Annotated in this window: 110 protein-coding genes and 9 pseudogenes; 59 read left to right on the forward strand and 60 right to left on the reverse strand. The window is 63.6% G+C overall.

Annotated elements, in window-relative coordinates:
* The first annotated feature begins 420 nt into the window (after positions 1-420).
* From C8D95_RS19820 to C8D95_RS19840, 5 genes are all read left to right on the forward strand, one after another.
* Positions 421-684 carry a DUF892 family protein gene (locus tag C8D95_RS19820; protein WP_164721729.1) on the forward strand — a complete coding sequence of 88 codons (264 nt, stop codon included), beginning with the start codon at positions 421-423 and terminating at the stop codon, positions 682-684.
* Between the two features lie 309 nt (positions 685-993).
* Positions 994-1,314, forward strand: coding sequence for a BON domain-containing protein (locus C8D95_RS22615; RefSeq protein ID WP_241239695.1), 321 nt, complete (start codon positions 994-996; stop codon positions 1,312-1,314).
* A 77-nt stretch (positions 1,315-1,391) separates the two neighbouring features.
* Positions 1,392-3,629, forward strand: coding sequence for a pyrroloquinoline quinone-dependent dehydrogenase (locus C8D95_RS19830; RefSeq protein ID WP_420902634.1), 2,238 nt, complete (start codon positions 1,392-1,394; stop codon positions 3,627-3,629).
* A 32-nt stretch (positions 3,630-3,661) separates the two neighbouring features.
* Positions 3,662-3,934: a hypothetical protein gene (locus C8D95_RS19835; RefSeq protein ID WP_109760952.1), complete on the forward strand. Its 273-nt coding sequence runs from the start codon at positions 3,662-3,664 to the stop codon at positions 3,932-3,934.
* Positions 3,934-4,128, forward strand: coding sequence for a hypothetical protein (locus tag C8D95_RS19840; RefSeq protein ID WP_109760953.1), 195 nt, complete (start codon positions 3,934-3,936; stop codon positions 4,126-4,128). The genes C8D95_RS19835 and C8D95_RS19840 overlap by 1 nt, the downstream gene beginning before the upstream one ends.
* Before the next feature lie 141 nt (positions 4,129-4,269).
* Here the strand turns inward: C8D95_RS19840 and C8D95_RS19845 are convergent.
* The 11 genes and pseudogenes from C8D95_RS19845 to C8D95_RS19895 all read right to left on the reverse strand — a co-directional run.
* A pseudogene (locus C8D95_RS19845) lies at positions 4,270-4,695 on the reverse strand (superoxide dismutase family protein); the annotation flags it as partial.
* Between the two features lie 195 nt (positions 4,696-4,890).
* Positions 4,891-5,994: a mandelate racemase/muconate lactonizing enzyme family protein gene (locus C8D95_RS19850; RefSeq protein ID WP_109760954.1), complete on the reverse strand. Its 1,104-nt coding sequence runs from the start codon at positions 5,992-5,994 to the stop codon at positions 4,891-4,893.
* A 14-nt stretch (positions 5,995-6,008) separates the two neighbouring features.
* Positions 6,009-6,815 (reverse strand): MaoC family dehydratase, encoded by an 807-nt coding sequence (locus C8D95_RS19855; protein WP_109760955.1) that lies wholly within the window; start codon positions 6,813-6,815, stop codon positions 6,009-6,011.
* Entirely contained in the window at positions 6,815-8,059 is a 1,245-nt protein-coding gene (locus C8D95_RS19860; RefSeq protein WP_109760956.1) for a CaiB/BaiF CoA transferase family protein, read from the reverse strand. Before C8D95_RS19860 ends, C8D95_RS19855 begins: the two co-directional genes overlap by 1 nt.
* Complete coding sequence (locus tag C8D95_RS19865) at positions 8,046-9,065, reverse strand: CoA transferase (RefSeq protein WP_164721728.1); 1,020 nt, start codon at positions 9,063-9,065, stop codon at positions 8,046-8,048. The genes C8D95_RS19860 and C8D95_RS19865 overlap by 14 nt, the downstream gene beginning before the upstream one ends.
* On the reverse strand, positions 9,062-10,063 hold the full coding sequence (locus C8D95_RS19870) for an ABC transporter ATP-binding protein (protein ID WP_109760958.1): 1,002 nt from the start codon (positions 10,061-10,063) through the stop codon (positions 9,062-9,064). Before C8D95_RS19870 ends, C8D95_RS19865 begins: the two co-directional genes overlap by 4 nt.
* Positions 10,060-11,040 carry an ABC transporter ATP-binding protein gene (locus C8D95_RS19875; RefSeq protein WP_109760959.1) on the reverse strand — a complete coding sequence of 327 codons (981 nt, stop codon included), beginning with the start codon at positions 11,038-11,040 and terminating at the stop codon, positions 10,060-10,062. Before C8D95_RS19875 ends, C8D95_RS19870 begins: the two co-directional genes overlap by 4 nt.
* Positions 11,037-11,945: an ABC transporter permease gene (locus tag C8D95_RS19880; protein ID WP_109760960.1), complete on the reverse strand. Its 909-nt coding sequence runs from the start codon at positions 11,943-11,945 to the stop codon at positions 11,037-11,039. Before C8D95_RS19880 ends, C8D95_RS19875 begins: the two co-directional genes overlap by 4 nt.
* Positions 11,942-12,880, reverse strand: a complete 939-nt coding sequence (locus C8D95_RS19885) for an ABC transporter permease (protein WP_109760961.1) — start codon at positions 12,878-12,880, stop codon at positions 11,942-11,944. Before C8D95_RS19885 ends, C8D95_RS19880 begins: the two co-directional genes overlap by 4 nt.
* Positions 12,881-12,895: 15 nt before the next feature.
* Positions 12,896-14,482, reverse strand: a complete 1,587-nt coding sequence (locus tag C8D95_RS19890; protein WP_164721727.1) for an ABC transporter substrate-binding protein — start codon at positions 14,480-14,482, stop codon at positions 12,896-12,898.
* A 109-nt stretch (positions 14,483-14,591) separates the two neighbouring features.
* Positions 14,592-15,743, reverse strand: coding sequence for a mandelate racemase/muconate lactonizing enzyme family protein (locus tag C8D95_RS19895; protein ID WP_109760963.1), 1,152 nt, complete (start codon positions 15,741-15,743; stop codon positions 14,592-14,594).
* Positions 15,744-16,207: 464 nt separating this feature from the next.
* On the opposite strand from C8D95_RS19895, the gene C8D95_RS19900 reads away from it, so the two are divergent.
* Together C8D95_RS19900 and C8D95_RS19905 are read left to right on the forward strand one after the other, a co-directional pair.
* A complete protein-coding gene (locus C8D95_RS19900; protein ID WP_109760964.1) occupies positions 16,208-17,221 on the forward strand; it encodes a LacI family DNA-binding transcriptional regulator in 1,014 nt (337 codons plus the stop codon).
* Entirely contained in the window at positions 17,218-18,162 is a 945-nt protein-coding gene (locus C8D95_RS19905) for an NAD(P)-dependent oxidoreductase (protein WP_109760965.1), read from the forward strand. Before C8D95_RS19900 ends, C8D95_RS19905 begins: the two co-directional genes overlap by 4 nt.
* A 148-nt stretch (positions 18,163-18,310) precedes the next feature.
* Here C8D95_RS19905 and C8D95_RS19910 read toward each other — a convergent pair whose 3' ends face one another.
* From C8D95_RS19910 to C8D95_RS19920, 3 genes are all read right to left on the reverse strand, one after another.
* Positions 18,311-19,156, reverse strand: a complete 846-nt coding sequence (locus tag C8D95_RS19910) for a hypothetical protein (RefSeq protein ID WP_109760966.1) — start codon at positions 19,154-19,156, stop codon at positions 18,311-18,313.
* 91 nt (positions 19,157-19,247) lie between these two features.
* Positions 19,248-20,453: an AI-2E family transporter gene (locus C8D95_RS19915; RefSeq protein ID WP_164721726.1), complete on the reverse strand. Its 1,206-nt coding sequence runs from the start codon at positions 20,451-20,453 to the stop codon at positions 19,248-19,250.
* Positions 20,454-20,766: 313 nt separating this feature from the next.
* Entirely contained in the window at positions 20,767-21,066 is a 300-nt protein-coding gene (locus tag C8D95_RS19920) for a hypothetical protein (protein ID WP_109760968.1), read from the reverse strand.
* A 401-nt stretch (positions 21,067-21,467) separates the two neighbouring features.
* On the opposite strand from C8D95_RS19920, the gene C8D95_RS19925 reads away from it, so the two are divergent.
* Positions 21,468-21,692 (forward strand): hypothetical protein, encoded by a 225-nt coding sequence (locus tag C8D95_RS19925; RefSeq protein ID WP_109760969.1) that lies wholly within the window; start codon positions 21,468-21,470, stop codon positions 21,690-21,692.
* Positions 21,693-21,758: 66 nt separating this feature from the next.
* Here the strand turns inward: C8D95_RS19925 and C8D95_RS19930 are convergent, their stop codons facing one another.
* Together C8D95_RS19930 and C8D95_RS19935 are read right to left on the reverse strand one after the other, a co-directional pair.
* Positions 21,759-22,478 carry a response regulator gene (locus tag C8D95_RS19930; RefSeq protein ID WP_109760970.1) on the reverse strand — a complete coding sequence of 240 codons (720 nt, stop codon included), beginning with the start codon at positions 22,476-22,478 and terminating at the stop codon, positions 21,759-21,761.
* Positions 22,475-24,691 (reverse strand): ATP-binding protein, encoded by a 2,217-nt coding sequence (locus tag C8D95_RS19935; RefSeq protein ID WP_109760971.1) that lies wholly within the window; start codon positions 24,689-24,691, stop codon positions 22,475-22,477. Before C8D95_RS19935 ends, C8D95_RS19930 begins: the two co-directional genes overlap by 4 nt.
* A 272-nt stretch (positions 24,692-24,963) precedes the next feature.
* On the opposite strand from C8D95_RS19935, the gene C8D95_RS19940 reads away from it, so the two are divergent.
* The 10 genes and pseudogenes from C8D95_RS19940 to C8D95_RS19975 all read left to right on the forward strand — a co-directional run bounded on the left by C8D95_RS19940 (position 24,964) and on the right by C8D95_RS19975 (position 33,306).
* Positions 24,964-25,185 (forward strand): YjiS-like domain-containing protein, encoded by a 222-nt coding sequence (locus tag C8D95_RS19940; protein ID WP_164721725.1) that lies wholly within the window; start codon positions 24,964-24,966, stop codon positions 25,183-25,185.
* 143 nt (positions 25,186-25,328) lie between these two features.
* Positions 25,329-26,357, forward strand: a pseudogene (gene cysK, locus C8D95_RS19945) (cysteine synthase A); the annotation flags it as partial.
* A 105-nt stretch (positions 26,358-26,462) separates the two neighbouring features.
* On the forward strand, positions 26,463-26,798 hold the full coding sequence (locus tag C8D95_RS22620) for a glutaredoxin domain-containing protein (RefSeq protein WP_282957643.1): 336 nt from the start codon (positions 26,463-26,465) through the stop codon (positions 26,796-26,798).
* 183 nt (positions 26,799-26,981) lie between these two features.
* On the forward strand, positions 26,982-27,113 hold the full coding sequence (locus C8D95_RS22815; RefSeq protein WP_277601023.1) for a hypothetical protein: 132 nt from the start codon (positions 26,982-26,984) through the stop codon (positions 27,111-27,113).
* A 193-nt stretch (positions 27,114-27,306) separates the two neighbouring features.
* Positions 27,307-27,882 carry an OsmC family protein gene (locus C8D95_RS19950; protein WP_109760974.1) on the forward strand — a complete coding sequence of 192 codons (576 nt, stop codon included), beginning with the start codon at positions 27,307-27,309 and terminating at the stop codon, positions 27,880-27,882.
* 67 nt (positions 27,883-27,949) lie between these two features.
* Positions 27,950-29,197, forward strand: coding sequence for a flavin-containing monooxygenase (locus C8D95_RS19955; protein ID WP_109760975.1), 1,248 nt, complete (start codon positions 27,950-27,952; stop codon positions 29,195-29,197).
* Between the two features lie 12 nt (positions 29,198-29,209).
* On the forward strand, positions 29,210-30,370 hold the full coding sequence (locus tag C8D95_RS19960) for an FAD-dependent oxidoreductase (protein ID WP_109760976.1): 1,161 nt from the start codon (positions 29,210-29,212) through the stop codon (positions 30,368-30,370).
* A 130-nt stretch (positions 30,371-30,500) separates the two neighbouring features.
* The gene (locus C8D95_RS19965) at positions 30,501-30,869 is read left to right on the forward strand and encodes a group I truncated hemoglobin (protein ID WP_241239694.1); all 369 of its coding nucleotides are present in this window, start codon (positions 30,501-30,503) and stop codon (positions 30,867-30,869) included.
* A complete protein-coding gene (locus C8D95_RS19970; protein WP_109760978.1) occupies positions 30,866-31,861 on the forward strand; it encodes an adenylate/guanylate cyclase domain-containing protein in 996 nt (331 codons plus the stop codon). The genes C8D95_RS19965 and C8D95_RS19970 overlap by 4 nt, the downstream gene beginning before the upstream one ends.
* A gap of 11 nt (positions 31,862-31,872) precedes the next feature.
* A complete protein-coding gene (locus C8D95_RS19975; protein ID WP_109760979.1) occupies positions 31,873-33,306 on the forward strand; it encodes a sensor histidine kinase in 1,434 nt (477 codons plus the stop codon).
* Positions 33,307-33,436: 130 nt separating this feature from the next.
* Here the strand turns inward: C8D95_RS19975 and C8D95_RS19980 are convergent, their stop codons facing one another.
* Positions 33,437-34,033 carry a TetR/AcrR family transcriptional regulator gene (locus C8D95_RS19980; RefSeq protein WP_206508338.1) on the reverse strand — a complete coding sequence of 199 codons (597 nt, stop codon included), beginning with the start codon at positions 34,031-34,033 and terminating at the stop codon, positions 33,437-33,439.
* Positions 34,034-34,109: 76 nt separating this feature from the next.
* Here C8D95_RS19980 and C8D95_RS19985 point away from each other — a divergent pair, with 76 nt between their 5' ends.
* The 6 genes from C8D95_RS19985 (at position 34,110) to C8D95_RS20010 (ending at position 38,939) form a co-directional block, all read left to right on the forward strand.
* Positions 34,110-34,439, forward strand: a complete 330-nt coding sequence (locus C8D95_RS19985; RefSeq protein ID WP_109760981.1) for an MBL fold metallo-hydrolase — start codon at positions 34,110-34,112, stop codon at positions 34,437-34,439.
* Positions 34,436-34,939, forward strand: coding sequence for an MBL fold metallo-hydrolase (locus C8D95_RS19990; RefSeq protein WP_126918592.1), 504 nt, complete (start codon positions 34,436-34,438; stop codon positions 34,937-34,939). Before C8D95_RS19985 ends, C8D95_RS19990 begins: the two co-directional genes overlap by 4 nt.
* Positions 34,940-35,100: 161 nt before the next feature.
* Complete coding sequence (locus C8D95_RS19995) at positions 35,101-35,550, forward strand: ester cyclase (RefSeq protein ID WP_109760983.1); 450 nt, start codon at positions 35,101-35,103, stop codon at positions 35,548-35,550.
* A 421-nt stretch (positions 35,551-35,971) separates the two neighbouring features.
* Positions 35,972-37,666, forward strand: a complete 1,695-nt coding sequence (locus tag C8D95_RS20000; protein WP_241239693.1) for a glucose/sorbosone family PQQ-dependent dehydrogenase — start codon at positions 35,972-35,974, stop codon at positions 37,664-37,666.
* Positions 37,579-37,812, forward strand: coding sequence for a c-type cytochrome (locus tag C8D95_RS20005; RefSeq protein ID WP_109760985.1), 234 nt, complete (start codon positions 37,579-37,581; stop codon positions 37,810-37,812). The genes C8D95_RS20000 and C8D95_RS20005 overlap by 88 nt, the downstream gene beginning before the upstream one ends.
* Positions 37,813-37,907: 95 nt before the next feature.
* Positions 37,908-38,939: an FUSC family protein gene (locus C8D95_RS20010; RefSeq protein WP_109760986.1), complete on the forward strand. Its 1,032-nt coding sequence runs from the start codon at positions 37,908-37,910 to the stop codon at positions 38,937-38,939.
* Positions 38,940-39,109: 170 nt separating this feature from the next.
* Here C8D95_RS20010 and C8D95_RS22155 read toward each other — a convergent pair whose 3' ends face one another.
* Positions 39,110-39,259, reverse strand: a complete 150-nt coding sequence (locus tag C8D95_RS22155; protein ID WP_170121496.1) for a hypothetical protein — start codon at positions 39,257-39,259, stop codon at positions 39,110-39,112.
* A 144-nt stretch (positions 39,260-39,403) separates the two neighbouring features.
* Positions 39,404-39,814, reverse strand: coding sequence for a carboxymuconolactone decarboxylase family protein (locus tag C8D95_RS20015; protein WP_206508337.1), 411 nt, complete (start codon positions 39,812-39,814; stop codon positions 39,404-39,406).
* Positions 39,815-40,451: 637 nt separating this feature from the next.
* Here C8D95_RS20015 and C8D95_RS20020 point away from each other — a divergent pair.
* The 7 genes from C8D95_RS20020 to C8D95_RS20050 all read left to right on the forward strand — a co-directional run bounded on the left by C8D95_RS20020 (position 40,452) and on the right by C8D95_RS20050 (position 46,455).
* The gene (locus tag C8D95_RS20020) at positions 40,452-41,588 is read left to right on the forward strand and encodes a sensor histidine kinase (RefSeq protein WP_170121497.1); all 1,137 of its coding nucleotides are present in this window, start codon (positions 40,452-40,454) and stop codon (positions 41,586-41,588) included.
* Between the two features lie 5 nt (positions 41,589-41,593).
* Positions 41,594-41,983, forward strand: a complete 390-nt coding sequence (locus tag C8D95_RS20025; protein ID WP_109760989.1) for a response regulator — start codon at positions 41,594-41,596, stop codon at positions 41,981-41,983.
* Positions 41,984-42,358: 375 nt separating this feature from the next.
* Complete coding sequence (locus C8D95_RS20030; RefSeq protein ID WP_211312662.1) at positions 42,359-43,045, forward strand: substrate-binding periplasmic protein; 687 nt, start codon at positions 42,359-42,361, stop codon at positions 43,043-43,045.
* 17 nt (positions 43,046-43,062) lie between these two features.
* Positions 43,063-43,248, forward strand: a complete 186-nt coding sequence (locus C8D95_RS20035) for a hypothetical protein (RefSeq protein ID WP_109760991.1) — start codon at positions 43,063-43,065, stop codon at positions 43,246-43,248.
* Positions 43,249-44,043, forward strand: a complete 795-nt coding sequence (locus C8D95_RS20040; RefSeq protein ID WP_109760992.1) for a cation efflux transmembrane domain-containing protein — start codon at positions 43,249-43,251, stop codon at positions 44,041-44,043. It abuts the gene before it with no gap.
* Positions 44,044-44,299: 256 nt separating this feature from the next.
* On the forward strand, positions 44,300-46,102 hold the full coding sequence (locus tag C8D95_RS20045; RefSeq protein WP_282957644.1) for a PAS domain-containing protein: 1,803 nt from the start codon (positions 44,300-44,302) through the stop codon (positions 46,100-46,102).
* Positions 46,103-46,104: 2 nt separating this feature from the next.
* Positions 46,105-46,455 (forward strand): response regulator, encoded by a 351-nt coding sequence (locus C8D95_RS20050; RefSeq protein ID WP_109760994.1) that lies wholly within the window; start codon positions 46,105-46,107, stop codon positions 46,453-46,455.
* A 45-nt stretch (positions 46,456-46,500) separates the two neighbouring features.
* On the opposite strand, the gene C8D95_RS22160 is transcribed toward C8D95_RS20050, so the two are convergent.
* A complete protein-coding gene (locus C8D95_RS22160) occupies positions 46,501-46,653 on the reverse strand; it encodes a hypothetical protein (RefSeq protein WP_164721720.1) in 153 nt (50 codons plus the stop codon).
* A 121-nt stretch (positions 46,654-46,774) separates the two neighbouring features.
* Positions 46,775-47,047 carry a hypothetical protein gene (locus C8D95_RS20055; RefSeq protein ID WP_109760995.1) on the reverse strand — a complete coding sequence of 91 codons (273 nt, stop codon included), beginning with the start codon at positions 47,045-47,047 and terminating at the stop codon, positions 46,775-46,777.
* 24 nt (positions 47,048-47,071) lie between these two features.
* Between C8D95_RS20055 and C8D95_RS20060 the strand changes: the two genes are divergently transcribed.
* The 3 genes from C8D95_RS20060 to C8D95_RS20070 all read left to right on the forward strand — a co-directional run bounded on the left by C8D95_RS20060 (position 47,072) and on the right by C8D95_RS20070 (position 50,615).
* The gene (locus tag C8D95_RS20060; protein WP_146203015.1) at positions 47,072-47,311 is read left to right on the forward strand and encodes a DUF1800 domain-containing protein; all 240 of its coding nucleotides are present in this window, start codon (positions 47,072-47,074) and stop codon (positions 47,309-47,311) included.
* Positions 47,308-48,159 carry a DUF1800 family protein gene (locus C8D95_RS20065; RefSeq protein ID WP_164721719.1) on the forward strand — a complete coding sequence of 284 codons (852 nt, stop codon included), beginning with the start codon at positions 47,308-47,310 and terminating at the stop codon, positions 48,157-48,159. Before C8D95_RS20060 ends, C8D95_RS20065 begins: the two co-directional genes overlap by 4 nt.
* Before the next feature lie 356 nt (positions 48,160-48,515).
* Positions 48,516-50,615 (forward strand): DEAD/DEAH box helicase, encoded by a 2,100-nt coding sequence (locus C8D95_RS20070; RefSeq protein ID WP_109760998.1) that lies wholly within the window; start codon positions 48,516-48,518, stop codon positions 50,613-50,615.
* 175 nt (positions 50,616-50,790) lie between these two features.
* On the opposite strand, the gene C8D95_RS20075 is transcribed toward C8D95_RS20070, so the two are convergent.
* The gene (locus C8D95_RS20075; protein ID WP_109760999.1) at positions 50,791-51,756 is read right to left on the reverse strand and encodes a peptidyl-alpha-hydroxyglycine alpha-amidating lyase family protein; all 966 of its coding nucleotides are present in this window, start codon (positions 51,754-51,756) and stop codon (positions 50,791-50,793) included.
* A gap of 146 nt (positions 51,757-51,902) precedes the next feature.
* Positions 51,903-52,799: a phosphotransferase family protein gene (locus C8D95_RS20080; RefSeq protein ID WP_109761000.1), complete on the reverse strand. Its 897-nt coding sequence runs from the start codon at positions 52,797-52,799 to the stop codon at positions 51,903-51,905.
* 84 nt (positions 52,800-52,883) lie between these two features.
* On the opposite strand from C8D95_RS20080, the gene C8D95_RS20085 reads away from it, so the two are divergent.
* Positions 52,884-53,504, forward strand: coding sequence for a class I SAM-dependent DNA methyltransferase (locus tag C8D95_RS20085; protein WP_109761001.1), 621 nt, complete (start codon positions 52,884-52,886; stop codon positions 53,502-53,504).
* On the opposite strand, the gene C8D95_RS20090 is transcribed toward C8D95_RS20085, so the two are convergent.
* From C8D95_RS20090 to C8D95_RS20110, 5 genes are read right to left on the reverse strand one after another with little or no spacing between them, the layout of a single operon-like run.
* Entirely contained in the window at positions 53,501-55,936 is a 2,436-nt protein-coding gene (locus C8D95_RS20090) for a GcvT family protein (RefSeq protein ID WP_109761002.1), read from the reverse strand. The two genes, C8D95_RS20085 and C8D95_RS20090, sit on opposite strands and share 4 nt — an antisense overlap.
* The gene (locus tag C8D95_RS20095) at positions 55,933-56,808 is read right to left on the reverse strand and encodes a choline/ethanolamine kinase family protein (protein ID WP_109761003.1); all 876 of its coding nucleotides are present in this window, start codon (positions 56,806-56,808) and stop codon (positions 55,933-55,935) included. Before C8D95_RS20095 ends, C8D95_RS20090 begins: the two co-directional genes overlap by 4 nt.
* On the reverse strand, positions 56,795-58,804 hold the full coding sequence (locus C8D95_RS20100) for an ABC transporter permease (protein ID WP_109761004.1): 2,010 nt from the start codon (positions 58,802-58,804) through the stop codon (positions 56,795-56,797). The genes C8D95_RS20095 and C8D95_RS20100 overlap by 14 nt, the downstream gene beginning before the upstream one ends.
* A gap of 3 nt (positions 58,805-58,807) precedes the next feature.
* Positions 58,808-59,827: a quaternary amine ABC transporter ATP-binding protein gene (locus C8D95_RS20105; RefSeq protein WP_109761005.1), complete on the reverse strand. Its 1,020-nt coding sequence runs from the start codon at positions 59,825-59,827 to the stop codon at positions 58,808-58,810.
* 48 nt (positions 59,828-59,875) lie between these two features.
* Positions 59,876-60,817, reverse strand: a complete 942-nt coding sequence (locus C8D95_RS20110) for an ABC transporter substrate-binding protein (RefSeq protein ID WP_109761006.1) — start codon at positions 60,815-60,817, stop codon at positions 59,876-59,878.
* 182 nt (positions 60,818-60,999) lie between these two features.
* On the opposite strand from C8D95_RS20110, the gene C8D95_RS20115 reads away from it, so the two are divergent.
* The gene (locus tag C8D95_RS20115) at positions 61,000-61,785 is read left to right on the forward strand and encodes a DeoR/GlpR family DNA-binding transcription regulator (RefSeq protein WP_109761062.1); all 786 of its coding nucleotides are present in this window, start codon (positions 61,000-61,002) and stop codon (positions 61,783-61,785) included.
* A 157-nt stretch (positions 61,786-61,942) separates the two neighbouring features.
* On the opposite strand, the pseudogene C8D95_RS20120 reads toward C8D95_RS20115, so the two are convergent.
* The 6 genes and pseudogenes from C8D95_RS20120 to C8D95_RS20145 form a co-directional block, all read right to left on the reverse strand.
* Positions 61,943-62,649, reverse strand: a pseudogene (locus C8D95_RS20120) (IS6 family transposase).
* Between the two features lie 69 nt (positions 62,650-62,718).
* Positions 62,719-63,123 (reverse strand): OsmC family protein, encoded by a 405-nt coding sequence (locus tag C8D95_RS20125; protein ID WP_109761063.1) that lies wholly within the window; start codon positions 63,121-63,123, stop codon positions 62,719-62,721.
* Positions 63,123-64,034, reverse strand: coding sequence for an MBL fold metallo-hydrolase (locus tag C8D95_RS20130; protein ID WP_109761007.1), 912 nt, complete (start codon positions 64,032-64,034; stop codon positions 63,123-63,125). Before C8D95_RS20130 ends, C8D95_RS20125 begins: the two co-directional genes overlap by 1 nt.
* Positions 64,031-64,267 carry a thioredoxin family protein gene (locus C8D95_RS20135; protein WP_109761008.1) on the reverse strand — a complete coding sequence of 79 codons (237 nt, stop codon included), beginning with the start codon at positions 64,265-64,267 and terminating at the stop codon, positions 64,031-64,033. Before C8D95_RS20135 ends, C8D95_RS20130 begins: the two co-directional genes overlap by 4 nt.
* Positions 64,268-64,279: 12 nt before the next feature.
* Positions 64,280-65,338, reverse strand: coding sequence for a permease (locus tag C8D95_RS20140; protein WP_109761009.1), 1,059 nt, complete (start codon positions 65,336-65,338; stop codon positions 64,280-64,282).
* Positions 65,335-65,622, reverse strand: a complete 288-nt coding sequence (locus tag C8D95_RS20145; RefSeq protein ID WP_109761010.1) for an ArsR/SmtB family transcription factor — start codon at positions 65,620-65,622, stop codon at positions 65,335-65,337. Before C8D95_RS20145 ends, C8D95_RS20140 begins: the two co-directional genes overlap by 4 nt.
* Positions 65,623-65,657: 35 nt before the next feature.
* Between C8D95_RS20145 and C8D95_RS20150 the strand changes: the two genes are divergently transcribed.
* On the forward strand, positions 65,658-65,882 hold the full coding sequence (locus C8D95_RS20150) for a hypothetical protein (protein ID WP_206508334.1): 225 nt from the start codon (positions 65,658-65,660) through the stop codon (positions 65,880-65,882).
* Positions 65,883-66,064: 182 nt separating this feature from the next.
* Here the strand turns inward: C8D95_RS20150 and C8D95_RS20155 are convergent.
* A pseudogene (locus C8D95_RS20155) lies at positions 66,065-66,280 on the reverse strand (IS6 family transposase); the annotation flags it as partial.
* Positions 66,281-66,651: 371 nt separating this feature from the next.
* Here C8D95_RS20155 and C8D95_RS20160 point away from each other — a divergent pair.
* From C8D95_RS20160 to C8D95_RS20170, 3 genes are read left to right on the forward strand one after another with little or no spacing between them, the layout of a single operon-like run.
* Positions 66,652-67,683 carry an efflux RND transporter periplasmic adaptor subunit gene (locus tag C8D95_RS20160; protein ID WP_241239692.1) on the forward strand — a complete coding sequence of 344 codons (1,032 nt, stop codon included), beginning with the start codon at positions 66,652-66,654 and terminating at the stop codon, positions 67,681-67,683.
* Positions 67,683-68,888: an ABC transporter permease gene (locus tag C8D95_RS20165; protein ID WP_109761012.1), complete on the forward strand. Its 1,206-nt coding sequence runs from the start codon at positions 67,683-67,685 to the stop codon at positions 68,886-68,888. Before C8D95_RS20160 ends, C8D95_RS20165 begins: the two co-directional genes overlap by 1 nt.
* Positions 68,885-69,562 carry an ABC transporter ATP-binding protein gene (locus C8D95_RS20170; protein ID WP_109761013.1) on the forward strand — a complete coding sequence of 226 codons (678 nt, stop codon included), beginning with the start codon at positions 68,885-68,887 and terminating at the stop codon, positions 69,560-69,562. The genes C8D95_RS20165 and C8D95_RS20170 overlap by 4 nt, the downstream gene beginning before the upstream one ends.
* 493 nt (positions 69,563-70,055) lie before the next feature.
* Here C8D95_RS20170 and C8D95_RS20175 read toward each other — a convergent pair whose 3' ends face one another.
* From C8D95_RS20175 to C8D95_RS20210, 8 genes and pseudogenes are all read right to left on the reverse strand, one after another.
* Positions 70,056-71,831 carry an SLC13 family permease gene (locus C8D95_RS20175; RefSeq protein ID WP_109761014.1) on the reverse strand — a complete coding sequence of 592 codons (1,776 nt, stop codon included), beginning with the start codon at positions 71,829-71,831 and terminating at the stop codon, positions 70,056-70,058.
* Positions 71,832-72,282: 451 nt separating this feature from the next.
* Positions 72,283-73,065, reverse strand: coding sequence for a DUF5602 domain-containing protein (locus tag C8D95_RS20180; RefSeq protein WP_109761015.1), 783 nt, complete (start codon positions 73,063-73,065; stop codon positions 72,283-72,285).
* 67 nt (positions 73,066-73,132) lie between these two features.
* Positions 73,133-74,488 carry an FAD-binding oxidoreductase gene (locus tag C8D95_RS20185; RefSeq protein WP_109761016.1) on the reverse strand — a complete coding sequence of 452 codons (1,356 nt, stop codon included), beginning with the start codon at positions 74,486-74,488 and terminating at the stop codon, positions 73,133-73,135.
* 236 nt (positions 74,489-74,724) lie between these two features.
* Complete coding sequence (locus C8D95_RS20190; RefSeq protein WP_109761017.1) at positions 74,725-76,080, reverse strand: GAF domain-containing protein; 1,356 nt, start codon at positions 76,078-76,080, stop codon at positions 74,725-74,727.
* Positions 76,077-76,616: a hypothetical protein gene (locus tag C8D95_RS20195; RefSeq protein WP_109761018.1), complete on the reverse strand. Its 540-nt coding sequence runs from the start codon at positions 76,614-76,616 to the stop codon at positions 76,077-76,079. Before C8D95_RS20195 ends, C8D95_RS20190 begins: the two co-directional genes overlap by 4 nt.
* A 290-nt stretch (positions 76,617-76,906) precedes the next feature.
* A pseudogene (locus C8D95_RS20200) lies at positions 76,907-77,425 on the reverse strand (IS6 family transposase); the annotation flags it as partial.
* A 254-nt stretch (positions 77,426-77,679) separates the two neighbouring features.
* Positions 77,680-78,383, reverse strand: a pseudogene (locus C8D95_RS20205) (IS6 family transposase).
* A 150-nt stretch (positions 78,384-78,533) separates the two neighbouring features.
* Positions 78,534-78,944: a response regulator gene (locus tag C8D95_RS20210; protein ID WP_109761019.1), complete on the reverse strand. Its 411-nt coding sequence runs from the start codon at positions 78,942-78,944 to the stop codon at positions 78,534-78,536.
* A gap of 281 nt (positions 78,945-79,225) precedes the next feature.
* Between C8D95_RS20210 and C8D95_RS20215 the strand changes: the two genes are divergently transcribed.
* The 4 genes from C8D95_RS20215 (at position 79,226) to C8D95_RS22860 (ending at position 81,455) form a co-directional block, all read left to right on the forward strand.
* The gene (locus tag C8D95_RS20215; RefSeq protein ID WP_109761020.1) at positions 79,226-80,215 is read left to right on the forward strand and encodes a sensor histidine kinase; all 990 of its coding nucleotides are present in this window, start codon (positions 79,226-79,228) and stop codon (positions 80,213-80,215) included.
* Positions 80,216-80,307: 92 nt separating this feature from the next.
* Positions 80,308-80,631, forward strand: coding sequence for a DnaJ family domain-containing protein (locus C8D95_RS20220; protein WP_241239691.1), 324 nt, complete (start codon positions 80,308-80,310; stop codon positions 80,629-80,631).
* 103 nt (positions 80,632-80,734) lie between these two features.
* Positions 80,735-81,376 (forward strand): recombinase family protein, encoded by a 642-nt coding sequence (locus tag C8D95_RS20225; protein WP_249033334.1) that lies wholly within the window; start codon positions 80,735-80,737, stop codon positions 81,374-81,376.
* Complete coding sequence (locus tag C8D95_RS22860) at positions 81,363-81,455, forward strand: hypothetical protein (protein WP_346243141.1); 93 nt, start codon at positions 81,363-81,365, stop codon at positions 81,453-81,455. Before C8D95_RS20225 ends, C8D95_RS22860 begins: the two co-directional genes overlap by 14 nt.
* Positions 81,456-81,847: 392 nt before the next feature.
* Here C8D95_RS22860 and C8D95_RS20230 read toward each other — a convergent pair whose 3' ends face one another.
* Positions 81,848-82,318, reverse strand: coding sequence for a hypothetical protein (locus tag C8D95_RS20230; RefSeq protein ID WP_126918590.1), 471 nt, complete (start codon positions 82,316-82,318; stop codon positions 81,848-81,850).
* Positions 82,319-82,764: 446 nt separating this feature from the next.
* Here C8D95_RS20230 and C8D95_RS20235 point away from each other — a divergent pair, with 446 nt between their 5' ends.
* Both C8D95_RS20235 and C8D95_RS20240 read left to right on the forward strand, forming a co-directional pair.
* Positions 82,765-83,118: a hypothetical protein gene (locus C8D95_RS20235; RefSeq protein WP_109761023.1), complete on the forward strand. Its 354-nt coding sequence runs from the start codon at positions 82,765-82,767 to the stop codon at positions 83,116-83,118.
* 77 nt (positions 83,119-83,195) lie between these two features.
* The gene (locus C8D95_RS20240; RefSeq protein WP_109761024.1) at positions 83,196-84,740 is read left to right on the forward strand and encodes a winged helix-turn-helix domain-containing protein; all 1,545 of its coding nucleotides are present in this window, start codon (positions 83,196-83,198) and stop codon (positions 84,738-84,740) included.
* Positions 84,741-85,042: 302 nt separating this feature from the next.
* Here the strand turns inward: C8D95_RS20240 and C8D95_RS20245 are convergent.
* Both C8D95_RS20245 and C8D95_RS20250 read right to left on the reverse strand, forming a co-directional pair.
* A pseudogene (locus C8D95_RS20245) lies at positions 85,043-86,322 on the reverse strand (transposase); the annotation flags it as partial.
* A 29-nt stretch (positions 86,323-86,351) separates the two neighbouring features.
* Positions 86,352-88,067 carry a winged helix-turn-helix domain-containing protein gene (locus C8D95_RS20250; RefSeq protein ID WP_109761025.1) on the reverse strand — a complete coding sequence of 572 codons (1,716 nt, stop codon included), beginning with the start codon at positions 88,065-88,067 and terminating at the stop codon, positions 86,352-86,354.
* 77 nt (positions 88,068-88,144) lie between these two features.
* Between C8D95_RS20250 and C8D95_RS20255 the strand changes: the two genes are divergently transcribed.
* Complete coding sequence (locus tag C8D95_RS20255; protein ID WP_109761026.1) at positions 88,145-88,399, forward strand: hypothetical protein; 255 nt, start codon at positions 88,145-88,147, stop codon at positions 88,397-88,399.
* A 301-nt stretch (positions 88,400-88,700) separates the two neighbouring features.
* On the opposite strand, the gene C8D95_RS20260 is transcribed toward C8D95_RS20255, so the two are convergent.
* Positions 88,701-89,390: a winged helix-turn-helix transcriptional regulator gene (locus C8D95_RS20260; RefSeq protein WP_164721716.1), complete on the reverse strand. Its 690-nt coding sequence runs from the start codon at positions 89,388-89,390 to the stop codon at positions 88,701-88,703.
* A gap of 98 nt (positions 89,391-89,488) precedes the next feature.
* On the opposite strand from C8D95_RS20260, the gene C8D95_RS20265 reads away from it, so the two are divergent.
* The gene (locus C8D95_RS20265) at positions 89,489-90,310 is read left to right on the forward strand and encodes a class I SAM-dependent methyltransferase (RefSeq protein ID WP_109761027.1); all 822 of its coding nucleotides are present in this window, start codon (positions 89,489-89,491) and stop codon (positions 90,308-90,310) included.
* An 815-nt stretch (positions 90,311-91,125) separates the two neighbouring features.
* On the opposite strand, the gene C8D95_RS20270 is transcribed toward C8D95_RS20265, so the two are convergent.
* The 8 genes and pseudogenes from C8D95_RS20270 to C8D95_RS20305 all read right to left on the reverse strand — a co-directional run bounded on the left by C8D95_RS20270 (position 91,126) and on the right by C8D95_RS20305 (position 99,027).
* Positions 91,126-91,827, reverse strand: coding sequence for a VIT1/CCC1 transporter family protein (locus C8D95_RS20270; RefSeq protein WP_109761028.1), 702 nt, complete (start codon positions 91,825-91,827; stop codon positions 91,126-91,128).
* Between the two features lies 1 nt (position 91,828).
* On the reverse strand, positions 91,829-93,760 hold the full coding sequence (locus C8D95_RS20275; RefSeq protein ID WP_241239689.1) for a heavy metal translocating P-type ATPase: 1,932 nt from the start codon (positions 93,758-93,760) through the stop codon (positions 91,829-91,831).
* An 18-nt stretch (positions 93,761-93,778) separates the two neighbouring features.
* On the reverse strand, positions 93,779-94,753 hold the full coding sequence (locus tag C8D95_RS20280) for an FAD:protein FMN transferase (RefSeq protein WP_109761030.1): 975 nt from the start codon (positions 94,751-94,753) through the stop codon (positions 93,779-93,781).
* Positions 94,734-96,937, reverse strand: a pseudogene (locus tag C8D95_RS20285) (PepSY domain-containing protein). Before C8D95_RS20285 ends, C8D95_RS20280 begins: the two are co-directional and overlap by 20 nt.
* 12 nt (positions 96,938-96,949) lie before the next feature.
* Positions 96,950-97,420, reverse strand: coding sequence for a DUF2271 domain-containing protein (locus tag C8D95_RS20290; RefSeq protein WP_109761065.1), 471 nt, complete (start codon positions 97,418-97,420; stop codon positions 96,950-96,952).
* A gap of 44 nt (positions 97,421-97,464) precedes the next feature.
* The gene (locus C8D95_RS20295) at positions 97,465-97,854 is read right to left on the reverse strand and encodes a hypothetical protein (RefSeq protein ID WP_109761031.1); all 390 of its coding nucleotides are present in this window, start codon (positions 97,852-97,854) and stop codon (positions 97,465-97,467) included.
* 200 nt (positions 97,855-98,054) lie between these two features.
* Positions 98,055-98,714 carry a cytochrome b/b6 domain-containing protein gene (locus C8D95_RS20300; protein WP_109761032.1) on the reverse strand — a complete coding sequence of 220 codons (660 nt, stop codon included), beginning with the start codon at positions 98,712-98,714 and terminating at the stop codon, positions 98,055-98,057.
* Positions 98,707-99,027: a PepSY domain-containing protein gene (locus C8D95_RS20305; RefSeq protein WP_109761033.1), complete on the reverse strand. Its 321-nt coding sequence runs from the start codon at positions 99,025-99,027 to the stop codon at positions 98,707-98,709. The genes C8D95_RS20300 and C8D95_RS20305 overlap by 8 nt, the downstream gene beginning before the upstream one ends.
* 145 nt (positions 99,028-99,172) lie before the next feature.
* On the opposite strand from C8D95_RS20305, the gene C8D95_RS20310 reads away from it, so the two are divergent.
* The 3 genes from C8D95_RS20310 to C8D95_RS20320 all read left to right on the forward strand — a co-directional run bounded on the left by C8D95_RS20310 (position 99,173) and on the right by C8D95_RS20320 (position 102,078).
* Positions 99,173-99,832: a response regulator transcription factor gene (locus C8D95_RS20310; protein WP_109761034.1), complete on the forward strand. Its 660-nt coding sequence runs from the start codon at positions 99,173-99,175 to the stop codon at positions 99,830-99,832.
* Positions 99,829-101,196, forward strand: coding sequence for an ATP-binding protein (locus C8D95_RS20315; RefSeq protein WP_109761035.1), 1,368 nt, complete (start codon positions 99,829-99,831; stop codon positions 101,194-101,196). Before C8D95_RS20310 ends, C8D95_RS20315 begins: the two co-directional genes overlap by 4 nt.
* 429 nt (positions 101,197-101,625) lie before the next feature.
* A complete protein-coding gene (locus C8D95_RS20320) occupies positions 101,626-102,078 on the forward strand; it encodes a cupredoxin domain-containing protein (protein WP_109761036.1) in 453 nt (150 codons plus the stop codon).
* Between the two features lie 208 nt (positions 102,079-102,286).
* Here the strand turns inward: C8D95_RS20320 and C8D95_RS20325 are convergent, their stop codons facing one another.
* Together C8D95_RS20325 and C8D95_RS22165 are read right to left on the reverse strand one after the other, a co-directional pair.
* Positions 102,287-102,544, reverse strand: a complete 258-nt coding sequence (locus C8D95_RS20325) for a recombinase family protein (RefSeq protein ID WP_241239688.1) — start codon at positions 102,542-102,544, stop codon at positions 102,287-102,289.
* A 362-nt stretch (positions 102,545-102,906) separates the two neighbouring features.
* A complete protein-coding gene (locus C8D95_RS22165; RefSeq protein ID WP_164721715.1) occupies positions 102,907-103,044 on the reverse strand; it encodes a hypothetical protein in 138 nt (45 codons plus the stop codon).
* Between the two features lie 449 nt (positions 103,045-103,493).
* Here C8D95_RS22165 and C8D95_RS20330 point away from each other — a divergent pair, with 449 nt between their 5' ends.
* Both C8D95_RS20330 and C8D95_RS20335 read left to right on the forward strand, forming a co-directional pair.
* Positions 103,494-103,667, forward strand: coding sequence for a CsbD family protein (locus tag C8D95_RS20330; RefSeq protein WP_109761037.1), 174 nt, complete (start codon positions 103,494-103,496; stop codon positions 103,665-103,667).
* A gap of 60 nt (positions 103,668-103,727) precedes the next feature.
* Positions 103,728-103,922 (forward strand): hypothetical protein, encoded by a 195-nt coding sequence (locus tag C8D95_RS20335; protein WP_109761038.1) that lies wholly within the window; start codon positions 103,728-103,730, stop codon positions 103,920-103,922.
* A 641-nt stretch (positions 103,923-104,563) separates the two neighbouring features.
* On the opposite strand, the gene C8D95_RS20340 is transcribed toward C8D95_RS20335, so the two are convergent.
* On the reverse strand, positions 104,564-104,950 hold the full coding sequence (locus tag C8D95_RS20340; protein WP_109761039.1) for a hypothetical protein: 387 nt from the start codon (positions 104,948-104,950) through the stop codon (positions 104,564-104,566).
* A gap of 310 nt (positions 104,951-105,260) precedes the next feature.
* Between C8D95_RS20340 and C8D95_RS20345 the strand changes: the two genes are divergently transcribed.
* From C8D95_RS20345 to C8D95_RS20375, 6 genes are all read left to right on the forward strand, one after another.
* Positions 105,261-105,584, forward strand: a complete 324-nt coding sequence (locus tag C8D95_RS20345; protein ID WP_109761040.1) for a hypothetical protein — start codon at positions 105,261-105,263, stop codon at positions 105,582-105,584.
* Between the two features lie 161 nt (positions 105,585-105,745).
* Entirely contained in the window at positions 105,746-106,090 is a 345-nt protein-coding gene (locus C8D95_RS23040) for a recombinase family protein (RefSeq protein ID WP_487247660.1), read from the forward strand.
* Positions 106,091-106,255: 165 nt separating this feature from the next.
* Positions 106,256-106,450, forward strand: coding sequence for a hypothetical protein (locus C8D95_RS20355; protein ID WP_109761042.1), 195 nt, complete (start codon positions 106,256-106,258; stop codon positions 106,448-106,450).
* A 59-nt stretch (positions 106,451-106,509) separates the two neighbouring features.
* Positions 106,510-106,911, forward strand: a complete 402-nt coding sequence (locus C8D95_RS22625) for a serine integrase family protein (protein ID WP_249033335.1) — start codon at positions 106,510-106,512, stop codon at positions 106,909-106,911.
* Between the two features lie 156 nt (positions 106,912-107,067).
* Entirely contained in the window at positions 107,068-107,766 is a 699-nt protein-coding gene (locus tag C8D95_RS20365) for a DUF1194 domain-containing protein (RefSeq protein ID WP_109761043.1), read from the forward strand.
* A 565-nt stretch (positions 107,767-108,331) separates the two neighbouring features.
* Entirely contained in the window at positions 108,332-109,357 is a 1,026-nt protein-coding gene (locus C8D95_RS20375) for an IS110 family RNA-guided transposase (RefSeq protein WP_109761044.1), read from the forward strand.
* Between the two features lie 426 nt (positions 109,358-109,783).
* Here C8D95_RS20375 and C8D95_RS22630 read toward each other — a convergent pair whose 3' ends face one another.
* Positions 109,784-110,125 (reverse strand): hypothetical protein, encoded by a 342-nt coding sequence (locus tag C8D95_RS22630; RefSeq protein ID WP_241239686.1) that lies wholly within the window; start codon positions 110,123-110,125, stop codon positions 109,784-109,786.
* 21 nt (positions 110,126-110,146) lie between these two features.
* A pseudogene (locus C8D95_RS22865) lies at positions 110,147-110,344 on the reverse strand (hypothetical protein); the annotation flags it as partial.
* Positions 110,345-110,587: the final 243 nt, after the last annotated feature.

The raw sequence follows: 110,587 nt of genomic DNA on the forward strand, positions 1-110,587 counted from the left end.
AAGCTCGAGAAGGCGCTCGGGGACATCCTCGGATTCAATCCTCCGAAGGTGCTCTTCCAGTTCCCGCTTCATCGCGGTCTCGTCGGCGGTCGTGGTGGACTGCTCCTTCATTTTCTTTCCTTGTCCTTTCCTAGCCGCCCCGCGGCCGTGTCCGGCCATTGCCTTTGCGTCAGGGAGTCTACTTCGAGTTTCACGCACGGGTCCCTTTCGAAGTTTCATGCATGGACCAATGACATTAACGCTGGTCTCCGAAGCGGCTGCCGTCTTGCGGTTGAGCTGCGTGGCGTCGCCATGGCGACATGGCTCTCCCATCTCGCCTTCGAGCCTTGTCGTCAGGAACAATCGGGACGGGCAACTGTTGCTGGGGATCAAGAAAGCCGCCCCGGCTTGGGGTCGGTTCGCCAGAAAGGGAGCATCCGAATGGCGATATTCTCTGGTGACGGGATCATCGAAGAGGCCGAAGCCATCGCGAGCGGCGTGCCCGCCGACAACGTCCTGAACGCTGCCCCCGCGCAGGCCGTGGAACACAATGAGATCATGCGCTGCGGCACCCTCATCGCCTGGTCCCGCGAACCGGGCAGGGACGATTGCGCCGATCTGCTCAGGCAGACGATGTCCGAAAGGGAAGCGGCTGACGAGAAACGGACGCGGCTTTCCGAGGAATGCCTCAACCAGGCAGCCTGACCGGCGGGGTCTGTCCTCCCCAGCCCTGCCGGCCATGGTGGCTCGTCGCCCTTCGAAACCGAAGGGCGGCGAGCGCAGTTCCATTCACAGAAAGGCAGTCAAATGGCACAAGATTCTCGAAACGACCCCCGGCGCGGAATGCGTCAGAACTACGGTCGGCCTTACGGAGAGGGGTCCCCGTACAGTCCCGGTGCCGTTGCCGGACCTCATTCTGGGGTGCATCCCGGTGCGACCCGCCATGACAGGGACGCACCCGATCGACAGGAATATCATTCCGACGACTGGCGAAACGCCGACGGCGACCGCAGCATGTGGGACCGCGCGGCGGACGAGGTCTCGTCCTGGTTCGGCGACGATGCCGCGCAAGCGCGCCGCCAGGAAGACCATCGCGGACGCGGCCCACGCGATTATGTCAGATCCGACGAACGCATCCTCGAGGACGTGAATGAACGTCTGACGGACGACCCTGACCTCGATGCCACGGATATCCGCGTGTCGGTGAGCGAGCGCGAAGTATCGCTCGACGGCGAGGTCGGCTCCCGACTCGAAAAGCGGCGTGCGGAGGATTGCGCCGAGTACGTCTCGGGTGTCGCTCACGTCCAGAACAACCTGAGGATCAGGTCCGTCTGATCCATTTTTGACAACGGCGTTCGCTTTGCCGACACGGCGGGGCGGATCGCCGCCCGACTACCCAGAAGGAGACTACCATGAACGTCGCGCGCCTCTCCCCACTGCTTTTGTGCGTCATTTGCGCGGGTCAACCTGCGTTCCCGCAAGAGACTTCCGAAGAGCCAACGGTGCCGGAGCAGCCGGCGGCCGAAGTGGAAGGGGCCGCACCGGCAGAAGAGCCGTCGCCGGAGGCGGGAGCCGCCCCAGCGCAGCAGCCAGCGGCGGAAACGCAGGATGCGCCGACAGCGGAGCCGCAGGAAGTTCCAGAGACAGAACCGCAGCCAGCGGCGGAGCCCCAAGGCGCGCCCGAGGCCTCGTCCAATGACGTCGACACTGCAGCGGCGGATCAGCGGCCACAGATCGCCGACCTCCCTGCTCATGCGGGACAGGACTGGCCGCTCTGGGGCGGGGGAACGCTTGCGACGCGCTATTCGACGCTCGACCAGATCACGCCGGCGAACGTCGGCGAGTTGGAGCGGGTCTTCGTCTACCGCACCGGAGACATGCCCCAGGGCAACGCCGAAGGGAAGTATTCGCCCGAGACGACGCCACTCAAGGTCGGTGACGACCTTCTCATGTGCTCGGCCATGAACGCACTCATTTCTATCGATGCCGCCACCGGCGAGGAGAACTGGCGCTTCGATCCGGGTGTGCCGAACGAGGCCATTCCCTACGGCGCGACTTGTCGCGGCGTGTCCATATATACCAATCCTGAGGCGGCGGAGGGCGATCTCTGCGCCACCAGGGTCGTCGAGGGAACGCTCGACGCCAAGCTGGTCGCCGTCGACCTCGAGACCGGCGCTCCCTGCGAAGACTTCGGGGAAAACGGCACGGTGGATCTCTGGCAGGATATCGGCGAACGGGTGCCCGGCTGGTACGCCGTGACCGCTCCACCCGCCATCGTGCGCGGTGTCATCGTCACGGGTGCTCAAGTGCTCGACGGACAGGCCGAGGAGGCGCCGTCGGGCGTCGTGCGTGGCTACGACGCCGTCACCGGCGAACTCGCCTGGGCCTGGGATCTGGCAGCGCCCGAGCAGAACCGCGACGGCCCGCCCGAAGGCGAAGTCTATACGCGCGGCACGCCCAACATGTGGACGACCGCCGTGGCGGACGAGGAACTGGGGTATGTCTACCTGCCGATGGGCAATTCGTCGGTGGATTATTACGGCTCCAACCGGTCGGAAGCCGAAAACGAGTTCGCCACTTCCCTCGTCGCGCTCGACGCCACCTCGGGCGAGGAGGTCTGGCATTTCCAGACCGTGCGTCACGACGTCTGGGACTACGACCTCGGCAGCCAGCCTACGCTTCTGGACTATCAGGGAACCCCGGCGATCCTGCTGCCTTCGAAGCAGGGGGATCTCTATATCCTCGACCGCGAGACCGGCGAGCCGCTGACACCTGTGGGCGAGCTGACCGATCTGCCCCAGGGCGAGGTGGAGCCGGACTACATCTCGGAGACGCAGCCGATCTCGGAATGGCACACGCTGCGCCAGCCACCGCTCGAGGAGCGCGACATGTGGGGCGCCACGCCGCTGGATCAGCTCTGGTGCCGCATTCAGTACCGTCAGGCCGAGTACCAGGGCTTCTACTCGCCGCCGACAGCCGGTACCCGCTGGATCCAGTATCCCGGCTATAATGGCGGGTCGGACTGGGGGTCGGTGGCCCTTGATCCGGAACACGGGGTTCTCATTGCGAACTACAACGATATCCCGAACTACAACCGGCTGATCGAACGTCCCGATCCGTTGGAGAGCGACGAGTATACCACCATCGCCGAAGCGCCCGAGACGGTGGGCGCGCCCGAAAACCCCGCCGGCCCGCAGGCAGGCTCGCCCTACGCCATCTCGGTCAATGCCGGCTGGCGCAGTGCGCTGACCGACATGCCCTGCACCGAACCGCCCTATGGCGGCATTCGCGCCATCGACCTTTCGACGGGCGAGACGCTGTGGGACGAACCCATCGGCACTGCACGCCGCAACGGGCCCTGGGGCATTCCGTCCATGGTGCCTCTCAAGATCGGCACGCCAAACAACGGCGGGTCGGTGGTGACCGCTGGCGGGCTTATCTTCATCGCGGCGGCGACCGACAACCTGTTCCGCGCCATCGACATCGAGACGGGCGAGACGCTGTGGACCGATGTCCTGCCAGCAGGCGGTCAGGCGAACCCCATCGCTTACGAGGTGGACGGCAGACAGTACGTCATGATCACGGCGATGGGCCACCACTTCATGGAGACCGGAGTGGGCGACTACGTCATCGCCTACGCCCTGCCATAGCGAGCACGTCGTACTCAGGAAGGAGATCCAAGGTGACTCAGGCATCATCCACCATCGATCACGATACGATCCGTACCTGGGCCGAGGAAAGGAACGGTCACCCCGCCCGAGTGAAGGACTCGGGCGAGGGCGGCATCCTGAGGATCGATTTCGATCCGCCCGAGGACTCGCTGGAAGAGATCGAGTGGGAAGAATTCTTCTCGGTCTTCGAGAAGAGCAATCTCGCGTTTCTCTATCAGGAGAAGACGGAGGAGGGTTCCATCAGCCGCTTCAACAAGCTCGTGCATCGCGAGGAGGATGGCTGATGGCCCTGCGGGCGCTTCTCAAGACGCCGAGAGACGTCTTGCGTGGTTTGATCCGAAAGACGTCCGGCGCGCCGGCGGCGCTGCAGGTGCGTGACGCGGGGCCATCTCAGATGAGAAGTCCGCCGCGGGAGTGGGACATCGTGGACGAGGCGTCGGACGAATCCTTTCCCGCCAGCGATCCTCCCAGCCGCTGAAAAAGTGAGACCGGGCAAACCAGGCGAACCGGTATTGGACCGGTTCGCCGCACACTCGTCAGCACTATATCTCTGGGAAAACACTCCGCAGGCCATCCGATCGCCCGCGTTGCCGGAGGGCTGAGTTTCATAGTCGTCGATGCCCGCGTGGATGACGAAGGCGGCTCCGTCTTCGTCCAGGATCTGACGTTCCACGTCGAGGAACGGCAGAACGACTTCGACCTGGACTATCCCGTTCTCTGCGACCGAGATGTTCGGCATGTCACCCGGATGGGGGCCACCCTCGGCGAGAACGCCGTGTTGGCGATCTCCGGCGACATGACCGCCAGCCGAACTGAAGTCCTCGGACTCACAGTCGCCAGTTTCATGAAGGTGAACCGCGTACTGGCCTTCGGGCAGGTTCGAAAGCGTCAGGGTCGCCAAGGCCAGTCCCGAGGCCGTGTCGTGAACGCGCACCGCGCCCAGGTTGTTGCCTTCGCGGTCCGCGATGTCCGCTGTCGCATCCGCGGAATGGGCAACCGTCGCAAGCAACGTCGTTGCAAGCACGGACAGGATCTCGAGTCTCATGAATTCCTCCACTGTTTGTTCGGCAGGGCCGGCTTTTGCCGCCGGCGTTAACTGTGAACGTCGAACAGGGGAGGGCCTTCGATGTTCCGGACAGGGTATGCCGCCTCGAAAGGGCCATCACGCCGCAGATCCCGATCGGGTTCCGGGAGTGTTCGAAAGAGATGTGTCCGCGCCGGAAGGTGGAACGCAGCGGAACTACTCGGACTGGCTGATGGCGTAGGTCGAGTGTTCCATGAATGACGGGTTGATCTCGACACCCCAGCCGGGGGCGTCCGTGACACGGACCTGCCCATCGACGACGTCATAGGGGCGTTCGACGAACAGCGTATCCGCCCATTGCTGGCTGTATGGCCCCTCAATCGAATATTCGAGATACTTCCCCGCGTTCGGGATCGCCCTCAACAGATGCATCGAGCAAAGCGTCACAAGACCATGATTTGCCGAGTGCGGCGTGCAGGGGAGGCCCGCATCCGCCGCCATTTTCGCCACTTGCAGCGTCCGACACATCCCGCCGAGATAAAGGATGTCCGGCTGTACGACATCCACGGCTCTCATGCCGATGATCGATTTCCAGGCCGAGATCTCGCAGTCCTGTTCGCCGCCGGTGACGTCTATCGACAAGGCATCGGTGACGTTCTTCGTCCATTCGTGCTCCCAATAGGGGCAGGGCTCCTCGAAATGCGATATGTCGTTCTGCTCGAGCATCCGGCCGACTTCGATCGCGCGACCGGGCGTGAAGCCCGAATTTCCATCGACCAGCTTGCCGATACCGTCCCCGAGCGCCTTGGAGACACGGGGGACGATGGCCTCGGTGCGTCCGGGCCACTTGTCGACATCGCGACCGCACTCTGCGCCGACGCGCCATTTGAAGGCGCTGAACCCTTGCTCGTCCCGCAGCCGGCACAGCCGATCCGCTTCGGCTTCGGGCGTGATATCCCGCCTCATGGAACTGCCATAGACGCGTAGAGGACCAGGGCTGCCGCCGATCAGCGATGTCACCGGCTTGCCTTCGATCTTGCCGCGCAAATCCCAGATCGCCGTGTCGAGGCCTCCGGTGGCTCGCCGCAGGTAGGTTCCGGGAAACTTGCACTCCTTCTCGCCGATCACCTCGATGGTTTCGGCAAGCTCAATCGGGTCGGTCCCCAGCGCGTGAGGGGCGACCTGGCGGTGGAGCACGTCGCTGGTGATGTCGGCGTTATAGGTCGACACCTGGCCCCACCCCTGCTCTCCGCTGTCCGTCGTCACGCGGACGAAGCCGATGAGCGTGTTGGTGAACGTTTCGATCCGTGCGATCTTCATCTTGGGTCGCCTCTTCAGGTGATGGCATACAGGTTCTGCCGGACATGACGCACGACGGGACGGTCGCCCGCCAAGAGCCATTCCTCGGTCTCGAAGTAATGCTTGCCCCCGGTCTCCCACGTGCGGGTGATGCGTGCAGAGGTGCGGTATTCCACCCCCACGGGCGCGGTCGCGAGGTGCTGCACACCGACCCCGGCGAAGATCACGGGCATCGGAAGGACGAGGTTTCCCAGCGCATCGCCCATCGTCTTACGGATCAGGCATCCGGAATGGATCAGCGCGCGGTCGGCGAATATGCTTTCGGTTTCGTGGAAGTCGGCCAGCGACTCCTCGACCAGATCCCGGGCCAGGATCGTCTCCTCACTGCCGAGCTGCAATCCCTCGCGCGCCGTGCCGGGCTGCAACTCCAGCCGGGGCTCGAAGGTCGACAGCAGCGGAAGGTCCTTAGGCGGATCGGGTGCGCGGTCGGCCAGCCCGATGCTGCCTGCCAGAACCACCTCACCCGTCTCGGCGTGGGCCACCGCGACCTCGGCAGTCCAGCCGTTCTCTTCGCGTTCCAACTCGCCGCGCGTCACGACCAGAGGATCGCCGTTGTAGACAGGCCGGCGGAACCGGACCTGAGCGCGCCCCCGCGCCAGCCAGTCTTCGCCCCATCCCGTCAGGGCGATCCGCGTGGCGTGACCATAGACGAATACGCCCGGAAGGAGGGCCGCACGGAAGCCCATGCGCCGTGCCGTCTCGTCCTCGTGGCTTGTTCCACGATAGCGCGGGCGCGGATCGAGGACGGCGGTGATTTCGAGGCGCTCGGGCAGGGCGGGCATCACATCCCCGGCGCCGGCACGTCGGCCAGCGCACCGCTGGCCAGGATGGCCGCGATCTCGGCCTCGGGCAGCGACAGGACCTCGCGCAGGACATACTCGTTGCCCTCGCCATACCCGGGCGCTGCCGTCCGGGCCGAGCCTTGTGCGATCTCGGAATGCAGTGGCAGACCGGGATGGTCGTGCCGGCCCGCGACAGGATGGTCGCGCGGTGTGAAGAACCCGCGCGCGCGCAGATACTCGGAGTTGGCCAGGTCCGGTGCGGTCTCGACCGCCGATGCAGCGATGCCTGCCGCCTGAAGCGTCTCGGCAAGCGCGTGGCGGTCCTGGGTGCAGGTCCAGTCCGCGATCATCGCATCCAGCGCCGCCTCGTTGATCTTCCGGTCGGACAGCGTGGCAAAGCGGCCGTCCCGGGCCAGCGTCTCGCCACCCATCATGCGCGCCAGCTTCATCCAGGCCGCGTCGCCTGGGGCGGCGACGGCGATCCAGCTGTCCTCGCCCTGCGCGGGATAGGCATTGTGCGGCGCCATGTCGGGGCGGTGATTGCCGTCCGGCACCACGTCGTGGCCTTCGATCAACTCCGGTCCGATGAACTGCATGGCCGCCTCGACCTGGGCCATTTCGATGTGCTGGCCTTCGCCCGTCCGGTCGCGATGGTGCAGCGCCGTCAAAATCGCCGCCGCGGCGTTGAACCCGCCTATCGGGTCCATGTAGGACGGGCCGGTCACGGTCGGCTTGCCTCCGGGGTAGGAGATCATCGCCGACATGCCCGCCGCCATTTCCATTGTCGGTCCGAGTGCGGCATAGCCGGCGTCAGGGCCAGTCAAACCGTAGGCCGGCATTTCGATGACGATGAGGCCGGGCTGTTCCTTCGACAGAGTGCCGTAGCCGAGTCCGAGACGGTCCAGCATGCCGGGGCGGAAGTTGCAGATCAGAACATCCGATACCGCGATCAGGCGGCGCAGGACCGAAAAGCCCGAGGGGTTCTTCAGATCCACCACCAGCGAGCGCTTGTTCACGTTCTGCGAATTGAAGGTGAAGCAGCGATCCCAGGGACGCTCACCCGGATCGAGGTCCGGGTATGTGACCGGGTTCGGCTTGTCGCGGTTCGACCGCCATGTGTTCGTGCGTGTCGGGCTTTCGATGTGAAAGCTCTCGGCCCCGTACCAGGTCAGAACGCGCCCCGCCATAGGACCGGCCCAGGCGGTCGTGAGTTCTACGACGCGGATTCCCTCAAGCGGCAGCATGGGCGCTCCCGTCCGGTTCCCGCGCCGGCGTCTTGCTCAAGCGGAATGGCACGCCCGGCAAGACGTGGGTCTCGCCGCCGATGGTCACGCGCCGCCAGTAGCCACGCTCGGCGAGATGGCGGCTTTCGCGGATTTCGCTGATACGATAGGCGCGCGCCGCGATGATCCCCTTCGCCTGCAACTCGGCCACGAAGTCCTCGGGATCGCGGTCGGCAACCTTGTCCTGCACCAGCGCGAAGAAGGCGGGCCAGTTCTGCTGACGGACCGGCACTTCGGCAAAGCGCGGGTCGGTCAGGCACGTCTGGAGCCCGAGCAACTTGCACAGCGTCTCGAAGCGATTGGAGTAGACCCAGATACAGACCCATGACCCGCGGCAAAGCACTTCGCCCGCAGGAATGTCCTGATCGCCGCGACGGCGATCCGTGCCGTTGTAGATCGTCTGCAAGACATAGGGAAAGCACATCGCCGCCGCGGTTTCGGCCGCGTCGATCCTGATCGTGTCCCCTTGCCCCGTGGCCCTGCGAGCGCGAAGCGAGGCGAGGATCTGAATATAAGCGGCTTGCCCCGCCGCGTAGGATGCCCTTTCGCCGGTTCCGTAAAGCGGCTCGCGCCCTCGAATGCCGTTGGAAATCATCATGCCCGAGGAAGCCTGCAAGACGATCTCGGGCGCTTTCCAGCCGGCCTTCGGCCCGTCGTCACCAAATCCCATGATCCGGACAACTAGGGCCGCGGGCCATAGGTCTCGAAGGTGCGCCGGATCGTCTTGCGGTCCGCAAAGCACGACATCCGGCGGGGAGGGCGGTCTGCCCCGGTGCTTTCCGAGGTTCAGATGCAAGTCGAGTGGCGCCAGCGAGGTGCCGTCACCTCCCGCCGCAATTTCGGCTAGGTCGCCCGACACGACCAACCAGACATCGGCACCGAAATCAGCGAGAAGCTTACCGCAGAATTGTCCTGCCACGGTTCCGGAGCGGTCGTGGACCACATGTCCCTCCAGGGCGCCTTTCATGTCGCCGGGCTCCGTTGAGCGATCGGATAAGGTGTCGCGAAGTGGCAGGCGGCGGTGTGTCCCGGCTCGACCTCGATAAGCGGCGGCCGCTCGACGCTGCATATTTCCGCCGCTAGCGGGCAGCGCGTGCGGAAAGGACAGCCGGAGGGTACATTCGACGGGCTCGGGACGTCGCCCTCCAGAATGATGCGGTTGCTTCGCGCGGCAGGGTCGGGGCGCGGCGCAGCCGACATCAGCGCCTCGGTGTAAGGATGGTGTGGGCTCGAGTAGATCTGCGCCTTCGTCCCCATCTCGACGATCCGGCCGAGATACATCACTGCCACCCGGTCGGCGACGTGCCGGACGACGGCCAGGTCATGGGCGATGAACAGGAACGAAAAGCCGCGCTTTTCCTGCAGATCCTGCATCAGGTTGATGATCTGAGCCTGAATCGACACGTCGAGGGCCGATACAGGTTCGTCGGCGACGATGAACGCCGGGTCGACCGAGATCGCGCGCGCGATGCCGATCCGCTGGCGCTGCCCGCCCGAGAACTGGCGCGGCCTGCGGTCCATGTACGAGGGCGGAAGACCGACGAGATCGAGAAGCTCGGCGACTTTCTCGCGACGGTCCTTGCGGGACTTCGTCAGACCGAAGCTGTCCATCGGCTCGGCGATGATGTCGGCGACGGTCCGGCGGGGGGAAAGCGAGCCGAACGGGTCCTGAAACACCATCTGCATTCTTTGGCGAAGCTGGCGGATCTCGTGCCGGGACATGGCACTCATGTCGCGGTTCTCGAACATCACGCGCCCTTCGCTTGCCTCGATCAGGTGCAGGAGAAGCCGCCCGAGCGTGGACTTGCCGCAGCCGGATTCGCCGACGACGGCCAGAGCCTCGCCTTGGTGGATCTGGAAGCTGACGGACTCCACGGCGCGGACCGGAGGGCGCTTCGGCCCTAGTCGCATGGTGGTGTCGGTGAACGTCTTGCCCAGGCCCTGCACGTCGATCAGCACGCTCATTCGGCCATCTCCTTCGAGACGGCCCAGCAGGCGGCGCGGTGACCGGGAGCGTAAGGAACTAATGGCGGCATCTCGACGGCACACCGGTCCATGCGCGCCGGACAGCGCGGGCGGAAGGGACAGCCGGCCTTGATCGTGCGCGCGGGAGGCACCGATCCGGGGATCTGGTAGAGCCGCTTCCGGGTGTCGGTGAGCGAAGGCACCGATCTCAGCAATCCCTGGGTGTAGGGGTGCAGCGCGTTCGCGAACAACGATCCCACGTCCGCATCCTCGACCACCTTGCCGGCGTACATGACGACGACGCGCTCGCAGACCTCGGCCACAACACCAAGGTCGTGGGTGATGAGAAGGATCGCCGAATTGAAGCGCCGCCGAATGTCCAACATCATCTCCAGGACCTGCGCCTGGATGGTGACGTCGAGCGCGGTCGTGGGCTCATCGGCGATCAACAGGCGCGGGTTGCAGGCCATCGCGATGGCGGCCATGACCCGCTGCCGCATCCCGCCGGAGAACTGATCGGGATAGGCGCCCAGCCGGCCCTCGGGATCTGGAAGGCCGACCAGCCGCAGCAGATCGAGCACCCTTTCGCGGCGCCGATCGGCGGACATGGATTCGTGCAGCATGATCGCCTCGGCGATCTGGTCGCCGATGGACATCAGGGGGTTCAGCGACGCCATCGGCTCCTGAAAGATCATGCCGATGTCCTTGCCGCGGATCGCAGGCATGTTGCGCCGGGGCACCTTGAGCAGGTCGCGTCCGTCAAACAGGATTTGACCCGAGATGCGGGCGGGCGGCTCGGGTACAAGGCGCAGCACCGACAGCGCGGTCATCGACTTTCCCGAGCCGCTTTCCCCGACGATGCCCAGCGTCTTGCCGGCGTCGATCGAGAAGGAGACCCGGTCGACAACGCGCAGCGGCCGCGCAACCGGTCCGAACTCGACCGAAAGGTCCCTGATGTCGAGAAGTCTGTCGCTCACTGGTTGGTCTCTGGGTCTAGGAAGTCGCGTACCGAGTCGCCGATGATGCTGATGGCGAGCACGACGATCGTGATCGCGAGGCCGCCCGCAGCGATCGGCCATTGCGTCGCGAACATGTTGGAGAGGCCATCGCGGATGATGTTGCCCCAGGAGGGGTTCGGCGGCTGGGTTCCGATGCCGAGGAACGAGAGCGTTGCTTCGATCCGGATCGAACTCGCCGACCACAGCGCCATCAGCACGACGATGGGCGCCGCGATGTTGGGGACGATGTGGCGGAAGATTATGCGCGGTGTCGACACACCGGCCGCCACCGCCGCCTCGACATAGGGTTCCTGCTTGACCGCCATGGTCGAGGCCCGTGCCACACGCGCGAAGCCTGGGGTGAATGCCACGGTCAGCACGACGACGATGTTCCAGAAGCTGCCCCCCAGCGCCGCCGCGATCAGGATCGCCAGCAAAAGCTCCGGGAAGGCCATGAGCATGTCGATGACACGGCTGATGACCCGGTCGACAATGCCGCCCATGTACCCCGCCGTCACGCCAAGGAGCGTCCCGAAGAACGCCGCGAAGACCGGGGAGAGCAAGCCGAAGATCAGCGAGTTCTGCGATCCGTGAATAAGTCGGCTGAGAACGTCGCGGCCGAACTGGTCAGTCCCGAGCCAATGGTCCCAGGAAGGCTGCCGATTGATCTGAAGGATCGACTGCCGCAGAGGATCGTGGGGCGCCAGCAGGGGCGCGAAGACCGCAATCAGGATGAACAGGACCACGACAACGAATGCGATCCGGGTCGAGGGCCGCTCCAGGATGACCTGAGCGAACGCCTCGCGGAAGCCGGGTTCGGGTGCAAGCGCCTCGCGTTCGGCGACAAGTTCAGCGGAAGCTTCCGCGGTGCTTGCGTCGGTCATGATTTCATCCGGATGCGCGGGTCGATGAAGATGTAGACGATGTCCATCAGAAGGTTCACGAGCACGACGAAGGTGGCGAACATCATCACGCCCGCTTGAATCACGGGATAATCCCGCTCCTGGATCGCACTGATCAGCAGCCGGCCGATGCCCGGCCTGTTGAAGACGAGTTCGATGGCCACAGCGCCAGAAAGCGTTGCAAGGATCGAAATGCCGATCCCGGTGGACAGGGGCAGCATCGCGTTTCTCAGCCCGTGGCGGAAGATGACCCTGCCTTCACGGGCACCCTTGGCGCGCGCCGTCCGGACATAGTCGCGCCCCAGAACCTCCAGCAGCGACGTGCGGGTAAGACGTCCGAGGAAGGCGGACTTCAGCAGCGCCAGCGAAAGCGCCGGCAGGAAGATGTGGTGCAGGCCGTCCCAGAACCCCTCACCAGCGCCGTTGATCGGAAACCAGCCGAGGTTCAGCGAGAACACGATCAAGAGAATGGCGCCAAGATAGAAATCGGGTACCGAGTAGCCGATCAGGGAGTAGATCCGCAGCGCGTTGTCCGGCAGCTTGTTCCGCTGGGTTGCTGCATAGAGGCCCAGCGGGATGCCGATGAACAGTCCCAGCGCGACCGAGACAATCGTCAGATAGACCGTGTGCGGCAGGTTGTTGGCGATCAACGTACTGATCGGAATGTTCGACATAAGCGAATTGCCGAAGTCCAGGCGGACAGCATCCCACAGGAAGTGGACGTATTGCAGCCAGAGTGGATCGTTCAATCCCATCCGCTCGCGGAAAGCTTCAAGCTGGCCGCCATCGGCATTCGCGCCGAGAGCGGCCAGCGCCGGATCACCCGGAAGGATGCGCATGGCGATGAACACGAGCGTCAGCACCAGAAACACGGTCGGAACCAGGTCCAGGAGCCTCAGAAGTAGGTATCTCGCCATGCGCTGCTGTTTCCCTCAGCCGACGATCGAGGCCTTGCAGAAGCGCCAGTAGGCATAGCCGCCCTGAACTTCGTAGCCGAGATCGATGCGCGGATTGCGTACGACGAGGTACGACAATGTCGGCAATCCGCCCATCGGCAGGTCGCGCTGGATCTGCAGCTCAACCTCGCGACCCTTGGCGACGTAGTCGTCGAAGGTCGTGGTCTGAAGCATCTCCGCAACGAGATCGTCGACACCGGGCATAAGCACGCCGTAGTGCGAATAGTTGGCGCCGCCGGAACCGTCTTCCTTCATGTTGGCCGCCGAAACCGCATAGTCGTTGAAGACGTAGAGCGGGACAGGTGGCAGCGACGACGAGTTGATGTTCAGAGTGTTCAGGTTCTGCCGGTTGGTGGCGTGATAGGCCGAGTGGTCCATGATCGTCAGGTCGATGGTGACGCCGATCTGGCGCAGTTGCTCCTGAATGATCAGGTGCTGCGTGCTGTAGTCCTCGCGCTGCGAGGTATTGACCGGGATCGTCAGCCCATTTGCGAAACCGGCGTCGGCAAGCAAACGCTTGGCCTCGTCGGGATCGTATTCATATCGCAGATCCTCCGGCAGTTCCTCCAGGTCGAAGCCCGTGGGATAGTTCGGCGGGTTCAGGGTGTAGACCATCCGGGACATCGGCTGGAGCGCGTCAACGATCTCCTGCTTGTTGATGCCGTGCATGATCGCTTTGCGGACCTGGATGTTCTGCAGCGGATCCTTGGCCAGGTTGAAGAACAGCGTGTTGAACGATCCCGGCACCGTCATGTCGAAAAGAAGATCCGGCTTCTGCGCCTGGATCTGCGGCACCCAGCCCGGCTGGCGCACGCCCTCGGCCATATCGACGTCACCGGAGATAAGCGCCAGAGTTCGCGCCGTGGTATCCGCGATGTACAGGCACTCGACGTTCGTGATGATCGCCGGCTCGCCCCAATAGTCCTCGTGACGGCTGAGATAGGTGCCGCGTTCGCTGTCGAAGCGATCGAGCTTGTAGGGGCCGGTGCCGACGGGTTTGGTCGCGAAACCCTCTCCCAGCTCCTCCTCGGCCTTCTTCGAGATGACCATCACGTGGCGTGCAGCGACGGTGGAGCCGAGGAACATCGGGTCCGGGTTCTTGAGAACGATCGTAACCTCGTACTTCCCGGACTCGATCACCTCGGCGATGTTGGTGTAGTTGGCACTGCCGACGCTGATGTCGCGTGCGCGGACGAAGGACCGGGCGACGTCGGCCGAGGTCATCTCGCCATAGCCGTGGTGGAACTGGACGCCCTGGCGCAGCGTAAAAACCCACGTCTTCGCATCGTCGGACGTCGTCCAGCTTGTGGCAAGGCCCGGCGTGAAGTCGTCGGGCGAAACGCCGAAGTTACCATCGGGCGGCTGCGCGAGGTACTCGAACATCTGGATCACCGCCCAGTTGTCCGAACCCTGCGTGGTCTTGGCCGGATCCGCGCTGCGGGGTCCGCCAGCCGCGCTTGCGAAGCGAAGCGTATCCGGCGCGGAGGCGCGCAAGCGTGGGGCATAGAGGCCCGCCGCTGATGCAGCGAACGCCGTGCCGAGAAGTGTACGTCTTGTGATCATGTCTCTCTCCCTGATTGCAGTCGCGCGAGCCGTGCAGGCCTCGCGGCGCCTTGTCCGGATTGCTGCGTGCCGAATTGGCTGCATCCGGATTTCGTGCGGTCTGTGAGTGCTAGGTGCGACGCCGATCCAACTCCTCATCCCGCAACCTCAGACCCAGCCCCGGCCCGTCCGGCACATCGAAACAGCCATTGCGCGGGATCGGCGGGTTCTCGAAGGCGGCGTGCATCCGGTCATCGGGATCGGCGAACTCGGCGGGCTTGGTGTTGTGCATCAGGGTCGCAAGCACATGCAGGTTGGCCACATGGCCGATACCCGGCTGCGTCTGGTGCGGAACCAATTCGACTCCGTGGGCGAAACAGATCGCGGCGCACTGCATGAGCCCGGTGATGCCGCCCATCTTGACGATGTCGGGCTGCACCATGCGCACGCCGGCGTTGATCATGTCGACGAGGGCTTGCGTGGTATAGGTCTGCTCGGCGGCAGAGACGGTGATGTCGAGACGCTGGGCGACCTCGCCCATCGCGCGGACGTTGTAGTGCTGCACCGGCTCCTCGAACCAGATGTAGCCCAGTTCCTCCAGCGCGCGGCCGACGCGGATCGCTCCGCCGACGGAATACTGATTGTTCGCGTCGAATGCCAAGGGGAAGTCGTCACCGACAAGGCCGCGGACCGCCTTCGCCTTTGCGATGTCGCCGGGAATGTCATGGTCCTGGCGGGTGCGGTCTCCGTCCCATCTTATCTTGATCGCGGCCGGCGTCTCCGAACGCCACCGCCGCTCGACCGTGCGCACGACGTCGTCCACCGACCGCTCCGCATTGCCGCCGATCGAGGCGTAAAAGGGCAGCTTCGTCCGCCACGCTCCGCCCAGAAGCTTGTAGATCGGCAGGCCCAGCGCCTTGCCCTTGATGTCCCACAGCGCGATATCCAGCGCCGCAAGCGCCCCGGTGACCGCGCCTTCGGGCCCCAACTTGATATAGCGGTGCAGAAGCCGGTCCTGGATCACCGCCTGATCGAAAGGGTCGGCACCGACGAGACTGTCCGAGAAGTGTCTCACGACAAGCAGGCTGTGCTCGCCGCCCATCATGGGCGAGGCCTCGCCGTATCCTGTCAGTCCGGTGTCGGTCCGCACGCGAACCATCGCGGTGCGCCGGCCGGGGACGTCACCCGGCCTCCACGACACCTGGAAGGCCTCCACGGACGCAATCCGGTGATCGGCCCGCACGGGCACAGGGCGTCCCGAAGCTGGAGCATCTTTCAGCATGCGGCGCTTCCTCCCCTTGCATCCCCCTTACGCCAGAGGGGCGATGCTTTCAGGTAGACAAACATATTTTGCATCCGTATTCAGATAGTATCTCGTGATTTCGTTTTTCGGGCTCCGCGGGTTGGTTGGGCGGTGCCAGGGCTTTTGAAAAAGCTCAGGCCCGCCGGCGCCGCAGTCGTGGTGGATTAATTAAAATCGTTTATACGTAGGATGTTAGGCTTATATGAGCCTCCGCTATCCAGGTGGTGAGTTGGAGCATGGCAGCAGTACGACGCAAGAGCCTTCGCTGGCGCAGCAACGCAATTGCAGCACGGCGTCTCCCCATATTCGCTGCAGCGCAACATTGGTTGCAAGCGTATTCATTGGAGCCCTGGCCGCTTCCGGACGAAACTGTTGGTCTTGGACGGCCCATCCATTAAACGTCCGCCAACTCGGACCACAGATGCTTTGGACTAGTGACAAATATGGGTAGCGCGCCGAAACCCCTGACATCGCGACAACTTGCAAGTCTGCTCGGCGTCAGCCAGTCCGCCGTCTCGCGAGCGTTCACCCCAGGCAGTAGCATCTCGGCAGACCTGCGCGAGCGCATCCTGAACGGCGCAAACGAGCATGACTATCGCCCGAACGCCATCGCCTCGATGCTGACCAAGCGGCGCACGAACATCGTCGGGATCGTGGTCTCGGACATGCAGAACCCGTTCTATCCGGCCCTCATCGAAAGATTGACCCAGGGGCTTCAGCGGGCGGGTCTGCAGAGCCTGCTGTTCAACATTACTCGTGGCGCGAACATCGAAGATCAGATGATCGCCATTCGAACCTATAACGTCGATGCAGTGGTGGTGATCGCGGCGACGATCCTTAACCCACGGACATTGATGTGGGCGACGGAAGGTCGTCGCTCGGTCCTCCTGAACCGCTTGGGCCAGGACGACATCGACACAGTCTGCTGCGACAACGTCGACGGCGCCCGCGCCATTGTCGATCACCTTCATTCCATCGGGTGTCGCCGCGTGGGCTATGTCGCGGGCCTCACCAAGACTGCGGTCGGCATGACGCGCCATAGCGCCTTCACGACGCGATTGGCAGAACTTGGCATGCGACTGACCGGTACGGCGTCAGGTGGCGTCTACAGTTATGACGCCGGCTGGCGCGGCGCTCTCGAGCTTCTGCCCGAGCGGCCGGACGCCATCTTCTTCGCCTCTGATATCCTAGCTCTCGGGGGTCTTGACGCGCTGAAGCGCGAGGGAGCGGCCGGCGATATCGCCACTGTCGGGTTCGACGATATCCCGATGGCGTCCTGGCCCGGATACGCGCTGACCACATATCGGCAGCCGATCGACGCAATCGTTTCGAAGACGGTGGACCTGATCGTCGCTGAAAATCCGGAGACCCCTCGGCAGCACCTTCTTGTCGGCGACCTCGTGGTGCGCGCTTCGACTGTGCCCGACGTTACCCCCGGCCTTCATCCACAGCCATGAAGCCGCCGCTTCACGTCGCGCACCAATTCGACGATGCGGCGCATTGCTGGCTCCGCTCGCACCTCCCGGACGGCACGCCGCTCGACAGGCTTTCGCCAGATGCACCCTGGGACGTGCCCGAGGGGACGACGGTCCTTCTGGTCGGGAACGGCAAGCTGCGCAGTCTCACGCGTGAAAAGCCGCAGTGGGCCGCAGACCTCTCATGGGTGCATGTGCGCCCAACGGGCATAGACGCGGCGCCCGAATGGCTGTTCGACGTTCCGGTTCTCACGATTTCGCGCGGCGCTGCGGCCACGGCAATCGCGGAGTATGTGCTTGCGGCGATGCTGCAGGCGGAGAAGCGTCTTCCAGACATACAGGTCAAGCAAGCGTCCGAGTGGGCGCCGAGACAGGTCGGCGCACTGGCTGGCAAGAGCCTGGGCCTTTTCGGCTTCGGAGAGATCGGACAAGCCGTCGCATCGCTTGCACAAGCGTTCGGGATGACAGTCCGGGCCACGCGGAGACGTGCGGTTTCCTCCGGTTCAGCGGTTGAACTGGTCTCCCTGCCGGAGCTTTGCGCGCTCAGCGACCACCTTGTGCTTTGCGCGCCGCTTACCGAAGAGACGCGCAACCTCTTCGACAAGACGACGTTCTCGCAGTGTCGTCCCGGACAGCATTTCGTCAACGTGGCGCGGGGCGGGCTCGTCGTGCCCGAGGCGCTGCGCGAAGCTCTCGACGGGCCCGTCGCGCGGGCCACTCTCGACGTCTGGACGGAAGAGCCACCGCCCGACGGACACTGGGTCTACACGCATCCCCGAGTTTGCCTGACCCCGCATTGCTCGTCCTCCGGTCCTTCCACGACACTGCGTTTGCAGCAGATACTCGAAAATAACCTCGGGGCTTGGCTTGCGGGACGCGTCGAGGACATGACCGGCAAGGTTGCACGCGACGGTCGCTATTGATGAAGCGGATGCCCGGCTTGAGTGTGCTGCCGGATTAGCACGGGGCGGTCTCCTCAAGGATCCACATGTGGATATCGGGCAGGCCCGTCCCCGGTCGGCCACTCGGAGAAGCGGCCGACCGGGAAGAACGCGTAATGCATCGGCGCGATCAGTTGCTTTGGGTTTGCTCCCCTGCGGTTCCGGACGAATTCCCCGAAGCTTCGCTCGACTGGCTTCCGGAAGTGCCGCCGGTCGCTTCACCGCCGGACGTCTGACCACCCGAGGTGTTGTTGGAGGTGTCCGCGGCGTTGGGTTCATTGCCGGAGGCGGCGGCGCCGCTGCTCTGCTGCTCGACCGGCCGACCCGTGGGATCGTAGAGGACGATGTCGGCACCCTCGCTCAGTCGTGTCCGAATGTCCTGTAGCGCCTGCTGACGCAGGTATTGCTCGATCTGCGGACGCACTTCCTCGAGCGGCGGAAGCTCCTGGCTCCCTTCCGACTGAGCCTGATCGTAGGCCTGCTGAACGGCCTCGTCAGTCACGACGCCAGCCGTCTCGCGGTCGATCCAGACCTGCACCATCGCATCGTCCGCTGCCGTCACCGTCGCGCCGTCGACGAGGGCGACGACTTCGGGATCATCGGCGAGGTTCTGGCTGCGGGCGTCCTCGAGGATGAGCTCGCGAAAGATCAACTGCTCCAGCGCCATCGGCACCAGCATCTGCGGCGGCTGCGATTGCAGCTGCGGTGGGAGCATGCCGATAAAGCTCATGACGTCCGACCCGCGGATTTCTGCCTCGCCCACCGTCGCGACGACGGTGTCCTCCTGCTGATCGCCGCCCGTCTGACCGGAGTCTGTCGCTGACTGCGAGGACTGCTGTTGCGTCGTGTCCTGGGCGGGTGTCGTGGACTGATCCGTCTGGCCCGTCTCCTGCGCAAGGGCGGCGCCACTTACGAGAGGAAGGCTCAGGAGCGCCGCGAGGGCTGTGCTGCGGATCTCAATATTTGCTATCTTCATGTCGGTCTCCTTTTCTTGCGTATGGTCACTCCAACAGGTCGAACCGCTGCACGTTCCGAGATTTCGGGATAATTGCCTCACGTCTTCGCTACTAATCGGTTGAGCTTACCTGACGATCGAGCGCGTCCATGTCGGTCGAGTTGCTCAGCATCAGCGCGAAGGGCCGCAGAGACTGCACATGTGCGCAGATGATCATCGCCGCCATCGTGATCGGCACGGCGAGGATTGCCCCCGCGATGCCCCAGACCCAACCCCAGACAAGAAGCGCGATCAGGATCACGAGCGAGGAGAGCGACACCTGTCGGCCCTGAACCCGCGGGTCGACATAGTTTCCCATCACCTGCTCGATGACGAAGATGCCGACGCCGACGGCGAAGGCGGTGCCGGGATCCTTCTGAACAAAGGCATAGATTACCGGCAGCACCCCTGCGACCAACGACCCGAAGGTAGGGATGAAGTTCATCAGCACTGCCAGCAGCGCCCACACCACCAGCAGGTCTATGCCGAACAGCCAGAGCCAGCCGGCGTAGAGCGCTGCGGTGACGACGCCGAGAAGGGTCCGCGTGAGAAGATAGCGTCGAAGCCGGTCGGCGATGATGGCGGTGGAGTCTGCTGCCTTCCGGCTTGCCGACGCGGCAAGGACGTTTTCCGTCTTCTCGCGCCAGCGGGGTGCCTCGATCAGCATGATGAGCGTAAGGAAGAACACCAGCACCGCCGCCCCCAGGGTCGCGCCGGCTGCGCCAAGTATCTGCATGGCAGTTCCCGATGCCCAGTCGCCGAGCCTGCTCACCAAGGATTGCAGCGCGCCCGAGAACAGATCGCTAAACCTGCCGGAGGACACTCGAGTGTCGGACGTAGCGTCACCTGCAGCGAGGGAAGAGGCGTCGCTCTCCGTGGCGGTCGCGCCCGCACCTGCCGCGACATCCGCGGACCCGCCCTGTGGATCGGACCCGGACCCGAACTGCGGCAGAAGCGAGCCGGCGTTGGCGTTTGAGAACGGAAATCGTTCGACGACCTGCTGGGCGGCCATCGAGATGAGGCCGATGAAGACCAGCAATGCGACCAGGATGGCGCCCATCGCCGCGACGTGGCCGAGCCAGCTGATCTTCTCCGGCATCCGCTCTGCAACCCATCGATCCAGGGGTTCGACGAGCAGCGCGAGAAACATCGAGAAGACGATCGGGACCATGAAGGTCGCCGTCGCGTGAAGGGCCCAGCCCGCAAGAATGACCGTGATGACGACGAGCAGCCACAAACGTGTGCGGGACGGCGGAAGGCGGGACGCTTCGGAGTTCATCTGCGCAACACACCGGTGATCGAACCCGTACCGTCCCGGTTGAAGTGACGCGTTGCCGAAAGGCAAGCGGCTGAAGCGAACTCTAGGTGTTTCATCGATCTCTCTCTCCGTGATGGCTTCGTCGGTCGACACCGGACTGCATGGCATGGAAGGCGCCAGGCATCCGGTCATTTCAGCTGAACTGACGTTGGTCGAGGGTGGCCACTACCTTGATGCGAGTCAGTGGAAGTTCCGTACGACGGAGCCCCACGGCGTCGCGGGTGGCATTCCCGATCCCGGCGCTCGTCGGACCATGCGCCGCTTGGAGGTTCCATCAGCTGATCCTTGTTTCCTCGTCGGGCGTGATGTTCCCGAAGTACATGTCGCCGAAGTCTGTGGGCACCGCCGGTCCGCCCGCGAACGCCTCCCCGCCACGGACGGCAGGGCAAGGGCAAGCGATGCTAATGCCCGCAGCAGCGAGCCGGTCACCCTGTTCGATCAGGCCCGGGTCTGTGGCGTCGGGGGAGGGACGTGCGACCTCATCTATCTCGGAGCGCCAGGTCAGGGCACACGCTCCTGCCGCGAGAAGGACGAGGACACCCATCAATCCGCCGACGACGTTGCGTGTCTTCATGGACGACCTCCTGTCTCGCTAACAGGCTGCAAACCGCAATGTTCCCCCGAGGGACCTGGGCGAAATTTGGACCGGCACAGCCCCGTACCGTAAGAGCTGTTCGAGGCGCTCCTTCCTCACACCACCTTCGTTATTGCACAGGCGGCGCTCTCACCCTGCCGAGCTCAATTCTCACGTTCAGTGCATCGGAGATGCTTCACAACAGTGGCGCGCCTTAGCACCGAGCGCCCTCCGAACCTCTGGCGTCACAACTTATCCGCGAAGGTTTCACCCCATGGCCATGATGGCGGCGAGTTCGGCTGCAAGTGTCGTGACAGTCGTTTCCGAGTTTCCTGTTCAAGCAATGAAGCCATGATTGGGCGCCACTCAAGCCGCCCTGCGCAGAACATGAGAGACAGACAATGGACATCTACTTTCTCGTCGGGCTGACGTCTCCCCTGGCTGGCCTTGCAGCCTTTGCACTGCTGATCCGGATCCTTCGGAAAACCCATCTGGAGCGTCAGGCCATGCAGCAGGCGTATTCCGGTATTGAGTGCCTGCGAGCTGGTTCGGATCTCGCTCGACGTCGCAGCCGTGCGATGTTCTCGCACAGAACGTACTCGCGCAACTTCAGCAAAGCTGCCTGAGGTTACGCGATCGCCGCACCATCTCAAATCAGGTTACTTTGACAGGACCCGGAACGTTCGCGGGACCTAGGGGCCAGGGTCGAAAACATACCCGATACCGCGCACGGTGCGGATAAGGCTCGGCTTCTGCGGGTTGCGTTCAATCTTGCGCCGTAGCCGCGAGATGCGGATGTCTATGCTGCGGTCGAAGGGATCCCAAGATCGGTCGTGCGCCTGTTCCAGGATCTGGTCGCGGTTCAGAACGCGTCCACGGTTTTCGGCGAAAAGCTTCAAGAGCCTGAACTCCATGGCAGTCAGGGGGAGCTCTTGCCCCTCACCATCGATCATCCTGGCTCCGTCGAGATCGAGGGTAAAGTCGCCGAACGGCACGGTCCGCCTGGCAGAGCCGAAGGACTCGGCCGGAGCCGCGCCAGCACCATTGGAACGGCGGCGAAGGACCGCCTTGATCCGTGCTTCCAGTTCGCGCAGGTCAAACGGCTTTCCAAGATAGTCGTCTGCTCCCATCTCGAGACCGATAATCCGGTCCACCGTCTCGCCGGCCGCCGTCAGCATCACCACGGGCACGTCTTCCGAGACCCGGAGCGCACGAAGCGCGGTAAGGCCGTCTTCGTCAGGCATGTTTATGTCGAGGAGGATCAGGTCGGGAGGCTCTGCCTCTATCGCCTCGCGGAGGGCGTTGGCGTCGGCGGCCAATGCGACGCGGAAGCCGCGCTTGATGAGATATTCCTGCAGCATCTCGCGCAGATCACGCTCGTCGTCGCAAACGAGGATGAGTGGCTGGCTCATGTCGGCGCACTCCTGATAAGGCGCGAGACGAACGCGCGGAGTTCCTTGGGCAAAACCGGTTTCTCGATGTACGGCTGCTCGACCTCGCTCAGAAAGGACTGCGAGCGTTTGCCCATGGTGTCTCCGGTAAGAAAGCCGATACGGCTGGCCAGTTCGGGACGGATAGCCGCGATGCCTTCAAAAACGCCGCGTCCATCCACGTCAGGCATGTTGAGGTCGCTGAGGATGGCGTCGTACGTGCGTTCCCGCAGAAGCTCGAGCCCTTTCCTCGCTTCGTAGACAGCATCGACTTCGTAGCCGGCGCGCTGCAGTATCTCGGCGTTCAGATCAGCGACTTCTGGTTCATCGTCAATGACGAGGACGCGTCTGGTCGAACCTGCCCAGGGCGTCGGTTCGACGCTATCGCCGCTTCTGAACGAAGCTGCATTGCGGGGCAGCGTCACCACGAATTTCGCACCTCCACCTTCGCGCGCCCCGACAGAGATCTCGCCACCATGAGCCGCGACGATCCGGTGGCTCATGGCTAGCCCTATGCCTGTCCCCTTCCCAACTCCCTTGGTGGTGAAGAACGGTTCGAAGACCCGGGCGGCGATCTGCTCGGGCACGCCTGGCCCGTCATCGGCGACGGTGATCCGCGTGCCGCCGTCGCCTGTTGCCTCCGACGTCACCCAGATATGTCCCGGCCGGCCGGTTTCCGCGATGGCTTGTGCTGAATTGAGGACAAGATTGATGATCAACTGCGTCAGCTGGTCGGGATCGGCCCATATGGGCTGTGCGGCGGGGTCGCGCCGCGTGACGATCGTCACCGCATAGAGCGCGTCGCCGTAGCTCGAGACTTCGACGGCGGTCTCGATAACCTCACCTACGTCGGTCTCCTCCATCCGGGTCGGCGCTTGACGCGCCATGCTGAGGAACGTCTTCACGATTTTCGAGCAGCGCTCAGCGGCTTCCGAGATCTTGCGCGTCTTTCGAAGGATGTCCGGTTCCAGTCCTTCGTCCTGAAGCATCATGGCGTGACCAACCACCACTGAAAGTGGGTTGTTCAGTTCGTGCGCGACGCCCGCCATGAGTCCTCCTAGCGCCATCATCTTCTCGTTCTGGAAAGTCTGATCCCGGCGGCGGTCCAACTCGGTCTCGATCTCGAGAAGATGCGTGAGATCACGCAAGAAGGTGACAAGGACTTCTTCCCCGTTCCACTCCGTCAGGCGACCCGAGACCGCAGCGAAGAAGGGCGTGCCTTCGGCGTTCTTGAGCCGGACCCGGTAGTCCAGGACCGCATCGTCCCGCCGGAGCGCAGCCAGAAAGCCGGCGCGGTCCTTTACGTCGACGTAGAAATCGCAAGCGTTGAGCGACGGACCGAGCATATCGACCAGTTCGGGGCTGCGGTAGATGATCTCACCGGTATCAGCGCGATTCATCAGGACGGGCGCCGGGAACGCCTCGACAACCTGTCGGATCAGGGCCTCGCGTTCCAGCACCTCGGTCAGATCGGTGATCGACGAGACCACGCATATTTCGCCTCCGAACTCGGTCACTACGCCGGAGAGCGAGACGGAAAGAGGGGAGCCGTCGATGCTGCGCGCGCGGGAAAGGAAGTCCTCGACCTTTCCATGCTCCTTCAAAAGCGCAACATACTCTTCACGTCGGGACTGATCGAAGTAGAAGTCTATGGCGTACTCTGCCTCGCCCATCATTTCGCGCGCGGCCTTGGACATGTAGACGACCTTGCCGTCGTCCAGCCGCGCCATGCAGACCGGGATCGGATTGGCGTCGAGGATTGAGGCCAGAAGGGTGGCGCGGTCGTCGGCCAGTTGTTCGGCCTTGTACCGGTCGGTCACGTCCGAGCGGGTGACGAGGAAGCCCCCGGACCGTGTCGGGTGATACGAGACTTCGAAGTAGCGCCCGTTCTGCTGCCGAATCTCGGTTTTCTGGGCGTGGGTGTCGCGGAACTGTTCCGAAACCGTCTCCCAATCTTCGCCGCTTTCATGCTCGGGCGCGACAACTCCGCGTTCCACGCACCCTTGGATCAGGTCGCGCCAATGCAGCCCGGGCCGGACCAGGTCGCCAACCGGCCCCAGAAGTTGTTTGTAGCGCTGGTTGTAGAAAACAAGCCGTTCGTCCCTGTCGTAGACGGCGACGCCTTCCGCCAGCGACTCGAATGCGTCCGCCAGCACGTCGGGCGAGAGTGAGGAAAGGTCCGGCTCACTTGTCATGGGTGCACGCTAAGTCCTCCCTGTTTCAACGTGATTTCTGATCCTGCCGCGAATGTTTCAATTGTAACGGCTTCCGGTCCCCCGCGCTCAAGAATTTCTGTCGAGGGGCCTGAGAACGCAGCGAATACGTCTTCCAGACTCGAATTTCTTCTCCCTCATCAATTGAAACAGGGATCCTCGGTTTCGGACAACCGACTGCAACATCGTGCCCTCAGAAAGGATGCATCGGAAACACGATGGCCGCGAGGTGGCCAAGAACTGAGGGAAAGACGATGACGACAATGACAGTAAGTGCCGCGAAACCAAGACGCTTGCCGGGCTTGCACGGGACCCTTTCGGAACTGGCCCTGCGCTGGCGCGACCATCGGGAAGCACAGCGCGCCAAGCTCCATCTGAAGGGCCTGGACGACCGCCTGATGCGCGACATCGGGCTGCCGCCCAACCGCCGCGACCCGGCCGTCGACCTGCTGCACAAGGCGCGCCTGACGTGGTAATCTCCTTTCGAGAGCGTAAGCGCATTTCGGGCCCGCCCGACACGCGATGGCGCGATAGCCTGCGCGGCACCAACTTCCACCGCTTTGTGCAGGATGCCTGACCCGGCGTCCTGCACACATGCCTCGTCCTGAAAGCAATTCTCATGAACATCAATAATTCCATCCTCGATACGATAGGCAACACACCGGTTATCCGTATCAACCACCTTGCGCCCGACGGAGCCGAGATGTTCGTAAAGCTCGAGGCGGCGAACCCGGGCGGGTCGGTCAAGGACCGCCTTGCGCTCGCCATCATCGAAGCGGCCGAGCGCGACGGATCGCTGAAACCCGGCCAAACCGTCGTCGAAGCGACCAGCGGCAATACCGGCATCGGGCTGGCGCTTGTCTGCGCGCAGAAGGGTTACCCGTTGGTCGTGACCATGGCCGAGAGCTTTTCGATCGAGCGTCGGAAGATGATGCGCTTCCTGGGGGCAAGGGTCGTCTTGACGCCGGCATCCGAGAAGGGCACCGGCATGGTCCGCAAGGCGCGCGAGCTTGCGGAGACCCACGGCTGGTTCCTCGCGCGGCAGTTCGAAAACCCTGCGAACGCGGATGTCCACGAGCGGACCACCGCGCGCGAGATCCTGCATGTCTTCGGTGCCGACAGACTTGATTACTTCGTATCGGGCTTCGGCACCGGCGGCACGATCAGCGGCGTTTCGCGCGGGTTGAAGAAACTGAGCCCGAAGACCAGGATCGTCGCGGCCGAGCCGGACAACTCGCCGATCATGGCCTCGGGTCATGTCCAGCCCTTCAACGCGGACGGATCCGCCGCCGAAAGCCATCCCGGCTTCCGGCCGCATCTCATGCAGGGCTGGTCTCCCGACTTCATCTCGCAAATAGCGAATGAGGCGCTGGCTGCAGGCAGGATCGACGCCTTTGCGCCGGTCACGGGCGATGACGCGATGCGGTACTCGCGAGAGTTGGCCCAAAAGGAGGGGATCTTCGTGGGCATCACCGGGGGTGCGACCTTCGCCGCCGCCATGACGATCGCCAGGACCGCGCCAAAGGGATCGAAGATCCTGGCGATGCTGCCCGATACGGGCGAGCGCTACTTGTCGACACCGCTGTTTGCCGACGTTCCGGAGGAAATGACCGAGGACGAGATCGCGCTATCGAGATCGACGCCCAGCAGCCGTTTCGACATCGCCGCGGCACCAGCACCTGTGCCTGCGGCCACGAGCGCCGATGCGGAGGCCTTGGCCGAGGTGCGCGAGACGGTCACGTCGGCACCTGTCGTGCTGTACGCGCTTGAATGGTGCGAGTTCTGCTGGTCCGTCCGCCGAATGTTCAAGGAGAGCGGGATCGAATACCTCTCGGTCGACCTCGACTCGGCAGCCTACAGAACCGACAACCGGGGCGGGCGCATCCGCGCCGCCCTGCGCGAGATTTGCGGCTCTCCCACCATCCCGCAAGTCTTCGTGGCAGGGGAACACATTGGCGGCGCGACCGAGACCTTCGATGCATACAACTCGGGGCGCCTGGCGGAGATGCTCGCCGAGCACCAGATTGCGGTGACGACGGCGGGGCAGAACGCCTATGGCTATCTGCCGAAGTGGCTGCATCCCCGATGATCTTCGCCACAGCTCCGAGAAGGCCCGCCACTGCGGGCCTTTTTTATTGGAGCCTGCGCGGCTGAAACCAATGAAACGTTCTGATCCCGCCGCAGACGCAAGATCGAAACGACGCTTGGGCATAGCGATGACAGGACCACGCGACGTGGCCTTCAGACGCAATCAGTCACAAGGAGCAGACCGATGATCAAAAGGAAGAACCGGCCCAGCTATGGCCCCGGCTTCGAGACCCACATCGCCCGCCGCGGCAACACCTGGACCGACGTCAAGCACTTCTGGGACAACGGCAAGTTCGATCGCAGTTCGCAGAGCTGAATTCAAGCCGACCTCCTCCGACCCCCGACTGGCCCGCCAACTCCGGCGGGCCTTTTGTTTGGCTGCCGGTACGAGGCTGAAACCACTGACACGCTAAGGCCGGGGGCAAGACCGAAAACTGAAACCTTGCGGCGTCATACGCCTGGGTGCGGTGGCACTAGGCCCCGCAGTTACACACACAGGAGAAGACAAGATGACCACCGCTACCATGACCCGCCCCGAGAAAGTCGCCATGAACGGCGTCGACGTGCCGACGCTTATTGGCACCGTTGCCTTCGTCGGTGACAACCCCGAGGCGGCGAAGTTTCAGTTTCGCGCCAAGGGTGAATGGATTTCCGGTACGCACAGCCGCGGTACCGTCAACGGCTACTTCGGCGCAGGCGGCGAACAGAGCCATTCCAAAGAGTTCGTCGTTGAAGCCGACCACCCCGCCGTTCTCTGCGGTGCCGACAACGCTCCGACGCCGGTCGAGTACCTGCTGACGGGACTCGCCGCGTGCATCACCGCAGGCATCGGGAACATCGCCTCGGCCCGCCAGATCGAGCTCACGTCGGTTCGCACCTCGGTCGAGGGCGACATCGACCTGCGCGGTCTGCTGGGTCTGAACGACACGGTGCGGAACGGATTCAACGCCATCCGCGTGAAGGTCACCGTGGAAGGCTCTGCCGACGCGACGAAACTTGCTGCCGTCGTGCAGCAGTCGGTGGCTCGCTCGGCGGTTTTCGACATGCTGTCGAACGGCACCGACGTCACCGTCGAGGTTGCCTGACCTCGGCGTGACAGGGCGGTCCGCCAGGATCGCCCGCCATATCCTCAACCCCAGGAAAGCCGGTTCCATGCAAGTTACCGACGTCATTGTCATAGGCGCGGGCCAGGCAGGCCTCGCCGCCAGCCGTTGCCTTGGCCACAGGGGCATCGACCATGTCGTGCTGGAGCGCGGGCATGTGGCCGACCGCTGGCACAACGAGCGTTGGTCGTCGTTGAGACTGCTGACCCCCAACTGGATGACTCGCCTGCCGGGTCATGCCTACGACGGCGACGACCCGAACGGCTTCATGCGGCGCGACGAGGTCGCCGCGTTTCTCGAACGCTACGCGCGGGTTTCGAATGCACCGGTTGTGACCGATGCGCCGGTACGGGCCGTCACGCCGTCAGGCGATGGCTTCCTGGTCGAGAGCGGTGCGGGCGCCTTCCGTGCGCGCGCGGTCATTGTCGCGACAGGAGCCTGCGACGTTCCGAACCGGCCCGACTGGTCGGCTCGCATCGCGACCCGCATCGAACAGATCACGACCCGCGACTATCGCCACCCGGACCAGATCGCGTCCGGCGGGGTGCTTGTGGTCGGCGCGTCCGCGACGGGCCTGCAACTCGCCGAGGAGCTTCGTCTCGCCGGTCACGACGTCACGATATCCGTCGGCCGCCACGCCCCGACGCCACGTCGGTGGCGCGGGCGCGACGTGATGGAATGGCTCGACGCGTCGGGCATCCTTTCCGAGCCGCGTCCGCATACGCTCGATGAAAAGCGCGCGCTGGAACAACCTTCGCTCCAGCTGGTCGGCTCCACGACCGGACGCGACATATCTCTGGACTCGCTCGTTCGCATGAACGTGCTTCCCGTTTCACGCGTCATCGGCGGAGAGGACGGCCGTGTGAGCCTTTCCGGCGACCTGTCCGAGCAGATTGCACGCGCCGACCGCCGTCGCGCCGACCTCCTCGCTCGTATCGACGACTGGATTTCGCGCTCCGGCACGGAGGCGCCACGAGACGAGCGGCCCCGTCCGCCTCGCTTCGTCGCCGGCACAAAGGGTTCCCTGGACCTCGACGCAGCAGGTATCCGCACAGTGGTCTGGGCGACGGGCTTCCGACGGAGCTATCCCTGGCTGAAACTGCCGGTCCTCGATGCCGCGGGCGAGCTTCGCCATAGCGGCGGCGTGACCTCCGTGCCGGGGCTCTACGCGCTGGGGCTGCCGTTCATGCGCCGCCGGAACTCAACCTTCATCGACGGTGTCGGCGCAGACGCGCAGGACATCGTAACGCAGGTCGTCTGGCACCTGGGGGCCGAAGCCATGCCCAAAGTCGCTTGAGGAGACAGAGACATGAGATCCGAAACATTTGACGCCGTGGTCATCGGCGCACGCTGCGCCGGAGCCTCCGTTGCCATGCTGATGGCGAAACAGGGAATGAGTGTTCTCTGCGTAGATCGCGACGAAGCCGGGACCGACACGCTGTCCTCGCACGCGATGACCCGCGGCGCCGTCATGCAGCTTGAAAGGTGGGGGGTTGCCCAGAGACTGATGGCTCACGATACCCCCTGGATCGGGCGGTCGACCTTCCATTTCGGAGACGAAGTGATCCCGGTCGATCTGCGCCCGATGAACGGTGTGCCGGGTATGATGGGCACGCGCCGGCACATCACCGACCGGGTTCTCGCCGAGGCCGCCGCCGAGGCCGGCGCGGAACTCCGCTACCGCTGTGCCTTCCGGGACGTCTTGCGAGAGGGATCGGGGAGGGTGACGGGTGTCATTCTGTCCGATCCTCTGGGCCGGACGTACGACGTCTCGGCCGGGCTGGTGGTCGGCGCCGACGGGCTCAGGTCGACCGTTGCCCGGCGTCTCGGTGCACCCGTCACCAGGCAGGGCATCAACGCGCTGACCCACATCTATGCATATGTCCGGGGAATGCCCCTGGCCGACAACCATGCCTTCTTCGCCAAGGGACTTTCGGTGGGCGTTCTGCCGACGAACGGCGGGCAGAGTTGTGTCATCGCCTCGGTCAGGCCCGAGAGCTTCAGAGGACTCCGCGCCACCATGACCGAAACCGAGGCGCTTCGGCACCTCGCGAGCGAGACCAACGCAGAGTTGGGCGTCATGATGAACGACGCAGAGATCGTCGGTGTGCCCAAGGTGTTCGGCGGTCACGTCGGCCGGATGCACCAGGCAGCGGGTCCAGGGTGGGCCCTCGTGGGCGATGCGGGCTATTTCAGGGATCCGGTGACCGCACATGGCATGACCGACGCCTTTCGCGACGCCGAAGTTCTGGCGCGGGCGGCTGCATCGGGAACCGATCAGGCACTGTCGGATTTCGCCGCGGCGCGCGATGCCGTGACCAAGGACATCTGGACCCTGACTGACAGGCTCGCCGCCTTCGATATGCCCGTGACGGAAGTCCGCGACCTGTTCCTATGGCTCAGTGCGGCGATGCGCGACGAACAGGCCTGGATGCAGGATCGCTTTTCGCTCAAGGCCATTGCGGCTTGAATTCAATGGAACTTGCGCGGAAACTCGTCGGTGGTGAGAAGCGTTTGATGCGCGGTCCGGCTGACGCCGGTCAAGGGTAGCGATCGACCTGTTCCTGATCCATTTCGCCCGGCATCCGGAGGCGACGCTGATGTCCGAGACTCTCTATCAACACTATGGCGGCTTCGGCACGGTCAGCCGCATCGTCATCCGACTGTACGACCACATCCTCGATGACAATGACATCGGCCCGTTCTTCGAGGACGTCGACATGCCGCGTCTGATCGACCACCAGACCAAGTTCGTGGCCTCGCTCATGGGTGGACCGGCGGCCTTCACCGACGCGCATCTCCGCGGGGCACACCGGGGGCTGGGGATCCACAACAGCCATTTCGACCGGCTGAAGGAGCTGGTCGCCCAGACGCTGGAAGAATCCGGTATCGCGCCCGATCACGTGGCCGAGTTGCTGGAGGGCATCGAAGCCCGACGCCAGGTCCTGGTCGAGGCAGAAGACGCATGATCGAAGCTATCAACGAGCAGCTTCTCCGGGCCATCGGAGTGGGCGTCGCGCTGGTCGACGTGACGACCGGCGCCGTGCGTTTCGCCAATGACACCTTCAGCGAATGGTTCGGCGCGGACAGAGGTGACGGCGCGGTCATAGTCGGCACTCTCGACGTGATGGCGGCACTTGAGAAGCTTCGGACGGAAGGCCGCCACACCGTCGAAGTCACCTTCAAGTCGGGCCGCAGATCCATGACGGTGGCCATCGAGTTCAACCGGGCCCTCGAAGAGCAAAACCTCGCCGTGCTCGTTTGTCAGAACATAAGCCGGATCAAGGAGTTGGAATCGATGATCGATTCCTACGCCATGATGGTCGAGAGAAATACGCACGAGATCCGGCGCGAAAAGGAGCAGGTCGAGAAGCTCTTGCTGAACCTCATGCCCCGCTCGGCCTATGAAGAGTTCCGTTCGTTCGGTGCAGTCGTGCCGAGAACGTTCGACTCCGTGTCGGTCATTTCGGTGGACTTCCAAGGCTTCGCCGACTTGCTCGCAGCGAACGACCCCGCCTCCGTCGTGGCGGACCTCAACGACATCTTCACCGCATTCGACCGGATCGGCCAGCAGTTCGGTTGCGAGCGGATCCGGACGATGGGCGACAGCTACATCGCCGTTGCCGGCGTTCCCGACCCCGTCGGCGATCATGCCGCGGCAATCGCCGGCACCGCAGTGCGGTTCCTGCGCTTCATCCGCCGGCGTAACGAGACGCACCAGATGAAATGGCCGATCCGGATCGGTATCGCCAGCGGGTCGGTGATCGGCTCGGTGGTCGGGGTGCAGAAGTATGTCTACGACGTCTTCGGGCCGGCCGTGACCACTGCCAACAAGGTGCGCCGCAGCGCCGAGACGATGACGGTAGCCACCGACCTTTCGACCGCGGCGCTTCTCGGCGAGGGCTTCGCGGTGATCGACAAAGGTGACGGGCTCCGCATCCTGCAAAGCGCAACCGAGTGACTGTCGGCGCCATGACCGGCATCGAAGAAGCAGTTGCGTTGGCCTCGGAACCGATTGGCATCTTCGATGCTGACTCCCAGCTCGTGACCGTCAATCCATCGTTCCGCAAGGCCTTCTCCGTCGTCTCTCCCTATCTTTCAACGGGCACGCCATGGAATGTCTTTCTCACGGAATGCGTCCGCGTCGGGTTGCTGAGTGAAGCTGCGGCCGTCAGCCTGCGGATCATCGAGGAGCGCTATCTCGGGCGCACCGATCTATTGTCCGAACTCCAGATCGGGCTCGCCGGCGAGGAATGGCGGCCGGAGCTGGTGGAGGTGTCGGGCGACGGCTTTGCGCTTGTGCTTCGCCGGCTCGCCGAGGGAGGCCGCGAGGACAAGGTCGCGAGCGAACTCGAAGAACTGATGTCCAAGGTCCTTCTCGCTTGCCCGGTCTGCCTGATCATGTCTCGCATCGGAGACGGACGCGTACTCTACCGGTCGCCCGCCGCGACGGATCTTCTTGGCAAGGGGTTCAACAGCCTCGAACATTTCGCCAATCGCGAGGATCGGGCCGACTTCATCACGCAACTCCTCCCGACGGCGCGCGTCGACGACATGCACATCACGGCGCGCCGCGGGGATGGCAGCGAGTTTCCCGCGCTCCTCTCGGCACGGCTCATCGACTACCGCGGAGAGGACGTGATCGTCGCCAGCCTGGAGGATCTGACCGAGAGGCTCGCCGCGGAAGCCGAGATCGAGCGTCAAAAGAAGAAGATCTTCCAGTTCGAGAAGATGTCTGCCCTTGGCGAGTTGCTTGCCGGAATCGCTCATGAGCTGAACAATCCTCTGTCCGTCGTCGTCGGCAACGCACATCTGCTTCTTGAAGAGGATTTGGACACCTCGTTGATACCGCGGGTCGAGAAGCTGACGGCTTCAGCCGAAAGATGTGTGCGTATCGTCAGGACCTTCCTCTCCATGGTGCGAGACCGGCCGCTGTCCGTAGCAAGGGTGGGGACCGCGCGCCTGGTCCAGGGCGCTGTCGAGGCATTTCGCGCCGAAATGGATGAGCCGGAGATCAATGTGGACATCGATCTGCAACCGGATCTGCCCGACCTGCTGGTCGACGAAGTGCAGGTGGTCCAGGTGCTGATGAACCTTGTGATGAATGCGGTGCAGGCCATCACCGCATCCGGCACCGGATCGCGAGTCGACGTAACGGCTTGCAGTATCGACGGACACGTCCGTATCCGCGTGGTGGACGATGGTCCGGGTATTCCTCGCGAGATCGCTGCTCAGGTCTTCGATCCCCTGTTCACCACGAAGGAGGCCGGCGAGGGCACTGGACTGGGTCTGGCGCTGTCGCACCGCATCGTGCTGGCACATGGAGGGTCGATCGACCTTGAAGCCGAGAGGGATCGCGGCGCTGCCTTCGTCGTGGATCTTCCTGTCGCTCCCGATCCCGCCTAGGCTGGCGGCTGTCGCCGAGGCGTCCCTGACACCACCCAGCACAGCACAGCGATGATCCCATCGCGCGGTCGAATGAGCCTGGTCGCCGTCGCGCGGCTCTCGACGAGCGTCAGGGACTTGAGCGCCGGACTCAGCCTCGCTCGGGGCAGCATAGCCAATGAGACACCAAGGCAACCTTGCCGCGGTCGTCCAGCCCCTGATCTTCGAGGTTCGCCCAGGTCTGAAAGCGCAGCGCGTGGCGAACAGTTGGCGCGATATGGTGCATGTCCGCCGCCCCGTCGAAGGCAGCGAGCAACCCCTTCGAGACGCCATCGAGATAGGCGGCGAACTCCGCCATCGGGCCCTGCAAGGCCGGGACATGCGCGACGTCCTCGTAGGACACGGTCCACATGCGGCGGGTACGCGAAAAGTAGGCGTAGAACGCCGCGACGGCTGCCTCGAAACGCGCCCTCGGGTCCTCGAGACCGGACCATTCGGCAGATTCGGGCGGCGGATTGAGCGACAGCCAGTGCGACGTGCAGGCCTGGAAGACCGCAGTCTCGTCGGGAAAGTGCCGATAGACCGTCAGCCGCTGCACGCCGGAACGTTCGGCAATCGCGCTGATGGTCGTGGCGCGCGGGCCGATCTCTTCGTGCAGATGCATCGTGGCTTCGACGATCTTTTGTCGCGTTTCTTCCTGCGACTTGGCGCGCTCGCGCAGGCGGTAGGGGCGCTTCTGTCCTGTCATTCGATGAACATGGCTGATCATCGAATGATTGACAAGTGGATCTGAATCGCCTATCCGACACTTCAGGTGAACATTGATGTTCACTGAAAGTGAGGCCAACATGACACCGATCACCGAACCCGTCCAACAGCACGCGCAGCCCGTGACCGACGCCTGGACCGCGCTGCCATCCTGGCTGCCCGTGCCAGGCCTTGGCGCCCTGCCGATCAATGCGTTTCTTCTGAAGGGGCGCGAGCCGGTCCTCGTCGACACAGGACTTGGCGCCCTGTCGGACGCGATGATCGAGCACCTCGGCGCCGAGATCGACCCCGAAGACCTGCGCTGGATCTGGCTGAGCCACACCGACGCCGACCACATCGGCAATCTCGACCGCGCCTCGCAATCGCGCCGAACGCCAGGGTGGTGACCAACTTCCTCGGTGCGGGAAAGATGGGGATGATGGGAGTGGGCGATCCTTCGCGGATGCGCCTGCTGGAGCCCGGCGAAGTGTTCGAGGTCCGCAGTCGGCGCCTGCATCAGGTCAAACCGCCCTATTACGACGCGCCCGAGACGATGGGCTTCTTCGACGAGACCGACCGCGTCTTCTTTGCCGCCGACGCCTTCGGCGCCCTGTTGCCCGGCAGTGTCGAAACCATCGAGGAGATCCCCGAGGACGGGCTGCGCGAAGGCCTCGTCGCCTGGTCGAGCGTGGATGCGCCCTGGCTTGCAGAAATGGACCGAGCATCGCTCGGCCGGATGCTGGGAGCCCTGGAAGCGCTCGACCCCGCGCATGTGCTCTCGGGCCATCTGCCCGTCTCGCATCGGCTGGACACCCTGACGGACATCGTCCGAAGCGCCTATGGGCGCGGAACGACCGAGGCCGTCACACAGCAAATCGCTGCCCAGGTCGAGGCCATCCTCGCCTGAGCCGCAGTCCCCTTATCGGCTCGACATGGGCGCGACTGGGAGCGCGTCCAAGCCCGGTAATTCTGACGGCAAGGTTTCACCGCTCCCACGCCGGTTCATCGCAACTGCTTACGCGGGGACCGCCGGCACTCACCACCTCAAATCAACCAAGGAGAAAAGTCATGACGAACACCATTATCGAGACCAACAAGGCGACTGTCGCCCGCTTCCTCGCCGGCACGCATTCGGCGAACATCGACGATGTCGATGTGATCGACGAGACCGTCGTCCCCCACATCGTATGCCACGGTTTCCCGGGGTTTCCGAACGGCGAGTTCAACGACCGCGAGAGCTACAAGGCGTTCTTCCGCATCTTCCGCGAGTCCTTCAGCGACATGACGTTCTTGACCTTGAAGACCATCGCGACCGAGGACTTCGTCTCGGCGCATTGGGAGATCTGGGCGACCCATTCGGGCGAGTTCCAGGGCATCGCGCCTGACAGCACCCGCGTCGTCTTCGATGGCGTCGCGCTCTACCGGATGGAGGAAGGCAAGATCGCCGAAACCTGGTTGACCATCAACGAACCACTGTTGGTTTCGCAGTTGGGCAAGGGTCGGGCCGTAGCGGCCTGACACCTAGGCGAGCCCGGCCTGCACCCGCCGGGCTCGCCTCTGAAAAAAAGGAACTGAACATGTGCTGCGCAAATACAAATCTGGCGCGGGACCGCGCCTTGCGCCCGTGCCGCCGACTGAAGCCGTGCGGCCGCTGCCGCGTGCAGGAGATCTATTCGACCATGCCGCGTAGGCAGGACACCGCTCCGCTATAACTCAGGTCGCATACGCAAGACCCCAGGCGAAGGTTGGAACCGTGCCGGACGCGACAAGTTAACGGTGAAACGGCGTCACAATTTCGGAGGGCATTCGCTCGCCGCCAACACACGATTCCAGAGAGGTGAACATGGTACGATGCAGCGTTCAGTTTGGGCACGATCAAGCAATCAGAGCATCGCGCGCTGGTGGCACTCTTGTCGCTGCATTGCTCCTTGGAACCGGAATGGCCGCCGCGCAGGTGCTTCCAGTCGACGTCGAGACCGGCAACAATTCGCTTTTCTCGTCCCGCGTGCTGACGACCGACCTCAGCGATCCTTGGGCACTGAACTGGGGTCCGGACGACATGATCTGGCTGACGGAGCGTACCAGCGGCGAGGTGACGCGCGTCGATCCCATCACCGGCGCCCAGCAGGTGCTCCTGGCGCTCGAGGATGTCTACAGCGGACCGCAGCACGAAGGCCTTCTGGGCATGGCGTTGCATCCCGAGCTGCTGCAGGGCACGGGCAACGACTACATCTACATTTCCTACACGATCAACAATGGCACAGAGGAAGACCCTGACCCCTCGGCGCAGATCGTGCGCTACACCTACAACCAGGATCTCCAGCAGCTGGTCGAGCCGATGCCGCTCATCAGGGGGCTGCCCGCCTGGAATGACCACAATGCCGGTCGTGTCGTTTTTGGACCGGACGGGAAGATCTACTATTCCATCGGCGACCAGGGTGCCAATTTCGGCCGCAACCAGCGGCGCGAGAACCTGGCCCTGACGCTGCCCACGCAGGACGAGGTCGATAGCGAGAACTGGCGCACCTATTCCGGCAAGATCCTGCGCCTCAATCCCGACGGCACGATCCCCGAGGACAACCCCGAGATCGACGGCGTCCGCAGCCACGTCTACTCGTTCGGCCACCGCAACCCGCAGGGTTTGGCTTTCGGCTTTGACGGCAAGCTCTACGAAACCGAACACGGCCCGGCAACCGATGACGAACTGAACCTCATCATTCCGGGCGGCAATTACGGCTGGCCTTGGGTCGCGGGCAACATCGACGACAGGAACTATCGTTTCATCGACTGGGCCGAAGCGCCCGACGATGTCACCCCAAACACCGATCCGCTGCCCGACACTGTGCCGCAATTTCAGGAAAGCGAATTTCCGGGCAAGCTGGTGCCGCCGCTGGCGACCTACTGGACGGTCGACGACGACTATCCGATCGGCGATGTCTGCGGCTACATCTGCGACCCGACCATCGCGCCTTCGTCGGTGCTACCCTATCAGGCTGGCGAGGATGGCATCCCGGAATGGGACAACTCTGTGCTGATCCCGACGCTCAAGCACGGTACGCTGTACGTCCAGCACATGTCCGACGACGGCACCAAAGCGGAAGGCCCGCCGGAGGCCTGGCTGTCCACACAGAACCGATATCGCGACGTGCTGGTCGCGCCCGACAACCGGACCGTCTTTCTGGCCACCGACGCCTTCGGCTCGGCAGCCCAGAAGTTCGGTGAAGGGCTCAACACTTCGGTGCTGCACAATCCAGGCGCAATCCTGATGTTCACCTACGCCGAAAATGGCGGCGGCGGACTCAGCTTCGCCGCAGGCCCGTCGACGGTCGGCGAGGTCCTTGGCGGGGCAAGAGAGGGCGGGGCGCCACAGGAATGGGAAGATCCGGCCACCGGCGGCACCGAGGCGGGAACAGCCGCTGCGACCGAAGACGACATGTCCGAACGTCCCGAAGCCTCGGCTGCGGATGCCGTCTCCGTGACCGAAGAGGCCCATATCCCGGCGGTCGCCGCGCTCGGCGCGCGCCGCTGTATGCTCAGAACTGCGCGATGTGCCACGGTCCCGCCGGCCGCGGCGGCGCCGGTGCCGTGCTGGCCGAGAACGAGAAGCTGGCCGACGACGAATTCCTCGCCATGACGACCGTTCACGGCTTCGGTTACATGCCAGCCTTCGGTGACCGTCTCACCAACAACGACATCGCCGAAATCGGCACTTATATTCGCAACTCTTGGGGCAACGATTACGGCGCTCTCACGACCGATCAGGTGCGCGAGGTTCGGTAAGCGGCCCGCTGAGATCCGGAAGGTGACGCTCTGACCGCGGCTCACGTCACTTCTCTGCGCAGACGGTTCGAGGTGTTGATCGGTTGCAACGACAAATGCCGAAGATCCTGACGTCATCCCGTCCAGATGCTTGGAAGGACGCAGCTCGAGCGGCGCTTCAGGGCGCCGTCGCGGCAGCTTCGACCTTTCTTCTGATGCGGCTGATGGGGCTATCGGAAATATTTGTGGGTGTGTTGAGCGCCGTATTCATTCTTCAGCCCAGCATCGGAGGCACCGCCAGATCCGCCGGCGCCCGGCTGGTCGCCACACTGGTGGGTACCACCGCCGGGCTCGTGACCTTGCTGGCGCTGCCCTATGAGGTCGGCAAAACGCTTGCTCTCGCCTTGTCCGTCTTTCTGGTCAGCGGACTTGCGTCTTTCCGATCCGACTGGACCTACGGACTCGTCGCGGCCGTGGGCATTTCCCTCGCATCAGAGGTCGATCCTTTCCAGACCGCCGTGAGCAGAGCCACCGCAATCGCCTTTGGTGCGGGCCTGGGGATTTTGGTTTCCCTCGTGGTGTGGCCAGAGCGCTCACGCACCCGACGCGAGAAACACTTCCACCGTGTTCTTCGGGCAGTGAGAGACCGCACGGACGATGCTGTGGCAACGGCAGCCGGTCATGGAAAGGCGGAAGCGAAAGAGATCGCGCCGCGTTACGATCGGGAGATGGCGCTCGCTCGAGAGGCAGATTCCTACACACGGGTTCGTGGCGATCGAGAAGACGAGAGGCTTGCGGCTGTGCGCCGTCTCTATAACGCGACGATCATCGTGGACCGGGCGGACGACGCTCTCTCGCGAGACCGAAGCGTTCTCCACGACATGGACAAGCAGGTGCGCGACGTCCGCAAGGATTTAAGTGAGGCCCTCGATCGAATCCTCACCGGCAGCGATAATCCGCGCAAGCTACTGAACAGCATCGACCGAACACTTCAGAGTCTGACCGAGCGCTCCATCGATTCCGACCAGGATACGGAAGCCGTCGGCGCTCGGCTCGCGCTCACATTCGGACTTAAGGAGCTTCGGTCATCGCTGGGCGCATTGGTCGACACGTTGGAGGATCAGGACCGCCAACGGGCGCACAACTGAACGAGACCTCACCACAGCATGACAATGCCGCCCGGAGCGTACGACCCGCGTGAGGTCGCCAAGCGGTCCGCTGACAGAAGCGACGGGTCTCGCTGTTGTGGGCGCCATGCCGATCCAAGCGGCGGCATGTGAGTGCGCAGCGACCACTTGCAACCGAGTTACAGTCAGCGTCACGCAAAAAAAAACCAGATCAGACAAAACGGGAGATGCGCAACCGTCGTCGCCAACTGCCAGCCCCGCACGATGCACAGCGTGCTGCACGCGCCGAGCGCAACCACCACACATTTGAGCGGCTGTTCAAACGCGGCGAGCGCCCGCAAGTTTGCCTTGCGGACTCAAACGTCTCTTGAGGATCCACGGGCTTTCGCCTCGCCTATTGTCCCTTCCGAAGCTTTCGGTGCAGCGGGCCCCCTCACTATATGGAGAGGGTCCGCTTACTCCGTTTTCCAGGCCGACCGCGGCTGTTAGCCGCCCATCTCCTCCTTGAACTGATCGAAGTCGATCTGCAGGCCATTGATGATCGTCGACCAGTGGCGCGTCAGCGCCGCCTGGCCCACGGCTTCCTTGATCTCGCCTTCGGTCGCACCGGCCGCACGGGCGGCCTCCGTGTCGGCGAAGACGCAGTACTGACAGGGGATCTGCGCGCCCACGGCGATATTGATGAGTGCTTTGACCTTGGGCGAGAGCTCGGTCTGGTCGCTGAACTCCATGTCGCGGGTCATGATCCAAGCGCCGCGGATGCCGTGCTCGGGGTACTCCTGCATGAAGGTCGGCACGAAGCCGAAGGCCTCCTTGATCTCGGAATAGGTTTCGGCGGTGGTTTCCTGCGCGGAAACGGGTGCCGAGAAGGCGGCCACCGCGACGACGGCGGCCATGACGAATGTCTTCATTTCTGTTCTCCAGATTTGCTTGGGTGAGGCCGCCGGACAGCGCGTCCGGGGCTGGCTACTTTCTGGATCAAGCCGCCCCCGGAACCTAGTCCACCCTTGGTCCGCCAATCTCAGTCCGAATAACGTCTATACTTGTCAATGATTTAGGGGCATGCAGCGGTTACGCTTCAAGCAGTTGTCTCCGTTAAAACTTGACCGGCGGTACAGTCGGCCCCGAGGTCAGCTACCGGTGCCACCAATAGCGGATGGTCTCGTGGCTGACGGGTCGAAGTACCTGATGAGGCTGTGTTTCGTCATCGGGCGAGCGTGGGTCGGGACCGATCCCGTCTCAAGGCAGATTCCTCTAGCAGTGCCGGCGGCGACTCGGGCGGGTGTCAGCGACAGCTGTCCGTGAATACCTTCCAGGGTTTCAAGAAAGACCCGCCTTCGTGCCGCAGATGACGGTGCTTGCCAACGTTCCATCCGCCAGGCTGCGGATGTAGTTGACCCGGCGCTCGACGAAATCCGGGCCAAGCACCACCATGAAGCGGGCTATTTCGGTGCCTGAGTGCGAAGCGGAACAAAACGGAACCGGTCACATTGAACTGATGTGTCACTTCAAAATTGTCGGGGTGGAACCGGGGTGTCGGTGTCAGATGTCGAAGAGAAGCTGAAACTGCAGCGCGCGGCGCTTGCTGACTTCGGGCTGTTCGCGTTCCAATGTGACGACATCGACGACCTTCTTGGCCGCGCCTGCGAACTGGTTTCGAGCGCGCTGGACGTCCACCTGGTGAAGGTGCTCGAGCATCTCCCGGAGCGCGGCGAAATGCTCATTCGAGCCGGCGTGAACTGGAAGCCGGGCGTCGTCGGACGGGAGACGCTCGGAGACCACGAACACTCGCCCGGCGGATACGCTCTCCGGGCCGCTCAGCCGGTAGTGTCGCCGGACCTGGACCTGGAGGAGCGCTTCGAGACGCCTGCCGTCCTGCGTCACCACGGCGTAAGAAGTATGGTCAACGTCATCATCGCCGGAGAGGGAGAAGCCTTCGGAGTTCTCGAGGTTGATGCCCGTGAACCGCGCGACTTCGGTGATGACGACGTCGCCTTCCTGCGCACCTATGCCAACCTGCTCGCGGCTGGTATCGACCGGGTGCGGACGCATGACGAGCTTCGGCGCTCCGCCCTCGATCACGAGTTGCTTGCGCGGGAACTCGGGCACCGAGTGAGAAACCTGCTCGGCCTCGTTCGCGCGCTTGCGTCGCAGACCACTTCGAAGGACGGCAGCGAAGAGGGGTTTCGTAGCGCCTTCATCGCTCGCCTTCACGCGCTCGCAACGGCCGAAGGGTTGGTGTTCGAGAGGAGTGAGAACCACACGGATCCGATGATCCTCGCGCAGGAGATCCTTGAGCCGCATCGGCACGAGAGCCCGGAAAAGATCACGATCGATGGACCTCCGGTGCGGATGTCGGCGAGACAGGCGCGGATGTTCGGCTTGGCCCTGCACGAACTGGCGACGAACGCTGCGAAGTATGGAGCGCTCTCGGTGTCGGGCGGGGTGGTGCATCTCGCCTGGCGCCTCGACGAAACAGCCGCGGATCGCCAACGGCTCGTGATCAGCTGGGAAGAAGCGGACGGGCCCGAGATTACCCCGCCGGAGCGCAAGGGCTTCGGCACGCGCCTTCTGGAAGACGTGGTCGGCCATGCGTTGGATGGCGAGGCGGAGCTGAACTATCAGCCGCAAGGCTTGCGTTACCATTTGAAGATTCCGTTGGACGATTGACGACCATGACCTACTCCCAGACCGACGATCTCGCCGATCAGCGCATCCTCGTCGTAGAGGACGAGTGGCTGATCGCGCTCGATCTCAAGGACCTTCTGGAGCGGTGGCGCTGCACAGTTATCGGTCCTGTGGCGACAACGTCGGCGGCACTGGACCTCATCGAGGAAGAGCGGCCGGACGCGTCTATCCTGGACGTTCAACTGAGAGGTGAAACTTCCGAGCGCGTAGCGGACATGCTGCGCGACAGGGAGTGTCCCTTCCTCGTGCTGACGGCTTATCAACACCATCATCTGAGCGGGGCTCTGAGCGAGGCTCCCATGCTCCGAAAACCTGTCGATGAGACGAAGCTTCGGACACTGCTTGCCGAACTGCTGCGTTCCGCCAGCTTCCGCTAAAGCAGTGACCAGTCCTTTTGCGCCCATAGGTGTCGAACAATGTCACCTGGTTTTGCGGACAGTCGATGGACGACGTGTTGAGCAACCCGCTTGCAACGGCCCCACGATCGCGGTCGCCTGCCCCGCCCTCGCGCGAGCTTGTGGGAACATAAGTCGCGAAAGCCTGTTCGGACACTTGTTAGACACCAATTCGCGTCGAGCGCGCTCGCTGGAACGTTCGCAACGCTCGAGGAGGAGTTACAGCATGAAATCGTTCTTCGCCCTGAGGAGCAGCGTCAAAACTCTTAAGATATGACAACCAAGCTGACATCGTCAGTCCAGGGGACAATTCCCCTTCGTTCGCGAGGTAAGACGAGCGGTCCTCGTCGTTTCATTGTGCTCCTTGCGCTCATTCCAGCCCTCTCTGCCTGCGACGACCTCCAGTTTCCAAGTGATCCCGAGGGAACGCTCAAATCTGTCGTTTCCGACGGCGAGATGACCGTTGCCGTCTCGCTCAACCCGCCTTGGACAGACGTGGACCGCGACGGTGAACTGAGCGGGGTTGAAGTGGAGCTTGTCGAAGGCTTTGCGGACGAGTTCGGGGCACGGATCGTATGGCGACGCCTCGATGCTTTCGCGGCCCTTTCGAGCCTTGAGCAGGGTGGCGTGGATCTCGCGATAGGGGGCTTCAATCGCAAGGACGTCATGCCAGTTGCCGGTGCTGCGCCCAGCTATGTTTATTACGAGGAGGACAGCGTCCTCGCCGTGCGCGGCGAGCTTCCCGACGATGCCAAACCGCAGGGAGATCAGGTCTTCGTACCGCAGCATCTGCCCCTCGCCGAGCTCGTCGTAGACGAAGGCGGACGCCCGGTCGATGAGTGGTCCGAGGATGTGAACTTCGCAGCCGTTCCGCGCTGGCAAGCTGAAGCGCTCGGACTCACGCCTGTCGACGTCATCTTGCATCGTGCGGACCATGTGGTCGCAGTGCGGCCGGGCGAAAACGGCTGGCTGATGGAGATCGAGCGGTTTCTCCGTCGTCATACGAACAACCTGGACGAGCGTCTTCGCGCGAACCAGCGATGAGCGGGTCCATCCACAGAATGCCGGAAGAACAGCGGAAGGCCCTCCGCCGCGCCCGATGGTTGGAGGTCATCTGGATCGTCGTCCTCGCGACGATCGTGACAGCGATCTATCTTACGGTCGGCAACAGCCAGGCGATGAAGACCGCCTGGATCGAGGACATGCTGAGCTTCGTGCCCCCCATCGCGTTCCTTGTCGCGTCCTAGATCGAAGGATGGAAGCCGAACGAGCGCTTCCCGCTGGGCTACATCCGCGTGACGTCGATCGCCTACCTGATCAGCGCCGTGGCCCTCGGCGGCGTGGGGATTTTCCTGATGGTCGATTCCTCCATCGCCCTGATCAAGAGAGAGCATCCGACGATCGGCAGCTTCGAACTCTTCGGTATGACGATCTGGTTCGGCTGGGCGATGATCGCGGCGCTTGTCTACAGCGTCGTGCCGCCGGTCATCTTCGGACGTCTGAAGGTCGAGCCGGCACGGACGCTGCACGACAAGACGCTTTGGGCCGACGCCCTGATGAACAAGGCCGACTGGATGACGGGAGCGGCGGCCGTGGTCGGCATCCTGGGCATCGGGATGGGCTGGTGGTGGGCTGACGCGGCCGCCGCCATCGTGATCGCCTTGGACGTGCTGCACGACGGTTTCAAGCACACTGGCGCGGCCATCAGGGACCTGTGCGACGAGATGCCGAGAACGATCGACGACAACGAGTTCAGTCCCCTGATTGAGGAAGCCGAAGGTCACATACGCCGCCTGCCGTGGGTGCGCGACAGCCGACTACGTTTGCGCGAGGAGGGGCGCTTTCTCACCGGCACGATATATGTCGTTCCCCGCGAAGCTACGGTGTCACCCGAACGCATCGAAGCACTCGAGGCAGAGCTCCTCGATCTGCACTGGCGCATGCACGACGTCTCGATCGTGCCCTGCACGGGGGTCAAACCCCCTGATGGTTCATTCCAAGCGCTTCGACTGAGAGCGGATGCCGTTCAAGGCAGCGGGTAAGGTGTGTTTGGCGGCTTAGGGAAGATGTAGGGGCGCCCGGCTGTTCGAAATCACTTCGGCGGTCCCTAGTGCAGACGGGGTCGGCGGACGCCTTGTTGGCGCCTGAAATATGTTGAGAATGAAATCCTCGGGCGGTTAGGCTCCGCTAGAAAGGGAGCTTCGAGAGCTCATGAGTGTGTCGCCCAAGATCGATAGGACCCCACGGTCTACCTCACAAAGAGAGGAACAGCAGGGAGCAGTAGCCAATCTGGGGCAGATGGCCCTCGGTGACTGCAGCTTTGACAGCCTTTGCGAGGTGGCTCTGGACGAGTTGGCACGCTGTCTGAATGTGCGGTTCGTGAAGCTGTTGGAGCTTAGCGCGGACAAGACCCACTTCGTCCTGAGGGCGGGGCGTGGTTGGCGACCTGGGCTTGTCGGACACACGACCATTCCCAGCAGCTCCGGCTCGCAGGCGGGCTACTCGCTCAAGACCTCAGAGACGGTAATCGTGAAGGACATCGCGTCCGAAGATCGTTTTGAACCACCCAGCTTGCTTATCGAGCACGGCATCCAGTGCGGCGCGAGTGTCATCGTCGGTCCTGTTTCTGATCCCTGGGGCGTGCTGGGTATCCACGAGAGTGACCGCGAGCGGTGCAGCTTCAGCACCTACGACGTGGATTTCGTTCGTTCGGTGGCGAACATCCTCTGGCTTTTCCTCAGAAACCAGAAAGCCCGTCGGGAGACGGAGCGGGAGCGGCAGGCTCTAAGGTCCTTCGCCGACGCAATGCCGATCCTGTTCGCCGTCGTCGATGCCAAGGGGCGCTACGAGTACGTCAACGAGGCCTATCGGGGCTATGGCGATCCGGCACGGCTGATTGGACGGCGCGTGGCCGATGTAGCTGGCGAGGAGGTTTATCGGACGGCTCAGCCCCACATCAGAAAGGTTCTTTCCGGGGAAACGACGCGCTTCGAGACCAAGCTGACGTCTGGCTCTTCTGCCGGACGGGACGTCCTTGTCACCTATGCGCCTCGCTGGGGCGAAGGCGATGCGCCCGACGGTTTCTACGCGGCCATCGTGGACATCACCGATCAGAAGCAGTTACAGCGCGATATCGCGGAGCGGACGCGACATTATCAGGCTATCGCCGACTCGATCCCCTATGGTGTCTGGACCTGCGATGCAGAAGGTCGCCTGACCTATGTCAGCGAGTCCTTTCTGAACCTTGTCGGCATGACCTTCAACCAGGCGCGGGAATTCGGGTGGATCCGAAGTCTCTTGCCTGATGAAGTCGAAGACACCCGCAGAGCGTGGGAAGCCTACGTTCGCGATAGAGGGAATTGGGAACGCGAACATCGTTTCATCGGTCGCGACGGTCGCACCTACGACATCCTCGCCATTGCTCGCCCGGTCATCGACGAAAACGGTGATCTTGCAAGTTACGTGGGCCTTAATCTGGACATCACTGAGAGAAAGAAGAAGGAGGAACTCCTGCAGCTTGTGACGCGGGAGCTCGACCACCGCGTGAAGAACCTCTTCGCACTGGTTCTTACGATCACACGAATGGCCTCACGCTCTGCCAAGACCGTCGAAGAGTTCAGGCGCGCGTTGGACGGGCGCCTCAGAGCACTTGCCGGCGCGCACGAGTCGATCGCGGCGAAGGAATGGCAGGGCATGTCGCTCCGTCACCTCTTCGAGTCTGAACTCGAGCCTTACGCGGGAGGCCCCGCCAAGATCGACCTTTCTGGGCCGGACCTTCACATCGCAGCACATGCCATACAGCCGCTCGTCCTGGCCGCCCATGAATTGGCGACCAACGCAGCAAAATATGGCGCTCTCGCCTGTGGTGGGGGCACCTTGAGGGTCGAATGGAGCCGAACTCCGTCTGGAGGTCTCACCGTGAGATGGATCGAGACGGGCGTCGAGGGCCTGAAGCCGCCAACGTCGACAGGCTTTGGGACAAGGGTGATCGAGCAGGTTCTGGTGATGCAACTGAACGCTCAAATCGACATGAACTTTCGGCATGGAGGCCTGCAGTTGGAGATCGTTCTGCCATCTGACGTGTTGGAAGCTTCCGAATAACGATGCGCGTCCTATTAGTTGAAGACGAGGCGCTGGTTGCATTGGACCTTGCAGAAATGGTCGAGGAACTCGGACATACGGTTGTTGGTATGTGCAATTCGGCTGACTCGGCGCTTACCTTCTTGGAACGCTCGGATGTGGACTTCGCCGTCCTCGACTACAATCTCAGACAGAGCACGAGCGCGGCGATCGCCGATCGCTTGACAGCGCTCCGCGTGCCTTTTGCTTTCTTGACGGGTTACCGTCCATCTGGGCTTCCGGAACGGTTCAGGAACGGTACTATCTTGGCGAAGCCGGTTAGCTTCGAGGCGGTCAAAGGCTTGTTTGCCCCCGCCGCCAAATCAGATCCATGATGCTCTCATCTAACTTCAAAGTGTCCTGAATTGGCAGGAGGAGCGTCACGGGCAGATGAACATCAGCGCCCGTGCCGCAGTAGCCCCGAAGTCGCCCAGGGTGGCATAGAATGCGGGCACATCCTGCCAGCGCATCGCGATCCCGGGACGTGCCAAAGGAACCAGATCCGCGCCGCCCAACGCGAAATCGGTGCGCAACGGAGCGCCCTAGGCACTTCGTTGCCCCTTCACCGTAACCCGGACTATCCAGCGCCGCGCGCCAACGGACCGACGGCGAGATAGAGGCCATTGCCATCCCCGCGCCGCCCCAAGCTCGTTGCTAGTCGCCTCTCACCGGCAAAGCCTGTTTTCGCAATTCTGCCGCGGCGGCTTCGCTTAGATCATTGTCGGCTTGCGGGGCTTGTAGAACCTCGATAGCCCATTTTCGAAGCGCATTGGTACCCTCGCTGGGTTCCTGGCTCAGGACGGCTATCGCGATATCCAGTTTCGCACTGGCAACTTCGCGTTTTCTGACTTGCGCGTTCAACATCACAGCCGTGACTGCGATCACTAGGACAACTGCAATTTTCCACATATCGAACTTGCCAACCAAGGTTCTCGGTCGTTCGCCTATCAGGTGTCGGCGGCGCCCGTAGGCGACGGCATAGGCCAGGCGATGTCACGGCTGACATTCGGTGCGAACGCAGCGCTCTATGCCCGCCTGCAGGAGATCGGCTTCGAAGGGTTTGTCGATGAGCAACTCAACGACACTCGGATCGAAAATGTGGCACTCGAGGCACTGGCCGTCGATGCGATCGTGAACTTCGATCAGGAGAATTTCTGGAAGTTCAGCACGGACGTTTGGGCCATCAGTTGACGCGCGCTGTATTCAGCGAAAAGCAGCTGCGTGAGGTCATGGCGCTGTTCTGGGCCAATCACTTTCATGCAGCCTACAAGGACAGTTCGCGCATCCACCTGCAGATGTTTGACGATCGCGCGTTCTATCAAGAGAACGCGTTCGGCCAGTTCAGAGACCTGCTGGTCTACAGCGCTCGCAGCCCGTTGATGGCGCAGTTTCTGGACAATGACGAAAGCTCGGCAGGGAGCCTGAACGAGAACTACGCCCGCGAACTGCTTGAGTTGCATACCTTGGGCGCAAGAGCCGACTACACTGAGCAGGATATCTCGGAAGTGGCCCGTATCTTCACTGGCTGGCACTATGCGGAAATCGAGCAGGCCAATTCAGCGGCGATTCCGCGTTTCGAGTTCAGATACCGTCCGCTGAGGCACGATAACGGCGACAAGATGCTCAGCTTTCACCCCGGCGTAATCATCGGCCGGGATGGAAACGAGGGTTACCAGGAAGGGCGACAGCTACTCGCGTACCTTGCGGCACACCCGGCGACGTCGTCGTTCGTATGCGGCAAGATCGTGCAACTTCTTGTAGCCGACGTTCCGCCGCAGCACTTCGTCGATGTCTGCAGTATCACGTGGATGGTGACGGACGGCGATATCCGTTCGGTTCTGGAAGCCATCCTAAAGGACCCGTCATACATTACGACGGTCGAGTATCAACGAAACAAGGGCAAAACGCCTTTCGAGTACTCGGCGTCCGTCGCACGTTTCTTGGCGCTGTCTCCCGAGGCATCGCAGGTCCGTGATTTGGCTATGATACTGCCAGGGGGCTCAGACGGGCTTGAGCTCTTTCCGGCCGCAGGAACGTAGCGATTTCAGGGGACTACCGTCTGGAAGTACAGATTCTTGACGGCGAAACCGTTGTTTGGCGCTATATCGAGGCCGTCTCAGCAGGGTGACGTTCACCAATCTCGAGAAGGAGGTGGCCGCCGCGAAACTCACAGCATTGCCGTCCGAGGGGCGCATCGAGAAGCGCCGCATCGGTGCTGTCAGACTCATGCGAACCAGTCTACGCAAGGGCAGCCAATTTGCTCGGATAAGCCCCCGCTCTTGGGATTTGCTGTGTACAAATGGGAAGTGCCGGCCTAGACGGCACATCTTGGCTCCGCTGATCGGTAGGAGCGCAATGCGCATTCGCGCCTCCTCAGTCCAGACAGATCGCAATTATGTTCCAGCCCCTCGCCAATGCGCTTTCAAAGCGCGGCTACGATACCCTGACCGCAGTCCAGGACGCCGTCACCGATCCAAAGCTGCAAGACGCGGACCTTGTGGTCTCGGCGCAGACCGGATCGGGCAAGACGGTGGGCTTCGGCCTTGCCATTGCGCACACGATCCTGGGCGCGGACGGCACAGTGGGACCGGCCGCAGCACCGCTTGCGCTGATCGTCGCACCGACGCGGGAGCTGGCACTTCAGGTGATGCGCGAACTTGAATGGCTCTATGCCGAGGCGGGCGCGCGGGTGACGACCTGTATCGGAGGCATGGACATCCGCGACGAGCGCCGCGCTCTGGATCGAGGCGCCCATATCGTCGTCGGCACGCCCGGTCGTCTGCGCGATCATATCCAGCGTGGCTCGCTTGAGATGGGCAGCCTGAGGGCCATCGTCCTGGACGAGGCAGACGAGATGCTGGACCTGGGCTTTCGCGAAGACCTGGAGTTCATGCTGGGCGAGGCCCCCGATGATCGGCGCACGCTGATGTTCTCGGCCACAGTGCCGCCGATGATCGAAAAACTCGCCAAGCGGTTCCAGCGCGACGCCGTGCGGGTGACCACGCTGAGCGCCGAAGGCCAGCACGCCGACATCGCCTATCAGGCCATGCGCGTCGCCCCCCACGACGCCGAAAACGCGATCATCAACCTGCTGCGCTTTCACGACGCCGAAAACGCCCTCGTCTTCGCCAATACACGCGCCAGCGTGAACCGGCTGACCGCGCGCCTGACGAACCGGGGATTTTCCGTCGTGCCGCTTTCGGGCGAGTTGAGCCAATCCGAGCGCACGCACGCCCTTCAGGCCTTGCGCGACGGGCGCGCGCGGGTTTGCGTGGCGACCGATGTTGCGGCGCGCGGCATCGACCTTCCCAAGCTCGACCTCGTCATCCATGCCGAGCTTCCCTCGAATGCCGAAAGTCTGCTGCACCGCTCCGGTCGAACCGGACGGGCAGGGCGCAAGGGCATCTCTGCCCTGATCGTGCCGCCCAAGCTGGCGTCTAAAGCCGGGCGGCTGCTTGGTATGGCCAAGATCGAGGCCGACTGGATTGCGCCGCCCTCGGCCGAGGAGATTCTGCAACAGGACGAGGAACGCCTGCTGGCCGACCCCGTCTGGACAATGGAGCCGACACCAGAGCAGCGCGACTTCGCCGCGAAACTGCTGTCCCTGCACGGCCCCGAAAGAATAGCTGCGGCCTATCTGGCCATGCATCAGTCGCGCCTGTCTGCGCCCGAGGACCTCGCCGACCCGGGGGCGCTCCCCGAGCGAAAGGAGCGCGCGGCTTTCGGCCCCAGCTCCTGGATTTCTCTCTCGGTCGGCCGTGATGACCGGGCCGAGCCGCGCTGGCTGCTGCCGCTTTTGTGCAGGGCTGGCAATCTCGACAAGGACTCCATCGGCGCGATCCGAGTGCAGCAGTCGGAAAGTTTCGTCGAGATTCTGAATTCTGCCGTTCCCGGCTTCCTTGCGGCCATCGGCGAGGACGGCGAACTCGAGAAAGGGGTCAAGGCCCGGAAACTCGACGCCGCACCGGACGTCGCACCTGACCGCGCTCCTGCCCCCCGCGAACCAGCCCAGAGCCCGCGCCAGCCCGAACGCCCGGCCCCGTCGCGATCTGACGAGCGCCAAGACAAGCGCCCGACGCCCAAAACGCGCGATACAGGCCCAAAAGCCGCTGCGCCGAGGTCTCTCGACAAAATGGCTCGGGCGATCGCCGAGGGCGCGGTGAAGCCCATTCGAACACCGAAGGATCGCAGCGGCGGGTCATCTGCTCCGGGCGATGACAAGCCGTCCAAGAAGACGCGCTGGGATAAGAAGCCTTCGGGGGCACCGACCGGCAAGTTCGAGAGCAAGCCGACGTCCAAGGGCGCCGTCAAAAAGGACCTGCGAACCGACAACTCCAGGTCGGACGCGCGCAAGACCGACGGCAAAGCCAAGGGAACCAGCTCAGCCGCTGGCGATACCTCCAAGCGCTTCACACCTCCCGGCGCCGCAGGCAGGTCCGGCAAGCCGAAGCCGCAAAGTCGCTTCAAACCAGCGGGGAAACCGCGCAAAGGGTAGACCTCTAGTCGGTGCTGTCGGACTGATGCGAACCAGTCATCGCGGAGAGAGCAATGAGCCCCCTATGTCGCGCCGAGATGGCGCCATTCGACGGTAGGGCAGCCAATGGGTAGCGCAGCCAAAGATACAAGGATGTGAAGCGTGGCTTTATTGATCGCGCGCCGCTCGAGCCGGCCTAGGAGCGGTAACGCCGGAACTTCTGGAACCGTCTTGGACGATCGGGCTTTTCAGCGTCCGGAAAGACCGCCGCCCAATCCGCATCCACGACGTCGCCGACGTAGAGGTCACCGACACTGTCTTGCGCTATGCTGTGCGGGGACAGGAACTGGCCGGGGCCAAGCCCGGCGCCCCGTCCCGCGTCCAGCCGGGACAGTACGGTGCTTTGCCGGTCGAGGACGCTGACAAAGGGTCCGATGTTCGGGAAGTCGCGGTTTACCTTCAGATAGGGCGCGAGTTCGCCAACGATGCAGTCCGGGCAACTGCCGGGCGTGATCGCCAGTCCGCTGGGCCGGTGCATGTTCACGATCTGTGTTTCATACCGTCCATTCGGGTCGAAGATCTGAACACGCGAATTCTCCCTGTCGGCCACGTAGATCCAGCCGTCTGGATCGCAGCAGATGTTGTGCGGCAAGTTGAATTCTCCGGGCCCCGTTCCCGGGCTTCCCCAACTCAGAAGATGTCTGCCGTTTGGATCGAATTTGTGGACGCAGGCGTTTTGATACCCATCCGACACATAGATATCGCCGGACGGGGAAACCGCGGAATGGGTGCACTTGCAGAAGGGCTTGCCGCTCATGAATCCGGAACTCACTCCCGCCGTCCCGATTTGCATCAGGAGCTTGCCGTCCAGCGAGAACTTGCGGACCGTATGGTCGAAGTTGTCGGTCAGATAGAGATGCTGGTCAGGCCCGATCGAGGCACCGTGGGGATTGGTGAAAATTCCTTCGCCCCAGGCTGCCAGCACCTCACCGTCCCTGCTCAGCACCACCACGGGAGTTTGGCCGCGATTGAAGAGGTACACCCGGTCCTTGCCGTCAACCGCGATGCCGGCGACGTCGCCCAGCACCACCTCAGACGGAAGCCTGGCCCAATCGTCTACCGGCTCGAACCTGTAGTCGCCCGCACCAAGAATTTCCGTCATTTGCGCCTCTCGGTTACCTGTCCACGCATTCCTGTATCAGCATAGGTCAAGAGTCGGCCCCGAGGAAGCGATGCGGTCGCGGAACACGACCATTCGACACGCGATCTCGCGCCCGGCCGAAGCGGACGTCCCCCTGCGACCTGAGCCTATCTGTCAAGAACGGCCACCAGGTGCGGAAATTCCGGCGTTGCCATCAGCGCCTTGCATCGCGCGAACCGGCGATCGGCATAAGCTCTGAAGTCCTCGGCGGGGTTGCCGTTCGCCAACTGGATCAGGCCCCAGAGCGTCCAGAGAAGATCACACATCGCCTTGTAGATAACCATGCGCGCCCGGTCCATTTCAGGCACCGGCCCGCCGAAGTAGGCGGTAAGCATCTCCTCATCCTGATCGGGGCCAAAGCCGCCTTCGACGGAAAGGTCGCCCAGATCCCACATCGGGTCGTTCATGCCCGCGTATTCCCAGTCGACGATCCACATCCGCTCGCCGGTATCCAGGAAGTTCTCACACAGCGGATCGCAGTGGCAGGCGACCGAGGGAGGCGTCCGGCGCCCGAGCGACGCGCGGACAACCTCGGCCTCTTCCACGACGTCGTGGTAGCCCTCGGGCAGGCCTACGTCCTTCGTCGACAGGAGCTTCAGGTAGCCGTCGATCATCTCGAACAGCTCGAAGCGTGCAGGGAAGACGGCGCCAGAGTCGTGAAGCTGCCGGAACGCCCGTCCGGCGCGGGCGGGAGCGCCAGGGCGGATGCGGAAGGCCTCGGGCGTCATGGTCTCGGTGCCGTCCACGAAGCGTGTGACCATCACGCCCGAAGCGGGGTCCACGAACAGCACCTCGGGGCTTACGCCCGCCTCGGCGGCGGCACGGGCGGCGGCCGCCTCGTTGGCGCGGTCGATGTATTCCTCCGTGCCTTTGCCCGGCAAGCGCAGTACGGCGTCGCCCGCCCGGAACACGGCGTTGGTGAGCCCGCCCATCCGCACGAGCGGGCCGGCGTAGCCGGAAAGCGCCGGTATCCGCGCCAGAACCTTCCGAGCCTCGTTCTCCATCCGGTCCCCCGTTTCGCCCGACTGTCGCCGCCACTCTTCCATAGGCCTGAACACGTGACTAGGCTCAGCCGAGCGGAGGATGCCATGGCCAGCCACGACAACGACCACCTCGACGCCGTCTATGCCGCGAAAGGTCCTGCGGACATCGCGCGGCTCTATGATGACTGGGCGGGATCCTACGACGCTGACATGGCGAAGGCAGGCTACCGCCACCCGGCGATTGCGACGGCCCTCATGGCGCGGCACTTGCCGCGCGGTGCGGCGCCGATACTCGACGCCGGCGCGGGCACGGGCCTTGTTGGCGAGTGGCTCGGCATCCTCGGCTATCCGGAGGTCGAGGCGCTCGACATTTCCGAGGGGATGCTCGCCGTCGCGCGGGCCAAGGGTATCTACAGCAACCTGCATGTCGGGCTGCTGGGCGGCGAACTGCCGTTGCCGTCCGGCCGCTTCGCAGGCCTGGTCTGCGCCGGCGTTCTGACCACGGGCCATGTCGGCGCCGAAGCGCTGCCCGGCCTTCTCGCCGTGACGAGACCAGGCGCCGTGCTGGTGCTGACGGTCAAGGAGACGCTTTGGGCCGGAAGCCTCGCCGCAGCCGTCGCCGCCACGCCCGAGGCAAAGCTGATGGAGGCGACGGAGCCCTACATCTCGATGCCCGGCGACGCCGGCGCCACGCCCAGCCGCGCCGTGGTGGTGACGCGTACCTAGGCCCTGATGCGTTCGCCCTTAGGATCGTGGAAAGGCGGCGTGCCGAGCTCTGCCGACACCGTCTCGCCCGCAACGACGAGCTCGTAGCGCCCGCCTGCCAGCCAGTCGTCCTTTACCCCCATAGCATTCCGGACATATCCGTAACCGATGCCTTTCCCGAGCGTGTAGCCGTAGCCGCCCGAGGTGAGGTAGCCGACCGGCGCGCCGTCCCGCAGGATCGTCTCGCGCCCCAGAAGCACGGTGTCGCCGTCGACAAGGAACCCCGCGAAGCACTTTTTCAGGGGCTTGCCCGATAATCCTTCGAGGGCCTCACGCCCGAGGAAGGGGCGATTCGACCTCATCTTGACGGCCCAGCCCAGCCGTGCCTCGAAGGGCGTGTCGTTCGGCGTGATGTCAGATGACCAGGCGCGGTAGCCCTTCTCGAGCCGCAGGGATTCAAGTGCGCGATAGCCCACGGGACGCAAGCGCGCGCCGGCGCCCGCCTCCATCAACGCGTCAAAGACCCGCCCTGTGGCCTCGAGCGGCACATGCAACTCCCAGCCCAGCTCGCCGACATAGGTCACCCGCAGCGCCCGTGTCATGGCTCCGGCAATGTCGATTTCGCGCACGTGGCCAAAGGGAAAGGCCGTGTTCGATACCTCGGCATCGGTCACGGCCGACAGCACCTCGCGGGCGCGTGGGCCCATCAGCGAAAGAGTGCCCCACCGCTCGGTCACATCCTCGACCCGCACGTCGCCTTGCGGAAGGTGGTCGACGATCCAGCCGAGGTCATGGGTGCGGAAGCCCGTGCCGGTGACGATGTAGAAGCGGTCCTCGGCGATCCGCGCCACGGTCAGGTCGGCCTCGATCCCGCCGCGGCTGTTCAGAAGCTGGGTATAGGTCAGTCGCCCCACAGGCTTCGTCACGTCCCCCGCGCAGATCCAGTCCAGAGCGCGTTCCGCGTCGCGGCCCGTGATCTCGTATTTCGCGAAGGACGACTGATCGAAAACGCCCACCGCGCTGCGGACCAGCGCATGTTCTTCGCCCACTGGACCGAACCAGTTCTGGCGCCCCATCGAATAGAGGTCGCGCGCCTCGGCTCCTTCGGGCGCGAACCAGTTGGGGCGTTCCCAACCGAGCTTGGAGCCGAAGACCGCCCGGTGCGCCTTGAGCCGGTCGTAAAGCGGAGAGACGATGCGCGGGCGTCCGCTTTCCATCTCCTCGTGCGGGAAGGCGACGGTGTAGTGCTTGCCATAGGCTTCGCAAGTGCGCTCGCAGACCCAGTGCCGATCGCGGTGCAGGCTCGAGAAGCGGCGGATATCGACGACCCAGAGGTCCATCGGCGCTTCGCCCGCGATGACCCAGTCAGCCAGCACCCAGCCCGCCCCGCCACCCGATGCAATGCCGAAGGCGTTGAAGCCTGCACCGACGTACATGTTCGCGCATTCCGCCGCGCGGCCGAGGATGAAGTTGCCGTCGGGCGTGAAGCTTTCCGACCCGTTGATCATCTGCTTCACGCCGGCCTCGGCCAGAGACGGCACGCGCGCGATCGCCTGCTCCATGTGCTGGGCGAAGTGGTCCCAATCGTCGTCGAAGAGCCGGAACTCCCAGTCATTGGGGATGTCACCGGTGGTCAAAGGCTGCGGATCTGGCTCGTAGCCACCCATGACGAGGCCGCCGACCTCTTCCTTGAAGTAGGTACGCCGGTCAGGGTCGCGGATCGTCGGCGCGTTGGTCGAAAGACCAGGCAAGGCCTCGGTGACGATGTACTGGTGCTTGATCGGCTGTAGCGGCACTTCGATCCCTGCCATCGCGCCGATCTGCCGAGCCCACTGCCCGCCGCAGTTGACGACCTTCTCGCACAGGACCTCGCCTTGCGTCGTCTCGACGGCGACAATTCGGTCACCCTCCATCCGGAAGCCGGTGACGCGGACGCCCTCCATGAGCTTCGCCCCGTGCATCCGCGCCCCCTTGGCTAGCGAGCGTGTGATGTCGGAAGGGGTCGCCTGGCCGTCGGTTGGTAGCCAGCTTGCGCCGACAAGGTCGGAGGTGTCCATCAGGGGCCACATCCGCTTCACTTCGTCGGGTGAGATCAGGTGCATCTCCATCCCGAAGCTGCGGGCGGTGGTGGCGAGGCGGCGGAACTCGGTCCAGCGGTCTGGTGTGGTCGCGAGCCGAAGGCAGCCGGTCATCTTCCATCCGGTCTCAAGCCCCGTCTCCCCGGCCAGCCTTTTGTAAAGCTCGACCGAATACTTGAGCACCTGCGTGATCGAAGCGGACGAGCGCAGCTGTCCCACCAGCCCCGCCGCGTGCCATGTCGAGCCTGAGGTGAGTTGCCCCTGTTCCAGAAGGAGAACGTCGGCCTTGTGGTCGCGGGCGAGGTGATAGGCGGTCGAACAGCCGATGATCCCCCCGCCGATGACGACGATCTGGGCGCGGTCCGGAAGGCTCATTCTGTTCCCCATCTGTTGCGGTAGGCGGACAGCGCCGCGTCAAGCCGCGCACGGTTTTCGGCGGCGTAGGCCAAGTAGTCGACGCCCGGCGCCGACAGGTTGAGGTCAGAGACATAGGCCCAAAGCGTCTCGCGCAGGAGCGCGGCGACCTGCATCGCGTCGAAGGCGCGGAAAAGGGCCGGGTCGGGCCTTGAGGCGAAGTAGGTCGTCAGAAGCGCCTCGGTCGCATCGGGTGGCATCTCGGCGTTCGCGGCCGCTCCGGCGAGGTCGAAAAGCGCCGTGCCGAAGCCCGCGTATTCATAGTCGATGAGCCAGATCCGATGTGTGTCGTCGAGGAAGTTCGCAGGCAGAAGGTCGTGATGCCCGAAGACGATGGGAAGGGGGACCTGCGCCCGCTCCATCTCGTCGGAAAGGGCCAGCAAGGGCGGCGTGACGCTTTCGTGCCGGGTTCCTCGCAGGGTGCGCGCATAGTCGCGCACGACATGGAACGGCCAGAAGAGGAACGCCGCGCCCGAGATCCCGGCGGCCATCTGGCTGTGAAAGTCGGACAGAAGCCGCGCGACGCGCTCGGGATTGGCGCGCAGGTCCTCGGCCTCCCAGGTGCGCGCCTCGATGAAGGCGGTGACCATGACGCCGGGGGTGGCGTAGCGCACCTCGGGCCCGAAGCCCGCGGCATGGGCGGCACGCGCCGTCATGACCTCGCGCGCGCGGTCGACGTGGTGGAACGGGTAGTCGCGTCCCAGGCGCACGACATGGGTGCCTGCGTCGTCGGTGACCTTCCAGATCTCGTTCGACAGCCCGCCCGAAAGTCGCTCGCCTGAAGGCGTGCCGTGCCAGCAGGGCAGGGTGGCGACGGCCTCAGGCAGCGTCATGCCCGCCTCCGTCCGAGAGGCCGAGCTGCGCGCGCGACCGGGACGCCGCGGCGTGGATCAGCCGGTCGGCGATGATGGCGATGAAGGCGACGCAGAGACCGGCGACCAGCCCGCGCCCGGCGTCAGCCTTTGTCAGCGCGATGTAGACCTCCTGCCCGAGGTCGCGGGTACCCACGAGCGCCGTGATGACGAGCATCGACAGAGCGAACATGATCGTCTGGTTCAGGCCCAGAAGGATTTCGGGCATGGCAAGGCGCAGGCGGATGCGGGTCACAATCTGCCAGGGCGTGCAGCCCATGGCCTTGCCTGCCTCGATCAGAGCGGGATCGACACCGCGCAGGCCGAGAACGGTGTAGCGGATCGCGGGCGCCAGCGCGAAGGCCACGATGGCAATCATCGCCGTGAAATCGCCTACACGGAACAGCATGACGGCCGGCATCAGGTAGACGAAGGCGGGCAGCGTCTGGAGCGTGTCGATGATGACCCGCACCGAGGCCCACAGCCGGTCGCGCTCGGCCACGAGGATGCCGATGGGCAGGCCGATCAGCATGGCGATCAAGACCGCGATGCCGCAGAGGTAGACGGTCGTCATCGCCTCTTCCCAAAGGCCTGTCGAGGCCACAAGGACGGTGAGCCCGCCGGCCAGAAGGGCCAGCCGCGGCCCACCCAGCCGCCAGCCGGCGAGCGTCAGAAGCCCTGCCACGCCCAGCCAGGGCAGGCTGATCAAGAAGCGCTTCACCGGGATGAGGACGTTCAGGAGGACCGCGTTCTTCGCGGCCTCGATTTCGTCGAAGTAGTTGATGTTGATGTATTCCACGACTTCGGACCAGAAGGTGCCGGTCGAAAGCCTCCCGGTCTCGGGGTAGGTCTGCACCGCCGGCACGGCGAGGCCCGCGAGGGTGGCGAGGATCAGGACAGTCAGCGCCGACAGCAGGAAGGGGTGACGCCCGACGATGCCTTCGTTGCTGACGGGGGCCGCCGGACGCCTTCGCGCCGCCGCCTGACTGAGGCGGTCGAGCGCGATAGCCAGGGCCACGATGGCGAACCCAGCCTCGAGCCCTGCGCCGAAGTCGAGCCGACGGAGCGCCGAGAGCACGTCGAAACCAAGGCCGCCCGCCCCGATCATCGAGGCGATGATGACCATGTTGAGCGACAGCATGATCACCTGGTTGACGCCTACCATCAGCGCTTCCTGCGCCGAGGGCACCATCACCCGCCAAGTCATCTGCCGCGGCGTGCAGCCGATCATGCGGCCGAGGTCGACGATCTCGTCCGGCACTCGCTGCAGCGCAAGCATGGTGATCCGCGTCATGGGCGGCATGGCGTAGATGAGCGTCGCGATCATCGCCGAGGTCGGGCCGAAGCCGAAGAGAATCAGGATCGGTACGAGGTAGGCGAAGATCGGAATGGTCTGCATCAGGTCAAGAAACGGTACGATCGCACGCCCGAACCCTGTCCAGCGATGCCCCGCGATCCCAAGCAAGAGGCCACCCCCCACGCCCAACGGCACCGCCACGAGGATCGAGGCCAGCGTGAGCATTGCGCTCGTCCACTGGCCGAAGATCGCAATGAAGAAGAACGCCCCTCCGGCCAGCGCCGCGAGTGGCAAGCCGCTAAGGACGAACCCGAGAAGCGCCACCAGCAGCGTCACGCCCAGCCATCCCACCGGCGGCACGGGCACGCCGAAGACGGTTGCGCCGCCGGACAGCAGGCCGAGGGCAATCTGGTAGGGCACGTCGATGACGGCAGAGATGAAGCGCGTGAGGTCGCGGAACGTGAAGAGGCCGAAATGTGCCTCTTTCGTCAGCCAGTCGAGCACTCCGCTGATCCAGGCGGCGAACGGCGGGCGCCAGGCACGGGGGACCTCGAAGGCCCAGGGCAGAACCTCGCCGCCCCAGAGCCAAAGGGCCGCGAAGACGAGGGTGGCGGCGATCCACATCAACGTCCCGGACCGAAGGCCGAGGACTGGAGGTTGGGCAATAGTTGCGGTCTCCATCCCCTAGCCCCCCAACATGAGGTCGACCACGGTTGCCCGGTCCAGCTGCCCCACGACGCGCCCATCGGCGCCGGTCACTGCGACAGCCTCGGTCCCGGCGCGAAACAGAGGCGCCGCCTCGGCCACCGAGGTGCGCGTGGCGACATGTGGCCTCTCCGCCACGCCGTCCGCGGGCGACATCACGCTGCCCGCCTTCGCGACCTTCGCGCGCGCAACCGCCCGCGTGAACTCGCGGACGTAATCGGTTGCGGGGTTCAGGACGAGGTCCTCGGGCGTGCCCGCCTGCACGACCGCCCCGTCCTTCATGATGGCGATGCGGTCGGCGAGCCGGATCGCCTCATCGAAGTCGTGGGTGATGAAAACGATGGTCTTTTTCAGAACGGATTGCAGGCGGATGAACTCGTCCTGCATCTCGCGCCGGATCAGCGGATCGAGGGCCGAGAAGGGTTCGTCGAGGAACCAGAGCTCAGGGTCTGCGGCGAGCGAGCGGGCAATGCCCACCCGCTGCTGCTGGCCGCCCGACAACTGGCGGGGAAAGGCCCCCTCGCGCCCCGAGAGGCCGACGAGGCTTACCATCCGTGCCGCGCGCTCCTCGCGCTCGGTCCGCGGCATGCCCTGCACCTCGAGCGGGAAGGCCACGTTCTGGAGGACCGTCATATGCGGCAGAAGCGCGAAGTGCTGGAAGACCATCCCCATCTTGTGACGGCGCAGCGCGATCATCTCTGCGTCGGAAGCCGTCAAAAGGTTCCGGCCGTGGAACAGGATCTCGCCCGCGGTCGGCTCGATCAGGCGCGACAGGCAACGGACGAGCGTCGACTTGCCGGATCCGGACAGGCCCATGATGACGAAGATCTCGCCCTCTCTTACGGCCAGGTCAATGTTGCGCACTGCGGGGACCAGCCTTGCCGCGACAAGCGCGGCAGGGTCGGCCTCAGGACCGAGGCGGCGCAGCGTTTCGGCCGCATTCGGGCCGAACAGCTTCCAGACGCCCCGGCAGACAAGTTTCGGTTCCGTCGTGTTCATCTCGCGGTCCGGCAGGGCGCCCTCAGGCGCCCTGGCCGAGGCTTTGCACTACTGGATCCAGCCCTGCCAAGTCGCCTCGTTCGCCGCCATCCAGTCGGCTACGACTTGCTCGACGGTCTTCCCGTTCAGGTCGACCTCGGTGATCATCGCACCCATGTCTTCGTTGCTGACGGTGAAGGCATCTATCGCCGAATAAGCGCCTGGCCACTTCTCCTGCACGCCAGACCACGCGACCTTCCAGATGTCGCCGAAGGGTTTACCGCAGTCGTAGGCGAGATCGGGGTTCAACCCCGATGCAGGGTCGGTATAGCACTCCGCAGTGTACTCGGGGAACTCGACCCACTCGCCTTCGTACTTCGCCGGAGCCCAGTGCGGGGCGTAGACCCACAGAAGGATCGGCGCCTGCCGCTGGATCGCGCTTTCCAGCTCGGCGAAGAGAGCGGCGTCAGTCCCGGCGTGAATGACCTCGAACGGCAGGTCGAGCGCCTCGACCCGCTCCTCGTCGAAGCCGCCCCAGGTGACGGGACCTCCAAGATAGCGGCCCTTCGGCAGCGTCTCGGCCGTGCCGAAGGCTTCGGCGCAAGCGGGGTCCTTCAGCGCCTCCCAGTTGGGCAGGCCTGGGCAGAGCTCCTTCATGTAGATCGGGTACCACCACTCTTCCTTGGCCTGCATTCCCGTGGCGCCGACATTGACGACGTCCCCGGTCGCGGTCGCGGCGTCCATGGCCTCGCGCCCCGTCGTCTCCCAGATCTCCATGGCGACATGGAGATCGCCGGTCTCGAGCCCGGCGAACTGGGCAAGGTAGTCGGCCTGAACATACTCGACATTGTAGCCCGCGGCCTTCAGCACCTCGCCCATCAGCTGGGTGGTAATGAGCTGACCGGTCCAGTCGTGCAGCGTGAGCTTGATCGGGTCAGCCGATTCCTGCGCAAGCGCCGATGTACCTGCCAGAAGCGCGACAGTGATCGCGGAAATCCGTTTCGATGTCATGTGGATGCATCCCCTGCTGGGTTCGGAAACTTCCGGGAGTGACGCGGGCCGGGCGCGCCCCGGATGCAGCGCCGAGCTTGTGCGACCCAAGTGAACAGCGCGGCGAAGCGGCCTGTCAATTGCCAAATGTGGGAATTTGTGGTTTTTCCGCCCGTATCTGTTGACTCATGCCTTGGGGCGCGATGGACCGCCTGTCGAAGCGGCACGGCCGCATCCTTGAAATCCTCGGTCGCGAAGGCACCGTGACGATCGCCGAACTTGCCGGGCGACTCGACGTCTCGGCGGAAACCGTGCGCCGCGACGTCCGCCCTCTGGCCGACCGTGGCACGGTGGTGCGGATGCACGGGGCTGTGGGCCTTGTCGGCAGCGCGGGCGAGGCGCCGTTCCAGCGGCGCATGACCGAGAATGCGGGTGCCAAGCAAAGGATCGCACGGACATCCGCCGCGCTCGTTCGGAACGGCGACAGCCTCGCGCTCGACACCGGCACAACGACGAGTTTCCTCGCGCGTGCGCTGACCCGCCACGAACGGCTTGAGATCGTAACGAACTCGACCGACATCGCTCGGACACTTGGCGGGCGGAACGGCAACCGTGTGCACCTTCTAGGAGGCCGCTTTAGCGCGGACTCGGGCGCGGTCCTAGGCTTCGAGACGGTCGAAGCGATGCTGAGCTTCCGGGTCGATCACGCCGTCATCTCCGCCGGTGCGATCTCGCCCGAGGGGGTTATGGACTACGACCCGGACGAGGCGGCCTTTGCCCGTGCGGTCTTGGCGTCAGGCCGGCGGCGGATCGTCGTCTGCGACAGCGGCAAGTTTGGTCGCAGGGCACTGGTCCAGGTGTGTCCGCTGAGCGGGATCGACGCACTCGTTACCGAGGTTGCGCCCACGAGGACGCTTGCCGCGGCTCTGGCCGAGAACGGTGTCTCGGTCACCTGGTCGCAGGCGTCCCTCGGGCACTTGTCGACATAGGCAAGGATCAGGACTCACAGCCAACATACGACGATTGCAGCGAGCGCGATGGCGGATAGGCCCGACCTTCAGGCCACCTGTCGTGTCGGGCTACAACGCGCTGCGGTGCTGTCAGGCTAATACGAGCCAGCCTCCGCAAGGCCGGTGACGCAGAGCCTCACTTCGCATAGAGGCCGCGCCATTCGGCAAGCGCGGCGGTTCGGTTCAGTTTGAAGAGGTTTCGACTGGAGAGGCTGCGGTCCTGGTTGAAGTGGTTCGAGACGGAGGCATGGACGGAGGCAAACTTCTGCAGACATCGCATCTGACGAAAGCGCTGCATTGCCCGCTCCCGTCTTCGGAACGGCAGATGTGAGTTCTCCGCCCGGTTGTTCCCCCAGCGACCCATCTCGCGATCGTCACCTCGCCCCATCTCCTTCAGAGCTGCACCGTAGGTGCGGAGGCGATCGGTCACCACCTCCTCGGGCCGGCCGTGCCTCTTCATCGCCTTCCTGAGGAACTTCGACCTGCCTTCTTATCGCGGGTCGTCGTCGGGACGAAGCTCTCCAGTACCTCACCTTCTTGATCTACGGCCCGCCAGAGGTAATGCTGCCTGCCGTTGATCTTCACGAACATCTCGTCCAGATGCCACCGCCACCGGCTCGAGCGCATGCCCTGCACCCGGCGCTTCCGGATCTCGGAGGCAAACATCGGACCGAACCGGTTCCACAAGTACCGGACCGTCTCGTGGCGGACGTCGACGCCGCGTTCGTGGAGCAGGTCCTCGACGTTCCGCAGCGACAGCGGGAAGCGGACGTAGAGCATCACAGCCAGGCGGATGATCTCGGGGCTCGTCTTGAAGTACCTGAAGGGGGATTGTTTGGGCATTGCAGCAGGGTAGGCGGGACGCTGCGCCGTCTCAACTAGGGTTTCTGACAATGCCCTCTGGGGCAATGCTCAGCCCTTCCGCCTTATCGTGCCGACGAGTTCGGTGGCCTCGGCCAGGGTGTTCGAGATGGTGCCGTATTTGCGCAAGTTGCGATGCAAGAGATCCAGTCGCTGGTCGCTCTCGTCCGTATCGACCACGATCTCGTAGTCGATGCGGATCATCTTGGGCGGGCTGTCCTGACGGACCGCGTGCAGGCTGACCTCGATGCCGCGCAGATCGAACTTGAGCATCGGCGTCACCCGCTCGGCCCCCTTCAGGAGACAGGCCGCGAGGCTGGCCAGAAGCAACTCGGCCGGGTTGAACGCATCGTCACGACCGGCCATGTCGGTGTCGAGGACGAGATGCGCCGATTTCACCTCGGCCTCGGAGCCGTGGCTGTCGATGCGGCGGGCGCTGACGCGATACTCCAGCATCATTCCCACTCCATCTGCTGGAAGGCGGTCTGCGCGTTGCGACCGGCCAGGCTGTCGAACTGCTCGAGATACCTGAAGGCCGCCTGATCGACCCGTGGCGCGGTCAGGATGTCGCCGCCCTCGTCCAGCAGCGCCCCGATTTGCGCGCGCAGGTTCATCAGGTAGTCGTAGGTGTCGGCGCGGGCGCGATTCATCGTCGTCGGCCCGCCGTGGCCCGGCACGACATGGGCGGCGCCCGTCGCCTCCACCGCGAGATAGGCATCTGGCCAGTGGGTGATCGAACTCTGATCGCCCACGCCGAGGATGCGCTCGACATAGACGATGTCGCCGGTAAACACCGTGTCGCGATCCGGCACCCAGACAAAGCTGTCGCCGGGCGTGTGCGCGGGGCCCGGATGCACGATCTCGAAGATCAGCCCGCCGACATCCAGCGTATGGGCATCGGGAAAGGTCACGTCAGCGAAGCTGGGTTCGGTCCCCTCCAGCGCCGCGCCGATCAGCAGCGTCAACCCCGTCATCTGCATCGAGGCTCGGGCCTGCTGGTCCTCCACCGCCGCATCGGAGGCAATCACCGTCGCCCCCTGCGCCTGCCAGTAGCCGTTGCCGAGCCAGCGGTGGTCCTGCCCGCCGGTGTTGATCACATGCGTCACGGGTTGGTCGGTCACGCTGCGGACAGCATCGTGCAGCGCCTCCGCGCCGCGCCACGAGCCGCCCGGATCGATCAGCACCGCGCCGGCCTCGGTGACGATCAGGCCAAAGGTCGCGTTGTTGCCGAGGTTTTCGGGGCTGCGCTGCTCCTTCTCTCCGACAATCGCCCAGACCCCTTCGGTCACGGGCCGCACGTCCAGGACTTCGGCTGCGGCGAACGTCGGCGCGGCGAGGATGACACCGGCAACGAGGGCGCGGATCATGCGCCGATCCAGCTCTCGAGTTTCGCCGCATCCGGCAGGCCGCCGGCATGGACGAGCTTGCCGTCGACCGAAATGCCGGGCGTGGACATGACGCCCGCCATGGCGATGGATCTTGCGTCGGTCACCTTTTCGACGTCGACCGCAACGCCCAGCTTCGCGGCGGCCTCCTTGACCATTTTTTCAGTAGTGGCACAGCGTGCGCAGCCGGGGCCGTAGACCTTGACGGTTTTCATGGGAGCGTCCTTTTAGAGGAGGAAGTTGAAGAGATAGCCGGTGGCGAGAATCCCGGCCGAGACGACTGCGATGAAGATCGCGATCAGGCGCAGGGTCAGAACCTGCTTCAGGATGATCATCTCGGGCAGCGACAGCGCGATCACCGACATCATGAAGGCCAGCGTCGTGCCAAGCGCCGCCCCCTTGCCCAGTAGCGCCTCCACGATGGGAATGACGCCTGCCGCATTGGTGTACATCGGCACGCCCACGACGACGGCGGCGGGAACCGACCACCAGGCCTCGCCGCCCATGATCCGCAGCATCATCTCTTCGGGGACGTAGCCGTGGATGGCGGCGCCAATGCCGATGCCGACCAGCACCCATAGCCAGACCTTGCCGACGATCTCGCGCACCTGTTCGACACCGATCTTCAGCCGGTCCACCAGCGACAGCCGTTCCTCGGGCAGATCGCCGACGGGGCCTGCGTTCAGCTCGCGCACCCAGTCCTGCAGGTAGCGCTCCAGCCGCATGCGCCCGAGGATGAAGCCTGCGACCGTCGCGATCGTGAAACCGAAGACGAGATAGATCGTGGCGATCTCCCAGCCGACGAGCCCGTAGAGCAGCCCGAGGCCCACCGGCCCCACCATCGGACCCGCGATCAGGAAGGAAAAGGTCACACCGAGCGGGATGCCCGCCGAGACGAAGCCGATAAAGAGCGGCACCGAGGAGCAGGAGCAGAACGGCGTCAGCACGCCCAGCAGGGCGGCCAGCGGATAGCCCCAGACCTGACGTTTGCCCGCCAGGATCGCGCGGGTCTTCTCGGGGCTGAACCAGCTCCGCAGCACGCCGGTGACGAAGACGATGCCCGTCAGCAGCATCAGCACCTTCGGCACGTCGTAAACGAAAAAGGCGATGGCCTCGCCGGTGTGGCTGTCGCGCGCCACCGGAAACAGCGCCGTCACCCATTCCGAGATCGGGATCAGCTGGCCATAGAGAAGGTACAGGACGACGCCCACAACCGGCACGCCCACATACCAGAGCCAGTCGGGCGCGCCGCGCAGCGGTACGAGGTCATGTGTCTCGACGGTCATGCGACCTTCCTTTCAAGATTGAATTCTGCGGTCAGCACAGCGTCGATCACGGCCGCGAATTCCGGCGCGACGTCGGGGTTCCGGCGGTAGCGCACCCATTGGGCGTCGCGCCGGTCGAGCACGAGGCCAGCCGCGCGCAGCACCTTCATGTGCCGCGACATCCGGCTTTGGCTCGCGTCGAGCCGCGCCATCAATTCGCAGACACAATGCTCGCCCCCAGCCCAAAGGAGTGCGAGGGCGGCGCGACGGGTCGCGTCGGATATGGCAATCAGTATGTCCTGCATGCCGGAATGATTATGCGTCCTGGCGCATATGCGCTTTGATCCGTATCAAGCATGCCGGCACCGGCCGATCCGAATTCTCCAACCGCCAGCTGCGGCTGGACCAGTCGCTGCGGCTGCCGGCGCACTTTGATAACCTGGAATCGCGCCTGCTGCTGCAGCGGCGCTTGGCCGAGCGCGGCGGCGGCATCCAGATCGTGCGCACGGGCCGCGGGCGGTTCCGGCTCGAGGTCGCCGGCACGCTGGAGCTGGAGGACTCCTGACACCCCAGCGGTCAGTTAAGAGACGGTTCAGATCCCGGAAAGGATCTCACCATGCGAGTGGCGCAGCTCTGGCGTAACAATGCTGGAGAGCCCGCACCAGCCAGCGCCGGGCCAGAGTGAGGCCCGACGCAAATGCTGTCAGGCTAGGCGATTCAGTCTCCGCAAGGACCTTCAGGCCGCCCCTATGCCGGGCAAAGCTGACGCCACTCGGCAAGCGCGGCGGTGCGGTTCAGCTTGAAAAGGCTTCGGCTTGAGAGGCTGCGTTCGTGGTTGAAATGATTGAAGACGGAAGCGTGGGCGGCGGCGAATGTCTGCAGGCTTCGCATTCGCCGAAAACGGAGCATCGCGCACTCCCGTCGTCGGAACGGCAGATGCGAGTTCTCCGCGCTGTTGTTCGTCCGCGACCAGCTTCCTGCCGGCCACTCGCGCCCCTTCTGTTACGCCCCCGCGCCTGGCGGGGAATGGCGCGCAAGCTACGTCAATCCTTGGGAAATAAACCGGCCATAAGGGTTTCGTCGCTGATCCACATCAACGCGGAGCATGTACCTGGACATATGCTGCCCGAGCGGAGGGCAGGCCTCACCCCGTGTTCCGTAGAGTCGCGCCTGAGAAGTCGAAAGGATGCACTTTCTTGAGGGTCACTGAGCAAACACCTGGCAGAGAGAACGGCAACCCGTCTCTGCGAGAGACGGCCGCATCAAATGCGCTGGTTCCGGCCCAGCGCCTGGCTCCGTCCCCGCCGTCGCGGATGCGGCGTTGGTGGCTATGGGTGATCGCTGGACTTCTGGGGCTCGTACTCGTCGCCGTTGCCTCGTCGCAGTTCTGGATGCCGAGGCCGACACCGGTTTCGGTGGAGGTCGTAACGCTCGCGCCGGTCACGCGTGTACTCGCGGTAAACGGCCGGATCGCTGCAGTCCATTCGGTCGGGATCCGATCGACGGTCGGGGGCGCCCTCGCGGCGCTGTCCGTGGCCGAGGGCGATGTGGTCGACGCGGGTCAGGTTCTGGCCCGGATCGAAGCGGACGCGCAGAATGCCGTCGTACGGCAGGCGATGGCGGCGCTGGACGCCTCCCTCATCGCGCAGGACGAGGCGCGACAAACCTACAACCGCTCGCTCGCACTTGGGACCAACATCGCGCGCAGCGTGCTGGAAACCCAGGCGCGCGCGGTGCAAACTGCGGACCAGGAGGTTTCGCGCCAGACCTCCGTTCTGACACAGGCACAAATTGCGCTGCGCGACCATACGATCCGCGCGCCGATGCGCGGCACCGTTCTGGTACTGGAAGCCGAGCAAGGGCAGATCGTCGATCCTGCCACACCCCTACTGACCCTCGCCGATCTGAGTGAACTGATGGTGGAGGCCGATGTCGACGAAGCCTATGCGACGCAGATCGGCCCAGATCAGCGTGCGGTGCTGCAACTAGCGGGAGAGACGGATCTCCGTGATGGCCATGTCAGTTTCGTGTCGCGGCAAGTGGACGTGGCGACCGGCGGGCTGGCCGTCAGGATAGCCTTCGACGATCCAGTCGCCGCCCCGGTGGGACTGACCGTGGCGGCCAACATCATCGTGGACCAGCGCGATGAGGCACTGACCGTGCCGCGGACAGCCCTGAAGTCCGACGGGGATGCGACCGGCGTCTATGTCGTCGGGGACGGCGCTGCGCGGTTCCGACCGACAACGGTCGTGGACTGGCCCGCAGCACGTCTCGTCGTCACATCGGGCCTGACTGAAGGTGACGCGGTGGTCATCGATGCGGAAGGCATAGCCGAAGGGCAAGCGGTCTCCGTGGAGCAGCCTTGATGCTCTACGCTCTTAAGATCGCGACCCGCTACCTGACGGCCAACAAGGCGCAGACCGCGCTTCTGATCACGGGCGTCGCGGTGGGCGTGTTCATCTTCATCTTCATGTCGGCCCTGATTGGCGGGCTGGCCGAATTCATCCTGTCGCGCACTGTCGGCGACCTCTCGCACATCACGATAGAGGCCGAGGATTCCGACCCCGCCGTGCTGATCGCTCCGGAGGGTCATGTTCTGGCCATAACGGAACGGGGTCGCACGCGCACCGCAACGGTGGCCGAAGCCGAGACCTTGCTCCCGCTGATCGAGGCGGTAGCCGGAGTCCGCGCCGTGTCGCCGCAAATCACCGGTGCGGGCTTTCTCACTCGTGGAGCGCAGGTGTCGCAGGTCAGCGTAACCGGAGTCGAGCCGGGAAGGGAATCCGCGATTCTCGACCTCGACGGCTACATGGTCGAAGGCTCGGCCCGGCTTGGTTCCGGTCTGATCGTGCTGGGCAGCGACCTCGCCGACGACCTTGGGCTGTCCCCGGGCCAGACAGTGCGGCTCCAGAGTTCGGACGGGGTCACCGCTCTACTCACGCTGACGGGTGTCTTCGAAACCGGAAACGGTGCGATGGACGGGACACGCGCCTTCGTCAGCCTGCCGGTGGCACGGACGCTGTTCGCCATGCCGCAGGGCGTCACCCAGATCGAGATCAAGCTCAACGACCTGAACGCCGCGGACGCCACCGCGCTGAGGATCCGGGCGCTAACGGGTCTCGAAGCAGTGCCATGGACTGACGGGGCCGAACAGCTGATGGAGGCGTTGAACGCACAGGCGCAGACCGGGTACTTCCTGAAGTCCTTCGCGCTCGTCACTATCGTCATCGGCGTCGCCTCGGCACTAATGCTCTCCACCTATCGGCGCCGCCCCGAGATCGGGATCATGCGGGCCATGGGTGCGGGGCGAAATTTCATCATTTTCGTCTTTGTCGCGCAGGGCGCGCTGATCGGGCTGATGGGCGGCCTCACGGGCGCGGGGCTGGGGTATCTCGCCCTGCTCCCATTTCCCTCGCGCGACGCCTTTCAGCCGGGTACCTTGCCGATGGACATCACGCAAGGATCCTATGGTCTGGCTGTCATGCTTACCGTGATGGGGGCGGTCCTCGCCTCAATCCTGCCCGCGCGCGCCGCCTCCCGCGTCGATCCTGTCACGGCGATTGGCCAATGAGCGCGCTTTTGGAGGTCCGCGACCTCTTCAAGACCTATGGCTCGGGTGAGACTGCGACCCGGGTGTTGCGCGGCCTGTCGCTGCGCCTCGAGGCGGGCGAGATGGCCGCGCTTCTCGGGCCGTCGGGCGCAGGGAAAAGCACGCTGCTTACGATCCTCGGAACCTTGATGAAACCCACATCCGGCAGCTACGAGATGCTGGGCGTGGACATGATCTCGGCGGACGACCGAGCGCTAACAGACTTTCGCAACGCCCACATCGGCTTCGTGTTTCAGTTCCACAACCTGCTGCCTGACTTCACCGCGCTGGAGAACGTGATCTTTCCCGTAGCCGTGCGCGAAGGACGCGAGACGCCCGCAGCCCGGGCACGGAGCCGCGATCTCCTGGTGCGCATGGGTTTGGCGGACCGGATCGATTTCCCAACTGCCAGTCTTTCCGGCGGGCAGAAGCAGCGCGTCGCAGTCGCGCGGGCCCTGATGAACGGACCGGAACTGGTTCTGGCGGATGAACCCACAGGCAACCTCGACCGCGCCTCGGCCATGCAGGTGATGGACCTGATCGGAGAGATCAACCGCAAGGAAGGCACGACCTTCTTGATCTCGACCCATGACGAAAAGATCGCGGCTTCGTGCCGGCGGCAGATCGAAGTGGGAGATGGGATGGTCACAGGATGAACCCGTTGCTTCGCGGCACTGCGGAGAATTCGGGTGGCAAGTGGCTATCAAGTGATCTGCCGGTGCGCTGGACCATGCCCCCATTCGGAACGCTTCTCTGGTCAGTGACCTGATGACGGGAGACCTGAGCCATACGCGCCGCGCATCCCCATACCGAAGGCAGGATTGACCGCGACGGGGTCGGGCTGCATTCCGAGATTTACGGAACTGGCCCCCGCCCCATCCTCTTCATCCCGACGTGGATGTTCATCCATTCGCGCGGCCAAGTCTGAAACGTTGCCCGACAGCCGAACGAAGGGGTGCGCATCGCCGGCGCCTCGCTCTGGCCGATCGATCATAGGGGTAGCTTCTTTTCCCCCGTCGGCGGAAAACGCCATGCACATGCTTCCGAGCCCACGGACCCATGGTTTTCACACAGGAGTCCATGGGATCTAGTGTCCATTGCGAAGCGAATGGTTGCTTCACGGCCAACGCGGCCGAATCCGCGCCTCGTTCAAAGTGGCCAGAACAGGAGTATTGCCGGCACCGCCACGCCGATGACGATCGCTTCCAGAGGCAATCCCATCCGCCAGTAGTCTCCAAAGCGATACCCGCCCGGTCCAAGGATGATCGTGTTGTTCTTGTGTCCGATCGGAGTGAGGAACGCGCATGACGCTCCCACCGCGACGGTCATGAGATAAGCGTCAGGGTTCGTGCCTGTGGAGTTCGCTATCGACAGAGCGATGGGCGCGGCGATCAGTGTCGTCGCCACATTGTTGAGGAAGTCCGACAACGTCATCGTTACGACCAGAAGCGCCAGGATCGCTACCCAGGCCGGATAGGTCTCGGTCATCGTCACGATCTGTCCGGCGATGAGGTCCGCGCCGCCGAATGTTTCGAATGCCTCGGCAAGCGGGATAAGGCTAGCGAGCAGCACGATCACCTTCCATTCTACGGAGGTATAGACCTCACGCGGCCCTACGAGACCGTAGGCGATATAAGCCACGACTGTCGCGGCAAGCGCCACCGTCAGCGGCAATAGCCCGAGAACCGCAGTCGCGACGGCAGCGATGAAGATCGCGACAGAAACCCCTGCTTTCCTGCGCTGAATGACCTCGGTACTGCGACCTTCGATCGGCAGTACACCCAACCATTCAGTAGCCGTCGCGACGCGTTCAGGGTCGCCGAGAAGGAGCAGGACGTCGCCACTGCGGATCGGCAGCAATCGGACGCGGTCACGAAACCTTTTGCCCCCGCGGGCGACGCCGAGCAGCGTGACCGAATGACGTTGCAGAAGGCCCAGTGCGCGAGCCGTCCGGTTCTGAATCCTTGCGCCATCGGGCACGATGGCCTCGACCAGCGCAAGGCCGGTCGATGTGACACCGCCCTCGTGTTTTTCGGACCCCGCAAAATCGAGCCTGACCTGCCCCATGAAGCTCTCGATTGACTTTGGCTCGCCCTCGACCACCAGGAAGTCACCTGGGAGCAACACCTCTCTGCGAGCCAGCCCCGGGCGCCGACGACCCCTGCGGATCAGGCCGAGAATGTTGATGTCCGCATCTTCCGCCTGCGGGTAGAGGTCCTGCACCATCAGGTTTCCGTCCGCAGCCTCATCACCTATGCGGAGCTCGACGACATAACGCCCCTTGCTCAGTTCGGCCTCGTGTTCCGCCAGTTGCGTGCGCGTCGGCAAGAGACGCCAGCCGACAAGTGACACGAAAGCGATACCAGCAATGGCGACGGTCAGCCCAACCGGTGCGAAGTCGAACATGGCGAAGGGAGCGCCGAGAGCGTCCTGACGGTACTCCGAGATCACGATGTTGGGCGGTGTGCCGATCAGAGTGATCATGCCCCCCAGGATCGTCGCGAAGGACAGTGGCATCAGGCTCTGGCCGGCTGCGCGTTTGGCCTTTTTCGCCGCCTCGACGTCGAGTGGCATCAAGAGGGCCAGTGCAGCGACGTTGTTGATGATCGCTGACAATCCGGCCGCAAGCGTTGCCAAGACCGCGACGTGGAGGGGAAGAGGTCGCTTGGGATCGATCAGGCGAGCCGCGATAAGTTCAACGGCACCGGAAGCGGACAGACCTCGGCTTACGATGAGGACAAGTGCGATGATCGCGACGGCGGAATGTCCGAACCCCGAAAACATCTCATCGGTAGGCACGAGCCCGATGGCGGTGGCGACGATCAGGGCCGTGAAAGCGACGAGATCATACCGTATGCGCCCCCATATCAGCAGAACGAACACTGCTCCGAGAACGAGGAAGACCAGCAAGAGCTCGGTTGTCATGGGTACTCTATATTGGCTTCCAGTTCGCTGGTCTCTTGTTCTTTCGTGCTGACTGTCGGTCGTGTCGTGGACCCCGGGCGAAGCTCCCGTGCCACCAAGACTTCGTCCACAGCGCCACCACTGGATCTGAGCGTACGTCTGGTCACCGCGAAGCCGTCGACCACTTGCGGCCCTGAGCGGCCGTCCACCTCCAAGACAACCGGTGCCACTTCCGGCCCGAGGCGGTCGTTCGACTGCAATGGGGGAGCGACTGCGTCGAGCCTAAAGCGGGCCCGGGCAAGCGGTGCGCCACGGCACTATGGGATCGTGATCTTGTCGTCGCGAACAAAGTGCCGGCGGTCGCGACGGCAGAGACGCGTTATCGTAGTTACCGAGCACGCGGCTCACGCGTTTCGAACCTGCCGTCATAGGGAAGGTCCCGGGCGACGACGGACCGCCCGAGACCGTGGGATCAGTTGGTGGCCTGCGCGCCCGCTCCGGCGTCGGACATGCGCGCCTCGAGCGCGTCGATCGAGACGATGTGGACGCCGGTCTCTGCGTCGAAAGACACACTCCAGGCACTGGGAAGCGATAGGGGCTCGTCGACGCGGGCGGGCTGGCCAAGCGCGCCGCCGAAGTCCTGACGTGAGAGCAGGAGATCGCGCGTCACCATGGGCTCGACGAAGATCAACTCGCCGTCCCAGGCCCCGTAGATCAGCACCGCCTCGAAGGGCTGTCCCGCGAAGACCGGGTCCGTGACGTCGAGCCAGTGCTCGCCCATGGCCGGGATCGGGTCGAGCTCCGGCGGCGGCACGAAGTTCGGCGGCATGAGGTCCGCCGAGGGCCGGTTGGCGGCCTTCTCCATGAAGAGCGGGTCGGCGGGGTCGATGGCGAGCCGCTCGGCCTCGGTGGTCATGTAGAAATGCACGTCGAAATGCGGCACGCCGAAGAGAGCGCCGGGCGCGTGGCCGTGGGGCATCCAGTCAAGCGAGACATGGTCGTAGCCCGCTTCGAGCGCAGCCTCCGGCAGGGGCACGGTCACGAAGATCATGTCCTGGCCAATAGAGGCGACGGCCTCCTCGGTAATCTCGATTCCGATGCGCGTGGCGAAGCCTGCGGCGTCTGTCTCGGTGAAAGCGCGCGCAGTACCTTCGCCCAGCGGCATCTCGGGGCCGAGTTCGATGCCCTGCGCCGTGGCGGCGAGCGGGATGACGCTCGCCATGAGGGCGGCGCGAAGGGTGCTTTGAAGGGTCATTATATGGTCTCCTTTGGGTTTTGTTTGGTTGGATCGCCCTGCGCGGAGGCGCCGCGCAGGGATGACGCTATTCGGCGGCGAGAGCCTCGTGCCGCCTCTGGCAGTGGAACAGGCTCGACGGGTCGTGCAGGGCCCGCAGCTGCGTGAGCCGCGCCTCGGCCTCGGGGGTGAGAGTGCGGAGCGCCCGGTGGGGACGGTCGAGATCGGCCTCGCCCACGTAGGCGCCGGTACAGAGCGGGGCGACGCTGTCGACCGCTGCGCGGAGCCAGCCGAGGTTGGCCGCGTCCTCGTCCTCGTCCTGCCAGATCGCGTAGAGCGCGCCGAAGACGCGTCCATGGCAGGAGAAGGCGGCGTCTCCGGGCGTCGGGACGGCATTCGACCGCAGGACGACGAGCGCCATGCTCGCCTCCGACGGCGCGAGCGCCATGTCTTCCACGACACGTCCGAGCACCTCGCCGAAGCGCGCGTCGGACCAGACGGTGTCGACGGCGTAGCGGCGGCCCTCGGGCATCGAGGGCTCTGTCGCTGCGTAGAGCGCGCCGAAGGGCGTGGGCATCGGCCCGATCACCTGGAGCGCCTCGGGCGCGCCCTCGCCGAGCGCGGCGTGGACGGCGCAGGCTTCGGCGTCGGTCCGCGCGAAGACAGTGGCGACGCTGGCGATCATGGGGCCGTTCGGCGTTGGCGTGACCTTCGCTGTGAACTCGACGCATGCGGGCGCCTTGGCCATGACGATCTCGGCCCAGGCCGCGACGTCCACCACGGACGAGCCGGGATAGACCCGGATCGTGGTGCTGATCGCCTTCCGCGCCGGCTGGAGCGCCAGATGATAGGCGGTCACGACGCCGAAGAACTCCGGCCCCGCGCCGCGCGCGGCCCAGAAGACGTCGGCGTGATCCTCGGCGGTCGCCGTGACCATGCGCCCATCCGCGAGGACGACCTCGGCGGCGGTGACAGAGAAGCAGGCGAAGCCCCATTCGGCCGAGTTCCAGCCGACGCCGCCGCCGAGCAGATAGCCCGACATCGGGACGCTGCCGCAATGGCCGAGCGGGAAGGCAAGGCCGTGACGCTCGAGCGCGGCGGCCATGCGGGCGTTGGTCACTGCAGGCTCCACGCGGGCGGTCCGCGCCTCGGCGTCAAGCTTCAGGCCGTCGAGAGCACAGAGGTCGATCACCATGTCGGCCTGCGTGGCGATCCCGGTGAACTGGTGCCCGCCGCCCCTCGGCGAAATGGTGAGACCGTTCACGGCGGCGAAGCGCACGGCCTCCGCCACGTCTCCGGCGCAGGCGGCGCGGACGATGAGCCTGGCCCTGCGGGCAGGCTTGCGGCCGTTCCAGATGAGCGCGTCGACCTCGGCGCCGAGGCGCGGTTCGAGCACGGTGATGACTTCGCCTCTGATGCGGGGACTTAGGATGTCGATGTTCATGTCGTCTCTCTTCCGGGAACGGGCTTCGGGCGCCGTACCTTTTCGGGTCGGGGATGGCGGCGCGTGGTGCGCCGTCGGGGTTGGTGGTGTCGGGTGGCGCGGGGCCTGCGTCTTCCGCTTGGGCACCACGTCCTGCGGCGCTCTATAGGGCGGACTGCGGCGTGAGGCTTGCTAAGTCTCTCGTCACGAAAGCCTAAACGGATGCTAAGAGAATGCTCACGCGACTGCCGAGGGTCTCAGGCGACCTCGGCCGCCTCGCCCTCTCCGGCATCCTCAAGCGTGATATGGCTGCGGCAGACGAGCCGGAAGAGACCGCGTCCGGTCTTCACGAGCTGGAGGCAGGCGCCGCGCTCCTCCAGCCGCCGGCGCAGGAGCACAAGGCGCGCGTCAAGGTTCTCGGCATGGTCCGGAAGCTTCAGAGATCGGTCGAGGCGCAACTCCCGCGTGGTAAAGTCGGTGCGGCCCGTGGCTGCATGTTCGCGCAGGAGCCGCCAGAGGATCGCTCCCGCAACGCCCTTTATGAGGTAGTCGTGGCCGATGAAGACGCTGTCGTCGCGCGAGTAGTGGCGTACCGTTACGCCGCTGCCCTCCGCGACGTGCGGAACGGGGGCGGCAGGCGCCTCCTCCGCGTCCTCCTCTTGCAGGAGCGCCATCGTCGCCCCGAGTTGGACGGCGACGAGCACGAGCGCGTCCTCGCATTCGTGGTCAAAGCGCATAACCTCGTCCGATTCCGCGAAGAGGACGCCGAGGACGCGGCCGCCGGCCGAGACGGGTACGGCGATCTGGCTGTGCGGCGTGCCCAGGCCGGGAAACGGCACCCCCCGCGGCTCTTCGGCGACAAGCCCCGCGCTCCGCGCTGCCGCGCCAAGTGCCGCGCCGTAGCGGTAGTCCGTGCTCATGTGGCCGATCCGGATCGGTACGCCCTCGCACGCGGCGACGCCGATGACGCCCTCGCCCGGCAGGATCTCCGCGCCGATACCGGACACCGCGTAGCCGCGCGAGCCGAGTGCGAAGAGGCGCCCGTCGCACTCCGCCATGAGGAGGATCGCGTGCGAGACTCCTAGGTGGCGGACCACGCCGTCGAGCACGGCGTCGGCAAGATCGTCCAAGTCTTGGCAACGCGAGAAGTCGTCGACGCAGGCCCGCACCGCGGAGAGGAGCGTGGCGTCACGGCAAGCGGGCCGCGCTGAAGGGGCCTGCACCTGCTCCATTGCCACCACGCGGAAAACATCGGCGCCGAGCAGGCGGAACACCTTCTCGAGCCCATGGTGCGACGCGATGCCGGCGAGCTTGGCCTTCATGGTTTCGAAGAGTGCCCCCGAGGTGCGCGTCTCGACGTAGTCGAGGTCCAGCCGGTAGATCGCGAGGGTCGCCGGATCGAAGAGTTGCACGCAAGCCTGCCGGGTGGCGAGGAGATTGCGACGCGTCTTGTTGAAGAACTGGTAAGAGAGCGCGACGTGCTCTTCGTCGACCCAGTGCACTTGGCTGATCATCGAGGCGTTGGGCAGGCCCTCCTCGTCGCAGGTGCAGAGGGTGGAGGCGCAGAAACCCTCCATGGCGCCCCGGAGGCTGCGCAGATCGACGTCGCTCATCGCGGCAGCTCCGCGCCCGCGCCGGGACCTGGCGTCTGGGTGAAGATACGCTCGGGACGAAATTCGAGCGAGACGAGATCCTCGGCGCCGAGAAAGGCGTAGACGTCCGCCTGTCCGCGCGCGTAGCCAAGCTCGACGAGGTCGTCTGCGAGGAGTGCGCACTGCCGTGCCGCCTCGCTCGCGTCGTCTGGTTCGGTCGGCCGGATGACGGCGCGCGTCGCCTTCAGTTGGATGGACCTGTGATCCCGCGCCCGGGAGAAGGTTGCCGCGATCGGGCTTCCCGCTTCCACGGCGTCGATGACGGCGGCGTCGGTGCGGCGCGAAAGGAAGACACGCACGTTCGCCATCCCGCTTACGCGGCACGCGACGCCGGCACCGACGACAGGCCGCCCGTTCCGGCCACGCGCACCGAGGGTGATGCTCACGCCGCATTGCAGGAACGCCACGAGGTGGGCAGGCAGGAGGTCAGAGTCGCGGGCCGAGTCGCGCCAGCTGATCTGGTCGTCCGTGGGTGTGGCGTAAGGAAGAGTCGCCATCTTCGTGGTCCTGAAAACGCTGGCAACATGCCGTCGGGCAAGGTCAAGATAACTGCGACGAATACCACACGATTATGTATCTCGCACAAGATTGAATCACGGCGCGGGTCGCGTGATGTAGGTGAAGCCGACACGCGGCGCCCGCACCTTGGATCATCTCGGCAGACCGAGCGTCCGGTCCAGCCACGAGCGGAGGTAGTGAAGGTGGCCGGAACGTCCGAATGTTAGACATCTTGCGGTGCCGTCAGACCAGTGCGAGCCAGTCTCCGCAACGCCGGTGACGCAGCCCCTTACTTCGCATAGAGACCGCGCCATTCGACAAGTGCGGCGTTGCGGTTCAGCTTGAGGAGGTTTCGACCGGAGAGGCTGCGGTCCTGGTTGAAGTGGTTCGAGACGGCGGCGTGGACGGAGGCAAACTTTTGCAGGCTTCGCATCCGCCGGAAGCGCTGCATGGCCCGCTCCCGTCGTCGGAACGGCAGGTGCGAGTTCTCCGCCTGGTTGTTCACCCAGCGACCCATCTCGCGATCATCACCTCGCCCCATCTCCTTCAGAGCTGCGCCGTAGGTGCGGAGGCGATCGGTCACCACTTCCTCGGGCCGGCCGTGACGCTTCATCGCTTTCCTGAGGAACTTCAGCGCCGCCGTCTTGTCCCGGGTGATCGTGACGAAGCTCTCGAGAACCTCACCCTCATGATCAACGGCCCGCCAGAGGTAATGCTGCCTGCCGTTGATCTTCACGAACATCTCGTCCAGATGCCACCGCCACCGGCTCGAGCGCAGGCCCTGGACCCGGCGCTTCCGGATCTCGGACAACCTACAGCCCCCAACTCCTTCACGACGGCAGAGATAGAGTGCCTGTTGCCCGAGCTGGCCATTCAGCTAGGCGGAGGAACAAGCGTTGATCGCCCACCCAGTGCCACCTCATCCGGAAGCGCTTCATCTTTGTTGGGCGTTATGTTGGGTTTTCCGGTCATCTGCGCAAGAAAATCAATAAAATCAACGTTAAATGGCGGTGCTGTCAGACTAATGCGAACCAGTCTCCGCAAGGCCGGTGACGCAGACCCTTACTCGGCATAGAGACCGCGCCACTCGACCAGAGCGGCGGTGCGGTTCAGTTTGAAGAGGTTTCGACTGGAGAGGCTGCGGTCCTGGTTGAAGTGGTTCGAGACGGAGGCATGGACGGAGGCAAACTTTTGCAGACATCGCATCTGGCGGAAGCGCTGCATTGCCCGCTCCCGCCTTCGAAACGGCAGATGCGAGTTCTCTGCCCGATTGTTCACCCAGCGACCCATTTTGCGATCGTCGCCTCGTCCCATCTCCTTGAGGGCTGCGCCATAGGTACGGAGGCGGTCGGTCACCACTTCCTCCGGCCGGCCGTGACGCTTCATCGCCTTCCTGAGGAACTTCGACCTGCCTTCTTATCGCGGGTCGTCGGGACGAAGCTCTCCAGTACCTCACCTTCTTGATCTACGGCCCGCCAAAGATAATGCTGCCTGCCGTTGATCTTCACAAACATCTCGTCCAGATGCCATCGCCACCGGCTCGAGCGCAGGCCCTGCACCCGGCGCTTCCGGATCTCTGACGCAAACATCGGACCGAACCGATTCCACCAGTACCGGACCGTCTCGTGGCTGACATCGACGCCGCGTTCGTGCAGCAGGTCCTCGACGTTCCGTAGCGATAGCGGGAAGCGGACGTAGAGCATCACTGCCAGGCGGATGATCTCGGGCGACGTCTTGAAGTACCTGAAAGGAGGTTGTCTGGGCATCGCAGCAAGGTACGGCGGCCAGGAACCTGTCTCAAGGCAAGTTCTTCTGACACTGTCCTGTAAACCCTTGCTCTTCATTCCTGCGGTCACGATGAGACGTCAGGCGGGGCCAGCCCTGCCGCGCCTGCGCTCAATTGGATACGTCGGCACCTAGGTTCGTAACCCTGCAATCAGTGTGGCGGGGCTTACCGGCTTCGAGAGAAACAAGCTGCCCTCGGGCATCTCACCCGTGGTCGGTTCCTTTTCACCAGAGACGAACAGGGTGCGACAGTCCGGGAGCCGATCGCGGATCGCGAACGCAAGCGTCAGCCCGTCAAGGGACCCGGGCATATCCACGTCCGTTACCAGCGCATCGAACGTTCGGACTTCCTCGAGAATGGCCAGGGCCTGTTCGGCGTCCCTTGCCTCCCAGACCTCACATCCCTGCTCCTCCAGTATCCAGGCCAGGTCCATGCGGATGAGCCACTCATCCTCTGCCAGAAGAACTCTCACCTGAACCTCCAGATCTCTTGGCACCCTGCCGTAGTAGGACAGGGAATATTCCGTTTCGCCACTGAACATCCTCGTCGTCAATTCGTTCCCGGAAAGCCGCACCGACGCTTGACGGGCCAGTCACGGCACCATGACCGGAGTCTCGAACGCCTCGTCGGGCGGCCCCGGCCGTATCGCAGTGACGGCTCCTGCGACAACTGGCTCCTTTCCGGGGTCGGAGGTGATTGCCATGATGCAAAAGCATCATACTGTGGCCGCGAAGGTTTGCGTCCGCTTCGTTTGTCGTCTCTCTGCCTGCGACCCGTGCCATTTCGTAGCTGTTCTGATCTTGCCCAAGCCGTGGGATCGTTATGTCGAAGAAGCTGCACCCGGCAGAAAACGTGCTCGGCATTCATTGGCCGCCTCCGGGGTCATGGTCTGCGTGGCTCCTGGCTGCCGGACTGATTGTAGCGGCGTCGGTCCTCAAGCCGCTGCTCGAGTACATCGGCGGGGAGCCCCTGCCGCCTTACATTACTTTTTATCCTGCGGTCGTCATTGCGGCCTTTGGCGGCGGACCGATCGTGGGCGTGGTCACGGCACTCGTGACCGTCGTTGCGGCCTGGGTCTTGTATCGGTCCGCCCCGCTCGCTCCAGTCAACCTCCCGTCCGAGATGATTTACACGGTCACGTCGATCTTCCTGGCGTGGTCTGTTGGCAGGGCGCGTCTGGCACTGGAACTGGCGAATGCGTTGCGTGAACGGCAGGAGTATACTGCGCGGGAGTCGGTCCACAGGATCAAGAACCTCATTGCAGTCGTCCTCGCACTGGTTCGGAAGGTGTCCCGTGAAGTCGACAGCGTCGATCAGTTTCGGGATATCATGACCGCTCGTCTTCATGGCGTCGACGTAGCTCAACGAGTGCTGGTGCAGGGTGACTGGCAGGCAGCTTCACTCAATACCGTCATCGACACCTCCCTCGCACCGTTTCTGAGCAATCCGGGTCTGACCCTCCATCGCGGACCCGAGGCGACGATCCCGGCGGAAGCGGTCAGCGGGCTCTCGATGGCGCTCTATGAACTGTGCACGAACTCGATGAAGTATGGCGCCCTTGCTGAAGGCCGTGGTCCCGCCGTTCTGTCGTGGTCCGTTGAGGGTCAGACGGTCGTCCTCGAATGGGGGGAGAGCGCTCCGACTGAACCCGACGCAAGCGAAAGCTTTGGCACGCGCCTCATCCGCTCATCCCTCGTGGGTGTGCGCGGGGGTCGCGTCGAGTACACGGTAGCGTCGGGTCGGGTGCATGCTTCGTTCTCCTGGACGGACACATCCATCCTTGCGGCGTCACCCTCTGAGCGAATTGCTTGACGCCCTTTGAGCCACCTCGCACCGTCGCTGCGGGGAAGTGTAGATGATGCGATGAGTTTGCAGATCGAAGGGAGAAGCTCATGTCCCGATCAATGAGGACGCTGGTCGAACGGCAGATCAGAAAGGCGATTGCAGAAGGACAGTTCATAGGCTTGAAGGGCGAAGGCAAGCCATTGCCAGACCATTCCGGTGAGGCCTTCACCGACATGGCCACCCAGGTGGCGGTTCGGATAATGGCCGAGGCAGGGGCATTGCCCGAGGAATTCAAGATCAAGAAATTGCTCGAACCGGCCAGGGAAGCATTCCGAGACGCCAAGAGTGAAGAAGACAGGCGTCTTGCGATGGCGCTCATCGCGGACCTCGAACAGCGGTATAATACTGCTGTCGAGGCGCGAAGGAAGTTCATGGGGCGCTGATCGAGCGAACGGCGCCCCATGCACATCAATGTTCTTGCCTTCACTGAAGGCACCCATTGAGCGGTGTACAGACCTGCGCAATCAACGTCAGGCAGGTTTGTACATGGTCAGAGAGACTGTCCCATTCCCGAAGTTCGTGGCTTACGAGCGGGTCTCGACCGCCCGGCAGGGGAGATCGGGACTTGGGCTCGAGGCACAGCGGAAGGCGATAGACGACTTCGCAGCATCGAGGGGCGCGGACGTCCTGGCCCGTTTCACAGAGGTTGAGAGCGGACGGAAGAACGAACGGCCGGAACTGGCGAAGGCGCTGATCCTTGCGAACCTCACTGGGGCAACGCTGGTGATCGCCAAGCTCGACCGGCTCTCCCGCAACGCGGCCTTCCTCCTGACCCTGAGAGACAGCGGGGCGAGGTTCGCGGCCTGCGACATGCCGGAAGCGAACGACCTCACCGTGGGCATTATGGCACTGGTCGCCCAGCAGGAGCGGGAGGCGATCTCTCGGCGCACGAAGGAAGCGCTGGCGGCCGCGAAGGCCCGCGGGGCGAAGCTCGGCAACCCGAATAGCGCGGCGGCCCTCAGGCGGGCTGGTAAGGGCGGTGAGACGCTCAGGGAGGCTGTGGCTCGGAATGCAGACGAGTTTGCCGAAGAGCTGCGTCCGGTGGTTGACAGCCTCAGGTCCGACGGTGTGATCGCTTCGAGGCATCGCGGATGCCTTGAACGCAAATGGTATGATGACCAGGCGTAAGAGAATGTGGCACGTTTCCAATGTCCGGAACCTGCTTGAGCGGCTCGGAGACGAAAGCGGGTGCGCAGTCCAGGAGTGAGAGAGAGCCTGGAGAGGTCAATGTTGCCTTGCTGGTTCTGTGGCCCATACGTCGGCGGCGCTTACCACCGTCAGTTTTGAGGCCATCGCGTCCAGTGCCACACGCTGCACAACGTTCGCCGGGGATGCAAAGAGACCTCAGATTGCACCACCATCGAACCGATCAGCGGGATCCGACATCAGGGGAAAGCGACGCCGCGGATTGTAGTGAATGGGAGCGGTCGCCCCTCAGCGCAATGTCCGCGTTCGCTCTCTGAACTCTCGACTAGTAGGCTTCGCTGCTTTGTCCAAAACGCGCCGGCGTCGACCTTTTCCCAGCAACTAGGAGACTTGAAGCGCCCGCGCAGTGGGGGCCGGGGCTGCCAGACAGGGTGTCAGTGTGATCGACCGTGCTCAGCCACGGCGCAAGACCGCCATCGCAGTTTCGTACGCCTTCTGTCGCTCAGACTTCGACACGGGCAACGACCAGTCGGCCCTCCGAGTATCCTGAAGTGCCGTCTCACGCGAAAACGAGAACCGCCAGACAATGCAATGGACTGCGCTGATGCATTCCGCCTTGCGGCGGTGCAGTCTCCCGCCGAGGCCTCCCAAGCCCGCCGCGCACCCCCGGTAGCGTTCGGCTGTCGTTTCGCCGAGTTCCTCGTCCATGAGCATCATCACGACGGCCCGGTAGCCGTAAAGCTCGCCCGTGATGCATTCATCGACCGTTTCCTCGCTCCATCCGCGGAACGCTTCGCATTCCGAATGGACGAAGACGCGCACGTCATCCGGCACCGGTATCCTTGGATCGGGCCATGCGATGCCGCCCGCCATCGCCTGAGCAGAAAGGAACAAAAAAATTGCGAAAGGTCTGAACAGCAACATTTGCTTCTCCCGCGTTTGCTCCCCGACCATACCATCTCCGTGGCAGCCTGTCCTGAAGATCGATCAAAGGTCGTGAGACTCGCTGCGCATTTCCTCAGTAGTGAGAGTCGCCATTTTTCTGGTGCGCGGGGTGCTGCCTCGGTTGCACGCGCCGGGCGGTGAAAGGTGTCCAATGTGCGGGGCCTCATGGCCAGATCGGCAAGTTGACTACTGGCTGCCAAAACCACCTTGTCGCAGCGCAAGAGCGGGAATGACGCGCGCTTCCGCAGGCTTGTTGCCTTCAGACGTCGCGAAACCCTCCCTCGCTGAAAGCATCGCACATTCGAGACTGTGCTCCGCCAACGATTTCGTTTCGATTTCGTGCGCGTTTCCTGCGACGCCATCCGGTCCATGAGAAGTTGATCCTGTGAAGCAACTCACGAAACCAGACACATCAGGAGAAGATCATGATCCGCACCACTATCAGCGCAGCTACGCTGGCCCTTCTGGGCACTCTGCAGGCCCACGCCGATCAGTACGCCGTCCGCATCAATGTCGCATTCGATGGAGCGACGCCCGAGCTTCTACAGGCGCTCAGGATCGAAGAAATCGACAACTTCAAGGCCCATGGCAACCAATACGTCATTCTGGAAGCACCCGGCGAAGCCTATGTCGAAGCCTATGTTTTCGCGATTGGCCGCAAGGCCGTCGAGTTGAGCACCCTCGACGCGGACTGGATGCATCCCAGTGTCGCGGAGATGCCGCTTGAGAACCGACTTCGCTTCCTGCGGCAGGTTGAATGCGAGTACTGCGTTAGCTGACACGAGGATTAAGAGTTCGGGCCGACGATCCAGTCGGCCCAGACGGTGGTCGCCTACCACATTACCGGAAACAGAACATGGATATGAACTTCAACGAGAAGACCGGTACAGTGTCGAATGTCCGATCCCAAGTGAGACTTGTCGAAACCGGCCGAATGACGAACGCAAGCACATCTACACTGATCCTTGGTTCCTGCTCGTTCGAGCCGTCGAGCCTGACGCTGCGTGACGCCTCGGGCATGGTGCTGTCGCTGCGGTCGCAGTCGCTGCGAGTACTCGCCCAACTTGCACGCACCCCTGGTCAGCTTGTGTCGCGCGATGCCATTGCACAGGCCGTTTGGCCCGATGTCGCGGTGACGGACGACAGTTTGGTGCAATGCATCAAAGACGTTCGGAGTGCGCTGGCGGACAAGGACAGGACCATCCTCAAGACGGTCATCGGCCAAGGTTATATCTTGAAAGCGCGCGCCGTTGCCGATCCCCTCGGCGCGCTGCCGGAAATCTTCGTAGAGCGGTTTCAGTCTTCGGACACAGTGACGGCGGAACTAAGCGAAGCCTTGTTTGAAGAACTTATGGTGCGCCTGTCGCTGCGTCGAGGGGTTGTAATCGTAACCGACCCGGACCACCGGTCCAACGCGAAGTACCTAATATCCGGTCGAGTTTCGGACAGGTCAGGAACGGCGCGCATCTTTTTCCGTATCACCAGGCGCGGCCACGATGCTGACCTGTATGCAGCCACCGAAGAGGCCGCCGACGCCGAGAAATGGGACCTGCCAGGCTTGGTTGCCGATGCAATTTCAGCCCAACTTCGGGTACGCATGATCATGGGTGACGGATCGGAGTTCGCACAAGCAGACGATACGACACTTTCGGCGCAGGAATTGATGGCGAAGGCGGCCTGGCACATGTGCCGCTTTCGGCGGTCAAACTGGCGGTCGGCCAGGACGGCCATGGAACAGGCGGTTCTGCTGGCCCCGGAGAATCCGACCGTGCTTACGATGCTTGCCGCCGTCGAAACGCAAATGATACCGTTGATCCCGTTTTCGGAGCTTTGCGCAGACCCCGACCGCGCACTCGCGTTGTGCGATCGCGCTGTCGAGATCGATCAGTCCAGCGACTGGGTGTTGCGGACCAGGGGCAATGTCAGGTTCTGGCTGCTAGGCGATCACGAAGGCGCGCGCCTCGATTGTCGCCGGGCCCTTGCGATCAACCCGTCCTATCACCTCGCGCATCTGACGATTGCCACCAGCGACATTCTTTCTGGCGCATTCAAACCGGGTGCACTTCGACTGCAGGAAATGATGCGCCGTGTGAACTTCGACCCCCAGAATCCGCTCTATTTCTCGCTGATCGCGCTGGCGTTGCTGCTGGACGGGCAGGTAGACGCCGCGGTGGAAGCCGCCCGAGAAGGGCACGAACGCAACCCGTTGGGAGCCTGGAATGCGCTGGTCTACGCGGTGGCGGCGTCCGGCAACAATCGCATCATGGATGCCACAGCGTTCCGTAGGATGGTGAACCGCATCGATCTACCCCCGTCGCATTTCCTGGATTTTCCGTTTTTGGACCAAGGTATGGCTGAAGAACTCGCCGCACGAGCCAAAGTAGCCGGAGTCGGAGCGTGACGAGCCTGCCGTATCCGCAAGCGATCCATCATGGGACTTCCTGTGCTCCCCTAAAGCGAACGACCGGTTTGTCGGCACATCTGACGTTCAGGTGACTTGGAACCGAGGGATTGCTGCGAATGTCCGCTCAGAGAGGCCGCAGCGCAGCGGGAGTTCTTGGTGATCAACGTCGGCTATGGGCCGATTCTGTTGAAGAACTCGGCCGGATTTGCGGCGCAGTCGGGCTTGGCGGGTGGAGCAGCCCTTGTGGTCCCGGATGCTGATCCGGTGCTGGGGTCGTCCGGGTGACCTCAAGGTTCAGATCAATTCGCGACCTTCATCCCAGCGAACGCCGGCCGCAGCTTGGCGAGCTTTCGGAGGTTCTGTGCTGTAGCGGCGAGGATGAACTCGTCCCTGGCACCGTTCGGACCCCTGAGGCGCAGGCGCGTGAGGTTCAGGATGCGCTTGAGGTGGGCGAAGAGCATCTCGACCTTCTTCCGCTTGTCCCGGGAGACCTTGTAGGCCTTCGTCTTCCGGCAGTCCCTGGCGAAGTCGCGCGCGTCCTCGTCCGGTGTCCGGGTGACGTATCGCGCGTCGGCGTTCGGGCAGCAGAGATCCTTCGACGGGCAGGCCTGGCAGGTGGCCCGGAGCGCGCGGTACTTGCGTGTGCCAGCGATGTTCTTCCCGCGGCCCGGGTCCGAGTAGTTGCGTCGGAACTGCCGCAGGGCATGGCCTTCCGGGCAGATGTACTGGTCGTTCTCCTCGTCCCATTCGAAGTCCGCCGCTACCACGTTCCGTCGGTTCTCCCGGTCTTGTCGATCACCGGGATGAACGGGATGATCCCGCGCTTCTTGACCAGCCAGCCAAGGTTCTCGCTGGACCCGTAGGCGGTGTCGGCGGCGAGCCATTCCGGGCAGATGCCGAAGCGCTGTTCGGTCCTGTCAAGCATGGTTTGCGAGGCGCCGACCTCGGCCTGCCGGATCGCCCTTGTGCCCTCCACGTCCATGATGACAGAGCACTTGGTGTCGACCAGGTAGTTCGGGGCGTAGGCAAAATAGGGTCGGCTTTCTTCGGCCCGGGTCCACTGGGCGGCCGGATCCGACTTCGCCACGAACTTCGGCTGCGACTCCGAGGCCGCGCCGAAGGCTGCATCATCGAGTGTCTCCAGATACTCCCGCGCCGCACGGTTGCCAGTGGCCCGGGCGACGTCGGGGCTCCAGCCCGCCGCCGCCAGGGACCGGCTCTTGTTGGCATCCGTTGGGATCAGGCTGGCATCAACGGCAAAGCCCTCGCCCGAGATGAGATCCTCCTTCAGGCAGCGCTCGACGGTCGCCTCGAAGATCTGCCGCAGCAGACCGCTCTCCCGGAACTTGCCGTGCCGATACCTCGAGAAGGTGGAATGATCGGGGACCTTGTCATCAAGGCCGAGACGGCAGAACCACCGGTAGGCCAGGTTGAGATGCACGTCCTGGCACAGCCGCCGCTCGGACCGGATTCCTATCACGTAACCGATCACCAGCATCCGGACGATCAGCTCGGGATCGATCGAGGGGCGACCCGTGTGGCTGTAGAACGGCCGAAGCCGCCCGTTCTGATCTTTGAAAAGATGCCGATGACCGCTGTGCGACGAGTTTATTCCGGCAGGCCCGCTTTCGCGAGCCCACTTCTATATGCGTTCTGGAACTCCGGATCCTGGATGATGGGGTTCGCCTTGAGCACATCCGTCACGGTTTGTGGTTCGCCGAGCATTTGCGCTTCTTCGATTTCCCATTCGGCCGCGTCGACATCACCTGTCATGGCGTAGGCGGCGGCGAGCCAGAGGCGCGAAAAGGCCGCCGTCGGACTCATCTCGACGGCGCGGAGGAAGTCCTTGACGGCCAGCGCGTAGGCCTCTTCGAAGTAAGATACGATACCGCGATTCTGGTAGTACCAATAGGGTGGTGTCTGATTAAGATCGAAGGCGGTGCCGATCGCTTGGCGCGCCTCCTCGATCTGTGCGCCCCCGACATAGACCAGCGAGATGAACCCGTAGGCATCGGCATAGTTGGGGTCGATCTCGATCGCGGCGCGCAGTTCCTGCATGGCGCGGTCCCGGCTAGAGGGCGTTCGCCCGAGACGCGACATGATGCGCCCCATTGTCCATCGCGCAAAGGGGTTGTCCGGGTCCAGCCGCACCGCCCGCTCGGCCATCTCGATGGCCAGGACCCGATCCGCCTCGGCGCTTTCACCCCAGCCGAACCGTGACGAGAAGTCGTACATGTTGGCGAGGCGGGCGTAGGCCTCGGTATAGCCGGGGTCCACGTCGAGCGCGCGGCGGTAGAGCGAAATCGCGCGAGTGACGCCCGGACGGTCCAGCGAGGCCTCGAAGTGACGGCCCCGCAGGAGGAGGTCGTAGGCCGAGACGTCGGACGTGCCCGTGCTCATCAGCCGTTCCTGCTCTTGCGGCCGGAGCCTGACGGAAAGCGCGTCGACAATCTTTGACCGGACGTCGTCCTGAATGTCGAAAAGGTCGCCGAGCTGCCGGTCGTAGCGCTGCGCCCAGACATTAGAACCGGTCATCAGTTGTACCAACTGAACGCTGATCCTGATCTGCTCGCCCTCGCGCTGAACGCTACCATCCACCATATGGGTGGCTCCGAAATCCTTCATCGTTTCAGAGACGGCCTCCGGTGAGTTGCGTAGCCCGAAGGTCGTGTTCCGCGACAGGACCTTTATCGCCCCGATGCGGGACAGATCGGTCAGAAGATCCTCCGCCAGCCCTGATGACAGATAGTCTTGTTCCGGATCGCTGCTGAGGTTCTCGAAGGGTAGAACAGCGATTGTAAGCGTCTCCTGCGGTGCCGCTTCGCCGTTGAAGAGAAATGTGGCAGCAACCACAACAAGGAAGAGAGCGGCTACCCACGCCACGATGGCCGCGATCATCCGGGGTCCAAGTCGCCGCCGGTTGTGTTCCTGCCCCGGAACCGCTGACGCGGCGGTCAAAGACGCGTTATCTGGCACCGGAGTCGCCGTCAGCCGATAGCCTTGCTTTGGCACCGTCGCCAGCCGTTTCGCGTCTTCCCCGCCGAGTGCGCGCCGAATCTCGGAGATGCACTGGACGAGGCTGTCGTCAGTGACGTGAGTGTCTGGCCAGACCTCCCGCATCAGCGATTCCTTCGTGACGAGCTTCCCGCGATTTTGGGCCAGAAGGCACAAAACCCGCGCTGTCTGCGGCCGAAGAGGGACCTTAGTGCCATCGGGCGAGGTCAATTCCTCGTTTTCGGAATTGAAGCTAAACGCCCCAATTAGAAGAATTTTTTGAGCTTTCGTCAAATTTCGGGCCAGCCTTCGTGACTTTCGTGGCCGCAAACGAGCTTGCTTACATCAGGCGCTGAGATTGGCGCTGCAACCCGCACCAAACCAATTCCCAAACCACGGAGACCATTATGTTCAGAGCAACCATCATTTCCACCATTTTCGCCGCTGCGGCGTTCCAGGTCTCGGCAGATCCTGCCAAGGACTACGACCTGTCGATCCTTCCCGCGGAAGTCGCCGCGGGCGTCATCGAGCTGCAGAAACACGGCGACCGGTTTGAAGCGGCGATCAGGGCGATCTTCGTTGAGGCGGCGAAGCCTGACTGGACCTTCGGAGATTCCATTCAGGAAACCACCGAGATCACGGTCGTGGCCGAGCAAGACTGATCAATGAAACGGCGAGAAGGGCGGGGCCGGTTTTACATGACGCAAACTTTCCGGACCCGCCAACCTATTGTTGAGGCACGATCTGGTGTGCTGTGCCATTAATCGCTGACCATCTTCCTGTGCCGACGTCTTACCCCCGAAGAGTGCCCATTTGAAACTGAAGTTTGGGTGTCTTCGGACGTTGGCAAGGCATTGCACGAACGGCGGCTAAGGGCCCTCCTGGTTGCGCCGGACCAACTGGATCATGCAGATGCCGCGCCGTATCCTAAATTGGCAGTGAGCCCTGACCAGACTACACGGATCAAGCGCCAGGACGATGTGATCGCATTTGCGTGAGCGGTCCGAGATTGAGCCATTCGACAAACCTGCGCCTCGCCCAAGCATCGCCGAGCAGTTCGAGCCGGCGCGTTTCGATTGCCATGGCCGTGGTGAGGTCGCCACGGACGATGTAGATCGCGTCCGGAAGCGTGCAGGCGACGTAGAGGTTCAACTCTCCGCCCGGGTTGTCGACGCAGAGCTCGCAGCGGCCCTTCTGGTTCAGGAACCACCAGTACCGCTTCGCCTCAGGCTGATCCGTTAGTTCGAGCTGTATCAGGCATCGCTTTCTCCCGAAGACGTCTGGATTGGAAGAGCTCTCAAGGCTCCACACCAGCAGTCCCAGATCGATCTCGTGATCCATTAGTTCGCGCCGTGTCCAGCGTTGTCCCCAGATACCCAGTGCCTCGACCAAGGGAACGAATTCCCGGCCCGCTTCGGTCAGGACGTAGCCCGGACGCTTGGCACCAATGTCGTAACGCGCGACCACGCCTTCCGCGACGAGCCACTTCAGCCGTGAGGAAAGAATTGACGGCGACATTAGAGGAACACCCTTCTGCAACTCAGAGAACCGGCGCGGCCCGGAGGCGAGGTCACGGATGATCAGAGCGCTCCAGCGTTCGCAGAAAAGTTCCGCCGCCTTTGCGACAGGACAGAACTGACCATAGGATTTCACTCTGCGAGCTCTCCGGTTTGCTACAGATTTCGAACTATACCTGACTGCGCATATCGCGTCACGCTGGCGGCATCCCAATTGAGCCAAATGGTGACGCCATGACGAGGAATGCAGCCGCAGCGGGACAGGTCTCCAAATCCGCCGCCGAAATCTACGATGAATTCTTTGTTCCGGCGCTGTTCGGGCCTTGGGCCGGACCGCTCTGCGACGCGGTAGAGGTCGGTCCGGGGAAGGATGTGCTGGATATCGCCTGCGGAACCGGTGCCACGACCCGGGAAGCCGCTGAGCGTGTCGGTCCCAGTGGGCGCGTCGTCGGTCTCGACCGCAACCAGGGAATGCTTGACGTCGCGCGCCGCCGTGCGCCCGACATGGAGTGGATCGAGGGCCTCGCCGAGGCACTGCCTTTCGCCGGAGGCAGTTTCGACAGGGTACTCTGCCAGTTCGGCCTGATGTTCTTCGATCAGCAGACGAAAGCTCTGAACGAGATGGCTCGCGTGGTTCGTCCCGGCGGCCGGATTGCGCTGACGGTTTGGGACGATGTTGCCAGGTCGCCCGCTTACGCCGGCATAATTGAGTTGATCCTTGAGATGTTTGGACAGGACGCAGCCGCCGCGCTAAGGGCGCCTTTCGCGCTTGGCGACAAGTTGGTATTGCTGCGGGTCCTCGAGGACGGCGGGCTGGCGGGGGCGAAGCTGACGACCGCCACCGGAACCGCGCGTTTCGCGTCGATCCGGGAGTGGGTTCGAACGGATGTCCGCGGCTGGACGCTCGGCGACTTCATAGACGATGCAGGCTTCGAAGAGCTGGTTAAAGCGGCGGAAACGCGTCTGAGAGGATTCGCGGCGAGCAACGGCACGGTCGCGTTCCCCGCGCCGGCGCATGTCGCCGTCTGGAACCGCAAGCCTAAGGAGCACGGATGATGTCGTTACAGTGTCCGCTATTCAGAACTCCAGGATGTCCAAGTGGTGCAGCTGCAGCCAATGGCTGCTTTCACGAGCTAGACCGGAAAATTTGCACAGAGCGAAGGTCCGCAATGGGCCGAGGGCGGACGAGGATCGTAAGGCTGCCGAACGTCGGCTAAGGGTGGGAAGCGGTCCCGGATGTCTTGGAGGTTGAACGGCAGCTTAGGGCCGAAAGCGGTCGTTCTGCCATTTCCGCCAGCGTCCCGGGCGGGGCAGGGAAGCCAACGCCAACATTCACCGCCGTGAAAAGTGAACTTGATGGTAGTAGTCCCCTAAGCAGAATTTTCACTACGCGATGGTCATGGTTGCAGACTTAAGGAGACCGCGAGGGTAGTTCTCTCGCAAAATGTAAGGCCAACTTAGTTTGGGCAGTCAGTTGGTGGGTATAACGACATAACTCTTAATTTTGTGCGCAATAACAATAACTTGGATGCAATTTTGGCGGTGCTGTCAGACCAATGCAAACCAGCCTCCGCGGATCTCCGCAAATCGCGAAGAGAGACTTCTGCAGGGAAACCGCTTCCGATGCGGACAGAGACGCGTCTCTGACTACCTCTCGGGCGCGCAAGCCGCGCAAATCGCGGCGGGAAATCTGAGAGATCAGACATCAGGGAAATCCGGAGGGGTTGGTGGCGGAGCGGATGGGCCTGACGTCGAACCTTCGCCACCTTAAGTCATTGATTTTATTTAGCGCGATTAGCAGCCAATGTCATTGACCCTATGCTTCGATGTCTTGACGGGGGCTCGCCGCCAACGTCTACGCACCACCCTGCCTAGCCGACGGTCACGCCGAAGAACATACCCACGGCCGCTGTTGCTGCCATAGCGAGCGCGCCCCAGAAGGTGACGCGAACGGCTCCCTTGATGATCCCCGCACCGCCAACCGACGCCCCGAGCCCGCCGAGCACAGAAAGCGCCAGAAGAGTCGTGGCCGCGACGATGAGAGTGATCTGTGCGGCAGGCACAAGCGCTGCGATGATGAGTGGGATGACCGCCCCGACAGCGAAGGTCGCAGCCGAGACCAAAGCCGCCTGCATCGGATGCGCGGTCACGGTCTCCGAGATGCCCAACTCGTCACGCGAATGGGCGCCAAGCGCGTCCTTTTCGGTTAGCTGGATCGCGACCTGCCGCGCGAGATCTTCGTCGAGCCCCCGCCCGACATAGATGCGTGTAAGCTCCTCCAACTCCGCCTCGGGCGTATCCTTCAGCTCGCGCGTCTCGCGCGCGATGTCGGCCTGTTCGGCGTCAGTTTGTGAACTGACGGATACGTATTCGCCGGCAGCCATCGACATCGCTCCGGCAACGAGGCCGGCAAGTCCGGCGATCAGGATTTCGGGCCGACCAGATCCTGCCGCCGCGACCCCGACAACCAAGCTCGCAGTTGAAACGAGGCCGTCATTCGCCCCGAGAACAGCAGCGCGCAACCAGCCAATGCGGTGAACCATGTGAATTTCGGAATGGGAGAGTCTGCTCATCTCAAAAGGGACTTCTGGGCTGTGTTGCGGTGAATGTCGGGGTGGCCGGGCGACGAACCGCTGTATCGCCAGACCTGCCCTCGACCTGACCTGCGTGCCCCGGCACGATCCTGAGAGCCCGCAATGCGTTGAGAATAACCGCCACGTCGATCAACTCCTGCAGGAGCGCGCCCTGCACCGGGGACAGGTAGCCGAAGGCCGCAGCGAGCATGCCCAATACCGAGAGACCGATCCCGGCCGCGACGCTCTCGAGGGCGATGCGGCGGGACCGTTGCGCGATCTCGATCCCCGGCAGAAGGCGATCCAGGTGATCGACCAGCAGCACGACATCCGCCGCTTCGGCCGAAGCCGCCGCCCCACGCGCGCCCATCGCGACACCGATGTCGGCGGCAGCCAGCGCGGGCGCGTCGTTGACACCGTCGCCCACCATCATGACCGGGCCGTTCTTGCGCTCGCTCAGGACCAGCAGGACCTTCTGATCCGGGGTCAGATCCGCTCGGAGAGCGTCCAGCCCGAGCCCCTCGGTCACAGCCTCGGCGACGGCGCGGCGATCGCCTGTCGCCAGCAGGATGCGACCGACGCCCAGCCGTCGAAGCCCTGAAAGCAGCTCGGTCGTGCCAGCGCGCAATGCGTCAGCCATCACGATGTGGGCGGCCAGTTTCCCGTCAACGCCAAGCGAAACCACCACCGATCCCGCCTCGACCACCGTGCTTTCAGGATCGGCGATGCCAAGCTGCGCGGCGACGAAACCCGCGCCGCCGACCACAACCCTGCGTCCGTCGATCGTCCCGGCAACGCCTTCGCCGGGCGTCTCGACCACGCTCGCGGGGATCGGCAAGGCGGTCCCGCGCGCCTGGGCCGCCCCGACGATGGCCTGTGCGATGGGGTGTTTCGATGCCTGATCGAGCGCTGCGGCGAAGTACAGAATGTCGTCCTCGGACAGATCGCCATGCCTGTCGATCGACACGACCTGCGGGCGTCCGTCCGTCAAGGTGCCGGTCTTGTCGAGGATCAGCGTCGTGATCCGGGCCAGCGCCTCGAGCGGTTTCGCGCCCTTGATCAGCACCCCGAAATGCGCCGCGCGCGACAGACCGGCGACCAATGCCACTGGAACGGCGAGGATCAGCGGACACGGCGTCGCCACCACCAGCACCGCCACTGCCCGGATCGGATCGCCCGTGAACCACCAGGCGGCGGTTGCCAGCGCGACAGTCACGGCGAGGAACAGCAAAGAGTAGCGGTCGGCCAGCCGCGCCATTGGCGCCTTGGATTTCTGCGCCGCCTCGACCAGCCGGACGATCCCGGCATAGGTGCTGTCCGCCGCCCGCCGTGTGACCCGCAGATCGAAGGCCTCGCCCGCGTTGGTCGATCCGCTCATCACGTCCTGCCCCCGCGCCAGCCGGGCGGGCATCGACTCGCCGGTCAGCGCGGACTGGTCGAGCATCGCGCCTGCGCTCTCGACCGTCCCGTCCACGGGAGCGACGTCACCCTGCCGGATCAGCAGCAGATCGCCCGGCGCAATGTCGTCGAGCGGGACTTCATCCAGAGCTCCATTGCGATGCCGCGTGGCGGTCCGGGGCACGCGGGACAGAAGATCGCTCATCTCGCGCCGCGCTCGACCCTGCGCGAAACTCTCGAGAAAGGTGCCGCCCGAATACATCAGCGCGACAACGGCCGCCGCGAGCGTCTCCCCGAAGATGAGGGCGGCCGACATCGACAGCGCCGCCACGATGTCGAGCCCGACCTCGCCTTGCCCCAGGCTCCGGATGATCTCGACCACGAGGGCCGCCAGAACCGGAAGCACGCCCGCCGTCCACGCAATGCCGGCAAGTTCTGGCTGCCCGGACAGCCAAAGGCCGAGGCCGGAGATCAGGCCAAGGAGTGCCAGCCCCAGCAGGGCGACGTTCAGGCGATCATGAAACAATGGTGTCATCTGGTGCATGTCCCGGCGTCAGCTCACGCGCTCGGGATCTGGACGGGTCTCGAACAGCCGTCCCACTCTCGTTTCGCGAAGATGATCGCCCTCACGATCAATAAAGAGAGCGTTCAAGTTACATCTACGCGCCAACATCGCGCCCTCCAAGCTTCCTTTTACCATCAGCGCCGTCGCCCAGGCATCCGCCTCGGCGCATGTCCGGGCGACGACCGTCACCGAGGCGGGCGACGCGATCAGGGGCGCACCGCGCCCGGGGTCCATGGTGTGCGACAGGCGGCGGCCCTGCACCTCGACCCAGTGCCGGTAGTCCCCCGAGGTCGCCACGGCGGCGTCCTGCAGCGCGAGAATGGTATGGGGCGCGCGGCGGGCGGGGTCAGGTGCTTCCACGGCGATGGTCCATGCTTCCCCGTCAGTCCGGAGCCCGAGCGCACGCATCTCCCCGTCGATGCCGACAAGCGCGTCACCGATCCCATGCGCCGTCAGCGTCTCGGCCAGCCGGTCGACGCCATACCCCTTGGCGATTCCGTTGAGGTCCAGCGCCAGCGGCGAAGTTTTGCCGACGAGACCTGTTGTCCCGTCGATGTCGAGCGCCTGATGGGTAGGCACACGTTTGGCTGTCATGGCGCTGCGGATGCGCTCGGGCGCCGCGGCCTCGAGCCCGAACCCCCAGGCCGTCACCGCGTCGCCCATGCCGATGTCAAAGGCCCCGCCCGAGGCAAGACCGATCTCCAGACCAAGACGAAGAACCTCGCTCAGCCGATCCGGTACCGTGACCCGAGCGCCAACAGGCGCTGCGTTCAGGCGCATCAGATCGCTTCCCGCGTTCCATGTGGACATCTGCGCGTCGACCTCGCCCGTGGCCGCCTGCAGCGCCGCCTGGACCGGCGCCGGATCGAAGCCATCCGGCGCGAAGAAGAGCGCCGACCAGCGCGTGCCCATGGTCGGGCCGTTCAGGGCAAAGCGCACCCTCTCAGTAGACATCTTCGACATACCGCCCCTCCGTCTTCAGAACCGCTGGGGTGAGCCCGGTCGGTGCAAGGATATCTGCCAGCGCATCCGCCACGCCCGCCGCCATATCGCGTCCACCGCAGACCATCACACGTGCCCCGTCGAGGATGAGCTGAGCGACCAACGCCGCGTCCCCGCGCAGCGCATCCTGCACGTAGTGGGGTTTTGTCCCGCGAGACACAGCCGTGACCAGACGGATCAGACGGCCCTCTTTCTGCCAGGCGCGCAGCTCCTCGCCGTAGAAGAAGTCGCTGTCCGGATGACGCATGCCGAAGAATAGGTGGACGGGCCGCTGCCGGGCATTGTCGCGCACAAAGCCCGCCAGAGGTCCGATCCCTGTGCCTGCGCCGATCAGGATCAGCGGGGCGCGGCCCCGCCCCGTGCAGAAGCCGGGATTGCGGCGGACGAAGGCGGTGACTGTGTCGCCGGGTTCGAGGGCCTCAACTGGCCAGAGGCGAGGCCTCCGGGATGCTTCTTGACCACAATCTCGATGAAACCGTCGCGGCGCGCAGAGGCGAGCGAGTAGAGACGCGGCACGGGGCTCCCCTCGGGCATGATGCCGATCAGATCGCCCGCGTCGAACCGGGCGAAGCCGGCACCGACGAACCGCTGCCAGAGGCTGACGCGCGGCAGGGCGAAGTGAAGGATCGCGGTTGGGGCCTGTACCTCTGCGCCGTAGTCCCGCCGCGAGACGAGGGTCAGCGTCTCGGTTGCCGGGCGAACAGTCTGGTGGCACAGCTCGAGATCGACCCCAATAGCGTCTCCGAGGGCGCCGCCCCAGCGGGCGAAGTCCTGCGGCGACTGCCGGTCGACGGTGTCGATGGCCATGAGCTGCGGCCAGCCCTTCGCCTCGGCGGCTGCCGCAACAGCCTTGGCGAAGGCGCAGTAGGCCGGAAAGCTGCGGTCGCCGAAGCCGAGAACGGCCAGGGGCGCGTCGGGTGCGCGGTCGGCTGCTGCCAGCCGGTCGAGAAAGCCCTTGGCCGAGGCAGGCGCCGCGCCGTCGCCATAAGTCGCGGCCAGCACGATGATCCGGTTGGCCGCAGGATAGCGTTCTGGCGCGAAGGCCGACATCGGTGCTGTGTGCACCCTCTGCCCGGCTTGCGTCAGTGCGGCGTGGAGCGTGGCCGCAAAGCCCCAGGTGCTGCCGCCCTCGCTGCCGACGAGCAGGATCGTCTCGGCACGTCCCGCGGGCTGATTGCCTCCGATGCGCTGCCGCCCCCTCCGTCGCGCGAGCCAGACGACAACGCCACTCACGCCCATGGCCGGGACGCCGAGCGCAATCAGCCCCAGAACGAGGCCAAGCGTCGCCGCTCCCTGTCCGGTGTGCAGCATGTAGATGGTCTGTGATATGCGTTCCCAGCCAGTAAGGTCGGTCCAGGCGAGCAGCGCACCGGTGCCCTGATCGAGATACCCGGTCCCCTGGTCGGTCTTCAGCGTGAAGGCGTCCGTCGCGTCGCCGGGATAGGGAAAGCTTAGCTCCTGCAGCTCAGTGACGGGCGTCTCCGCCAGAACGAGCATCTGGCCAGGCGCGAACCCCGTCTCGCCGCTCACCTCAACCGGCAAGGCTGGCACGCCGCCACCGGGAAGCAGATCGAATGTGGACGCCGTCATCCACAGGGCGGTGGTAGACGACAGGACAAGGCCGACCACCGCGATGCGGGCGATCTCGACATGAAGTCGGCCAGCAAGGGGTCCGCGCAGCCGCGTGAACCAGTTCCGCCAACCGCCGACACGCCGGGCGACCAGCAGGACACCGGAGAACGACAAACACAACATCGCCGCGGCACCCATGGCCATGGCGATGCGCCCGCCATCGCCGAGGTACAGCGAGCGGTGCAGATTGGTAAGCCAGCGTTGCGTCTGGTTGGGGTCGGCGGAGGCCGCACCCTGACCAGTGGCGGGGTCGATCACTGCGGCGCCGGGCGTGCCCTGATCGAACCAGTAGGCAGTGATCCGGCCCGAGGGCGCGCGGCGGATTTGCTCGACGCCCGGATAGGCGCTTTGAATGCGATCCGCGAGGGTGGCCACCGTCATGCCCGTCTCGGCCTGCGGCGCGACAATGCGCTCGGCCGCAGGGAAGACCGACAGTGCCGCGCCGCTCAGGGATAGGACGGTGACGAGAGCGAGGGCCAAGAGACCCGGCCAGCGATGGAGTGCACGGATCATGGCCATCACCCCTCACATATCGTAGGCGAAGCTGGCGATGTAGCGTCGGCCGGTCACCGGAGTGCCGGCGCCAGCGGTCGTCAGCGGGACGGCCACCTCGTTCGGGCTGTCGCGCATGTCCTCGACCGCCGCGTCGATGTGGAGCGTGTAGCCCGCATCGAACAGCGCGTCGGCCAGATCGAGCGTGATCCCGAGCGTGCGGCCCGCGCCGACGCTGGCGCCGGTGATGCCGTTGACCTGAGCAGCGTCGCCGCCGGTGGCGCGGTACCAGTCGCTCAGATGCTCGTAGTACTTGGACTTGCCGCCGGCCATCCAGAGGCTGCCCATGTAGGCGCCGGAGGCATCGGTGACGTAAATCGCGAGATAGGCGCCGTCGCCGCCGTAATTGTTGAGGGTCGTGGTCAGCGTCACCGGCCTTGCTATGGCAAGGCCGGGAAGCGTCAACGCGGTGGTGAGCGCGAGCGTTGCGAGAAGCGATTTCAGTTTCATCGGATCGGTCCTTGTTCGGAGAGTTGCGGCGAAGTGGCTCAGTTCACCTGGACTTGCGGCGGGGCGCCGTTTCCGAAGAGACCATTCTGCGGGGGTGGAACCGTTCCAGCGGGCGCGGGATTGCTGGCGCCACCGCTGCAATTGTCATCGTCATTATCGTCATCATCGTCGTCGCAGTCGTCATCATCATCATCGTCATCATCGTCATCGTCGTCGTGACCGCGCCGGGAGCCGTCCCGCCAGCGGCGATCGCCATCATCGTCGTCACTGGCGAGAACGAGGGGCAACGTCTGTGCCCCCTCTTCGAACAGCGCAGTGAACGGCAGAAAGCCTCCGTCGGCGGGCGCGTGTATCGCGCTCCAAGCCGGTATACCAATGGCGGCGGTCAGGGCCGTCGAGGCGACGAGAAGTGTCAGGGTCTTTCTCATGGCAGGGTCTCCTTTCGTCTGCTGAGGACAATCTGGAGTGCCCACCTGAGGGCTTCCTGACGCGTTGGCGGTTCCTGCTTCAGCTTGCCGTCAGGAAGAAAAGCGTCGCTCCACAGACAAAAGCCCCGCCGATGAGGGCGGGGCGAGGTCGAGCCGAAGGGACGGTCGGCTCTGGCCTGTCGGCGCTAGTTTTGGGGTGCTCAGGTGATGTCGCCGTATCCCGGTGCGCGCTTGTCGCCTGTGACCATTGCGCGGGCGAGGTTCTCGCGATGCCGGAAAGACGTCAGCACCACGCCTCCGACATGAAGCGCGGCCAGCAGCAGCATGAGATTGGCAAGGATCTCGTGCAGCTCTTCAACCGCCTCTTCGCCGCGCTCGCCGTACTCGCCACCGTCGTCGTCTGCCCAGGCGGGCGCGACTATCTGCGGCAGGTCTGGCAGCATCGCCACACGTGCTGGTTCCGCCATAAGCCAACCGGTGAAGGCGGTACCCGACAGGGTCACGAGCAGCGCCACCACCATGGCGGCACCGGCCGGGTTGTGGCCCAGGTATCGCCGCTCCTTGCCGCGAGCCATGTCTCCGAGATAGGCGAGCGTGTCGCGTGGGCCTTTCAGGAATTGCGCGAAGCGCGCATAGCGGCTGCCGACGAGTCCCCAGATCAGCCGGAACGCCACGAGGCCGGCGACGGCGTATCCCGCGATCTCGTGCACGGGCTGCAGCTCGTCCGCGGTCAGCCAAGCCGTCGCGAACGCGGCGACCAGACCCCAGTGGAACACCCGGACGAGAGGGTCCCAGACCCGGACCTTGCCCGACGTCCTGGTGTTCATCGTCGCAGTGTCATGAGTGGTTGCGTCAGTCATTGTCGCCTCCTTCGCGGTCGCGGCGGGGGCGATCGTCGTCGTCCTCGTCCTCGTATTCGAACTCGATCACCTGGAGCGTGGCCGGATGGACCGTCACCTCGATCCGACGCCCCTCGGCATCCCTGCCATCGATCTCGTAGCAGCCGTCGTCGATCTTGATGCGGCGCACCGTCCAGCCGTTCTCCTCGGCCAGCTGGGCAACGGCGTCGCGCGGTTGCCAATCGGCCATCGGCACGAAGCAATCGTCGTCCGCCAGCGCGACACCGGCTGGAAAGACCGCGAGAAAGCCGAGAATTGTCAATGTCTTCTTCATGGGGCACACTCCTCGCTGCGGCCATCTTGATGCACTTCATGCGCGGCGAAGCTGACGGCAGCCTGAAGGGGCTTGGCCCACACGCTTCAGCTTCGTGTCAGCCAGACGGATCATGGAGGGTCATCGGGAAAGGACGGGAACCATCATGCGCATCCTGCTGATCGAGGACGATACGGTGCTGGGCGCCGCGGTGCGCGACCAGATAGCCGCGGATGGCCAGTCGGTGGACTGGGTCACGCGGCTCGACGTTGCCGACGACGCCGTGCGCGCCACGTCCTTTGATCTGATCCTGCTCGATCTCATGTTGCCGGACGGCCGTGGTATCGGTTTCCTCAAGGGCTTGCGCACACGGGGGGAAGCGACGCCGGTCATCATACTGACGGCGTTGGACCAGGTGTCGGACCGGATCGAGGGGCTGAACGCGGGGGCCGACGATTATCTCGTGAAGCCCTTTGATCTCGCCGAATTGTCAGCGCGGATCGGCTCGGTCGCCCGGCGCTATAGCGGCAACCCGAACCCGATCATCACGCACGGGTCGCTTCAGATCGACCTGGCCGCGCACAGCATTTATCGCGACGGCAGGTCCGTCCAGCTGACGGCCCGGGAATGGGCGCTCTTCGAGGCGTTTCTATCCCGCCCGGGTCAGCTTCTGTCGAAGGCGCAGCTGGAAGAAAAGCTCTACGCCTTCGACACCGAGGTGGAGAGCAACACCATCGAGGTTCATGTCAGCCGTCTGCGCAAGAAGTTGGGGAGCGCGGTCATCGAGACCGAGCGCGGAATGGGCTACAGACTGGGTAAAGCATGAAGTGGCCCGCCAGCCTTCAGGCGCGGCTCGGCCTGTCGCTGGGCCTCGTGCTGACGGTCCTGTGGCTGCTGGCCGCTACGGTCACGGCGGTGATAGTGCGGGGCGAGATGGACGAGGTCTTCGACAGCGCCCTGCGCGAGACCGCGGAACGCATCCTGCCGCTGGCGGTGACCGACATCGTCGGACGCGAGGACCAGGGGGTGACGCAGCGGCTCGCGCCAATTCGCGAGCACGACGAGTTCTTCACTTACCTCGTGCGCGACGCCGAGGGTCTGATCTTGCTGCAATCCCATGCGGCAGACCCCGCAGTGTTTCCACCCTACGATGGGCCGGGTTTCCGCCAGACCGCAACTCACCGGCTCTACAGCGACGCGGCGCTCCAGGGGACGATCCGCATCACCGTTGCCGAACCGTTGGCGCATCGCGCGTCCGTCGCGCGGGAAATCCAGGTGGGCCTCGGCCTGCCGCTCCTGATCGTGCTGCCACTCGCGCTTGCGGCGATTGTCCTGGCCGTCCGCTTCAGCCTCAATCCCCTGCGCAGGTTCCGCGCGCGCCTAGAGGCGCGGGGCGCCCGTGACCTCTCGGAGGTTCCCGCCGACGATCTGCCGACGGAGATCGGCCCGCTGGCCACGACCCTGAACAGCCTTTTGGCCAGGTTGCGCGAAGCGTTCGAGGCAGAGCGCAGCTTTGCCGCCAACGCAGCGCACGAGCTGCGAACCCCGCTGGCAGGGGCCATCGCGCAGGCGCAGCGGCTTCAGTCGGAAACGCAGGACCCGGCCACGGGAGCGCGGGCTGCAGAGATCGAGGCGACGCTCAAGCGCCTGACCCGGCTTTCCGAACGCCTCTTGCAGCTTGCGCGGGCGGAAGGTGGGCGCCTGCGGGTTGACCGAAGCGCAGACCTGAGAGCCGTTGCGCGTGTTGTGGTTGACGATCTGGGGCGCGCGGGCGCGCCAGGCCGCATCGCGCTGACGCTGTCCGAGACGTCGATCATGTCGGACATCGACCCCGACGCGTTCGGAATCTTGTGCCGAAACCTCGTAGAGAATGCCCTTCTTCATGGGACAGAAACTGCACCGGTCGATGTCACCCTGACGGCCGATGGGCAGTTGATCGTCGCAAACGACGGGCCCACCCTGTCGCGCGAGACCCTTGACCGGCTGACAGCACGTTTCGAACAGGCAAGTGAAGGAACCGATGGCAGCGGGCTTGGCCTCGCAATAGTGGCCGCCATTGCAGAGCGTATTGGCAGCTCCCTCATCCTGAAATCGCCGCGGTCGAATGGCGCATCGGGTTTCGAAGTGACGCTTGATCTTCCGGTAGAAGGATCGAGGGGATCCAACCGGAACGGCGCTGTCAGTCACTGACCGTTGGTCCAGGATTCACGATACCTGCCTACTGTTTACATTGATGCTGAATCGGCTGTTCCTGGGGCGCTGGTCGACGGTGTGGTCGGTCGTCGCCCTCTGTGTCGTTGCGCACCTGACGTTGGTCGATCCACCCGGGCGGATGTTTGTTCCACGGCCACGTTGGGGGCAGAAAGAACAGACGCCTTTTTTGCTGTAAGTCAACGGCATTGTTTCTCGCTCATGCGCAGATGCGCATGAGATGGAGATTGCATGATACGCACGAATCCGGTCGCAAAACCTGCGGCAATCCGGCTGCGCAACCCTCAGCAAGTCTGCATTCTCGCTCTTCAGAGAGCAGCTTGATCAAGATCAAATCATTTTATGCACAAGTGCACTAAGGTCTTGGAGAGCACACATGGGTGCTCCATTCCTTTGAAAGGAAGCATAATGTATGCGATTCGAACCATATTTGGTCTTTCCGCTCTGGTCTTCGCGACGACTGCGACAGCCGAAGGCGACCTGAGCCGCGCAAACGTTATTGATGTCGCAATCGAATTAGGCAGCAACGATGAGGGGATGTATTTCAGTCCTGACAACTATGAGTTCGAGACCGGCCAGGCGTATCGGTTGATTTTGACAAACGTCGATGAAATCAAGCATGAAGTTGCGCTGAACGAAATGGGTGAACGCATATTCACCCGCAAGATCGAGGCATCCGATGTCGACGGCAATCTGATAACTGAGGTCAAAGGGTCGATCAGGGAAGTCGAAGTTGGTCCGGGCAGGACGGTTGAATGGTTTATTGTACCTGTGCAAACGACAGATGGTCCTGTGGAGATCACATGTGAAATCCCTGGCCATTATGAATCAGGAATGCATGCAAGCGTCGTGATAAACTAGCGCATTCGGTTTTGTCGGCTTCATAGGCCGGCGAAAAATACATGCGGCGGGGCTATACTTTCTGATCAGCAGCGCTTCGCATCCTCAATATGAGTTCTTGTTGAGACAAGGTGTGGCGACAAAAAATCATTCGCATGCGGAAACCCGCAAATTGGCACTTAAGTCGTCACAGGTTATGTCGACACCAAAGAATGGCTTTTTGCAATCGTTATTGGCTCGTATAAAGGTAGCGGACCTTAGCCCGGAGCGTCAGCAGGAAGGCCGCGTTGCGGCTCAACCGGTCGAGCATGGCAATCACCAAGGTCGCTCCGGTGAGCTTGGCGAGGGTCAGCGCCTTGACCAGTTCAGGTCGCTCGTTCTTCCCCCCGCTCTCGACCTCGGTAAAGCGTGCCAGGACGTCCGCACCTCGGGAGCTGGCGAAGTCGTCGATGGCCTTCCACTGCGCTTCGAGGCCGAGGCCCGACATCTCTTGCCTGGCGGTTTAGACCCGCTCGTAGGCGACGAACTTCTGCGATGGGGCAGTCTCTCTGACCATGTACACACCTGCCTGACGTTGGTTGCGCAGATCTGTACATCGCTCCGAAGAAGTCCGGAGTGTAGGATGTTATGGCCTAGCACCTCGGTATCGCCGGACTAAGCCGATCGATTAACGCAATCATGTACCTGCAGCATCATGTCGAAACCCCCACTTGATGATCGCGATGATAGCACACGGGGCAGTTTCGACGAATCTGCCAAGGGGATCTTGGCTCAACACAGCAACGCGGCCTGTCTCACGCTTTGCCAACGATCGCCCCACGCTCCTCGTATTCGCGGCCGCTGCATCTTTCAGAAAGGCGTGTGCAGCAGCGTGGCGAGCACGAAGATGGACACGATCGCAAGGTATTTGCTTCGGTTCAGTCTCGCCAGGCTCAAGCCGCCTTCTCCATAGCCGGTGATCGCGACGCAGCCTGACAGCTGCCTCATAGCATCGGAACGACCAGTTCTAGCTGGCTGGGGAACTTCCAGCGCCGGAAGGCTCAGGGCCCTCGACTTCGCATGCGTGGCAAACATCGCCAACTCTCTTTAACAGACGGACCGCACAGGCCTCCAACATGGAAGTCGAGAGGTACGCAACAGGATACACCGGCTCATCGTACCGGCACGGGTGACCCTCAGTCAAAGTGGCGGCGGTTGCCCTGCCTCTCCGCGCAACAATCACCCCTGGCCTCGTCCACCGTCGCGCGGGCCGGGCAGCGTCACAACTTATCCGCGAAGGTTTCACCCCTCGGCCATGATGGCGGTGTGTAACAGAGCCCTTCCGCGTGCTGACACTAACGTCGCGACCTACGAGCCAGTTTGATTTGGATCAGCGCGCGATTCCGAGATTCCCCTAGTTTTCGGATACGCGTCGCTTGGCGCGAAAGGAGCACTCCATGGACAAGGATCGGGTGATCGGTTCCGCGAAGGTCGTCAAGGGAAAGGTCAAGGAGGCCGTCGGAAAGGCGGTGGGAGACGCCAAGCTTGAGACTGAGGGCAAGGCCGACAAGGCCGAGGGCAAGGTTCAGAATATCGTCGGCGGGCTGAAAGATGCGCTGCGCGGTGAGTGACCGTCAGACTCAGGTGGCAGTTTCCGCGCACCGGCGCCGCGATCCATGCAAGGTGCCTCCATGGTCGAGGCGGGCGCTATACGCGGGGCGTCGGGAGGCGCGATCAACATGAGCCGCAATGCGCTTTATCTCGTAATCGGTTTGCTTGCCGCCGGAGTCCTTGTCGTGGGCTACCTGTATTATCAGGAAAGCCGGAACCGGAGCGGCATCGAAATCGAGATCGGTGAGCACGGCGTCTCGATAGAAGAAAGATAGTCCGCCAGACCTTCTCGGACTGCGAATCGTGCAGGACGCATCAGGCAAGACCGGAAGATGCGTCCGGTTCTCGTAATACTCAACGGATTGGCAGGATCCTGCCATCGACGTCTTGAAGTACCTGAAGGGGCTGCGTTTCGTCATTGGGCAAGGCTAGGGCGGGCACGACTCTGTCTCAAGGCCAGCTCTTCTAACAGTGCCCCTGAAAGGACTGCATCTCGTGATCGGGCGAGGGTAGGACGAACCTGTCTCCGGGCAAGTTCTTCAGGCAGTGCCGTTGAAAGGCGATTGTTTGGGCATTGCAGCAGGGTAGGCCGGACGCCGCTTCGTCTCAACTCACGGTTCTCTGACACGACCAGCGCAAATGTTTCAACCCTCGGGGGCCGCGCTGGAAGAAGTGGACGCGATCTCAAGCGCGTCGAGGATGTCCTGGGTGTGTTCGCCCAGCCTCGGCGGCGGACGGCGACGGTTGACCGGCGTGTCCGAAATCTGACTTGATGCAACACCGCGACGACCGGACCTTCGCTGGGATGGTCGTATCGGTGGAAGAACCCGCTTTCCTTTAAGTACGGGCAAGAGCCTACCTTTGTCTTGTCTTGAATCTCTTAGTTGGTGGCTCTGTAGGATCTCTAGACGTTTGGCTACGTGGCGTTCTGTTCCTTGGCCTTCTTCTTCATAGCCTCTACTTCTTTCTTGGAGTAGCCTTCCGCCCATTTGTCCAGTCGGTACCGCTCAGTGCCGTCCGGTAGAATATACACAGGCTTCTTGGCCGTGCTCCCTCCCGAGGTCTTCTTGGTCTGACTAGCCTTTGGCGTCGCCTCTTCCTTCTTGGAAAATTCGCTTGTCATGTTCTTGAGCTTGTCCAAGAGATCTTCAGCTTCGTCACGCAGGTTCACACTCCGAGCCTTCTCAACAAACTGCTGAACCTTGGGTCTGATCTCGTTTACGAGATCCTGCATTTCGGATAGTGCCTTCATTCTGGCGTTCCGAATGTCTTCTAACCAGTCTCGCTTTTCGTTGTCGGCCATGTCGTTGCCTCCGCTCAGTTGGACGCAGTGTAGGGCCTCTTAGCGCCTTGGTCTACGGAGTCTACTACTACAAAATTTGAAGGTGTCATTTTCTTAGGACTACCGCGCCCCGAGGCCAGCAGAACCTGATGGTGTGTTGCGGACCAGGGGCAATGTCAGGTTCTGGCTGCTAGGCGATCACGAAGGCGCGCGCCTCGATTGTCGCCGGGCCCTTGCGATCAACCCGTCCTATCACCTCGCGCATCTGACGATTGCCACCAGCGACATTCTTTCTGGCGCATTCAAACCGGGTGCACTTCGACTGTAGGAAATGATGCGCCGTGTGAACTTCGACCCCCAGAATCCGCTCTATTTCTCGCTGATCGCGCTGGCGTTGCTGCTGGACGGGCAGGTAGACGCCGCGGTGGAAGCCGCCCGAGAAGGGCATGAACGCAACCCGCTGGGAGCTTGGAATGCGCTGGTCTACGCGGTGGCGGCGTCAGGCAACAATCGCATCATGGATGCCACGGCGTTCCGTAAGATGGTGAACCGCATCGATCTACCCCCGTCGCATTTCCTGGATTTTCCGTTCTTGGACCAAGGTATGGCTGAGGAACTCGCCGCACGAGCCAAAATAGCCGGGGTCGGAGCGTGACGAGCCTGAGTTACTCGCATAGCAATCGTTCATTGGGCTTCCTGTGCTGCCCTACAGCGAACGCCGGTTTGTCCGCAAAGCGGGTGCAAGTGCACAGTGCAGCGAGCGCAATTCTTTTCCTCTGCGACATGCCGGAGGCGAATGACCTGACCGTGGGCATAATGGCGTTCGTTGCCCAGCAGGAACGGGACGCGATCTCGCGGGGGACGAAGGAAGCGCTGGCAGCGGTCAAGGCGCGCGGGGTGAAGCTCGGCAGTCCGAATAAGGCTGCGGCCCTCAGGCGGGCTGGGAAGGGCGGTTACGCGCTCCGGGCGGCGGTATCGAAGAATGCGGACGGGTTCGCGGAAAGTGCGCGTCCGGTGCTCGAGACCAGGCGCGCTCAGGGTACGACCAACCTCCGAGGGATTGCAGCGGAACTGAACGACCGCGGGATGCTCACACGGCGCAGCGGGGATTGGCGGATGTCGAACGTGAGGTACCTGCTGGGACGACTAGGGTCCAATTGACCCGAGTAATTTGGCCCAATCCGCTACTATCAGACTGAGAACTGAAATGGTTGCGCGGACGCCCATTGGCGCAAGAAATTGTTCGTCGAGAAACTTGAACGTTTGACTCTTGCCAGAGAAGCGCAGCCACATGGCGCCTCACCACCTAAAGAAGGGTCTTGAAACATGAAGAGCATATTTGTTGCATCGCTGATGGCCTTCGGCGCTTACGGGTCGGCATACGCTGGCGGTCTTGACGAACCGATCATGGAACCTGTGATGGCGCCTGTGATCGTCGAAGAACAGTCCGGGACGTCCGGAGAGTTCGTTCTGCCTCTTATGGTAATCGCCATTATCGCAGCGATCGTCGCCGCCGACTGACGATCGGATCGATCTCAACGGCGCGAGCATGACCTGTCGGCAGCTCGCGAACCGGGATCGTGCCTGCGACGGGCGCGGTACGCGCCGCACGTGGGTTAGCGCCAGAGGCAGGACTGTACCGCTTATGTACCGGGCTCGAGGCGAAGCGGAAGGCCAGCGACGATTTCGCGGCATTGAGAGGTGCCGACGTCCTGGCTCGCTTCACTGAGGTCGAGAACGGGCGCGAGAACGAACGTCCGGAACTGGCCAAGACGCTGACCCTTGCGAAGCTCAATGGGGCGACGCTGGTGATCGACCGGCTCAGCCGCACCGCCGCCTTTCTGCCCACGCTGCGGCAAAGCGGCGTCAGGTTCCTGGCCTGCGACATGCCGGAGGCCAACGACCTCTCGTTGGTATTATGGCTCTCGCCGCGCAGCAGGAGCGCGGCGCGATCTCCCCGCGGACGAAGGAGGCGCTGGTAGCCTTGGGTCAGCGGGCGAACGGAAAAGCCGAAGTGACCTCTCCAGGATCGTCGCGGCCGTCGAAGGACGAGGTGCCGGCCCGTCAATATCCGTTTGCCAGTAGTCCCCGCTGTCGTACAATCCGCACTGTCCTTCAGGCCATGCAGGGGCAGAACAATGAACCTCCCGCGCGTCATCCTCGCCTTCGCTACCGCAGTGGTCTTGGGCTGCATGCCCTCCCAAGCGCCGGCCGACGAGTGCAGCCTGGCGGTTGTCTTCGCGCTCGATGTCTCCAAGAGCATGGATTCGACGGAGCACAGCCTGCAGCTCTTGGGCCTCGCCGCTGCGCTCAGGGACCCGGCAGTTCAGGACGTTTTGCTTTCGCAGGGCGCGCCGGTCGCGCTCACCGCCTTTGAATGGAGCGGACCTGGCTATCAGGCCAATCTCGCGGATTGGATGCTCGTTCTCACCGGACGCGACATCGAGGCTTTCGCGGCCCGCCTCACCGACCATGCCCGCGGCGGACGCAGCCAACGCACCGGAACCGGCCCGGCGCTCAGCTTCGCCTATGCCCGCCTTAAGCTAGGGCCCGCCTGCCTGCGCGAGGTGATTGACATCTCGAGCGATGGTTACAGCAATGAGGGACAAAGCCCGCACGACTTCTACTCGAGGCTCCCGCCTGACGCCGTCACTGTCAACGCTCTGGTGGTCGGCGGGAAGCGGCGGCCGGTGCTTTGGGAATGGTTCCGGTCCCAAGTCATCCGCGGCCCGGGTGCGTTTGCAATGGCGACGGAGAGCTTCGACGACTACGCAGAGGCGATCCGCGAAAAGCTCCTGCGCGAAGTTCTCGCACCGCAGTTGGCTGAGTCGAAGTAAGAGGGATCAGGGCGCTGGTCGCGCAGCCGAGCGTGAGGCGATCTCACGGCGCACGAAGGAGGCACTGGCGGCGGCGAAGGCCCGCGGGTGAAGCTCGGCAACCCCAATTGAGCGGCGGCGCTCAGGCGGTCTGGGAAAGGCGGTGTGGCGCTGCGGGCGACAGTCCAGAGTAACGCGGCCGAGTTCGCGGAGGGCCTGCGACCGGTGTTGGAAAACATCCGCGCTCATGGCGCAACGACCCTTCGCGAGACCGCGTCGGAGCTGAACGACCGGGGGACGCTCACTAGGCGCGGTGGCCAATGGCAGGTGTTGAATATCAGAAACCGGTACTGTCAGAACAAAAGCTGGTGTCCGTCCTTTCCCGCCCACCAGCTCTGGTGCCGGATCAAATTACCCCTATTTGCTTGACCATCATCAAGCATGTGAAGGCGACCAGCACTGAAATTCCCGCATTCAAACTTATAGGACCGGTCTATTCTGATGGTGTGGACGGCTCCACCCCGACGGCATCGCATTGTGCCATGTTGCTGCAGTGTGACAGCCAACAAAGGAAGGAGCCGACCACATGGAGATTACAACACTCGGGATCGATCTGGCCAAGTCCGTCTTTCAGCTTCATGGCGTTGATAAGGATGGCGCTGTTGTTTTGCAGAGGAAGGTGCGAAGAGCTGCTCTGCTCGATGTCCTCGGCAGGCTTGAGCCTTGCCTGATCGGCATTGAGGCGTGCCCGACTTCGCACTTCTGGGCGCGGGAGATTGCAGCACTCGGTCATGACGTACGGCTGATCCCACCCTCGTATGTGAAGCCCTACGTGAAGCGTCAGAAGAATGATGCGGCCGATGCCGAGGCGATCTGCGAGGCGGTGACCCGGCCGAACATGCGCTTTGTCCCCGTGAAGACCGAAGATCAGCAGGCGGTCCTCGTCCTGCACCGGTCGCGCGACCTGCTGATGCGACAGCGCACGATGATCCTCAACGCCATCCGAGCACATCTGGCGGAGTTCGGGACGATCACCGCGCAGGGGCCACGGAGTGTTGTCGACCTCGTCCGGCGCCTGAGCGACCCGGACGACGGGCTGGACTTGCCAGCTCTCGCTCGGTCGGCGCTTCTATCGCTGGCCGCCCAGCTTGAGACCTTGACTGAAGAGATCCGCAAAATCGAACGCCAGCTCATGGCGTGGCACCGGCAGAACCAGGCAAGCCAGCGACTGGAAACGATCCCGGGCGTAGGCCTCATTACCGCCACGGCCCTCGCAGCCAGTGTGCCGGATCCGACCGTCTTCAAATCGGGCCAGCAGTTCGCGGCCTGGCTCGGTCTCGTGCCACGACAGAACTCCTCAGGCGGCAAGGATCGGCTGGGACGGGTCTCGAAGATGGGGAACGGCTATCTGCGCCGATTGCTTGTGGTCGGCGCCACCTCGGTGACACGGCGCGCGCCAACCACCGATACCCGGACCGGGGCCTGGGTCAGATCACTCCTTGAGCGCAAGCCAACGCGGCTCGTGACCGTGGCCATTGCCAACAAGACCGCGCGCACAGCGTGGGCACTTCTTGCGAAGGGAGAGACCTACAGGGTCGCAGCGGCCATCTGAACGACGGAGGACATGGCGGCGCTCCAAAGGCACCGCGACGAGATGCAAGGGCAGACGTGAGTGATGATGATCAAGCGTGGCCGCTGCCGGGGCACTCCGAGGTCTTGTCTGGGCGTCAACGCTCGTTAATCTGATTGGGACCCGGCAAGCGGACTTCATCAGGGCCAGCGGTCAGACACGCCGCGCACACAGGCCGGACAAATGACCGCTACCTGCTTCGATTCAAGTCGCTCGAGAAAACCCTTGCAAAACCGGAGCCGTCCACAAATGACAAGACCCTTGCGGCCGCGGCGGTCAGGCATGTGGTGCTATTGAAAACTTAAACCGGGCGGCGCCCTGATAATAATTTATGACGCGAGGCACCGCCCGAGGGGACAGGAGCGTGTTCTCGTCCCGTTTAAGAGCCTAGCCCTCGATCCGGGCCCTTCAAGGTGCTTGTTCGGACAAGGCGCTTTGTTGCCAAAATCGCGCCCATGCCGCTCCAGCGCCTCGGCCAGCAGCGCGTTTCGGCGAGGCCAAAATCCTCAAAAAGCCAAATCCCTCCCGGGTTCTGTTCAACCAGGAAACGTTGATCTCCTGATAAAGCGACAGAAGTTTAACGTTGAACTCGCTTCTTCGATCCCGGTTCTGGTTCATCACGAAGATATAACCAGCCGTGGTAAAGGCATTTTCCTTCGCGATCAGCATAGACTCTGTCGCATGTTCGGTCGGATCAGCTCGACGCAGTCTCGGTCCGTCCAGCGTCTCGTCTAGAAAGCGCAGGATCACGAGGCTCTCTTTAAGGATCTTTCCATCGGCGGATTCAAGGATGGGAAGGGCAGTCGCGCCCCGGGTCTTGGCCAGAAGCTCCGGATCGCGGGGTTGGGTTATATCGACGACCCGAAACGTGACGGCTCCACCTGTCCGCGGAGAGCGAGGAGGATTTCGAGCCGTTGAGAGAACGGGCAGACGGGAATGTGGTAGACGATGGGTTGCGAGACCAATGATTTAGTCCAGGCGAGGACCGGTGACGGGCAAGGTAGGAGCACCGAGCACAGCGTGATTGCGGGATGTCGTCGGGTATTCGGAAGTGCTCGGCTGATCTGTCCTCGAAGAAGCGCTCGATGCCACTGGGAGTCAAGATCGCCAAATGGCGGTGCAGTCCGTGCCGGTCGACCTTTAAGCGCTTGGTTTCCGGGGTCGCCCGGCCTGCCATGTCTTTGTGGCAAAGCCAGACCATCGACGACCGAG

The sequence above is a fragment of the Silicimonas algicola genome (assembly GCF_003148765.1).
GTDB classification, from domain to species: domain Bacteria; phylum Pseudomonadota; class Alphaproteobacteria; order Rhodobacterales; family Rhodobacteraceae; genus Silicimonas; species Silicimonas algicola.

Excerpts from the sequence above, each read along its gene's own strand:
- C8D95_RS19820 (WP_164721729.1), top strand. The coding sequence starts at position 421 with ATGGCGATATTCTCTGGTGACGGGATCATCGAAGAGGCCGAAGCCATC.
- C8D95_RS22615 (WP_241239695.1), top strand. The coding sequence starts at position 994 with ATGTGGGACCGCGCGGCGGACGAGGTCTCGTCCTGGTTCGGCGACGAT.
- C8D95_RS19830 (WP_420902634.1), top strand. The coding sequence starts at position 1,392 with ATGAACGTCGCGCGCCTCTCCCCACTGCTTTTGTGCGTCATTTGCGCG.
- C8D95_RS19840 (WP_109760953.1), top strand. The coding sequence starts at position 3,934 with ATGGCCCTGCGGGCGCTTCTCAAGACGCCGAGAGACGTCTTGCGTGGT.
- C8D95_RS19850 (WP_109760954.1), bottom strand. The coding sequence starts at position 5,994 with ATGAAGATCGCACGGATCGAAACGTTCACCAACACGCTCATCGGCTTC.
- C8D95_RS19855 (WP_109760955.1), bottom strand. The coding sequence starts at position 6,815 with ATGCCCGCCCTGCCCGAGCGCCTCGAAATCACCGCCGTCCTCGATCCG.
- C8D95_RS19860 (WP_109760956.1), bottom strand. The coding sequence starts at position 8,059 with ATGCTGCCGCTTGAGGGAATCCGCGTCGTAGAACTCACGACCGCCTGG.
- C8D95_RS19865 (WP_164721728.1), bottom strand. The coding sequence starts at position 9,065 with ATGAAAGGCGCCCTGGAGGGACATGTGGTCCACGACCGCTCCGGAACC.
- C8D95_RS19870 (WP_109760958.1), bottom strand. The coding sequence starts at position 10,063 with ATGAGCGTGCTGATCGACGTGCAGGGCCTGGGCAAGACGTTCACCGAC.
- C8D95_RS19880 (WP_109760960.1), bottom strand. The coding sequence starts at position 11,945 with ATGACCGACGCAAGCACCGCGGAAGCTTCCGCTGAACTTGTCGCCGAA.
- C8D95_RS19885 (WP_109760961.1), bottom strand. The coding sequence starts at position 12,880 with ATGGCGAGATACCTACTTCTGAGGCTCCTGGACCTGGTTCCGACCGTG.
- C8D95_RS19890 (WP_164721727.1), bottom strand. The coding sequence starts at position 14,482 with ATGATCACAAGACGTACACTTCTCGGCACGGCGTTCGCTGCATCAGCG.
- C8D95_RS19895 (WP_109760963.1), bottom strand. The coding sequence starts at position 15,743 with ATGCTGAAAGATGCTCCAGCTTCGGGACGCCCTGTGCCCGTGCGGGCC.
- C8D95_RS19900 (WP_109760964.1), top strand. The coding sequence starts at position 16,208 with ATGGGTAGCGCGCCGAAACCCCTGACATCGCGACAACTTGCAAGTCTG.
- C8D95_RS19905 (WP_109760965.1), top strand. The coding sequence starts at position 17,218 with ATGAAGCCGCCGCTTCACGTCGCGCACCAATTCGACGATGCGGCGCAT.
- C8D95_RS19910 (WP_109760966.1), bottom strand. The coding sequence starts at position 19,156 with ATGAAGATAGCAAATATTGAGATCCGCAGCACAGCCCTCGCGGCGCTC.
- C8D95_RS19915 (WP_164721726.1), bottom strand. The coding sequence starts at position 20,453 with ATGAACTCCGAAGCGTCCCGCCTTCCGCCGTCCCGCACACGTTTGTGG.
- C8D95_RS19920 (WP_109760968.1), bottom strand. The coding sequence starts at position 21,066 with ATGAAGACACGCAACGTCGTCGGCGGATTGATGGGTGTCCTCGTCCTT.
- C8D95_RS19925 (WP_109760969.1), top strand. The coding sequence starts at position 21,468 with ATGGACATCTACTTTCTCGTCGGGCTGACGTCTCCCCTGGCTGGCCTT.
- C8D95_RS19930 (WP_109760970.1), bottom strand. The coding sequence starts at position 22,478 with ATGAGCCAGCCACTCATCCTCGTTTGCGACGACGAGCGTGATCTGCGC.
- C8D95_RS19935 (WP_109760971.1), bottom strand. The coding sequence starts at position 24,691 with ATGACAAGTGAGCCGGACCTTTCCTCACTCTCGCCCGACGTGCTGGCG.
- C8D95_RS19940 (WP_164721725.1), top strand. The coding sequence starts at position 24,964 with ATGACGACAATGACAGTAAGTGCCGCGAAACCAAGACGCTTGCCGGGC.
- C8D95_RS22815 (WP_277601023.1), top strand. The coding sequence starts at position 26,982 with ATGATCAAAAGGAAGAACCGGCCCAGCTATGGCCCCGGCTTCGAGACC.
- C8D95_RS19950 (WP_109760974.1), top strand. The coding sequence starts at position 27,307 with ATGACCACCGCTACCATGACCCGCCCCGAGAAAGTCGCCATGAACGGC.
- C8D95_RS19955 (WP_109760975.1), top strand. The coding sequence starts at position 27,950 with ATGCAAGTTACCGACGTCATTGTCATAGGCGCGGGCCAGGCAGGCCTC.
- C8D95_RS19960 (WP_109760976.1), top strand. The coding sequence starts at position 29,210 with ATGAGATCCGAAACATTTGACGCCGTGGTCATCGGCGCACGCTGCGCC.
- C8D95_RS19965 (WP_241239694.1), top strand. The coding sequence starts at position 30,501 with ATGTCCGAGACTCTCTATCAACACTATGGCGGCTTCGGCACGGTCAGC.
- C8D95_RS19970 (WP_109760978.1), top strand. The coding sequence starts at position 30,866 with ATGATCGAAGCTATCAACGAGCAGCTTCTCCGGGCCATCGGAGTGGGC.
- C8D95_RS19975 (WP_109760979.1), top strand. The coding sequence starts at position 31,873 with ATGACCGGCATCGAAGAAGCAGTTGCGTTGGCCTCGGAACCGATTGGC.
- C8D95_RS19980 (WP_206508338.1), bottom strand. The coding sequence starts at position 34,033 with ATGACAGGACAGAAGCGCCCCTACCGCCTGCGCGAGCGCGCCAAGTCG.
- C8D95_RS19985 (WP_109760981.1), top strand. The coding sequence starts at position 34,110 with ATGTTCACTGAAAGTGAGGCCAACATGACACCGATCACCGAACCCGTC.
- C8D95_RS19995 (WP_109760983.1), top strand. The coding sequence starts at position 35,101 with ATGACGAACACCATTATCGAGACCAACAAGGCGACTGTCGCCCGCTTC.
- C8D95_RS20000 (WP_241239693.1), top strand. The coding sequence starts at position 35,972 with ATGGCCGCCGCGCAGGTGCTTCCAGTCGACGTCGAGACCGGCAACAAT.
- C8D95_RS20005 (WP_109760985.1), top strand. The coding sequence starts at position 37,579 with ATGTGCCACGGTCCCGCCGGCCGCGGCGGCGCCGGTGCCGTGCTGGCC.
- C8D95_RS20010 (WP_109760986.1), top strand. The coding sequence starts at position 37,908 with ATGCCGAAGATCCTGACGTCATCCCGTCCAGATGCTTGGAAGGACGCA.
- C8D95_RS20015 (WP_206508337.1), bottom strand. The coding sequence starts at position 39,814 with ATGGCCGCCGTCGTCGCGGTGGCCGCCTTCTCGGCACCCGTTTCCGCG.
- C8D95_RS20025 (WP_109760989.1), top strand. The coding sequence starts at position 41,594 with ATGACCTACTCCCAGACCGACGATCTCGCCGATCAGCGCATCCTCGTC.
- C8D95_RS20035 (WP_109760991.1), top strand. The coding sequence starts at position 43,063 with ATGCCGGAAGAACAGCGGAAGGCCCTCCGCCGCGCCCGATGGTTGGAG.
- C8D95_RS20045 (WP_282957644.1), top strand. The coding sequence starts at position 44,300 with ATGGCCCTCGGTGACTGCAGCTTTGACAGCCTTTGCGAGGTGGCTCTG.
- C8D95_RS20050 (WP_109760994.1), top strand. The coding sequence starts at position 46,105 with ATGCGCGTCCTATTAGTTGAAGACGAGGCGCTGGTTGCATTGGACCTT.
- C8D95_RS20070 (WP_109760998.1), top strand. The coding sequence starts at position 48,516 with ATGTTCCAGCCCCTCGCCAATGCGCTTTCAAAGCGCGGCTACGATACC.
- C8D95_RS20075 (WP_109760999.1), bottom strand. The coding sequence starts at position 51,756 with ATGACGGAAATTCTTGGTGCGGGCGACTACAGGTTCGAGCCGGTAGAC.
- C8D95_RS20080 (WP_109761000.1), bottom strand. The coding sequence starts at position 52,799 with ATGGAGAACGAGGCTCGGAAGGTTCTGGCGCGGATACCGGCGCTTTCC.
- C8D95_RS20085 (WP_109761001.1), top strand. The coding sequence starts at position 52,884 with ATGGCCAGCCACGACAACGACCACCTCGACGCCGTCTATGCCGCGAAA.
- C8D95_RS20090 (WP_109761002.1), bottom strand. The coding sequence starts at position 55,936 with ATGAGCCTTCCGGACCGCGCCCAGATCGTCGTCATCGGCGGGGGGATC.
- C8D95_RS20095 (WP_109761003.1), bottom strand. The coding sequence starts at position 56,808 with ATGACGCTGCCTGAGGCCGTCGCCACCCTGCCCTGCTGGCACGGCACG.
- C8D95_RS20100 (WP_109761004.1), bottom strand. The coding sequence starts at position 58,804 with ATGGAGACCGCAACTATTGCCCAACCTCCAGTCCTCGGCCTTCGGTCC.
- C8D95_RS20105 (WP_109761005.1), bottom strand. The coding sequence starts at position 59,827 with ATGAACACGACGGAACCGAAACTTGTCTGCCGGGGCGTCTGGAAGCTG.
- C8D95_RS20110 (WP_109761006.1), bottom strand. The coding sequence starts at position 60,817 with ATGACATCGAAACGGATTTCCGCGATCACTGTCGCGCTTCTGGCAGGT.
- C8D95_RS20115 (WP_109761062.1), top strand. The coding sequence starts at position 61,000 with ATGGACCGCCTGTCGAAGCGGCACGGCCGCATCCTTGAAATCCTCGGT.
- C8D95_RS20125 (WP_109761063.1), bottom strand. The coding sequence starts at position 63,123 with ATGCTGGAGTATCGCGTCAGCGCCCGCCGCATCGACAGCCACGGCTCC.
- C8D95_RS20130 (WP_109761007.1), bottom strand. The coding sequence starts at position 64,034 with ATGATCCGCGCCCTCGTTGCCGGTGTCATCCTCGCCGCGCCGACGTTC.
- C8D95_RS20135 (WP_109761008.1), bottom strand. The coding sequence starts at position 64,267 with ATGAAAACCGTCAAGGTCTACGGCCCCGGCTGCGCACGCTGTGCCACT.
- C8D95_RS20140 (WP_109761009.1), bottom strand. The coding sequence starts at position 65,338 with ATGACCGTCGAGACACATGACCTCGTACCGCTGCGCGGCGCGCCCGAC.
- C8D95_RS20145 (WP_109761010.1), bottom strand. The coding sequence starts at position 65,622 with ATGCAGGACATACTGATTGCCATATCCGACGCGACCCGTCGCGCCGCC.
- C8D95_RS20165 (WP_109761012.1), top strand. The coding sequence starts at position 67,683 with ATGCTCTACGCTCTTAAGATCGCGACCCGCTACCTGACGGCCAACAAG.
- C8D95_RS20170 (WP_109761013.1), top strand. The coding sequence starts at position 68,885 with ATGAGCGCGCTTTTGGAGGTCCGCGACCTCTTCAAGACCTATGGCTCG.
- C8D95_RS20175 (WP_109761014.1), bottom strand. The coding sequence starts at position 71,831 with ATGACAACCGAGCTCTTGCTGGTCTTCCTCGTTCTCGGAGCAGTGTTC.
- C8D95_RS20180 (WP_109761015.1), bottom strand. The coding sequence starts at position 73,065 with ATGACCCTTCAAAGCACCCTTCGCGCCGCCCTCATGGCGAGCGTCATC.
- C8D95_RS20185 (WP_109761016.1), bottom strand. The coding sequence starts at position 74,488 with ATGAACATCGACATCCTAAGTCCCCGCATCAGAGGCGAAGTCATCACC.
- C8D95_RS20190 (WP_109761017.1), bottom strand. The coding sequence starts at position 76,080 with ATGAGCGACGTCGATCTGCGCAGCCTCCGGGGCGCCATGGAGGGTTTC.
- C8D95_RS20195 (WP_109761018.1), bottom strand. The coding sequence starts at position 76,616 with ATGGCGACTCTTCCTTACGCCACACCCACGGACGACCAGATCAGCTGG.
- C8D95_RS20210 (WP_109761019.1), bottom strand. The coding sequence starts at position 78,944 with ATGTTCAGTGGCGAAACGGAATATTCCCTGTCCTACTACGGCAGGGTG.
- C8D95_RS20215 (WP_109761020.1), top strand. The coding sequence starts at position 79,226 with ATGTCGAAGAAGCTGCACCCGGCAGAAAACGTGCTCGGCATTCATTGG.
- C8D95_RS20220 (WP_241239691.1), top strand. The coding sequence starts at position 80,308 with ATGAGGACGCTGGTCGAACGGCAGATCAGAAAGGCGATTGCAGAAGGA.
- C8D95_RS20225 (WP_249033334.1), top strand. The coding sequence starts at position 80,735 with ATGGTCAGAGAGACTGTCCCATTCCCGAAGTTCGTGGCTTACGAGCGG.
- C8D95_RS22860 (WP_346243141.1), top strand. The coding sequence starts at position 81,363 with ATGACCAGGCGTAAGAGAATGTGGCACGTTTCCAATGTCCGGAACCTG.
- C8D95_RS20230 (WP_126918590.1), bottom strand. The coding sequence starts at position 82,318 with ATGTTGCTGTTCAGACCTTTCGCAATTTTTTTGTTCCTTTCTGCTCAG.
- C8D95_RS20235 (WP_109761023.1), top strand. The coding sequence starts at position 82,765 with ATGATCCGCACCACTATCAGCGCAGCTACGCTGGCCCTTCTGGGCACT.
- C8D95_RS20240 (WP_109761024.1), top strand. The coding sequence starts at position 83,196 with ATGGATATGAACTTCAACGAGAAGACCGGTACAGTGTCGAATGTCCGA.
- C8D95_RS20255 (WP_109761026.1), top strand. The coding sequence starts at position 88,145 with ATGTTCAGAGCAACCATCATTTCCACCATTTTCGCCGCTGCGGCGTTC.
- C8D95_RS20265 (WP_109761027.1), top strand. The coding sequence starts at position 89,489 with ATGACGAGGAATGCAGCCGCAGCGGGACAGGTCTCCAAATCCGCCGCC.
- C8D95_RS20270 (WP_109761028.1), bottom strand. The coding sequence starts at position 91,827 with ATGAGCAGACTCTCCCATTCCGAAATTCACATGGTTCACCGCATTGGC.
- C8D95_RS20275 (WP_241239689.1), bottom strand. The coding sequence starts at position 93,760 with ATGACACCATTGTTTCATGATCGCCTGAACGTCGCCCTGCTGGGGCTG.
- C8D95_RS20280 (WP_109761030.1), bottom strand. The coding sequence starts at position 94,753 with ATGTCGAAGATGTCTACTGAGAGGGTGCGCTTTGCCCTGAACGGCCCG.
- C8D95_RS20295 (WP_109761031.1), bottom strand. The coding sequence starts at position 97,854 with ATGAGAAAGACCCTGACACTTCTCGTCGCCTCGACGGCCCTGACCGCC.
- C8D95_RS20300 (WP_109761032.1), bottom strand. The coding sequence starts at position 98,714 with ATGACTGACGCAACCACTCATGACACTGCGACGATGAACACCAGGACG.
- C8D95_RS20305 (WP_109761033.1), bottom strand. The coding sequence starts at position 99,027 with ATGAAGAAGACATTGACAATTCTCGGCTTTCTCGCGGTCTTTCCAGCC.
- C8D95_RS20310 (WP_109761034.1), top strand. The coding sequence starts at position 99,173 with ATGCGCATCCTGCTGATCGAGGACGATACGGTGCTGGGCGCCGCGGTG.
- C8D95_RS20315 (WP_109761035.1), top strand. The coding sequence starts at position 99,829 with ATGAAGTGGCCCGCCAGCCTTCAGGCGCGGCTCGGCCTGTCGCTGGGC.
- C8D95_RS20320 (WP_109761036.1), top strand. The coding sequence starts at position 101,626 with ATGTATGCGATTCGAACCATATTTGGTCTTTCCGCTCTGGTCTTCGCG.
- C8D95_RS20325 (WP_241239688.1), bottom strand. The coding sequence starts at position 102,544 with ATGTCGGGCCTCGGCCTCGAAGCGCAGTGGAAGGCCATCGACGACTTC.
- C8D95_RS22165 (WP_164721715.1), bottom strand. The coding sequence starts at position 103,044 with ATGAGGCAGCTGTCAGGCTGCGTCGCGATCACCGGCTATGGAGAAGGC.
- C8D95_RS20330 (WP_109761037.1), top strand. The coding sequence starts at position 103,494 with ATGGACAAGGATCGGGTGATCGGTTCCGCGAAGGTCGTCAAGGGAAAG.
- C8D95_RS20335 (WP_109761038.1), top strand. The coding sequence starts at position 103,728 with ATGGTCGAGGCGGGCGCTATACGCGGGGCGTCGGGAGGCGCGATCAAC.
- C8D95_RS20340 (WP_109761039.1), bottom strand. The coding sequence starts at position 104,950 with ATGGCCGACAACGAAAAGCGAGACTGGTTAGAAGACATTCGGAACGCC.
- C8D95_RS20345 (WP_109761040.1), top strand. The coding sequence starts at position 105,261 with ATGATGCGCCGTGTGAACTTCGACCCCCAGAATCCGCTCTATTTCTCG.
- C8D95_RS23040 (WP_487247660.1), top strand. The coding sequence starts at position 105,746 with ATGGCGTTCGTTGCCCAGCAGGAACGGGACGCGATCTCGCGGGGGACG.
- C8D95_RS20355 (WP_109761042.1), top strand. The coding sequence starts at position 106,256 with ATGAAGAGCATATTTGTTGCATCGCTGATGGCCTTCGGCGCTTACGGG.
- C8D95_RS20365 (WP_109761043.1), top strand. The coding sequence starts at position 107,068 with ATGAACCTCCCGCGCGTCATCCTCGCCTTCGCTACCGCAGTGGTCTTG.
- C8D95_RS20375 (WP_109761044.1), top strand. The coding sequence starts at position 108,332 with ATGGAGATTACAACACTCGGGATCGATCTGGCCAAGTCCGTCTTTCAG.